Raw genomic sequence first — 115,343 nt, forward strand, 5'->3', positions numbered from 1 at the left:
GAGACATCCAATTCATAAACTCGGATTGATGAGCAGAAATCGCATCAACTTTGTCTTTAAATAGATTTGTGACCTTCATAAACACCCTTAAGAATTCTAAGCACAACTGGCTATACCAGTTAATTTTGAATTAGTTCACAAAGTCTTGCAAATACTTTCGGGCGAACACATGTACCCTAAAAGCATGTTATATCTTATATATCAGCAAGATAACAATAAAACACCATTTTATTGACGTGCGCCAATATAAAGTAAAAACTCTATAAATTGGTACTTTTTGTCCCTTTTTCACTCCGCTTTCAAACTGTCCAACATCACATCAGTGATCATAAAACAAGCAAACAGTACTTCTATTATAATTCAGCACTTTACAAGTCGGACTATGCTCCTTATTATACCGCCCACAACGGAGAGATGGCTGAGTGGTTGAAAGCACCGGTCTTGAAAACCGGCATACGTTAATAGCGTATCTAGGGTTCAAATCCCTATCTCTCCGCCACTTATTTAGAGAGCTCGCATTTATTGCGAGCTTTCGTCGTTTTAGCTCTTACAAAAACGAGATTTAGAAATCCTCGCTCGTAAACGAATCCAGCACTTCACTATATTCCAGTTAAAAGCCCGCTAATGTTTAGCGGGCTTTTAACTTCGATTTTCTAAAGTTTAAGCAAACTTTTTAATCATTTCAGACAGGTCATTGGTGCAATTTTGCACTTTGGTGTTCATATGATTCGTTTCAGTCATCAGTTCATACGATTCACTGTACTTTAAATTAAGCGACTGGATGTTTTCATTTATTTCATCCGTTACATAAACCTGCTCTTCTATCGCGACCGCAATTTGTTGGTTTCGTTCGACAACGTCTTGAACAAGGGATTCCAGTTGTTGAATGCTATCCAAAGCAGTACCTAACAATGTTACCGTTCCGGTCGACATTTCGTTACCTTTCTCTAACGCAGAAACCGCTGATTTGCTCCCATTTTGAATTCCTTCAATGGCCGATTTAATCTCTGTTGTCGATTCCTGAGTTCTTTTAGCTAAGGTTCTCACTTCATCTGCTACAACGGCAAACCCTCTGCCTTGTTCGCCTGCCCTCGCGGCTTCAATTGCAGCGTTCAACGCTAATAAATTAGTTTGTTCGGCAATACCGTTGATGACTTCAACAACGGTTCCAATTTGCTCGGTTTGTTGGTTCAAACGTATGACCACTTTAGATATTTCGCCGAGCTCATCAACCAACTCTAAAACCGATTGGTTAACATTATCGATAACGCTACGGCTGTCTATCATCGTATTTTGCGCTTCTAACGTAGCCTCGGCGGTCGCTTGAGCATTATTTGATATCTCAGATGAAGAGGCTTGCATCTCGTTGACCGCTGTTGCGACCGAGTCAATCTCCACTTTCTGTGCGCTTAAGTTCTCCGTCACTTGCTGGCTATTTGTCGCAGCACTGTTAGCACTTGCGCGCGTTTCTTCGCAAGAGTCTTTTACAGACACGCCAACGCGCCCCAGTAGCGCATTGGCAAATTGCTTACGCATCTTCATACCCAGCTCAATCTCAGCCAGATCGTTGATTCTTCCGCAATAAATATATTCCATGAGTGGATTGTTGAAGTCTTGCCTAGCCTGTTTAGCGAGCTTCTCAACTGGTCTGGTTAATACATAAATAGAGAAAACGGAAAGTAACGCAACAACGCCAAACGCTATCACTGGTGATTGATTCATTTGTAGAATGAGTAAGCCAATAAGGTTTGAAATTAAAAGGAAGAAGGCCGATCTCATCCACAAACGTGTACGAGGAAGATACATTTTCCACGGCTTACGATTATTTCGAAGCTTCGAATACGCTTTTTCCGCTCGCTGGATGTGTATACGCTCAGGTTTAAATCTCACTGATTGGTATTCCACAACTTCACCATTAGATTTTATAGGAGAAGCAAACGCGTCAACCCAATAATAGCCGCCGTTTTTACGTCGATTTTTGACCATTCCCATCCAGTGTTTGCCAGTTTTCAGGTGAGTCCATAAATCTTTAAAAGCCTGTTTTGGCATATCAGGATGACGCACAACATTGTGGGGTTTACCGATAAGCTCCCCTTCATCAAACCCCGCGACTTCATTAAAGTTTTCACTGGCATATTTGATGTAACTGGAGGTATCGGTAATGGAAACTAGGCTGTAACTCGAGGGGTAATCGTATTCCGTTTCACTCATAAACATGTGTCCTTACATTGATTAATTAACAAACGGCAAATATGAATTTATCAGCATAACATATACACGCATAATGATAGGTTGATTCAAAAATAAAACAAAATTATTGACAAGTTTACTTGTTACTTAATGACTCTAGTCGCATTTTTATCCTCTAATACAAGGCTTCGTTAATATGCACAAGACTGAGCACTGTTCAAAATTAATACACAAAAGCGCTTCCGTACTGAGTTCGTAAATTGTTATAAGTAATCCACTAAAACGAAAACAAGGAAGACAAACGCAATGACTATTCACTTTCGTCAGCTTGCAGCTAAGAGAAACACGACACACTTGTTTATTGACGATTGGAAAATTAACACTCAGCAGTCTTGGGGGATATTCAGCGCGGATGGAGATATTGGCTCTCTGCTTGGAGACCTTATTTGTGATGAAATGTCACCAGATAGTGGGGAAATTGAGCTAAATGGGCTGTCCGTTGCGCAAGTGTCGTTATCAGAGCAACAGCGATTACTGGAAAGAGAATTAGAAAAGGATGATACGGATTTTCTTGATCGTATCGACCAAGGGAGCACTGTTTATTCATTAATCCTAGAGCAGAGCCAAGACACCAACTTAACTGAACAGCTAATTAATGATCTCGACCTAAGTCATCTTAAAGATAGTGGCTTCCGTGTTCTCTCTACCGGAGAAACCAGAAGAGTAATGCTCGCCCGAGCTTTAGCCACACAACCTGACTTAGTATTACTAGATAATCCATTTACTGGCTTAGATATTGCGCACCGAGCTGCTCTCGCTCGCTATTTACACTCGCTTTCTCAAAATGTGCAACTACTCATAACCTTCTCTCGCGAATCTGACATGCCTGAGTGGATCAATAGCATCGCGCTTTTCAGTGCAGGAAAGCTTGATAGTACAATGGATAAGTCCAGTTGGGATAATCATCCAATCATTGGACAAATTAAATCTCAGTCAGAACAACAGAGTGAAGAAATGATGAGCTTGATACGTCAGCATCAGCACTCGACACCATTCAACAACCCAATATTTGAACTAAAGAATGGGGCTGTTGAATACACCGATAAGAAGATTTTTACTGGCTTGAACTGGCGCATAGACAAGGGCCAACATTGGCAGGTCAAAGGTCCAAATGGTTGTGGAAAGAGTACCTTACTTGGATTGATCTTTGGCGATCATCCGCAATGCTACAGCAATGACATTGATATTTTTGGTAAAAAGCGTGGTACTGGCGAGACAATCTGGGAAATTAAGCAGCATATCGGCATGGTGTCTTCAGCGCTACACCTCCAATATCGAGTCAATTGCAGCGCATTAGAAGTCATTTTGTCAGGATTTTACGATTCGATTGGGTTGTATAACCAGCCAACTCGCAAAGAGATGAATATTGCAAACGAGTGGCTCGGTATCTTACATATGAGCCAGTACAAAAAAACCTCATTCAAGCAATTAGAGTACGGTCAGCAGCGACTATTACTGATTGCAAGAGCCATCGTGAAACAACCCACATTATTGATTTTGGACGAGCCGTATCAAGGGTTAGATTTTTTGGGTAGACGGTTAGTTAAGAACACACTTGAACTCATCGCTAGAGAGAATTTAAGCCAACTATTGTATGTATCTCACTACCAAGAAGACCGCTTAGATAGCATCAAAAATGAGTTAGAGTTTGTGTTTGATGAAAATGCTCAGTGTTATAGAGCTAACGTCTACCAATCATAATGACTTCGCTGCACAAGCTGCTCATAAGGTAATGGTTTGGAGTACAGGTATCCCTGATGATATCTCACTCCCATCTGCTTTAAGTGTTCAGCTTGCGCTATGGTTTCCACGCCTTCAGCGATCAATTGTACTTGTAATTCTTCCGCGAAATGAACCATCGCTTTTAAGACAGAAGCACTAAGGCTAGGAATACCAATGGTTTCGACAAAGCACTTATCGATTTTTAAGTAATCTATGCGCATGTGCTGTAGAAATGCTAACGAGGTTTGGCCAGTTCCAAAATCATCGATCAGCACATCAATACCATGCACTCGCAGCGCTGCAATGCATTTTCTCGCCTCTGAATCAATGAGCTGACGCTCCGTTATCTCTACCCCTAATGAGACTTTGTTTCGGCTCAACTGTCTGTCGAGCAATTGAATTTTTCTGATCGCGTTTGGTCCGACTAAATAACCAGGCGGCACGTTAATACCAAGGTGGACAGGCTGATCAAAGCCTAATTTACTGAAGTCCTCTGCCGCTTTATCCAGAACGAAATCAGTAAGTAAAAAAACCAATCCACTTTGCTCTGCCGCAGGGACAAACTCATCCGGAGAAATGAACCCCTTACTTTGATGCTCCCATCGCACTAGCGCTTCAAACCCGAATAACTGACCGGTATCAACGTTAACTTGCGGTTGGTAATACAGGGTCAACTCTCCTCTTTTTATCGCTCTTTTAAGATCCAGTATCAAATTGCGATGAGGATCAATAAACTTATTCAACGCATACAAGCAAAGGTAGATCACGAAAATAATTGGAATTGAGTACAAAAAATAGGAAAGTGTTCTCTGTTTGACGAAAAGATCGCTGGCTTCACTCAAAGCTTCATACTCAAACATTTGCGACGATTTGATACCGATAGGATTACTTCCCGCTCTTAATGCTCCTTCTGGTGAAACTTGATCATGGATAAACAGCGCAGAGCGTTTTAGGCGTAAATCGTTGTTAAACCCTATTGTCGCATTAAAGTAGTCATGATCGATAATCGTTACGGCTTGATAACCCCGCTCTCCTTCCGTTACCACTAGCAAGAACTGATCGTACAAGCTATCAACACTACCAAGCGCTAGCGTTTGTCCCTTGGGAAAGGCGATGTGCTCAGCTAACGGTTTAGAGATACTTCCCAATTTCGAAGAACAAGTAATGACTCCCTCTTTCACAATGAGCATTTCTTCAATATCTCGTTCAAACATTAAGCTTTGCTGGAGCTCTTCACATCGTTCAGGGTGTAGCAACGCCGTGCGGTTTTCTGTCTCTATTTGGAATAAAATTTCATCTGCAATTTGCACATTTTTTTCTAATAAATGATTGAGGTTGTTTTGCACGCTTTCACGAGCTAAATACAAAACCTCTCCAATAACCAAGGGAATAGGCAGAAGAAAAATGATGGCTTTTTTAAAAATCGCCTTATTCAGCATATAAAAGTAACCTTTTATAAAACCGATTTACTGAGATGGTACCTCGATTCCGATACCCGCTAGCAACTCACGTTTTTTAACATTATTTGTTTGGATTAACTCAGTATGCGAAACGCTGAGTAATACCGCAAACTAAACAATGTCTTATTCACTCCTGTTCCAATTTAGTATCAAGCGCCTCAAACCTGAGACTTTAATTCGACACCATGTTATGTCTATCGGTACTTGCGAAAGTCTTTACCTGTCTGTTTCTCATCATGTAAGAATTACCCATTAAAATTATTTTTCTTTTCTCAGTGATTAAGAATTATATTTGTCGTAACTCCTACAACACGTTACAACACTCTCATGACGACAAACAAAGCTAATGCTAACCAGGTAAACGAAAAATCACTGCAGTTGTTAATGCAAGTTGCAGTTAGTCCGTTCCCAGTTTCTGCGAAAACGCTAAGCGAGCAATTGAACGTTCCTTTAAGCAGCCTTTACCGACACTTAAAACTGCTTAAAGAATGGAACTTGATCGAAGAAAGCGTTCACGACAAGACATTTGTCGTTGGTCCGGCGGCATTATTACTCATGCACAGCTATGAGACCGCGCAACATGGGCTCGACATGGTCGAAACCATACTGGCTAGGTTGGTACAACAAACCGGGGAAATGGCCGCTTATATGGTACCAGCGGGTTATCGTGCGCTTTGTGTCAGACAGAAAGAAAGTATGCAGGCGCTGCGTTGCAGCTTCGTCCAGGGTCAAAGTCAACCTCTGCTGCGCGGTGCCTCATCTAAAGTGATGCTCGCTTTTATGCCTCAAAGTCGATGCGAGAAAATCTTGAGATACTTTAATCAAGATCACCGACGCGACGAGTGGGAAAAAGAGCTCACAACCATCCGTAAACACGGATATGCCGTCAGTACTTCTGAGATTGACCCTGGTGTTTCAGGTATTAGCGCACCGGTAATGAAAGGAAGCAAACTGATTGGCGCAGTCTCGGTGATGGCTCCGGCCCACCGAGTCGAAAAGGATAAGCAGCGCATTATTTTACATGTACTGCAAGCAGCAAGGGCACTACCACCAGAAAGGTAATTCATCATGTTAAGCTTTTTCAAACGCTATAAACTCCATCACACAGTGAAACAGCCGCAACATTACCCTTTTTCTTTTATGACAGTGTGCGAGTATTTACCTCCTATGTCGAAGGGTGCGTTTGAATTAGCTGACCAAAATTTGGAAAATGCTAGTGATTGGCTTTACCAACAACATGATCATGAAACCGCTGAAAACTATGGGCACTTCAACCACGACAAACTGGAGAATGGCGAGTTTCAAGAAGCGTTAAGCCTTTCGCTTTCTCGCCACTCAATTCCTGTTTTAGTCACTAACTGTACCGAGGCAATCTTGTCCATGTTACCTGTGGTCGTGTCCTATCGAGACGAAGTGGGTGTGGTAAATATTGGACATGACATGAACTTGAAACCAACACTTGAACCACGTTTAGGCTCGGCATTCCATTTTGCTCTTTCTCGCTATCAAAACGTGCGATTATTTTTTGCTGGTGTTAGCGAACAAGATACAAAGCAAGAAACGTGGGAATACGCGGAGGATCAAGGTTGTGACTGGGTAACCGATAAAGAGTTTTCTTTTCGTCATCGCAATAATGTTAAGCAACAGATCGGCAATTACCTAGACCACTGCGACCAAATAATCATTAGTATCGACCTTGGATCTCTAAAAACCAAAAACAGCCTTGATGGCGCGTCAGAAATTGATATCCAAATGGTTCTACGCACGATTAGGCAATGTTTGGTTGCAGGTAAAGTGAGAGCAATTCAGCTCGTTGGCGATCGAGATTGTCTGGTGTATTCGAGACAAACGAAAGCCATACTAGAAGAGTTATATCAGATGGCTCCACTCATCGTTCACGCTGCCTAGCGTTATAAACGTTCAGAATCAGGATCGCGTCCTTCCTGATTCTGAACCAACATGCTTACTTATTATCCTTAACTAACAAATAGTTACACATATAAATCGACACACATCACACTTGCCTCTTGAACTAACCTGACACTTACGTTGTAATAAGGCCGCTAAACTTTGGTATGACATACGAAATAAAAAATAACCAAAGTTCAATAACTAAGCGGCTTCAGAACAAAAAAGTACCGCAGCTATTCCAATTTCAGTGAGCATTTGCTCACGCTCGCTTGATGCCATCTTGTTCCACTCATTAGGACATTTGATGATGCGTCTTTGCAGTATTTTCACTGCGGTTCTTTTTTTACCGCTAACCTCACACGCCACCACTTATGACGTAAAAGATCTATCTGAGTTAGGTCAACTTTGCTCACACAAGAGTTTTAGTATCGAAAGCGATGGCACGACTTATCTCTGTACAGGGAAACTAGTCCTACCCGCTGGTGATAAAATTGTCTCCTCATTACCGGAAAAAGAGATAACATTAAAAGCAGATTATGGAATTGTGTTAGAGGGGAATAATACAATTGGTGAACCCAATAAACGTATCTCTCTACACGCCCTCGCTACCGGATTAACGGTTAACAATGAGAAAGCATCAAACCTCGACGATTACCAAAACAAGCACACTGTTATCTATGGTGATCTTCTATCGGCTTATCCAACAAAGCTGCATAACGTTCTCATAGATGGGAATATTAAGCTAACAGGTTCGACACTTAACATTGATGGAACGTACAACACCATTATTGGTGATATTTCGACACACAGCACGACCAATATACTTAATACAAACATCTGTGGTAAGGTCGAATCACAAGGCGAAACACTACACCTAAAAACAAACCATCCTTTACAAGACCATTTTGTCGTCGGTGATGTTTCTGCGCACAACTCTCTGATTATAAAAGATATGTCGATCTATGGTACGGCTGAATCTGTAGGATCGTCAGCTACATTAAGTGGCTCATTCTATAGTTCCACCGCAGCAATTAAATACTTCCACACATTGAACTTCAACAACGCTCCAAATCAGCCTAGTCAAGTTTGTGGTGAAATCCAACAAGCGCCAGGAAGTGCACAAACGAAAGCACAAGACAACACATACACGCAATACTGTGGATTTGACCAGGCTGATTGTCACTACTCTTCCCAAATCTGTCCAATCACCCCTCAAGATGTTCCGAATTGCAGCATGCAGCCTCCATCGGAGAACGACTTAAACCTCAGCGTCACACCATCGGACGACATGGCACTGATGTGCGGCGACGATCTTCCGCAATTTACAGCAATGACAACCAATAATGGAGAAGTTGTAAGCGCAGAAGTCAGTGCAGCCCTATCACACCCTGACTTGTTCACTTTAGAGGTGATCAAAGGTCAGCAGACATTAAAAGCAAACCAATTTATGTCTGACGACAATGGTGAGCTCGTTGTTCGAGTGGTCCCGAACGATATTGATACCATCGCGTTAGGTACTAACTACACGCTGACTTTCACTATGGCAGAAGACACCAGCAAACATCAAACGGTTAGCTTTATGTTTACGCCATTTATGTTTGAGGCCTACTCAAAGACGAAAAGCGCCACTTTAAATGAAATACGCGTTATTGCAGGTAAACCAGAAAACGTGCATACGCGATTGCTTGCTTGTGCTTCCACCGGCGAACCTGTAGTCGCAAGCAACTACAATGGTACTCCTAAGGTTTTTCATCCATTGGTTCAACCATTAGGAGGAAGTGAAGGAAACTTTAGCTATTCAGCGGAATTTAAAGACGGCTTGTCTGAACATGGTCTTGTCACGAACGAGTCCGGCATATTTGAAGTGACATTGTCCGATCATTTTGAATGTGAGGGATTTGAAGAGTGCCCTGAAGAAGGCAAAGTGGAAGTGAAAGGGACATTTAATGTGCACTCGCGACCATGGACACTCGCTATTTGTGACAACCAACGTGCTTTGCCTTCTGGCACCTCTGAACAAGGAGAAGGGTTTCTTGCTGCTGGAGAACTTTTCTCTCTAACGGTGAAACCAATCATTTGGCAACCTGACGGTTCTGTAAGTGGGTCTGTTGAATCAGCACGCTATTGTGATGCTTCTATCACCCGTAATTTTACGCTTGATGACGCTCCAGCAGCATCGGTTGTCTTGTCGAGTGAGCAACATACGCCATCAGAGACAGCGAACCAAACCTCAAAATTGCTAAAAAGTAGTGACTCACTGGCTCGGGCGCATAATTCAGCCAAGAATGATCAATTCGTCTTTAATGGATTATATTGGGAAGAAGTCGGGAGCTTGAGAGTAAAAGCAAACCTAGAAAGTAAATATCTAGGTATGACTGTGAACGAAGGCTATCGTTACGTTGGTCGTTTTTATCCAAAATATTTTCAAGTGCAAGACCAAGAATGGCACTACCCACATGGCCAAACTTTTGCTTACATGAATCAACCTTTTGAGAAAGTCACTTACGATGTTGTCGCACTCAATGCGAATAAGGAAAACGTGAAGAATTACGTCCACTTTTCGTCTAACCTTCAACAACATTTCGATTTAGGCGAGCTAAGCTCATACTCCGATCGGTTTTTGCCGCCTAAGCCTAAGAAGGTAGACTGGAAACTACTGGGTAGCGCGAGTGTTGGAACGTTTGTTATAGAGAAGCCCTCGACCAATGCGACTTGTAACAATAGCCCATGCTGGAAAAAGAACACGACAGATAAGCAATATCCTGATGGTCCATTTAATAAAGGGACTAATAGTGATATCAGCCAAATAGGTTTAGTCTCAGTAAAAGCCGTTGATGAGGTAAACTTCTTCGACGATAGCGAAGTGCTCACAAAACAACCAGACATTCGATTCGGTCGTTTGAACTTTCAAGATGTAGGTGGCAACCAAGGCATGGTGATCAAAGTGCCACTTGCTGTAGAAACTTGGCAAAACGGTCGATTTACTACTAACTTCGATGACAGTTCAACGACGGCTAATGGTGAATATTACTTCAGCACGCCAATTTGGTCGAATGCGCCTGCAAACAACGCCCTGCTTTCTGGCGTTGGAACGATGAGTATTGGCAGGATGACCGATATCGTTGCAAGCCAAATTGACTCAGCGCGCGAGCAAATACAATTCCATCTAGATTTAGACAGCTCAGGCAATCGCATCCCTTGGCTGAAATACGATTGGGATAGCTCTACAAGTGAAGAGGAAAACCCACCCGTCATTGTTACGTTTGGTATTCACCGAGGAAACGATCGCATTATTTATCGTGGTGAACCCAATATGCTTGGCCTAAATTAACGCGAAACGGCAAACAAAAAGAGCCCCTCAATTGAGGGGCTCTTTTCATCACAAACGGATGTAATTTACTTTGCGCCACGACGCGCTTTCAGGCGCTTCACCATAGCAAGACGACGCTCTGCCGACCCTTGGTCTGTTGCCGACTGGTTCGGATTATTACGACGACCTTGACGATTCTTAAATGCTGGTTTTGAGTGCAGCTTTTCAATGTAAGCTTCACGCTGTTTTGGTTCATAGCCTGCAAGCTCAATACGGCGAATGCGTTGCTGGATTAGATTTTCAACCTGAACAACCGTGAGCTCTTCATCTCGGTTTACAAATGAAACGGCATGGCCTTGTTTACCTGCACGGCCCGTACGACCAATTCGGTGAACGTAATCTTCCGCTAGGAAAGGCATGTCATAGTTCACAACGTGAGGTAAATCTTCAATATCTAGACCTCGAGCAGCGACATCGGTAGCCACCATGACACGTGCTTTACCGGACTTGAACTCTTCTAACGCACGACGACGAGCACTTTGAGCTCTGTCACCATGACAAACCACCGCTTTGATACCATCAAGTTTCAGCTCTTTTACAACGTCGTTTGCGGTCTCTTTGTAGTTCACAAATACCAACACTTGTTTCCAGTTCTTACGACCAATCAGCTCCGAAAGCAGTTCCGTTTTTCGCTCTTGATCAACTGGATATAACACGTGAGCAACTGTCTGTGCTGTCGTATTCGCTCGCTCAACTTCAATACGCTTAGGCTTACGCAGGATATCTTTTGCTAACAGATTTAGTTGGCTCGAAGTCGTTGCCGAAAACATCATAATTTGCGGATCAGTATCCACATCTAGCATGATCTTACGTACTGCGTGAATAAAGCCCATGTCCAAGATACGGTCTGCTTCATCAAACACTAAAAACTCTAAGTGTGCGACCGAGACATTACCTTGTTCAATGTGCTCTTCCAATCGACCAGGTGTAGCCACTAGGATATCTACACCGTTTTCTAATGCCGTTACTTGAGAAGACATTTTACGGCCACCGAAAATCGCAGCCACCGACAGGTTCGTGTACTTCGTGTAAGCTTTGATGTTATCAGCAATTTGTTCAGCAAGCTCACGAGTTGGAGCCAAGATAAGTGCGCGAGCAGTCTTACGAGAAGCGCTACGGTTACTGTCTAGCAACTGCTGAATCATAGGCAGAGAAAACGCAGCCGTTTTACCAGTACCTGTTTGTGCTGTAGCGAAAATATCATGGCCTTTGCGAGCCATTGGAATCGCCTTCTGTTGAATTGGCGTTAACTTTTCATAACCGCATTCTGCCAGTGCTTTAACCACTTCTGGCGCAAAACCTTGAGATGAAAATGACATTGAGCGTATTCCTTAAACAAACCACTAAAAATAGCTTTAAAAATTTAGCCGTGCACTATACCCGAATTTGAGTGATTTATCTCACTTTTCTCATTGAAACGCTACAAAAGCAAAAACGGCGAACACAGACAGATTGCTGGCTCACCGTTTCCGTTTAACATTTGTTCGATTTAACGCTTGATGCCAGACAACTGAAGGAGAATTCGCTCAAGTTCATCCCATGGCAACGGCTGAGAATCTATCACTTCTAATCGTGATTCAAACCCTTCTAAGCTGATTTCATTCACCGACACGACTCGGTTGGCAACATTAAACGCGTAACACCCCTGATCCGTGTTGACCACCGCTTTAACACGTTCAGCCGTTAAGTCCGAAAGCATTGAGAAGAGTTTATCAAAATCAAACGTGTACTCTGCCCCAAACAACCACCCGCAACTAAAATACCCTTGCCCTTTGTTCTCTTTACGCACAAAGGCTTCACCTGGCGGCAACTGGAATTGAGGCTCTTGGTGAGCATGGTCATGATGATGTGACTCGATATGGGAAGAAGCGCTGCCGTAAACCCGTTCGATATCCAAGACTTCTATCGGTAACTCACCATCATGAATAAGCTTACTGAATACTTTTGAGGGAGATTGGTCCGTCACCCAGTCATTAAACACATCAATGTCGTGACTGGTACAAAGGTCAACCTTACTGCCTATAACCACATCTGCGCTGTCTAACTGGTCCACGAAATTTTGGTTAGAAAGGTATTTTTCATCACTTAAGTTACGCGGATCAACCAGAGCGATCGTCGCTTTTAGATCAACGTAAGGTTCATACTGTTCTGAGGTAAGCGTCGCGATAACCTGTTTTGGATGACCAAGGCCTGTCGGCTCAATCAATAAACGGTCCGGTTTTTGGCGCAGTAACGCCGTAATACCGACCGACATTGGCACGCCCGCCGTACAACACATACAGCCACCCGGCACTTCTTTAATCAGCGCACCTTGGTCGGTCATCAATGCACCGTCGATGCCAATCTCACCAAATTCATTGACCAAAACCGCCCAGTTTTCGTTTTCCGGTTTGTTCTTCAGTAGATTTAAAATCGTGGTCGTTTTACCGACACCCAAAAATCCGGTCAGTATGTTGGTTGGTACTCGATTTGACATGCTTATCTCCGACACGTTAGTGCATTAATGCTCCAGCAAAGTATACGGAGAATGTGACTCGCTTCAACGCTTTTTATCGCGCTCATCAAGCTCATTGCGTGATGCGTGGGTATACATTTTTTGAGAATGATCAGAGTGACTTATCAACTCTGAACGCTTCATATCGGACAAGTACCTACCGGTATAAATAACGCAAGTAAAAAACGCGATAATAGCGACTACGATGGGAAGAACTCCGAGCGTGTTTTCGAATTTAAGCGCAGCAATAGCCAACGCGAAAACAACGACAGAGATAAGTGCGATTGACTTACTTTTGTTGCTTTTCATAATAACTCGCCTTTCGTAAAGTTAGCCCCCTAACACCTCCTGTACTAGAGGAATGTCAGTTTGAACAACATCCAACCTGACTATTCAATGCTACTCCTTTCGCTACTTGTGAAATTTGACAAAGCTAACATTTACTACAACATCAAACGACGAGCTTATTATTATCTTTCAGATACTTACTGGACTTTAAAACACTTACTAGCAAATCGTTCCACCGCTTACCAGGATATCGTTATCATTGGCAATACAAACTTGCGCCACCAGCTTTAGCCCTTCGACTATCATGTCCAAAGACATAGAAGGCTGACTGCCATCTGCTGCTTGTTCTGGCAATAATGGAATATGAACAAACCCGTGACGAATCGGATTGTCTTTCAAGTAATGTTGGATCCCATAAAAGAGATGGTTACATACAAATGTTCCAGCACTGTTGGAAATCTGGCTAGGTATACCCTGCGTTTGCAATGTTTGCACAACACGCTTTATCGGTAGTGTCGAGAAGTAAGCATCAGGACCATCAGCCACCACGGGTTCATCAATCGGTTGATAACCAACGTTATCTGGAATACGAAAATCATCGACATTAATTGCGACACGTTCTGGGGTTATCGCGCTACGCCCGGCCGCTTGCCCTACAGTAATTACACAGTCTGGCTGGTGCGCTTCTATTGCTTCAATAACGACTTTCACCGAGTCATATCGAACTACGGGGACTGGGCAAGTAACTATCACACCGCCTTTTATGGCCGCAGCCTCTAATTGCTTGACCGCTTCTAAGGCGGGGTTAATGGCGTCACCACCAAAAGGTTCAAAACCGGTAATCAGGACTTTCTTCATAACAGCCTTTAGGAAAAGAGTTTTACAAATTATTGCACTCCCCTTCACCCCATCCAATAGCAAAAGTATTGATGAGATAAACCAGACAACATTATGTGACTCATGTCTAACCAGAGAGTGTTTTCTGCCTCATTGAATCTAGGCAAGTTCCGGACTATCGAGACTAACTTATTGATGATTAGTGGCAGGGCAAGGTTCTCTCATTACATGACGCACGTAGAAGCTTGGTTTCCACGCTTAACTTAGGTAGAGTACGCGACCGCAATGCAATTCGAAGAGATTGAATACAATGAATATTGATAACCATGTAATCGAAACGATTGAAGAGTTAGAGGCATTTCTGCATTTAGTAGAAAGCGGCGCTCTGGGTCTTGAAGGTGTCACTGGCGTTGCGCTAGCCACCTCTAATACCGATGGCCGTCCATTTGTTGCCGTATTAGGAGAAAAGCACCAATTGCTCCTTGGCCGCTGGGTTTCGCAGCACGTATATGACAATGGTAAAGACATCGTTCGTAACGGCCCAACCAGAAAACACTAAGCGCTCGACGCCACCTATAACATCACGCCGTCTTATACACCAAGCGTATGCTTTGAAAGCAATGCGCTTGGTGTACTCAAAAAAATAAAAAAGAAAAGGCTAGCCTTTATTAATTTTGTCGGTATACTGCACATCAGCTCTTACGGAAAGAGCTATTAATGTAATTAAAGATCAAAGTTTCTCTCAGTTCCACATCGAATTCCTCGTTTACGTTCCTGCGACAAAATAGTTATCTCTAAAATCATATAGTAGCACTTGATATTAGCTAAAAATTCAATATTTAAAACAATCAAATATAGAGGTATCTATGTCTAATAAATTAACTGGTTCAGTAAAATGGTTCAACGAAACTAAAGGTTTTGGTTTTATTTCTCAAGACAATGGCGGTGATGACGTATTCGTTCACTTCCGTTCTATTGTTTCTGAAGGCTTCAAAACTCTTACTGAAGGCCAAAAAGTATCGTTCGTTGTTGAACAAGGTAACAAAGGTCTACAAGCAGCTGAAGTAACTGCACTGTAATTCTTTGTGTGGCATCAATGTTGTTGGTGCCACAATCCCCTTCCACTTATTACTGCCCTTACTATTCTCTATCTAAGTTTATATACCCAAATCACTTACCTCTCCCACACCATCATTAATCACTTTCAATAAAGTCACTTTGGTATACATCTTTAGGTAATCACACGGCCTACCTTGCAATTCCAGTTTGGAACTAAATTAATCTCATTCATATCTGAATCACTTCGCCTCATGCTTTGCTCATAAAAATAAAGTTTATAAAATAAAAGCGATTGGCGAATATAAGAGAAAAAATGAAATTAAATATATCTGCTCAATCAATAAATTCTAATAACTACGAGGACATAATCCCTAGCTGAGACGTTGAGTTAGAGGAACCGAATCGAAGGTCTCATTCCTTTATCAAGTTTCCAAAATGGTGAGTTCGAATTTGATGCAGTCAAACAAAAAATTTCCAGCCAGAGCGCCACGTTTACTTTAGGGACCAAAGTGCACGTGTTGGTTAAAGACGCCGATTCGAGACAAAGAAAGATCATGTTCAACTTAAAAGACGCGGAACACGCGGTAGGTTAGCCTGTTTTAGGTTACTTTCTAATCCATTAATCAAAAATAAAAAATAAGCTTTTAATACCGCAGTTAACTTGTGACATTTCGCTGACATCGACTCATTCTAAAACCCTAATATCTGACAAAGGAAACGAATCTAATTTTTGTTTCCAGACACCATCGCAGAGTGTATTTCCAGCACTCTGTTTGCCTCGAGAGGTTCTTATGACAGCCTAGGATCTCTCGAGGCTTTTTTGCACCTATTCAAACCACCTGATTCTACATCCCAGCTATTATCCCCTACACAAGCTGTACTTTTTAACTAGTTCACTAGATCGACAATTGTTATTTAAGCAACTGATCACACAATCTCTTCCAAATTTTGGGTATAAAAGTATCAATACTTTCGTTAACTAGGATGTAAATAATGAAAAACTCGTTTGATCTCACTATGCCCAACGAAGAAGGATACTTTGGTGAATACGGTGGTAGCTTTGTTCCACCTGAGCTTGAACAAATCATGCATGACATCAACGCAGCTTATGAGGAATGCAGCAAAGATCCTGAATTTAAAGCGGAACTCGCTCGCCTGTATAAGCACTTTGTTGGACGACCTAGCCCAATCTTCCATGCGGAAAACTTGTCTAAAAAACACGGAGCAGACATCTACCTAAAGCGCGAAGACTTAAACCATACAGGCGCACATAAAATTAACCACTGCTTAGGGGAAGCCATTCTCGCTAAAAAGATGGGTAAGAAGAAACTGATTGCTGAAACTGGCGCAGGACAACACGGTGTTGCGCTTGCTACAGCCGCGGCATTGGTTGGCTTGAAATGCGATATTCACATGGGTGAAGTTGATATCGCCAAAGAGCATCCGAATGTCGTCCGCATGAGAATCCTTGGTGCTAATGTCATTCCTGCCACTCATGGGCGCAAAACCCTCAAAGAAGCGGTAGATTCTGCATTCGAAGCTTATCTGAAAGATCCTGATACACAACTTTATGCGATAGGCTCTGTCGTTGGCCCTCACCCATTCCCTAAAATGGTACGAGATTTCCAATCAATTATCGGTAACGAAGCACGAGTTCAATTCAAAGAAATGACCGGCAAGTTACCCAATAATCTCGTCGCATGCGTTGGAGGTGGTTCTAACGCGATGGGGCTATTTACTGCTTTCTTAGAGGATGAACAAGTCGCCATTCACGGCGTTGAACCTGCGGGCCGCTCTTTGCAAAAGGTTGGCGAGCATGCTGCAACACTCACACTCGGTGAGCCAGGTATCATGCACGGATTTAAGTCTTACATGCTTAAAGATGCGCAAGGCGAACCTCAGGAAGTGTACTCTGTAGCAAGTGGCTTGGATTACCCATCGGTTGGGCCTCAGCATAGTTACTTAAAAGACATTGGCCGTGTCAATTACGGCTCAATCAGTGATGACGAAGCGATTGATGCCTTCTTTGAGCTGTCTCGTGAAGAGGGAATAATCCCTGCTATTGAATCCTCACACGCTGTCGCTTACGCAATTAAACTCGCACAGCAAGGAGAAACCGGCTCGATTTTGATCAACTTATCAGGCCGTGGTGACAAAGACATTGATTTTGTCGTTGAACACTACGGCGCAAAATACGGCATTGAATCACTCATATAGCCTAACTCCGTAGCCTAACCCTACATGCAAAAAGCTACCTGGTACTAGGTAGCTTTTTGTTTTTGTCTACTATTTTAAGAAGCAAGTCCCTTTACTCACTGCTCTCACTATACCTTTAGAGCATAATTCGATTAACCGATAAGAGCTGGAATGCCTGGAAGCTGACCAACAATAGCAAGGGAGCCTGCACAAACGATAAACGCAGTGCCAGGAATCAGATATTTATCTTTGCGCGATAGTTCGTTAGCACGCTCATGGTCGCCGATAAGCCCGAGGTTATCCAACAGCATCGTGATTGCCCAACCGAAGACTGGATTAACGAATGCACAGGCAAAAATACAGATACCTGCACTGAGTGAATCTTTATGCTTATGGATCATCTGCATACCCGCTTCAAGGAGTGGTAAGAATACACCCACAATCAAAGCAACGCGCAGAACAGGTTCCCACATTGCTAGATCCATTGGGTAGCCAATTACCGCCGCCGCAATACACATGAAACCCGTCAACAGAGCGCCACCTGGAATAGGACGCTTGGCAATTGCGGCAGGAATCATGTACGTTCCCCAAGAAGAAGCTAGGTTTCCGCCCCCTAAGAGTGAACCAACCCCCTGACGAACAGATGCTCCGACCATCGTGTCGTCGACATCCATGAGTACACCTTTCGCTTCTTTTGGGTAGTTAAGTTCTTGAAACACACGATGGCCGAGATAATCAGGGGACCACATAGCGACTGCCAGTAGAGCAAATGGAGTCACGGCAATAAAGTGCTCTAGGGTTGGCCAGCCTAGCTGCCAGCCTGTATCTTCCCCCCACCAGTAGAATGGACTGAAATTAGGCAGGCCCGGTTCCGTGGTAAAGGCAAACTCAGCGCCCATCAAATAAGCAACAATACCCGCGAGTGCAGAGCACAATGGGATAGCGAGCCAACGTTTATTGATCTTGGCTAAGTAAGCGTAAACCATAACGGTTAGGCCTATGACCACAAACGAAATGTAACCTTGGTCCGTACTTGCAGCCCACGCTTCCGTCTTATTAATTTGCCCGAGCAACCCAACGGCACCAAGGTAGATCAACAACCCTCCTCGAACCCCGATACCAGTCAGAGTCATGAGTTTAGAGCCACCTTTGGTTAAGGCGAGAATTAACCCAAAAACACATACCATCAAACCTAGCGCGAGAGGGTGCCCTCCTGCAGCTGCAATCATAGGAATCAGCGGTATCATTGGGCCATGGGTTCCCGCTAAGTTTGCATTCGGGTTTAGGATGGCAGAAAACAGGATGACGAACAGGGCTCCAGCGATAAGTAATTCGTAACGCACGTTTTCTGCAATGAATTCCGGAGATAAACCAAACTGAGCAGCAAAAGCGGAAACCATGGCAGTGACCATAACCACTTTACCAATGGTTGCTGCTAATGCCGGTACCCAGTCTTCGATTTCAATACTGTAATCACGTGAGGGCAAATGAATTCCCCAGCGACGGAAACTCATGACGGTTAAATCATGATTTAGAAAGTCTTCTCGGTTTTCAAATTCATGCGGTTTTTTGCGCACATCCCTGTAAAAAGTCTTACTTTTGTCAGACATTGAGTCATCCTTTTATGTTTCAACGTTGAACTACGTCAACTAGAGTTTCGCTTGGTAGACAGGCCTTCGACCAATACGAGACAACACCCACATCAAACTTCTAGGCCATACTAAGAAAGCGGCATGAACCAATTTTGATTTTGAGCTTATTAAGCATGTGTTGCTATGGGTAGGAATATTAGACATTAGTAAAAGAACAACAAAACTCTCACTTATTACACAATGATTTAACATCGAGCTAGGACGCTTGAACTTTTATGAGTCATTTTTGAGCAGAGAGCCAAGTAGAACGGCTAATTCCGATTTATACTTTCAAGGTAGAGAGCACTGTGCTCGCATCCACCGCAAAGTAACTATAGATATCTCTGCATTGTATACTTTGTTAAACTCCGCCCTTTAATGAGTAAGGCCCTTAAAAATGATGACTGACGAAGAGAGAATCGAGCTGCAACAGAACAATCCACTGCACGGGTTAAAGCTAGAGACTATGTTGCAAGAGTTAGTAGATTTTTACGGCTGGGACATTCTAGATACAGCAATGCGTTTTAATTGCTTTAACACTAAGCCTTCGATTGCAAGTAGCGTGAAGTATTTAAAGAAAACCGAATGGGCGAGAGAAAAATTAGAAAACTTTTACCTTTATCGTTTTAAGCGCATGCCACGCGCGAGCGAAGAAGAATACAACTTACCGCCAAGAGCTCGTACGTTCCCTCATGGCCTTGAACCTAAAGAACCTATGCCACTAACCGTTGACTCTATTCTTAAGTCACAAGCTAAAGCAGCGTCTGCATTTAAAAAGCGTTCACCTCGCGGACGCCCTGCTCGTCGCCAATAACACTATCTTGAAAAGCAATAGAGCCCTACTGGTAGCTCCAGCAGGGCTCTATTGTTCTTTAAAGGAATGGCTAGAAGCGAAGACTCAAGCTAGTGAGCATTCCCTTTCTCTAACAACTCCCGTAAGTAAACTCACATGTAGTTTACGTTTTCTATTGATTACGCTTTTTCTTCTTTTTACCCGTACCTGCCGGCTTCGCTCGCGGCTTCATTGGTAAAAAGTAGGCTTCACTCTGATCGTCTTCCACTTCAAAACCGACTACCTGCTCGCGTTCAAGTTGGAACTTATTTTTCTTTTCTATCACTTTGAAATGGTGGTAGTCGTCGTAATCGATAAGAGATAATCCTAAACCTACTTCACCAGCACGACCACTACGACCGATTCGATGCATATAATCAGCAGGGCTACGCGGAAGATCGAAGTTAATCACCACTGGAAGTTTTTCAATATCAAGGCCGCGTGCTGCGATATCGGTGGCAATAAGAACTTGAATCTCGCCAGACTTAAAACCGTCAAGGACACGAGTACGAGCGCCCTGCCCTTTATCACCATGGAAAACTTCAGCGGTAATACCGCGTTTTGACAACTTTTGAGCTAAATGGTTACAGGCATTCTTAGCGTTCACAAAAATCAGAGTCTGTCGCCACTGATGCTGTTTGATTAAGTGCGCGAGTACCGCCGTCTTCTCACCTTTATTTACACTAAACACGCGCTGCACCAAAGTGCTAGCTTCTGCGCTCTGCAACTGAACTTCAACAGGGTCGCGGAGCAACTGCTGAGCCAGCGTCGTGACTTTATCAGGGAAAGTTGCAGAAAATAACAGCGTCTGTTTCTTCTCTGGCAGTAACGCAAGAATCTTATTGAGTTCTTCGGTAAATCCGAGGCTCAACATTCGGTCGGCTTCGTCAAGGACGAGCGTTTCTACTTGGTTCAACTTAATCGCGTTACTGGATACCAGATCAAGTAATCGACCCGGCGTAGCTACGATAATGTCACAGCCACCGCGAAGCGCTAGCATTTGTGGGTTCACCGATACACCACCAAATACGGCAACCGTTTTGATCTTATCTCTAAGATGGTACGAGTAAGATTTGACGTTGTATGCCACCTGTGATGCCAACTCACGAGTTGGAACTAAAATCAGGTGAGAAACGAAGTTACCACGGCGATTGTTTGATCCGTCTTGCTGAACAATTTTTTGCAGGATTGGCAGCGAAAAAGCAGCGGTTTTACCAGAACCCGTATTGGCACCACCAATAATATCTTTCCCTTCAAGGATATCAGGAATAGCACGGGATTGAATGGGCGTCGGTTGGCTGTATTCTAACGCTTCTAGCCGCTCGACTAAGGTTGGAATCAGGCCAAGATCGGCAAATGTCGCTTGCTGTGTTTTATCTGTCATTACGATGAGTGGCTCAGTGCTAGTAAAGGCCGTGTATCTTATGCTATTTCGCGTCTGGATGTTAGAAATAATGGCCCAAACAGAAGATTGGTGAAAGAAGCACTATAGGGTTCAGGAATTTCCTTTCACTAAAAATGAGTTAATGGTTTCGGTAACCAATACTCTACGACCAAGATGGTAGAGCTCACGACAAGCAAAGGGAAAAGGAGCCAGGCACTCTGACTCCTGTAAAGCAAAACACATTGTATTTTGGGGAAAGAGATTACAAAGGCAGGCCACATCCGAATCAAAGGCTTAACCACACTATTTAAGCTCTGTGGTTTTGAGAGCTTAATATAGCTTGAGAAAACTCCAGGTCACTAATGTCCATCGTTGTCTATTTAACTAATGTAGTGGACTCGGTTGTATAGATTACTTTCTCCCAATACCACGGTTCTTCTTAGGGCAAATTTGACTGCTATAGCCACAATCGTTACTGATGTCGTATATGGAAATACCTGTTGTCAGAAAGGTAACGCGCCAAGATGAGTAATGTTGCATATCATCCTCGTAAGCCCAATTCCTTCACGAGGTAGTAATGGAAAAAATTAATTTATCCCGATATCTGATATGTAGCTTCGCCTTTGTGTTGCTTTATCCTACGGCAATAGATCTCTACTTGGTTGCTTTACCACAAATCGCCCATGACCTGTCTACCAGCGAATCACAACTTCACATTGCTTTTTCTATTTACCTCGCTGGTCTAGCATCGACTATGGTTTTTGTTGGGCGAACTGCTGATTGTTTAGGACGCAAACCTGTTGCCATTTGCGGTGCAGTGATTTTTACCCTTGCATCAATGTTCGCGGGCTCTGCTGAGACCAGTAATAGCTTCCTAATAATGCGCTTTTTCCAAGGCGTAGGTGCCGCATGTTGCTATGTAGTGGCCTTTGCCATTTTGCGTGACACTCTAGGGGACCCAGAGCGAGCTAAGGTTCTATCGATGCTCAATGGAATTATCTGCTCTATCCCAGTACTTGCCCCCGTGATCGGCAATCTGATTATGATCAAGTTTCCGTGGCCCGTGTTATTCACTGCCATGGCGATAATGGGTGTTGTGATAGGTTTAATTGCTTGCTTTGTCTTAAAAGAAACCTTGCCTAAAACCAAGCGCACAACTTTAAATGTGAGTGAAGCTTCGGACGAATCACTATCTAACCGCTTTTTCATATCGCGCGTTATTTATACATCTTTAGGCGTCACAGCTATTCTCTCTTATGTAAATACGTCACCAATGATAATAATGGATTCAATTGGTTTTACTCGAGGCGAATATTCAACAACGATGGCACTACTCGCGATGGTAGGTATGACGACATCGTTTTCAGTTCCATTTGCTCTTTCTTGCTTCAAACAAACCACATTGATGTTCGCTGCACAAATGACCAATTTTCTGTCGGCTATCGTTATTCTCGCGGCTCACTTGAATAGCGATAGTCCGACACTTTATATGGTAGGATTCACTCTGCTCAGCATGAGTTTTCCAATGGGGTTTGGTGTGGCGATGAGCCAAGCGTTAAGCCAGTTCTCACGCAAAGCTGGACTTGCAAGCTCTATGCTTGGCATAGGTCAGGTTTCTTGGTCTGCACTTTACATTTGGTTGATGGCGACGTTAGGTGTGTCGGCCGTGATGATGTTAATGATAGCGTTGGTTGCTAGTGGCGTTATTGGACTCTCCGTAATATTATTATTTCCAAATCATAACGTTAGTGAGCCTCATGAAGAAATCTCTTGCCCGACTTGATCTTAATTTACTGCTCACTCTGCAATTGCTACTGCAAGAGCAGAGTGTTACTAAAACGGCGAAAAAACTTAATGTAACTCCCTCAACCGTGAGTAAGTCTTTAGGCAAATTGCGCGCTTGGTTTGATGACCCGCTTTTTGTGAATACGCCGCAAGGCCTAAAGCCAACAAATCTCGCGACAAACGTGCAAGTGCTTTTGTCAGACTGGATGCAGATCGGTAACCTGATTGTTTCACACCGAGGTGATGATGTTCCAAGCGGAGTTAAATTTCATCTTGGAGTAGAGTCGCCATTGTCACTCATCATGGCGGATGAACTGACCAAACGAATCCATGATTTTTATCCAGACTCAACGGTAAAGTTCCATAACTGGGATTACGACTCGTTAGACGCCATTACCAGCGGTGAAGTGGATATTGGTTTTACTGGCCGTGAAAGCCATCCTCGCTCCAAAGAGTCGTTAGAACTGCTCCCGTATTTTATTAATTTCGAAGTGCTGTTTTCGGATTTACCTATGGTGTATGTCCGCAAAGATCATCCTGCGCTCAAGCAAGAGTGGAATTTGGATACTTTCTTAAGCTATGCTCACATCAATGTAGCATGGGAGAAAAATGACAGTTGGGCATTGGATGAGATCTTGGCTGAACAGGGATATACTCGAAACGTTAGCCTAACGATGGCGAGTTTCGAGCAAGCTTTATTTGTTGCAGAAAAGCCCGACCATCAAATGTTAACCACAGCACCAAAGTATTGTCAGCGATACTGCGAACAGCTTCACCCCAACTTAATAGCGTTGCCTATCCCCATTGCCGAAGATTATCAGCACAAGCTACTGATTCCATTTACTATGATTTGGCACAAACGCAATAACAAGAACCCTAAAATCGTGTGGTTGAGGGAGACGATAAAGAGCCTGTATGGCACAAGTTGAACGATTAATTTTTTAAATACAATTTAGAACAGCCTCCCTCTTAATGCTATCAATAGCCGTAGGAGTGAAGTCTTGCCTTCCATTAGATTAAGTATTTTAAAATCTTGAACTCTATTATCCACTTCGAAATTGATTTCAGCTCATTCGGGCAGAAAAAAGCTAGAAGCACTTGCTTATGTTGCGTGAGTAAATGAATGTAAACCTCAGTACATAAAAACGAACCTAATTTAGGTAAGCTCTTGGCAACTATATGCCACGACTCGAAAAGTAACGCGTGGGTGAATCGCCATAGACCCGACGAAACATCGCGATAAAGTTACTGGGTGTCGAATAACCCAAAGCATGTGCAACCGCTCCTACAGATTCCCCTCGAGCTATCATTTCTAATGAATGTATTAGCAGTACTTGTTGCCGCCATTCACTAAAACTCATGTTTAACTCACTTCGAATCAATCGTCTTAACGTCCGAGATGAGACTGCCCCAATATTGGCCCAATGCTCTACAGAATGCTTGCTGTTTGGGTCTATTAAAATTGCTTGAGTAACTTTTTGCAGTCTCGGATCTCTGGGCAGTGGGATGTGGAGTGACTCATGAGGGCTATTGACGATTTCATCGGATATTACGGCGAGAATACGTAAAGACTGTATGGATAGATCGTCTGTTTTGCTCCATATCGATGCTCTAACCGATAGGGCTTTCAACACATCGCTCATTTGGATAACACAAGGTCTCATTGGAAACCGCTCACAACTCTCTGGAGTAAACAGTAATGAACGACCTTTCAGAGAACCACAAAAATAAACACTGTGCATCGCACCCGGGGGGATCCAACCAGCTCGGTGAGGTGGTAGTATCCACGTTCCTTCATCGGTTTTTACCTGTATTAGCCCTTCATCTATACACAGTAACTGGCCTCGATGATGACTGTGCCAATTATGTGGCCGTTGATCCAAATGGTTGAAGTCGCTCCTTTCATGCTGCCACTCCTTAGCGATCAGTGCGGCGCCATTTTTCCATTCGCTGTAATCAGAGTTTGTCACTTTATTTACTCAATTCCATTTTGGCCATTATTCATTATTTTCTGTCCTCTTAACGTTACCATAGCAAGTTCACGTTCGAGTAACATTTTAGCAACGACCATTTTATCGAAGGCAGAACCATCATGAACGAACCTATCTTTATTATCTATTACATTACAGCAGGCTTGGGCATTGGCTTTCTCGCAGGACTCGTTGGTGTGGGTGGTGGTGGAATGGCCGTCCCTATTTTTGCGTTTCTATTTTCACTACAGGGAATAGCTGATACGGTAGTAGTGCATCTTGCGTTGGGGACATCAATGGCTTCGATGATTGTTACAACATTGGGCAGCATGCGCGCTCACTACAAAAAAGAGAATGTAGACTCGACAATGGTAGTAAAAATGTTGAGCGGAGTTCTAGTCGGAACATTTTGCGCCACATTCGTAGCATCGTATCTACAAGGAGTCTATCTGGCAGGCTTTTTCAGCGTATTCATGTTGTATGTTGCTTATAAGATGTTTCTCAACACTGAAAATGAGTACAACCCTAACCCACATGGGGCTATCGGTAATATCACTGTAGGCTCGGTGATTGGCTCTGTATCAGCACTTGTCTCTATAAGCGGTGCGGGGTTGATCATCCCCTATCTTGTCCAGCAAAATTTTGAGGTAAAACGTGCTATTGGTACCTCTGCTGCGATAGGTTTCCCTATCGCGCTGTCAGGAAGCCTCGGTTACATGTTAAACGGATGGGGAAACACAGATTGGAACAACTTAGTATTAGGATACATATACCTTCCTGCAATGCTCAGCTTCTCCATTAGTAGCTACTTAACTACTAGCCTCGGCGTGCGTTGTGCAGAGTATTTCCCAAATAAAGTTCTTAAGAAAATCGTTGGTATTTTGTGTGTTCTTCTAAGTTTCAAAATGTTGGTACAAGTACTTAGTTAGAGCAAATAACACGGTCACTAGTAGGCCTTGCACTATGGTGAAAGGATAAGCCTGAAAAAACTTACTTCTCGCTTTGCTGGTCCAAGCACACAATGTGTAAGAAAGCTCCTCATTGTTGCACTCTTATGACTTTGTTAACCTGGCCAGAATTACATCCAAAATGTGCTGATGATTGTCCTTTCTGGAAACCTCGTCACGCTCCTGGCAAAGTGCTTCCTCCCCTTCTGATGCGAGAATTTTAATGCCACGGTCAGTACATTCTGCGAACGCACTAAACTGACTCGCACTAGGAATCTCTTGAAATGTCACATTGGGAAGAGCAACAAGTGATTCGGCTGGTGTCAGTGCGGGATGTAGCCGATCAGAGAGCGCCACCACGGTGATAGCATTGTTCATCAAGGCCAGAGTTTCAGGGACAAAAGTTTTCGTTAGCTCAGGGTTGATAACGACGACCGATTTCAGTTTGTTTTCAGACTGAAATCGGGGGAATTTTTGATCCGGGATGCTGGTAATATCAACGTTATTTTCACGTAACCAATGACAGTCTACATTGGTGGCGTTGTGACACGATGTTCGATATTTCTCCGGGCTTATTTGCGCTCCGGAGAGCATCAGCATAGATGTGCCGCCCAGAAAAAAGCCGACCCCCTGCACTGCATCAGTATCTACGCCTCCGGACAGTATCCCGACCGAACTTAATTCGTTCAGCCCAAGCACCAAATCACTGGTTCTGAATGTGATTTCATCAACAGCCATTTCTGCATTGATTTCGTTCGGTGCAGGAGGCTTTGGTACCACAACGACATAACCTTGTTGCGCCAGGCTCAATGCTATCCAACCACTGTGGGAAAACGCTGACCGTGTTCCGCCCTGCGACAAAAGCACAACGGGAAATTTTCCACTTGCTAAAGGGGCATCTAACTGCGTTTCGACTGATTTAAAAATGTTCCCTCGACCAAACGAGAAATTGCTTTTTTCGTTCGTGGTGGGATACCAGTAATAGACTTCCACAGGCTTGTCTCTGTCTTCACTGAATGCCGTTTTGATTGTTAGCGCAGAATGGTATTTCGGCTCATTCGTACTGGCGCTGGCACTGACACACAATGTAGCGAGTAGAAAAGACATTATTATTTTGGTTTTCATTTTTCCCTCAGCCGGTCAACACATTATTCTGCACGGCATCTAGAAAAATAACGCGCAGGAGATTCTCCATATATTTTGCGAAACATAGCAATAAAGTTACTTGGAGTCGAGTAACCCAAAGCAAGTGCCTACTTTGAACTGCGCCAGCACTCTCTTGGACAGAAATAATTTAGAGCATTTACTTAAATTAGCAAAATGCGAATAACTTCTGGTATGGAAAATCTGTGTCCAATCTGGCAGGAGCAGTTTAGTTATTGGAAATGCAGCTTTATCGAGACGCTCTATATGTATTGGCTTAACAGAGGTGTTGCGAGCTTCAATGCAATACCAAACATGATGCATGAAATCGCAGAATCTAAAATTCTCCATGTTCTTGGCTTACTAAAAAGTGGGATCAACTTGTTAGCCAAATACACTAATCCATAAAACCAGATCCCTGATGCAATCAGTGCCCCTATAACAAACAATCGTTTTTCATCAGGTTCCATTTGAGCAGTCACACCACCAAGGATCACCACCGTATCCAGATAGACATGTGGATTTAAAAAAGTGATAGCCATCGCCATTAAAACGACTTTTAACCAACTCTGGGCAATGTCCGAATTTTCCAACTCTAGGTGACTTGAACCATTCCATGCTGATTTTGCAGATTGGTAGCCATACCAGAAAAGAAATACTACGCCGCCAAGAGTCAAAAGGTCTTTCCATAATGGTGCTTTATAGAGCAGTGTCCCTATACCAAGTACACCAGTACTGATCAGTAGAATGTCTCCAAGAAAGCAGATAGTGGCAACGGACAGTGCGTATTGCTTTTTTAATCCGCACTTTAATAGAAACGCATTTTGGCTACCGATTGCGACAATCAAACTTCCAGAAACAACGGCACCCGTTAACAAAGTATTTATCACATCAAACCTCAATGGATTTTGAAGCAAACACCAACGATTGCTCTATCACTGAATCAGGCATGATCACTTGCAAGTGTTTAATCATTTCTTGCCCCGCCTCCTGCAAGCGTTCTAGTGGCATTTCAGGCAAGCTTTCTAGAATAAACCACATGTTACGTGTGTCAGATTCAATTCGGGTTCTGACACCCTGCCTCCAGTTCCAACGACGACAAGTAACGCCTACTTCATCGCGCCAAATTACTTCCCCAACATCAGGGTTTTCAATTGAAGCCTCACCATTTTTCATGGTGTCAAAGGATTCAGAGCCATCTGCGATAGTGAGTGTTGGCGTTCCTTGATAACTGTCCATATCTTCACCACCTACGGGTATGGCGTATCGAATACTGATGGCATTATAAATATCCACAATAGGGTCAATGCTCTGCATTCCTCCATCTTTCAATACTCGTTTTCGCAGTGCAGCAGCCGAGCAAGGGGTTCGATTTGGTTTAGCGCCAAATTGACGAAAAACGTCTCCCCACGCATTGATGTGTGATTCTGCCCATGGATAGTCGTTCTCAATGACGGAAGTACATGCTTCTTGCAGAACCCGTTTTGCATACTCTTGGCTCTGAACTTCCGTTCCTTTAACGGATATGCTCAATGCTTTGAACTCTGGTGCAATCTGGGAAATTCGAGCATCGATTGACGGCACTACAACAACCATTAGATAATTCCTTCAGTGATTCATTTTCATGCAAGATACATTACAATGACCAAAAAAGTCAATATATCGACCGATAGTGGCACTGATGCTGATTTCATTAATCAAGCGGTAGCCGCAAGGATCAAGGAACATCGAAAAAGGCTCAAGTTGTCACTGGATGCCCTGTCAAAAAGAGCAGGGATAAGTAAAGGCATGTTAGTAGAAGTAGAGAAAGGGGCAGCTAACCCTAGCATTTCGACGTTGTGTAAACTGTCTGCTGCCCTTGGGATTTCGGTTGCCGATATTGTGAATGTTGCGAGTAATCCAACAGTCAACATCATTGATAAAGAGGACATTCCAACGCTTTGGACTGGCGAGCACGGTGGTAGCGCAAAACTTCTGGCGGGAACAAGCGGCCCAGATATGATTGAGTTGTGGCGCTGGAATATGAAACCATCAGAAGTTTTTGAATCAGCAGGTCATCCACAAGGCACGTTTGAACTTTTTCATGTTGAGTCTGGAATACTCACTTTGAATATTGATGGGAAAGCCATAGAACTGCATGAAGGTCAGTCCGCTATAGCTAAAACGGATGTCCCTCACAGCTACTCAAACCAAGCAGATTCGGATTTAGTTTTCACTATGAGCGTTGCTGAGTTACATCGATAAGCCCACTCATTTAGAGGCGAGTTCAAATAAGATTTATTAAGGCAAAGCCATACTCACAATAGATGGATTAGTACTAGCCCCAAGTAACAATGGGGCACTTTTGCGTTGGAAAGTACTCAACATGAAGGCTCTCGACAAAGATGAATCAACTCGATGCTGCCCAAAAGACGTCTAAGCGAGTTTCAGATTTCAAGTAACTTTTGAGACTTTGAGCACAACTTCGAGCACTTTATGTATATCGGTGTGTTCAATCCTAATAGAGCATTGAATAGTTAGATATTGAGCAATCCATGTGAACTATGAAACTTAAGTTAACCGTTTGATTTGCTCTCTTACGATATCTAAAGCTGATTGCAATTGTAATCGGCTTAATGGACCTGCAAGTGATATCCTCACTGCTGCCGGCACTTCATACCGACCCACAGCAAACATTTCCGCTTCCCTCACTCTGACACCATGTTTCAACAACGACTGGTTAAAGTGATATCCTGTTAATGGCTCAGGCAAAGGTAGCCACACATTGTAACCAGGAACACCAATCTGGATTTCGGGAAATACTGCCTTCCAGATCCGATGACGTGCACTGAGTTCCATCGCTATCTCTTTGTCCACGGCTTGCATAGCTCCGCTAGTTAACCAACGACAAACAAGGTCGATTATCAAAGGGCTAACATACATACAACTGGCTCGTAGCGCACGTTGCAGTAAATCTTTGAACGACAAAGGCAGAATGATGAAACCCAGCCGCAATCCACCTGCAAAGTACTTAGAAAAACTGCCCACGTATAAGGTAATATCTGGAGCGATAGCAACTAAGGGACTCTTTCGATGAGACGGTGGGCAGTAGAGAACATCGTCCTCAATAATCAACACATTGTAACGACGACATATCTCTATGATTTTTAGTCTTCGGCTATCCGTTAACTGAGCTCCGGTCGGGTTCTGTATTCCCGGCGTAAGATAAAGCAGTTTTGGGCGATGCCTCTTACAGTGCAAAGCCAGATCTTCTGGATCTAATCCATGTTCATCGACTTTTACTGGCACTAGCTTTCGTTCGGATTGCTGACATGCATAGATGAACTCTGGATAACACAGTCCTTCAGCAAGAATTGTATCTTTAGGGCGGCTTAGAGATTGAATAATCAACGATATCCCGTGTTGCCCTCCATGAGTCCACACTAGACGCCGTGCATCAATATCGATATTGAATTTGGTCATCAGCCATTGTCGAAGAGTCTCGTTATGACCCCGAATGCCATCAGCGGAGTAGTAATCCAGCACGGCTGCCTGCGCAATTTCCTCGTGTGATAGCTCTTTCAACGCATTCGCAAGAAATTTCGGCTGCGATAATAGCAAAGGTCGGCAACGTGCCAGATCAATGCCTTTTTCTTCCAATACCGGATGATAAAAGTGGTTCAGTTCAGTTTCTCTGTTACGTACATAAGTACCGCTTCCTACTTTTGGTTCCGTTAAGCCCCTCCGCTCTAGCTCCCTATATGCCCTCGTCACCGTTCCAACCGTCACACCTAAGCGATAAGATAAAATACGCTGAGGAGGTAATTTAGTGTCTGGTTCGAGTTCACCACTCTCTATCACCTCTGCAATCGCTTCAGCCAGTGCCATAAACTTAGGTCCGGAACGACCCGATATATCAGGGACTAACATTGTCTCTCTCCGAAGGGGTACAATTAACTCTTGTATTCAGGATAAATAAGGCCTGACGAAAATGAAATCAAAGAATTGTCACCATGACGCATTAACTGTAGGTCTCTCTCACTTCATCCCTTTATTCTTGGCTTATCAGCACTAATTTGAGAAGAAAAGAAATGACAACATTATGGGACCTAACTCCAGCGATGAGTTTATTTGCGTTTGTCACCGCCATAACACCCGGCCCAAATAACTTATTGCTCGCCAACTCAGGGGCACAATTTGGTATAAGGAAATCATGGCGACACCTAATTGGTATCCGTATTGGCGTAATAGGGTTAATTCTGCTTTGTGCATGTGGTGTCGGTGTTGCCCTACAAACTCATCCAAGTTGGTATCTCGCTATAAAATACATCGGTCTGGTTTACATGTTCTGGCTGATGATTAAGCTGCTATGTACTAACCCTTTCGCAGGCAAACCCACTAAAAGCAAACCAATCAACGTAACTCAGGCTACGTTGTTTCAACTGGGTAATATGAAGGCTTGGATGGCATCACTTGCTTTGGTCACAAGTTATAGTCTCCCTTCTAACTATTGGTTCTCTGTTACATTGATTACTTTCGTGTTTACGACATTCGGACTGTTTGCAAATATTACTTGGGTCTGGGTTGGTAAAAAAATTCGTATTTATCTCAATACCGTATTAAGACAGCGCGTGTTCAACATCAGCCTAGCGACGATAACATTCATATCATTGTTACCAGTTTTGGGGCACTCTGCCTGAATGGCAAAGAGCAGAGTTTTGTATGTATAAAATTGCCAATTATCTAAATTCGCATTTCGAGGCGTAACACACTTTGGGGCCAAAAAGAGTCAGCCTAACGGTCTGGCTCTTTTGAATGAAAAAATAGTCTGGTGGGAGAACTTGTAAGGCTGTGGCAGGTTACACTCACTTACTCCTTAGGCAGGTGACCAGTTTCCTTCGCAAGCTTTTGCATCGCCTCAGCAAACGTTGTTGTCCCGCCTTTAGCTTTAACCTGTATTACCTTATATCCCAACTTTTCCAACGCTTGGCGCTCTGCCAAAACAGCTTTGTCATCTTGCTGGCTACCTTGAGCTGGCTGATGAATGTAACATCCCTCTAATTTACCATCTTCGACCAATTGGTGGTGTTTCAGTGCATCGATATCAAAATTCATAATAAGTCTTTTCATCAAGAGTGGGCGTTTCTGTAGCTAATTACATGCGCTTCAAAGGCTTCACGACACTATCTAAGCCTTCAATTTTGAGCGCTAAACATAGCTTGAGCAAATCCCCTAGCTCGCCGCTTGGCCAGCCCTTTTTATCAAACCACAGTAAGTATTCTTCAGGCAGGTCGATTAACACTCGCCCTGCATATTTCCCAAATGGCATTTGCATTCTAGCGAGTTTAATGAGGTTTTCTTTTTCTAACATAAGTGACAGAGAGTTAAGGTAACTCGTGCAAGGATAACACTGGTTCTCCCTCCTCACCAGCAAATCGCAGTCACGTTTATTTTGGCGGCCTTGACTCGCTTTGTGCTAGAGTACGCGGCATAAAAAATGAGAACGAGAAAGCAATGAAGTCACCTTGTCGAGCAGCATGTAAAAATAACGCCGGAATATGCTCTGGTTGTCACCGGACGATGGATGAAATCATCCAATGGAAAGACAAAACCGATCTCCAACGAGATGCGATTATCGAACAAATCGCAGGAGAAGATTCAACGCATAGTTGTCCTGAGTGCGGGACTCAAGCCCATTGTGATATCGCCGCAGGCAAAGAGACATGCTGGTGCTTTACTATTGAAACCCGTGATTTACCCAAGCCAAGCGCCAACCAGCTGTGTTTGTGCCGAAAATGTCTAGAAAAAAAGCCAGTCGCGTAATACGACTGGCTTACTGATCATCGTTTTCTGACTGGTGTTTATTTAGCGGTTAAAGCGGACGCTTCAAACTTAATGCCTTCCCACCCTGTCACCATAAAATTACGAATATTCTGGTGATCGCTGTTCTCTGGATGCTGCAATACATCTTCACGATAAAAACGGCCAAAGCAGGCTAGCGTCGCTTCTTTGTCTAGGTTGTTTAGCAAACCGAAAGCGAAGATCTTACACGAACCGTTGTTCTCGCCTGCATTGTTTTGTGTCTCACCATTTACAAAAGCGGTTGGCTCAAACGTATAGTTATCTTCGATCACCGCCATCGTTGCTTCAAATTCGACCTGCTCTGGTGACGCTGCCAATAAATCTAAAAACGATTTTAATTCCATTATTCCTCTATCCCTATTTCATCATATTGATGACACATTAGTTTCATAAAAAGCCAATATAAGAGTCATCAATCATACATATATTCAGAGCCTTACCAAATCAAACGTCATTCAGCGCTCTATCATTCCAGTTGCGGAAATGGACAGCAGCATAAAACCCATGCTGATTGACAACCTATCGGATTGATAAGGAGATATCATGATCACCCCTTTAAAGGCAATCGGTGCACTCGCATTGTCATCACTTGCCATCGCGTGTTCATCACAACCCGAAGATACCGTGGCTTCATTCGCTACACAATGCAAACCTACCACTGCACCCGTTACTGGGGAAACGTCAATTCAAGGTTTAACTTTTATCGGAACATCCGTTGCTGATGCACCATTCGACACATCGGCAGCTGAAATCGTCAGTTATGACGCCTGTACAGATAAGCTCTATGTGGTTAATGCTCAAGCAAAACGTGTCGATGTAATGTCTATGGATGACAACGGCGTACCAACGCAAAGCGCATTCATCGATCTCAACAGCGCTGGCGAAGCAGCAGGCATTGAAATTGGCGCAGCAAACAGTGTCGCTGTATTCAATGGTTTGGTAGCAGTTGCGATTGAAAACAGTAATAAACAAGCGAATGGTATTGTTGGCTTGTACCGCTCCGACGATTTGTCATTAGTCACGACTTTCCCAACAGGCGCATTGCCAGACATGGTTGGCTTCTCAAAAGATGGCCGATACATCGCAACCGCTAATGAAGGAGAACCAAACAGCGATTACAGCATTGACCCTGAAGGTAGTATCACTTTGATCGATCTGAGCCTTGGTGTTACTCAAGCAGAAGTGACACAAATTGGCTTTAACGAATTTGATGGTTCACGAAAAGCAGAGCTCCCAATGAATGTGCGTATTTCGGGGCCAAACGCCACCGTCGCACAAGATCTAGAGCCTGAATACCTCACTTTTGCAGATAACGGTAAAATCTATGTCGCGCTACAAGAAAATAACGCCATGGCAATCGTCAATCCAGAGAGCAAATCGGTAGAAAAAATTGTTGGCTTAGGTGAGAAGTCTTGGTCGGGCGCTAAACTCGATGCATCCAACAAAGACAAAATCATTGGGAACTTGAAAAGCTACCCACAACTGGTTGGCTTATTTATGCCTGACACTATCGACAGCTACTCAGTGAATGGGAGTACTTACATCGTATCTGCAAATGAAGGCGACGGGCGTGAGTACGGATTCAAAACCATTCAAGAACTGTGCGACAAAGCTGGCTTTATGTGGGATGAAGAAGATTACCTCGGTACAGATGAATATACATCTGAGCAAGGAACCTGTTTAAGCCATATTGATGAAGTGCGCGGTAAGAAGCTGAAAGTAGCAGCAGAACACCCATTGGCAGAGGCACTAAAAGACAACAAACAACTCGCGCGTTTAAAAGTGATTAAGCCGGAACAAACGCTTTCTGCACAAGAGAATGTTCAATCATTTGGCGCGCGTTCATTCTCGATTTGGGATGAAAACGGCAAGTTGGTCTTCGATAGTGGTGACGATTTCGCGACTATCGCGCTGCTGAATGAAGGCAAGAACTTCAACAGCACCAACGATAACAATAATAGTGGCAATGACCGAAGTGATGATAAAGGTATTGAGCCAGAGGCGATTGAAGTAGCACAAATTAACGGTCGTCATTACGCGTTTATCGGCTTGGAGCGTCAAGGCGGTATCATGATTTATGACATCACAGACCCGAAACAAGCGCAGTTTATGCATTACGTAAACCGCCGTGATTACAATCAGCCAGTATGTACAGAAGTCGAAGATGGCGAATGCATGAACGACACATACAATCCAAAAGCAGGCGATTTAGGTCCAGAGTCCATTAATTACTTTACCCGTAACGGTGGTCATTTTATCGTCGTTGGCAATGAGGTATCGGGCACGACATCCGTCTTCCGAATCAATCTATAAAGTAATGTAAAAGTCATTTAGAACCAAAACGCCCGACGTAAGCCGGGCGTTTTTTGTATGAGGTAATGTCCTACTCTGCCGATGCTAGCGCGTCACACTTTGATGCGCAGATAAAATCGTTTTTATGCAGACCTTTGATAGAGTGACTCCACCACGTTACGGTAACCTTACCCCATTCCAACAAAATAGAAGGATGGTGGAACTCATCTTCTGCCAGTTCCGCGATTTTGTTACTGAAAGCCCATGCTTGTTTGAAGTTCTTAAATTTATACACCTTTTCTAGTTGAGGTATGTCTTCTCTTTCAATGATCTGCCAATCAGACAATTGCAGCAGCAGAGATTGTTGTTCTTCTTTGCTTAGTGCAATGGCATCGATACTACAAGCTTCGCATTTTTGTTCATTCAACATGAGCAGGTTCCTTTGGTTCAAAAAGTGGAGGAAGCAGTCCAGCTTCAATCGCTAGATCGGCTTGTTTCAATAAATTCAACTGACTGATTTTAAAAAGCTGAGAAAAGTCATCAATCACGTAGTACTTCGGTTGCATGATGTCGATACGATAAGGCGTTCTCAGCACAGTTTGTAATTCAAATGGGTCGCGAATTGCTGCATCACTCTCTAATGCGTAGAGGGTTTCGCCAGGAGATGAAAGAATACCACCACCGTAAATTTTGGTTTTGTCCCCTTCTTTCACCAAACCAAACTCTACAGTAAACCAGTAGAGACGAGCGAGATAGGCTCTTTGTTTTGGTGTAGCGGCTTGCCCTAGTTGACCATAATGCTCGGTAAATGCAGCAAAGTCTGGGTTGGTTAACATCGCGCAATGACCAAATATTTCGTGGAAGAAATCTGGCTCCTGTAAGTAATCGAACTCATCTCTTGTACGCAAGAATGTGGCGACTGGAAAGCGCTTATTACCGAGTAGATTAAAAAATCGGTCGAAATCAATAAGCGCGGGAACGGGCTCCACTTGCCAACCTGTTGTCTCCATCAAGACACGATTAATTTCTGGTAACTGAGGAACGCGGTCTTGAGGTAAATCAAGCAGCGTCAAACCGTGTAAATAAGCCTCACAAGCTCTGTTTTGGATCACACCCATTTGTCGTGTTACCAAATCTCGCCAAATGGCGTCTTCTTCACGGCTCCATTCAACCCTGCCTTCCTGGTTTACGGGTTTAGAACGATACTGGGTCATGGCTCATCTCCATTAACAAATCCTTTACATTAAGCCTATCTGTAGTCTTAAGAGCTTCCAATCCCTACGCGATTTTCTCAGCATCATCCCGATGTAACATATTGTTTACAACGCATCGTAACTGCATGATTTTTATGACACGATATAATCTCTGGCTTGTTTGACTTTATCGTGTATTCCTCTCAAACTAAAACCTGTTATCACTTTGTTATAGAGGGACCTATGCGCGAGAGCAGCAAAGTATGGCAACCGAGCGAAAGTCGTATCGAAGAAGCCAACATTACACAGTTTATTGAACACATTAATCGACAAGGAAATACCCTTGAAAGCTTCGCTGATCTGCATCAATGGTCACTCGATCATGTAGAAAAATTTTGGCAGGAAGTTTGGCTATTCTGCGACGTCATTGGCACTCAGGGAGAGACCATAAAAGAGCGAGCAGAAAGTCGCTGGCAGCAACCTGTTGAAAATAGGGATATAAAATGGTTCCCAAACGCGCAAATTAACTACGCCGAAAATTTGCTAACCTACGCGTGTCACCAACCCGATGATCTCGCTATTTGGTTTGAAAATGAACGTGAAGAAAAACAGACCTACACCTGGAAACAATTGTGCGAAGAAGTTTCGAGTGTGCAGCAATGGTTGAAAGAATGTGGAATTAAGCAAGGTGATGTCGTCGCTGGTTATTTACCTCACCTACCTCAAACGGTGGTAGCCATGCTAGCAACCAGTAGTTTGGGGGCGACCTGGACTTCCACCTCACCTGATTTTGGCGTCGAAAGCGTTTTGGAACGCTTTGGTCAAGTGAAACCCAAAATCCTGTTTACTTGTGATGGCTATACATTCAATGGCAAAACTTTCGATATGTCTGAGAAAAACCAGCATATTGCGGATCATCTTGATGGTCTTAAACAAGTTTGCCAAATTAGCTACCTTAAACCACACATTTTTGAATGCGATGTCTGCACCCAAGATTGGCAAAACGTCCTGAATCAATACACACCCGAAGCGCTGACTTTTACTCGTGTGAATTTTAACGATCCGCTATTTGTGCTTTATTCTTCAGGCACAACAGGCAAACCGAAATGCATCGTTCATTCCGTCGGCGGAACGGTGCTTAATCACTTGAAAGAGCATCAACTGCATTGCGATATTCAACCGAACGAACGCGTGTTTTATTACACGACCTGCGGTTGGATGATGTGGAACTGGCACGTTTCTTCACTCGCGAGCGGTGCATGTTTGGTGATTTTTGATGGTAGCCCTGTTTACCCCACTCATGATGTGCTCTGGGACCTCGCAGAACGAGCCGAAGTGACGCTGTTTGGAACCTCAGCAAAATACCTAGAGGCGCTGGAAAAAGCATCTTTTTCTCCGCAGAAAAGTGATGCATTTCCAAGTCTGAAAACCATTTGCTCAACGGGCTCTGTTCTGTATCCAGAACAGTTTGATTATGTCTATCAGCACATTAAAGAAGATGTACACCTCGCCTCGATTTCTGGCGGAACAGACATTTGTGGCTGCTTTGTATTAGGCAACCCTATTTCTCCCGTTTATCGGGGAGAGTGCCAATCAGCAGGGTTAGGGGTCGATGTCCGAGTCTTTAACCCACAAGGTAATAGCGTAATGGGAGAGCGCGGTGAGTTGGTTTGCGCCAATTCATTACCCAACTTCCCTGCTGGCTTTTGGAACGACACCGGTGAGAGATATCATCGCGCTTATTGGGATAAATTCGACAATATTTGGCACCACGGCGATGATGTTGAACAGACCAGCGTTGGGGGATACGTGTTTTATGGTCGAAGTGATACTACGTTGAATCCCGGTGGCGTAAGAATCGGCACGGCCGAAATCTATCAGCAAGTGAACTGTATAGACGGTATTCTAGATTCGATCGCAGTAGGAAAAGAAGTCGATCGCAACGAACAAGTATGGCTGTTTGTCCAATTAGTCAAAGGGGTAGAGCTCAATGACGAGATGATCGCTTCCATCAAAGCACAGCTAAAGTCTGCATGTTCTCCAAGGCATGTACCTAGTGCGATTTACGCAATAAGCGATATACCTAAGACACGCTCAGGAAAGCTGGTCGAGTTAGCCGTTAAGCAAGTCGTTAACAACCGAAACGTCGAAAATTTAGGCGCAATAGCCAACCCTGAAGTGCTGGAGGAGATACGCAGGATAGTCGTCTCAAAATAACCTCCGAAGACTTAGTTGTTCGAGTATGTCCTTGCCTGCACCACGACGACTTGTTTAGAGCAAGTGAAGTTACATATACCCTCAGCAGATAAGAAAAAAGCGAGCTTGTTAGCTCGCTTTTGTCATTTTGTGTTCTTTATTCAGCAGTATTAGCGACGACCAAGCCCCATTAATACCGACATTGTTTTACCATCAGATGTAATGTCAAAAACGTGTTGCGATTCAACTTCAGTAAAACCCGCTTCTTTCAGTGCACGCTCAGACTTCGCAAGGGTAAAACCGTCTTGTTCACATTCTGCAATCCAATCAAAATGAACAAAATAGCCGCCGTGGTTAAGTAGAGAATGTGAGATCGTTAATGACGCGTCTAAGTCTTCCACGAACGCTAAAACTGATGATGCAACCACCAAGTCGAACTGTCCACGAAACGCAGGGTGCTGAGCAACCAAGCCGCGAGATAATGCATCTACCACAGGTTCTACGTTGACGAGCTCTTTTTTATCGAGTTCCTCAATCATGGCTTCCGATGCGTCTAATGCTACGATGTCTTTAACCATCGGTGACAATCGTTGACTTAACTGCCCTGTTCCGCATCCAAAATCTAGTACTTTAATGCCATCAAGCTGAGTTAGCTGTTGTAACTGCTCAAACACCGACTGCGCAAATTGCTCTGTTGCTGGATTTGATTCCCAGTTTTTTGCTAAGCCGTCCCAATCTTGTGCCATCGTGGCCTCCATGTTCACTTTTTGTAACCCACATAGATTACCGCAAAACCGTTAAAAGACCATAGACTTATCTGGCGGATTCGCGTTTTTTTCGATAATCTTTCATGGCTTTGGGAGCGCATCTGCATAATACCCAAATTATTTGAATTCATTTATTGGTTGTGTCAAATCATGAACTTAACTCAAGTAGAAGCCTTCTGCACCATCGCTGAGTGTGGTTCTGTTTCTGAAGCGGCAAGGCAACTCGACTGCAATCGTACCAAACTCAGTATGTCGATTAAGGCATTAGAGAAAGATCTCGACGTTGAATTGTTTAACCGAACTGGCAACCAGCTCACCCTCTCTGAAGCTGGGAAAGCCATTTACAAAGATTGCGAACACCTACTTATCATCGCACAACGGGTCAGAAAGACCTGCGCTCAAATCTCGGAAGGGTTTAACGCGGAAGTTTGGGTAGCACGTGACGACTCCTTACCTGATGATCTCTGGCAAGAATTATCTCATACATTGAATAACCGCTTTCCTTCAACAACCTTCAACTTAATCTTGGCATCCAGTGGCGACTTAGCCAACTTGGTCAGTACCCACCAAGTAGATTTTGCTTTCGGCGTTGATTATGAGCGAGTAGACGATCCTCGTATCGTATATAACCCATTAGGCAAGATACGTATGATGTCAGTATGCAGTGTAGAACACCGCCTAAGTAAGATGCGCCGTGTCTCAGACGAAGATCTACGTAGTCAGATGCAAGCACTAATGGTGTACCTAAATGAGAAAGACAACCCTGAACTGCAACCTTTCTCGACTCGATATATTGGTTTTTCGAGTTTTGACTACATGCTGAACACCATCTTAGAAGAAGACGCTTGGGGCGTGCTTCCAGAACCATTAATCCGCCATTACCTTCGTCAGCAGAAGCTCGCCGTTATCAAACACACATACGGATTGACGCAAGAAGACTACTGTATGTTTTCACCTAACGGCCATACTGAGCATCCAGCAATGACGTGGTTAGCAGATAAATTGAGCGAGTATTTATTTGACTTCTAAACATTTTATCAGTGAGCGTCAATTTTACTGACACCAAAAAATCACAGTAAGCCATTGTTTTATAGGAATATAAATAAAAACGCAATTTTTTAGATTAGTTACTGGTCACTTTGTGGTTGCCTAAATTACCTTATGAGCGAAGAATAGTAAGGTATTAAAATTCAAAGGCATCTTTTATGTGTGACAGGACAAGCAAAAATGAAAACCGTATTCTAACCATTTCAGCCCTTTTGGCATCTGGGTTCGCTGCTGGTGGTATGGTACTTGGCTTGCTTGTAGGATCAATTGTCATCGTGTTTGACGGTGTTTACTCTTTGGTCAGCTTACTGTTAACTTTATTGTCACTGGCCGCTTCTTACTATATTAACAAGCCTTCAAAATCTGTATTCCCATTTGGAAAAGCGGTCTTAGAACCAATCGTTATTGCGATAAAAGCAGCCGTCATTTTAGTGGTTGTAAGCTTCTCTCTCTACTCTGCGATATCAGCATTGATGTCTGGAGGTCGCGAGGTCGATGCTTCTATTGCGACCTTATTCGGCATCGTGAATGTTATCGGTTGTGGTTACGCTTGGTGGTTTATGGCGAAACGCAGCCGCCGCTTCTCATCAGGCTTGATTGAAGCGGAGAAAAAACAGTGGCAAATGGATACTTTGTTGAGTGTGGCGGTGACCGTAGGATTTATCTCGGCTTGGGCTGTTTCACTAACGCCATTCTCTGAGTATGCGGTATATGCCGACCCCATGATGATGGTTTTAATGGGCTTTTACTTCCTCAAAGTACCGTTCGATATGCTAGTAGGTGCCTTACGTGAACTACTAATGATGGCACCAAGCAAAGAGCTGTGTCAGAGCGTTGGCAAAGATGTTCTTGAGATTGAAAAAGTAACTGAGCATCAATTGAAACTGGCTGGCGTAACGAAGGTGGGCCAAGAGCTACGAGTAAATGTGGACGTACATATTGATGACGACACATTGGAGCTTGATACACTAGAGCACACTCGTAAGCAGCTTATCAAGCGACTGTCGAAGCACAGATTCAAGCTTCAACTACACTTGAACGTCGCTTATTAGAGTGCCACCAAAGAGCCGTTAAAACTCAATAAAAAGCTCCCAATCTCGGGAGCTTTTTTAATTTTTTCGATTTAGCTTCTTCGTATTCGAATACAGCTCGCAAGGGAGATCTGTTCGTTGCTCACTTAAATTCTCTGATCTCGTTGGTAACTTACCCAGCCGCTTCGCGCTTCTCTTTGGTGACTAACCAACACATCAGCGAGCCCACCGTTACCATCACAACGCCCTGCCAAAAGCTATGGCTCAGAGTTACGCCAAGAATAATGGAAGAAAATAAAGCGGAAAAAATGGGTGTGAAGTAAGACAAGGTGGCGAGAAAAACCATATTGCCGCCAACGATCGCGATATTCCATAAACCATAACCACCAGCCATTAAAGCCGCAGAGGCCACTAAGTACCCCATCGCTTCCCAACTGAATGTCATTGGTGGCTCATCCGTAAACGCGTATTTGACCCAAAGCGAAACAGCTGTTGCAATAAAAAACAGGGTAATCGCATTATGTTTAGATTGCTGCCTTTGGGTTAAGTTGCAATAAAAAGCCCATATAACCGCGCCAGCGAAAGCCATAAAATACACCAGAGGGTTACTACTAACATTGGACATGATCTGAGTTATGGATAAGCCATTCTCACCGCTCACAGTCCAAGCAACCCCAACAAACGCCAGCGTAACTGCGGGATAAAGCAACCAGTTTGTTTTTTTATTGCTGCCAAGGACCGCAAATAAAACCGTCAGTGCGGGCCAAAGGTAATTGACAATCGACACCTCAATTGCCTGCGCGCGCGAGTTGGAATATCCCAAAGATAGAGCGAGAAATATTTCATAACAGACGAACATCGCACCACCAAGCGCAAGATACTTGGGAGAAAAGTAAGACAACTTTGGAATACCGACCACGATAAGAAGGAAAACAGAGCTAAGAGAGTACAACATGGCTGCCCCGCCTACAGGACCTAAACTCTCCGTAACCAACCTCGCGATGCCAAGCAGACAACTCCAAGAGAGAATCGCGATACAACCATAAAGTGTGAAACGAAATTGCACTGATTTCATGTGACCTACCACTCACGAATGCCAAAGGAAACGTCAGCTTAACTCAAAAATGATCAGGTTCAACGTACTGTTTTATAAAAATCAGTATAAAAATCATTCTATTAAGCCGTTGGAGTCGATATGAAACATTTTCTGCCCTCTAGTGTTATGCTTACACCCTTTGTTGTGCGCTACTATGATGAAGATGACAACGAGAGTGAAAACGTTAAAACACATTCGGAAACGCATGGTCTAGATAGCGAAGAGCAATCTAAGGAACGTTCAGAGTAAAGGAATCCAAACATGAAAAAAGTCGCAGTCATTTTAAGTGGTTCAGGCGTTTACGACGGTTCTGAGATCCACGAAGCAGTGTTGGCGCTCTACGCCATCGAGAAGGCAGGTGCAACTTGGCACTGCTTTGCACCTAACATTGACCAACTCCACGTCATCAATCACCTAACTGGTGACGAAATGGATGAAACACGTAACGTATTGATCGAATCAGCTCGTATTGCACGCGGAAATATTGACGATGTCGCCAAACTTAACGTCGATGAATACGATGCCCTACTGCTTCCAGGTGGGTTTGGTGCCGCGAAAAACTTAACCGACTTCGCTGTTTCGGGTGCGGAGTGCTCCATTAACACACACGTAGCTCAAGCTTGTCGCGCGTTTGCTAATGCGAAAAAACCAGCTGGCTATCTGTGTATTTCTCCTGTCATTATTCCGATGATTTATGAGCAAGGCGTGAAAGGAACGGTAGGCAACGATGAGGCAGTCTCAATAGCATTTAATCAAATGGGCGGTGAACACACCACGTGCCCTGTCGAAGACATCGTTTTTGATGAAAAACACCTCGTACTTTCAACCCCTGCTTACATGTTGGCAGAGAATATCTCTCAAGCGGCTTCAGGTATCGAAAAGTTAGTATCAAAACTGATTAAAATAGCTTAATTATTAGTAGTTAGCTTATAAAACACTTCCCTATCCCCATTGATAATTAAGTTATTAATGGGGATTTTTTATACTTTAGTCGAATTTAGAGATATATCCGCGTCAGAAGTCAATTTCTGCCAATCGTTTGCGTCCATAGTTTCATATTTGTTCTACTTTATATCAGTGTTGCACTTATACGCAGTGCAACAAGATCACTGTCACAGTTTTTCTCTTGCAAGTACCTCTAAGTGGGTAAACTTGCTTTAGATCAACTTCAATCTGGAAACGAATGTGCGACAGTAAATGGCAAATTAAGAAAGATTATTAAAAATAACGACGGAGCTATCCAATATGACAAGTGCATTTTTTATCCCTACGGTAAACCTAATGGGCGCTGGTTGTTTGAAAGACGCAGCAGACAGCATCCAATCTCAAGGCTTTAAAAAAGGTTTGATCGTTACGGATAAGATCCTTAACCAAATCGGTGTAGTCAAACAAGTTCAAGACCTTCTCACTGAGCGCGATGTAGCAACCGTTGTGTTTGATGGCACTCAACCAAATCCAACTATCAGCAACGTTAACGACGGCTTAGCACTTCTTACTGATAACGAATGTGACTTCGTTATCTCTCTAGGCGGCGGTTCACCACACGACTGTGCGAAAGGTATCGCGCTTGTTGCTTCTAACGGCGGCAAAATCTCAGATTACGAAGGCGTAGACCAATCTGCAAAACCAATGATGCCACTTATCGCGATCAACACGACGGCGGGTACTGCATCTGAAATGACGCGTTTCTGCATCATCACTGACGAAGAGCGTCACATTAAGATGGCTATCGTTGATAAGCACACAACACCGCTTATCTCGGTAAACGATCCAGAGCTAATGCTCGCTAAACCTGCTTCGCTAACTGCGGCAACAGGTATGGATGCCCTAACTCACGCGATTGAAGCTTACGTATCTATCGCGGCAACACCAATCACTGATGCAGTAGCAATCAAAGCGATTGAGCTTATCCAAGCTTACCTACGCACAGCAGTGAAAAACGGTGAAGATCTAGAAGCTCGTGAACAAATGGCATACGCACAGTTCATGGCGGGTATGGCGTTCAACAACGCTTCTCTAGGTTACGTACACGCAATGGCACACCAGCTAGGTGGTTTCTACGACCTTCCACACGGTGTTTGTAACGCGATTCTTCTACCTCACGTACAGCGTTACAACGCGCAAGTATGTCCTGAGCGTCTACGTGACGTAGCAAAAGCAATGGGCGTAAACGTAGAAGGCATGTCTGCTGAAGAAGGTGCAGCGGCAGCAATCGACGCTATCGTTACTCTAGCGAAAGATGTGGGTATCCCAGCAGGTATTAAAGAGCTTGGTGCGAAACTAGAAGACATCCCAACACTAGCAGACAACGCACTGAAAGACGCTTGTGGTTTCACTAACCCTAAACAAGCAACTCACGAAGAAATCTCTAAGATCTTCGAAGAAGCGATGTAATCTCGCTACATAAACAATTCTCTAGCCTTAATTCAATCCCCGATCTCGTATCGGGGATTTTTTACATTCATATACAAGTGAATCTCTGCCAAACATAGTCTTTTAGTGTTAGCTTTTAAGTATTAACACGATTCATATTGGAAGGAACCATGAGAACGATTGCTGCTACCCTACTCGCTTGTTTATCCTTTTCTGCCAACACTGCCGAATACCGCGCCAACGAAGTGGCGAGTGGATTTCAGATCCCTTGGGGGATCGAGTTCTTAGATAATCAACGCGTTATCGTCAATCAAAAGAACGGTACGGTTTCGTTGCTGGATATCACCACAGGCAAACCTCAAAAGCTGTTTAACGTCCCCGATGTGAACACCAGTGGACAAGCCGGCTTATTGGATGTTGCGCTCGCACCGAATGCCGATACGCAAAACCCGCAACTCTTCTTTACCTACAGCAAGCGCACAAGTAAAGGCAATACGGTGGCGTTAGCGACGGCGCAATTGCAAAACAATCAACTTGTGGGTTGGAACGATCTCTTTGTTGCTGATGCCATCACCGACACAGGGCGTCACTACGGCAGTCGAATTTCATTTGTTGACGACAAAGTTTACTTCTCAATCGGTGACCGTGGCGAACGTGATAATGGGCAAGACACTCAAACCCATGCTGGCAGTATTCTACGCCTTAATCTTGATGGTTCGGTTCCGCAAGACAACCCATTCAAACCTTCCCAAGCTCTTCCTGAGATATGGAGTTACGGGCACCGCAACCCACAAGGTATGTTTTACGACGAAGCAACAAAACAGCTGTGGTCGATTGAACATGGACCACGCGGTGGCGATGAAATTAATCTAATCAAGAAAGGCGCGAACTACGGCTGGGCAAAAGTCTCTCATGGTAAAGAATATTGGGGACCGTTGGACGTTGGGGAAGCTAAGTCGTTACCGGGAATGGAAGATCCCAAGCTGGTATACGTCCCTTCTATCGCGCCCAGTAATATGATTTTGTACCGTGGTGATAAATACCCAGAATTGGACGGGAAAATCCTCGCAGGCGCATTGAAACTGGCGCACATCAACGTGGTTTCTATTGATAATGGCAACCTTACCGAATCAAAAAGATTAATGGAGAATCTTGGTGAGCGAATAAGAGATATAACCATCAGCCCCGATGGTTATATCTACTTTTCTACCGACAGCGGCAAAATATTTCGTCTTGAGGAAAGGTAATCAAACACTAAAATCGTTAAGACTATTTAATTTGTGACGTACTAGTGATTTATTTTCGTACAATCTAAGCAGAAGAATCTAAACTTAACAATAACCTTTTGTTTTTTAAAACGATAGTTCGGTTAAGTTGTACGAGGTCATTATGATTCCATTCCCTTTACAGCTCGATAAAATTAAAGCCGTGGTGTTTGATTTAGACAACACCTTGGTGAGTTCTGATATGAACTTCGGCGAATTGCGACAACAGCTAGGTTGTCCGCAGAGTGAAGATCTATTGGATTTTGTCGACGCACTTGAGCACCCTCATCATCGAGAGCACGCTCATAACGTGATATTTGATTACGAGATTTCTGATGCTGAGCAGTCTGCTCCAATGATTGGCTGCCATGAATTGATCGCCCACTTGCATCAAAATGAAATCAAAACCGCTATCGTGACGCGCAACTGTCAAATCGCCACGCAGCGCAAACTAGAACACAACCAAATCTCAGTGGAACGAGTCATCACTCGTGAATGCTTCCCGCCCAAGCCAGACCCTTTGTCTCTGCAAGTATTGGCGAAAGAGTGGCGTTTGATGCCTGATGAAGTGCTTTATGTCGGCGATTACCTCTACGACTTGCAGGCAGCGTATAACGCGCAGATGCCCTCTTGCCTTGTGCACCATGGGAATCAAGAAACCTTCAATGATTCAGCCTCATTGGCGCTTAATGAACTCAGTGATTTATTGAGCCGTTTCGAATCCTTACCACGCAAATAAAGCGCACATATAAAATACGCAAACAAAAAAAGGGGCACCAACGTGCCCCTTATGACTTATTCCCGATTGTTTCATGCGTTCCCAAGGATTACTTGGGTGATGCGCCACTTAGCCTTGTAGGTAAGCGTTAAGCATCCACATTAATTTTTCTTGCTCACGGATGTAGTCACCCATCAATGCCGCTGTACCTTCGTCATCTGCTTCACCCGCGTTTTGTAGAATCTCACGCTGTTTTAGAAGTAGAACGCTAAAGCCTTGAACCAGACCTTGTACACACTCCTCACCAGAAGTCGCGTTTTGATGTTCTTTAATTTCACTTGCTTCCAAGTAGTTGCTGAATGCGTGCGCTGGCGTATGACCCAAAGTTAGAATACGCTCTGCAAGCTCATCGATTTTTGTTTGTAGATCAGTATAGATTTCTTCAAATTTTACGTGCAGTTCGAAGAATTGCGCACCTTTAATGTTCCAGTGGTAACCGCGAGAGTTCATGTACAACACTTGGTAATGCGCTAGCAGTTGATTTAACTGTTGAGCTAGTTGTGCTGATTGTTCGCTGTCTAGACCAATTAGGCTTACTTGTTTGTTCATAATCTTGCTCCTAGAAGGATGATACCAATCGTAGTAACGAACTATTCTCTTACCGGGATTGGTATAAAGTTTAAAAATTCTTTTGCAGTATTTGCTGCCGATGGAGTCATATTACGACTCCGGCTCGGTGAAGAAAATTTGGTTTTAACTATGATTTAAATAGCTAAATCCAATGAGCAAGCAGACGAATATCGGCGTATCATCCAACAAAAAGCCCCAACCCTTTTTGTGTAATAAGGATTGGGGCTTTTTTACTATTTGGTTAACGTTCAAAAGTAGATGAACAGACGTAAACCTTATCTACGCCGTTTTAAAAGTTGCCATCTGTTGATTCAGCTCGGTAACTTGCTCTTTTACCTGCAATGATGTCTCTGATGCACGTTGGCTAGTATTCGAAACCTCATCCACTGATTGAGTAATACCGGACATCAATCCAGTGATCGAGTTGGTCGCATGAGATTGCTGCTCTGCCGCTGCCGCAAGTTCTGCCATTTGTTCATTCAAAGAACCAATTTGCTCGGTCGTGACAAGCAAACGAGTTACCGCTTTTTCAATGTGCTCAGCGCCCTGCTCCGCAAGTGATTGGCTGTGTTCAATCTCCTCTACCACCGAATTGGTCGAGCGTTGAATCGCATTGATGATACCGTTGATTTCTGTCGTCGATTGAGTAGTGCGAGTCGCTAACATACGTACTTCATCCGCCACAACCGCAAAGCCTCGTCCTTGGTCACCCGCACGCGCTGCTTCTATCGCGGCATTCAATGCCAGTAAGTTAGTTTGTTCTGCCAAACCTTCAATTACTTCCGTCACTCGACCAATGGCTTCGCTCTCTTTGCTTAACTGCGTCACTTGCGTACTCGCGGTTTCAATGCTGCCATGCAAGCTTTCCATGGTGACTTTGTTTTGCTCTAAAGCATCACGACCTTGTTCAATCTCGCCTTTTGAATCAGAAAGCTTCTGCACCGATTGATTGGCTTGATCTAGAGTGTTACGCGCGGCTAAAGCGATTTCATCCAATTGGCTTCCCATTTCAACAATGCTGGTTTGTTGCTGTTCTACATTCGATGAGGTGACTTGCGCCGATTCCAACAAAGCCCCCATGCTGGTATCCACCTGGTGCGCTTTTTCACTCACCCCTGCCACGATGCTCGCTAACGATTGGTTCATGCGGTTAATCGAATCGGTAAGGTCTGCCAATTCATCTTTCCCAACAACAGTTAACGGAGGCTGAGAAACATCTCCTGAAGCGATCGTCTTGGCTCGCTCCGATAAGTTTTTCACTCGGCGACCAATGGTATTGCCCATGTATTTTGAAATCGCTACTGCGGCAATCAAAACCAATGCCGCAGCAATCAACATAGTGGTGAGTACGTTCTTGATCGACTGATTAATACCCTGTCCACTTTGATCAGCACGACTTTGCTGAGCCAATACGATCGTTTCTAAGCTTTGGTCTAGTGCATCCGCTGCTGGCAACAGTTCGTTCGCCATCAGCAAGTTTGATTCGTTCCACTCTGGCGACTGACGCAATGCAATTACCTGCTCTGCTAAAGGAAAGTACAGTTGCTGCATTTCTTTAAACAGTGACCACAATGATTGGTCGTTATCAGTCAGTCTGTCGAGTTTACTGTCGATTTCCGCCACAGACTGATTGTGGTACTTAATCAAGTCGTAGTATTTGTCCAGATGATCTTGCTGCCCGTACAACAGGAAATCTCGCAGAGCAGACAGTGCATTGGCGAGCGAGGTATAGCTATCCGCGTAAACTTTAAACAAACGCTTTCTGTCTCCACCAAATGGGTTTCCTGACTCTTCATTGATTAAGCTTTGAAGCTGATCAAGTGCCACTTCTGCAATGGGTGCCGCTTCGTTAATAAAGAGGTTGTGCGCGGGTAAGTTCTCATCACTGTGGCTAAGTTCAATCAGCTTGTTCAAAGAGACTTTTACCGCGTCCCACTGGCTTTGAATCGCTTGAAAATCCTGTTCAGAGATCAGAGCCTGCAACGTTGGAAGCGACTCGTCTGTAGAAGCCATGATATTGCGTACGTCCTCACTCAGACGTGCGCTCGCCTCTTCATCGCCACCTAGCAACATGTAGGCTCGAATAGAAGACAGCGACGCTTGAACGGACTGTTGGATACCGCGACTGGTGTCGACGGTCGGTAAATCGGATTTAAGTAACGAAGAGGCGTATTGCTCTACGGTAGTGACGTTGCGATACGTGAATACCGCTGATGCCATAAAAAGTACGGCTAGCAGCACAAAACTGAGCTGCAACTTCCCTGATATCGTAAGGTTCATCCATAAACTCCTGACAACGATGAGCCTTAAATATAACGATGTTTACAAAAATGTTAAATACTGGTATCAAAAGTTACTAAGAAAACCATGTAAATCACTATTTTAAGCCGATAAATAGGGCTTATTTGAAGTATGGTATGCGCTCACTACGTAAAATCAGATAATTAACGTAAGTCGTTTCTAAGCAGTCTTGATCCCACAACGAAAGAATCCGCTTAGTGGCGAAGTAGTAATCTTTATTACGCAGTAGCACACCCACCGTGCGGCTGAGCTGCTTAAAGCGCTGTTGCTCATTAGCAGAGATGTAATTGTCTTCATTTTGAATGATCGGCGCCAATCCATCGGTAAACCAATTGTTCAGAATTTCACGCATCTCAAGTTCCGACTCTGGTACATCGATACTCGACAACTCGCGATGCAGTGGCGGCGGTACTATGTACTTCGACGCTTTTGGTGAACTAACATAACGGTACATGTCGCTCCTCCTTGTAAATGACTCTTATACCCAAGTGACTTCAAGATGCAGGATTCAGAGCGTTGTCATTGATTCGGGGTCAAGGAAAACAACGCAGCGTAATAGTCAGCTCTTTCCACGTTGTTTGACACAGAAACCGAGTCAATGACACGCTCCCGAAGGGCGAGCTGTCTTGGTTTGTATACTTTGTTGTCGATTCTTGATTTAGACCCACTAGACCTTTAAATCGCCGCCGCGTCTACAAACCAAGCCATTCTCGCTGAGCCTAACATCTCGAGGTTACTTGGGTATAAACTAGCTAAGAATACTTTTTTCAATTTCCAAGTTTTTTCTAGAGCTCATAGAAAGAAGACCAACAAAAAAGCCATGCAAAGTAGGCTCTGCATGGCTTTGGTTCGGGAAGCAATGACACTGCCCTCGTCTAGGACTGGTTACATTGAGCTTTGATCGAAATCGTTGCCTTGGTCAGTACCTGTTTGAGTATCCGAGTCGAAGCTGCCAGAGTCATCCGTGAAGTCAACACCTTGATCTTGACCTCCTGCACTTGTCCAGTCGCTGCCGCCAGATTCCATACCCGCCATATCTGGTTGCTGATCTTGAGCAGAACCTTGCATGGTGTATTGATCATCGACTTCAACTTCAACTGTGCCACTCGCACCTTCTACTGCGCTGCCCAATTCGTCGTAACCTTGGAATTGGATTTCGCTCGTACCTTCGTAACCTTCTGGTAGGTCAACCGATACTGGTTGGTTCAGGTTGCCACTTAATGTGAAGCTGCCATCGCCATTATCCAGTGCGTTGCTTACCGATGCGCCATCAGGTAGACCGGACATTTCTGCATAATCCACCGATTCGTTACCGCTGACCTCATCTGGAACCGAGATAGAAATGGTATCGCCTGGTGCTGCAGTCACATCAGCTGCGCTCTCCTCTTCACTGTCTGCACCGTTTGCTGCTTGCTCTTCAGGCTGTTGCGCTTCGCCAACTTGCTGCTCTGCTGATGCTTGAGCAGTTTGGATTTGTGGCTCGTCGCTTTGCGCTGAATCGTCCGCAACTTGGATGCTCAGATTCTGAGTCGATACTTCACCATTGTCGTTGACCTGAACATCCATAGCCAAATTGCCATCGAAGTCATCGTTCGGCCAGTATGTCCACTCTTCACCACCTGATTTCGCAAAGAAACCAGCATCGTTTGCATCGGCGACATCCAACACTTCTGCTGAAGGGCTAATGCCAAGTTCATCAATCAACTGTGCTTCCGTTAGTGTTAGTGAACCATCATCAGCCAGTGCGTAGCCTTCGCTGGTAGTGGTTTCACCTTCACCTTGGATGTCGACATTAAAGAAGCTCTCAATGCGGTTTTCACCGTCAGTTGCAATGAAGCCAACTTGAACATCTCCGGTGTAGCCTTCTGCTGGTGTGAATTGGTAGTTACCTTGGTTATCGGTCTCTATCACACCTTGACCTTCCATTAGGCTCACTGACTCAATGCTCAAGCTGTCGCCTTCTGCATCGCTCAAGGTCGACAGCATGTCATCATTGGTGAACGACAAGGTGCCATCCGCTGCCATTTCTGTGGTAGAAATGCTGTCGATTTCTGGAGAAGCATTCTCTTGTGGTGCGTCTTCTTTCACGACCACACCCGTTTGCTCATCATGAAGCACACCGTCTTTATCAATCACGTAAGCGATATCCGCTTCACCAGTAAAGCCTGGTGCTGGATTGAATGTCCATGTGCCATCACCGTTATCGACAATCTCACCTTGGCTGCGGTCAGCTAGGTGAACAAATTTCACTTCATCACCCGCGTCAGCGTCTACGTTTTCTGCCAATCCGATTAGGTCATCAGCGGTTAGGATAACGGGCTCACCCGCTAGGGTTTCGAAGTCACCTGAATCGATGCCATCTTCGAACTCTTCTGGCTCGTCACCATAATCCACCGTTGTTGCGGTCACGGTTACGAAGAACTCGCCATTAAAGTCAGCCGGAGGCGTCATTTGCAGGTCTGAAATATCCCACTCGTTCAAGTCGATGTATTGACCCGGTTCCGTAATGGTAATGGTGTTCACACCATCCGTAACTTCGAAGCCAACAGGGAAACCAGTCATCACTAGGTTACTCAGTGTTTCTGAATCGTCGATCAGACCAACATTCAAGCCTAGGTGACCCGTTTCGTCCTCACCGAAGACTAACGGACCATCATGGTCGGTTGTGATGACCGCGCCATCCGCAACAGGGCGAACAAACACTGGTACATCAAGTACTGTTTCAAACTCACCGTCACTTACCACAACTTGCAAGTCAGAAACCCCTGCAAAATCGCCAGTCGGTGTGAACGTCCAAGTACCGTCACCGTTGTCTGTTACCTCACCACCATCTTCACCTTCTGCGGTGATAATGCGTGATACGACTAGGTTTTCAGTGTCAATGTCGCCGAACAAGTTCATCAGGTCGCCAGCGTCGAAGGTGAATGCGCCATCCTCGTCGGTTGCCATAAAGGCATTACCCACATTGAATGGAGCATCGTTGACTGGAATGACATCCACATTCAACGAGCCTTCAACCACTTCTTCACCATCCGTCGCGGTGTAGCCCAGTTCCACCAAACCATTGAAGTCTTGAGTGGTTACCAAGTGGTACATACCATCTGGTTGCTGGGTTAATGTCGCGTTTGCAGGCGCACGAACCGTGATGCTTTCTACGCTGATTTCGTCACCATCAAGATCCGTAACTTGATCAGCGATGTAAGCAGGGTCAATCACCATGACCACATCTTCTTCGCCTTGCATCTGGATGGTTGGCGCTTCTGGTGCATCGTTAACCGCTTCGATGTTTAGATTGCCTTCAACCGGCGTCACTAAATCACCATCGCTGACACCGAACGACATTGGCACATCACCATTGAAGTTCTCAGCCGGAGTGAATGACCAAGTGCCATCACTGTTGTCTAGCAAGTCACCGTATTGCTCATCAATCACTAGGTCGACAGCAGACAGTTCGTCGTAGGTGTTGTCGATGTCTGTTGCATTAGCAAGCAACATGTCCTGCGTGATAAGAATGGTGGTATCTTCGGTGCCAGCAATATTCACTGGCGTTGATTGCGGCGCATCGTTAATTGGGTTCACCGTTAGGTCGACGCCCACTTCCACGCTCGCACCATCGTTATCAATCAAGTCGAAGCTTAGGTCGATATCGCCATTGAAGTTCGCATCAGGCGTAATCGTAAAGCTACCATCTTGGTTCTCAACAACGGTTGCATTGGCTACCGCGGTTAAGTTCACTGCTTCTAGATTATCGCTGTCTACGTCACCCGCTTGAGCCAGTAACTGCTCTTGACTCAATGTGATTGAACCGTCTTCATCGACACTGTAAGCCAAGTCGCCAGATACCGGAGCATCGTTGACTGGCAATACATCGATGTTCGCGTTGGTTGTCGCAGTTGCACCGTCTTCATCAGCCACTACTACGTCTAGGCTTACGCCACCATTGAAGTTTTCATTTGGCGCGAAGCTATAAGTGCCATCGTCATTCGCCGTTAGAATGCCATCGCTACCACTGTAAGAGACGCTTTTTAGGCTCACGTCACCTTCCACATCGCTTGATTGCGCTAGCAGTTGCTCTGCCGTGAAGATAATGACTTCGTCTTCATTGACAGAGTAACTTGTCGCACCTGCGATTGGTGGATCGTTCACCTCAAGAACGGTAATACCCGCAGTGGTTGAGTCTGTCGCACCCTCTTCATCGACTACGACAACATCTAGGCTGACTTCACCATTGAAGTTCTCGTTTGGCGAGAAGGTGTACGTACCGTCACCATTGTCTTGGAACACGCCATCTGCGCCACTGTAGCTCACACTATCAACCGAAACATCGCCTTCAATATCTGACGAATTCGCTAGTAATTGCTCATCGCTGATTGTGATCGAGTTGTCTTCGTGTACGGTGTAAGACGTGCTACCTGCCACGGGTGGATCGTTCTCTGGCGTCACACTCACATCGATATTCGCGGTCACGGTGTCCGTGCCATCGGAAACATCGAAGGTAAAGTTTACGTCGCCATTGAAGTTTTCGTTCGGTGCGAAGCTGTATGTGCCATCGCCATTGTCAGTTAGGACACCGTCCGCGCCAGTGTATGTGACACCTTCTACCGATAGGTCATCGCCATCGATATCGGTTGCACCATCCAACAGGTCTTGATCAGTAAAGGTCAACACGCCATCTTCACCAATGGTGAACGCTTGATCCTCAGGCTGCGGCAAGTCATTAACTGGGTTAACCGTTAGGTCAGCCGTTGCAACGATAGTATCGGTGCCATCGTTGATATCGAACGTGATATCAATGTCGCCATTGAAGTTCGCGTCAGGCGTAATGGTAAAGCTGCCATCGTCATTAGCCGTAACCGTCGCATCACCGTCAACCACTAGGTTAGATGCAGTTAGTGCATCACCTTCTACATCCGTTGCTTGTACCAACAATTGTTCTTGGCTTAGCGTGATTGAGTTGTCTTCATCGACGCTGTAAGCCAAGCCACCCGATACTGGAGCATCATTGATTGGCAGAACATCAATGTTTGCCGTCGTCGAAGCGGTCGCACCATCTTCGTCCACGACTACAACATCAAGATTCACTTCACCATTGAAGTTTTGATTTGGTGCAAAGCTGAACGTACCATCACCATTGTCGGTAAAGATACCTTCGCTGCCACTGTAGCTTACGCTATCTAGTGCTACCTCACCTTCAATATCGGAAGAGTTTGCCAACAACTGTTCTGCACTGATGGTGATAACTTCATCTTCATCAATGGTGTAACTGGTTGTGCCTGCGATTGGTGGGTCGTTCACTTCAAGAACGGTAATTCCCGCTGTTGTTGTATCAACCGCGCCGTCCTCGTCAACCACGACAACATCTAGGCTAACATCGCCTGTAAAGTTTTCGTTTGGTGAGAAGGTGTAAGTACCATCGCCATTAATTTCTAGCACACCGTCGTTACCGCTGTAGCTCACGCTGCTGATCGCAACATCCCCCTCGATATCAGACGAATTAGCCAGTAGTTGCTCGTCACTGATGGTGATTGAGTTGTCTTCATGTACGGTGTAAGACGTGCTGCCTGCCACCGGAGGATCGTTCTCTGGCGTCACACTTACATCGATATTTGCGGTCACGGTATCCGTGCCATCAGAAACATCGAAGGTAAAGTTCACATCGCCATTGAAGTTTTCGTTTGGTGCGAAGCTGTAAGTGCCATCACCATTGTCGGTTAGGACACCATCAGCACCTGTGTAGCTCACGCCTTCAACCGATAGGTCATCGCCATCGATATCTGTTGCGCCATCAAGCAGATCTTCATCAGTGAAGGTCAACACGCCATCTTCACCAATGGTGAACGCTTGATCTTCTGGCTGTGGTAGGTCGTTAACTGGATTAACAGTTAGATCTGCCGTTGCGACCAAGGTGTCAGAACCATCACTGATATCAAACGTGATATCAATGTCACCATTGAAGTTCGCATCAGGCGTAATGGTGAAGCTGCCATCGTCGTTAGCAGTTACTGTCGCATTACCATCTACAAGCAAGTTTTCAGCAACAAGGTCATCGCCGTCCACATCGCTCGCTTGAGACAACAATTGCTCTTGGCTCAATGTAATGGTGTTATCTTCATCTACGTTGTAAGCCAAGTTGCCCGATACTGGAGCATCATTGATTGGTAAGACGTCAATGTTTGCATTGGTTGCTACCGTTGCGCCATCTTCATCAGTCACAACCACATCAAGGCTGACATCACCATTGAAGTTTTCGTTTGGTGCGAAGCTGAATGTGCCATCGCCGTTGTCAGTAAAGATACCGTCGGAGCCGCTGTAGCTGACACTATCAACCGCCACCTCACCTTCAACATCAGAAGCATTCGCCAATAGCTGCTCAGAGCTAATGGTGATGACTTCGTCTTCATTAACAGAGTAACTTGTCGCACCTGCGATTGGTGGATCGTTCACCTCAAGTACTGTGATACCCGCAGTGGTTGAGTCTGTCGCACCCTCTTCATCGACAACTACAACGTCTAGGCTGACCTCGCCATTGAAGTTCTCGTTTGGAGAGAAGGTGTACGTACCATCACCATTGTCTTGGAACACGCCATCTGCGCCGCTGTAGCTGACACTATCAATCGCGACTTCGCCTTCGACGTCAGATGAGTTAGCCAATAACTGCTCGTTACTGATGGTGATCGAATTGTCTTCATGCACCGTGTAAGACGTGCTGCCTGCAACCGGTGGATCGTTCTCTGGCGTCACGCTTACATCGATATTCGCGGTCACGGTGTCCATGCCATCAGAAACATCGAATGTAAAGTTCACATCACCATTGAAGTTCTCGTTTGGAGCAAAGCTGTAGGTACCGTCACCGTTATCGGTTAGGACACCGTCCGCACCAGTGTAAGTCACGCCTTCAACTGTTAGGTTGTCACCTTCTACATCCGTCGCGCCTGTTAATAGGTCTGCATCTGTAAAGGTAAGAATACCGTCCTCACCCACTGTGAACGCTTGATCTTGTGGCTCTGGAGCGTCATTGACTGGTGTTACTGTTAAGTCGAGACCAGCCGCGACCACTTCTTCCCCGTCAGTCACATCGTAGGTGAACTCGATGTCACCGTAGAAGTTCTCGCTTGGAGTAATGGTGAAGCTGCCATCCTCGTTCATTTCAACCGTTGCATTTTCATCATTGGTGCTCAGGTTGATTGCGCTTAGGTCGTCACCATCAATATCAACGGCATGCTCAAGTAACTGCTCTTGAGTCAGCGTAATGCTGTTGTCTTCGGCAGTTACCGCCGTGATATCACCCGTCACTTCTGGTGCGTCATTGGTTGGCGAGATATGAATCGTCACATCTTGCGTCGCTGTCGCCGTTGTACCTGTATCCACATCCGTAGACGTAGCGTTCACAGTTAACGTCACATCGCCATTGAAGTCTGCAGAAGGAATAAACTCTAGCCCTTCTAGCTCGCCTGGTTGTAGTGACCAAGTGCCGTCGCCATTATCAACACCTGCTGATAGTGAGCTGCCTTCTGGCACATCTTCAATCAAGATAGAGAGGTTTTCTGAGCCATCGGTATCGGTCAATGCTGCATCGATATCAAGCGGCACTGGTGTATCTTCGGTACCAATGATTTGGTAATCCGCGTCCGCTACCGTGATTTCGATGTTGTCGATGCCGAATGACTCGTCAGGAATACTTTGGTTTAGCGTAGAACCAAAGCCTAACTGAAGCTGACCGTCTTCCACCGGAACGGTTAAGTTCACTTGGTGTGCTTGGTCGTTCCAACCACTGAAGCCTTCACGTTGAGAGGCTCCGTGGATCACTTCACCCACTTCGTTACCGTCAGAATCGTAAAGCGTTGTCGTACCATCTTGAGTACGGAACGCGGAGTTCTCCAAGGTGGTTAGCTGTTCGCCACCCACAAAGATTTGGAACGACTCGCCATCCCAAGAATCGATTTCGTAGAAACTAAACGAGATATTCACTTCGTTGACATCACTTGGAATATCGTAAGTTTTGCTTACCGCTTCATCACCGCCAGTGCCACCAATACGACCCAGCATATCGCCCGTTTCGAAGCCTTGTGAGCTCTCAGTGTTCGCGTTCCAACCGTTCGAGCCAGACTCGAAGTTATCAGACGCAATCACCAAGTCCGAAGCAATCGAAAGCTCTGGCATATCAACCACAGATTGAACGTCAATGTTCGCTTCAGCAGGAACCGTTGCAGTGCCATCGTTGACATCAAACGTTACGTTCACGTTGCCATCGAAGTTTTCATTCGGTGCAAAGGTGTACGTACCGTCACCGTTATCAACCAAGGTACCGCTGTCAGAAGCAACATTTTCAACCGTTAGGTTATCACCATCGATATCACCTGCATTTTGCAGCAGTTGCTCTTCGGTGAAGGTGAAACTGGTGTCTTCTTGCGTGACGAACTGTGGCTGACCAACCGTTGGTAGGTCGTTCACTGGGTTTACAGTCAGATCGGCAGTCGCTTGAATGGTTGCATCACCGTCGGTAATGTCGAAGCTCAGATCAATGTCGCCATTGAAGTCTGCATCTGGTGTGATAGTGAAGCTACCATCGTCATTCGCAACAACGGTCGCATTACCGTCAACAGTCAGGTTGGATGCGGTTAGATCATCACCATCCACATCGCCCGCTTGTGCAAGAAGCTGCTCTTGACTGAGAGTGATAGAACCATCTTCATCCACGCTGTAAGCCAAATCACCTGATACCGGTGCATCATTGATTGGCAATACATCGATGCTTGCATTGATTGCTACCGTTGCACCATCTTCATCAGTCACAACCACATCAAGGCTGACATCACCGTTGAAGTTTTCGTTTGGCGCGAAGCTGAATGTGCCATCGCCGTTGTCAGTAAAGATACCGTCAGAGCCGCTGTAGCTGACGCTATCAATCGCGACTTCGCCTTCAACATCAGAAGCATTCGCCAATAGCTGCTCAGAGCTAATGGTGATGACTTCGTCTTCGTTCACTGAGTAGCTGGTCGCACCGGCAATTGGTGGATCGTTCACCTCAAGTACCGTGATACCTGCGGTAGTTGAATCCGTCGCACCGTCTTCATCGACCACGACAACATCTAGGCTCACTTCGCCATTGAAGTTCTCGTTTGGCGAGAAGGTGTAAGTGCCGTCACCATTGTCTCGGAACACGCCATCTGCGCCGCTGTAGCTCACGCTATCAATCGCCACTTCGCCTTCTATATCAGACGAGTTAGCCAACAGCTGTTCGTTACTAATGGTGATCGAGTTGTCTTCATGCACTGTGTAAGATGTGCTACCTGCCACTGGTGGATCGTTCTCTGGTGTGACTGTCACATCGATATTCGCAGTCACGGTGTCCGTGCCATCGGAAACATCGAAGGTGAAGTTCACATCACCATTGAAGTTTTCGTTTGGCGCGAAGCTGTAAGTGCCATCACCATTGTCGGTTAGGACACCGTCTGCACCAGTGTAAGACACACCTTCAACCGATAGGTCATCGCCATCGATATCCGTTGCGCCATCAAGTAGGTCCTCATCAGTGAACAGCAAGACGCCATCTTCACCAATCGTGAACGCTTGATCTTCTGGCTGTGGTAGGTCGTTAACTGGATTAACCGTTAGGTCAGCCGTTGCAACAATAGTGTCGGTGCCATCGTTGATATCGAACGTGATATCAATGTCACCATTGAAGTTCGCATCAGGCGTGATGGTGAAGCTGCCATCATCGTTTGCCGTGACCGTTGCATCACCGTCAACCACTAGGTTAGTCGCGGTTAGCGCGTCGCCTTCTACATCCGATGCTTGAGCAAGAAGCTGTTCTTGGCTTAGCGTAATTGAATTGTCTTCATCGACACTGTAAGCCAAGTTGCCCGATACTGGCGCATCGTTGATTGGCAATACATCGATGTTTGCGTTAGTTGCCGCAGTTACGCCGTCTTCATCAACAACCACAACATCTAGGCTAACATCGCCATCAAAGTTGGCGTTTGGTGCGAAGCTGAATGTGCCGTCACCGTTATCGGTAAAGATACCGTCGGAGCCGCTGTAGCTCACACTATCAATCGCAACTTCACCTTCAACGTCAGAAGCGTTCGCCAATAACTGCTCAGAGCTAATGGTGATGACTTCGTCTTCGTTTACTGAGTAGCTAGTCGCGCCTGCAATTGGTGGATCGTTCACCTCAAGTACCGTGATACCTGCGGTAGTTGAATCCGCCGCACCGTCTTCATCGACCACGACAACATCTAGACTCACTTCACCATTGAAGTTCTCGTTTGGCGAGAAGGTGTACGTACCGTCACCATTGTCCTGGAACACACCATCTGTGCCGCTGTAGCTAACGCTATCAATCGATACATCACCTTCAATATCCGATGAGTTCGCTAGTAGCTGTTCATCACTGATGGTGATCGAGTTATCTTCATGCACAGTGTAAGAGGTGCTGCCCGCAACCGGTGGATCGTTCTCTGGCGTCACACTCACATCGATATTCGCGGTCACGGTGTCCGTGCCATCGGAAACATCGAAGGTAAAGTTTACGTCGCCATTGAAGTTTTCGTTCGGTGCGAAGCTGTATGTGCCATCGCCATTGTCAGTTAGGACACCGTCCGCGCCAGTGTATGTGACACCTTCTACCGATAGGTCATCGCCATCGATATCGGTTGCACCATCCAACAGGTCTTGATCAGTAAAGGTCAACACGCCATCTTCACCAATGGTGAACGCTTGATCCTCAGGCTGCGGCAAGTCATTAACTGGGTTAACCGTTAGGTCCGCCGTTGCAACGATAGTATCGCTGCCATCGTTGATATCGAACGTGATATCAATGTCGCCATTGAAGTTCGCGTCAGGCGTGATAGTGAAGCTACCATCGTCATTAGCCGTAACCGTCGCATCACCGTCAACCACTAGGTTAGACGCAGTCAGCACATCACCTTCCACATCCGATGCTTGAGCAAGAAGCTGCTCTTGACTCAACGTGATTGAGTTGTCTTCGTCGACGCTGTACGCCAAGTTACCCGAAACTGGTGCATCATTGATTGGTAAGACATCGACCGTGATGTAAGTATCGACCTCTGCGCCGTCTTCATCGCGAATGGTTACATCCAACTGCACTTGACCGTTGAAGTTTTCATTCGGTGCAAAGCTACATGTGCCATCGCCATTTACTGAGAAGATGCCATCTGGACCGTCGTAGCTGATGCCTACTAGCTCGACATCCCCTTCAACATCCGAAGCATTCAGTAGCACTTGCGACTCACTAAAGGTCAGAACTTGGTCTTCATCGATAGTGTATGCAGTAGGACCTGCGATTGGTGGGTCATTTACCTCAATCACAGTAATGCCAGCAGTGGTAGAGTCCGTTGCACCCTCTTCATCGACAACGACAACATCTAGGCTCACCTCGCCGCTGAAATTTTCGTTTGGTGAGAAGATGTAAGTACCATCACCGTTGATTTCTAACACACCATCGTTACCGCTGTAGCTCACGCTATCAATCGCCACTTCGCCTTCTATATCAGACGAGTTAGCCAACAGCTGTTCGTTACTGATGGTGATCGAGTTGTCTTCATGCACTGTGTAAGATGTGCTACCTGCCACTGGTGGATCGTTCTCTGGTGTGACTGTCACATCGATATTCGCAGTCACGGTGTCCGTGCCATCGGAAACATCGAAGGTGAAGTTCACATCACCATTGAAGTTCTCATTCGGTGCGAAGCTATATGTACCATCGCCATTGTCAGTTAGGACACCGTCCGCGCCTGTGTAAGTGACACCTTCTACCGATAGATCATCGCCATCGATGTCCGTTGCACCATCCAACAGGTCTTGAACAGTGAAGGTCAACACACCATCTTCACCAATGGTGAACGCTTGATCTTGTGGTTCAGGCGCATCGTTAACTGGTGACACCAATAACTCAAGATTGGTTGAGACAACATCATCGCCGTCAGACACATCGAACGTAAAGGTGATGTCACCATTAAAGTCCGCATCTGGCGTTAAGGTGTAAGTACCGTCACCATTGTCTGTGATGGTGATGTTTTCATCATCCGTTGCCAAGTTCAGTGCTGTCAGTTGGTCTCCATCCAAGTCACGCGCATTAGCGAGCAAATCTTCTTGCGTGATTAGGATTGAACCATCTTCTTCAACCACAGCAGAAACAGGCAATGCTTCAGGCGTATGTTCAATGTGAGCACCCGTTGCATTGACGTAGATGGTTTGAGAAACGGTTTCAGAATCATTATTTGATAGCTCTGTCGCCGTTGCCGTTACATTGATTTCTAGCTGTTGGTTAAAGTCTTCTGGCAATTGAATCTGTAGCTCTTGTTCAATTGCTGTGGTTGGAAGCGTTACAGAACCATCTGGACCGACTGTTACTTCACCACTGTAGATCTGGCTGTTCACTTCACCTACATCAATGGTGAAGTTGAAGTCACTATAATCGGCATCGCCGCCACCGTAGAGATCTTCAAAGCCGTAAACCAGTTCACCGTCTTCGTTCACAGTAGTTCGAGTATGTTCAATGCCATCTTGGTTGAGCTCTGAGCTTGTGCCGCCATGGAAGACTGCATCACCAAATTGGCTTTGAATCACGGTTTCAGAACCATCAGCACCCACAAACACGAGTTGTGGGTCGACCGTATCCATGTTCGCAGGAGAGCCATCTGCCGCACGGAACTCATACTGACCATCTTGCATGGACGCAAAGTCATTGAAGTTATGACCGTTAGGAATCAAGAATAGGTTGAAGCTTTCCCCTTCCGAGATTTGGAAGCTGAACTGATCTTGTCCCGGAATGAGGTCACCGCCGCCGCCAACTTGAGAGGCGTTTTCGTACACCACTTCAACGCCCGTGATGTTGCCATCTTCATCGACTTTGTAGTAACCCGCTGTGTTTTGGTAACCCGCGGTTTCACCTTCAAACGTAACCGTGATTTCAGTATCGTTGAAACTGGTGATACCGTTGTCTTGATCGTTAAGCACCCCTTCGTTGTCGTAGCTGATCACCGAACCTTCAGGAACACCATCCACGGTCACCGTCAGCGTTTCTGACAAGTCTTGGTCAACCAATGCTGCGGCAATGTTCACTTCAACAATACCGCCTGGCTCAACCAAGATCGCTTGGTCATCCACGTTTCGACCGTCGCCATCAGTGATGACTAGGTCTGGCGCATCTGCCACGGCTTCGATATGGACATTAATGTCTTGCTCAACTTCATCAGTACCGTCAGAAACCGTAAAGCTGAATTGCAAGTCACCACTGAAGTGCTCTTCTGGTACGAAGCTAAATGTACCGTCACCGTTGTCCGTTACAGTACCTTCATCACCCGAGTAGTTAATGCTGGTAACGGTGAGGTCATCACCATCAATATCAATCGCGCCACTTAGCAGATCTTCTTGCGTGAACAGGATGCTGCCATCCTCTTCAATGTGGTACATGCCAGGTGCAACAATTGGAATGTCATTAACTGGGTTCACCGTCAATGTCATTTCATTGGCAACACTCAATTCACCATCGCTCACTTCATAAGTAAACTCGATGTCTCCATTGAAGTGCTGTGAAGGCGTAACGGTAAACGTGCCGTCGCCGTTGTCCACGATAGAGGCATTCGGATCATTGGTTTCTAGTGCCGTTGCGTATAGGTCATCACCATCTTGATCGCTAGCGTTTTCAAGTAGCATTTCTTGTGTCACGAGGATAGATCCATCCTCGTCCACATCTGCCACGATTGGTGCTGCTTCTGGTGCGTCGTTGACGAACTCAACTTTCAAGTCGATGTTTGCCGCCACCACATCGGTGCCATCGCTCACATCAAACGTGAGGTCAACATTACCGAAGAAGCCCTGCTCTGGCGTTAACGTGTAAGTGCCATCGCCATTGTCTGTTACTTGAACCGTGTCGCTTAAGCTCGTCACGTTCACAACAGATAAGTCATCGCCTTCGATGTCCGTCGCTTGAGCCAGCAGCTCTGCTTCAGTAATCGTGATGGCTTCGCCGTCTTTTGTGGTGAAGGACAAATCAGGCACATCTGGCAGGTCGTTCACTGGGTTAACGGTGAGGTTTAGATCCGCAGCGACGGTTTCAATCGCGTCAGTTACGTCATAAGTAAATTCGATTTCACCAAAGAAGTTTTCGCTCGGTGTAATCGTGAAGCTACCATCAGCGTTCTCAACGATGGTTGCATTAGGATCGTTGGTCGACAGGTTCACCGCTTCAAGGTTGTCACCATCCACGTCCGTCGCGTTCGCTAACAAGTCTTCTTGAGTGATGGTAATTGAGCCATCTTCATCGACGACCGCATCAACAGGACCGCTAACCTCTGGACCTTCGTTGACGATCTCAACATCGATCTTCGCAGTGCTTGGTGCACTTGCTTGACCATCGCTGATGTCGAAGGTCAAGTTCACTTCACCATAGAAGTTCGAAGTTGGTTCGAAGGTAAAGGTGTTGTCGCCGTTGTCTGTCAACGTACCTTGTGACTGGTCAACAAGCAGCAGATTCTCGATATGCAGAATGTCGCCATCCACGTCAGTCGCACCTGATAACAGGTCTTTTGCTTCGATGATGATGGTGCCGTTTTCTAGCATTTGAGTATGCAGCGGCGCCCCAGGAACTGGCACATCGTTGACCGGAATAACGGTCAGATCTAGATGGGTATCGACTTCATCGGTGCCATCGAAGACTTTGTAATCGATGTCGACTTCACCATTGACGTTTTCATTCGGCATAAAGGTGTAAGTGCCGTCGCCATTGTCGACAAGCTCACCGTTATCACCGCTGTAAGAGATATCAGAGATAGACAGCGCATCGCCTTCCACATCACTTGCATTGGCAAGCAGATCGTCCGCGCTAAACGTAATGCCCACATCCTCATCAGTCGACAACACAATCGGACCAGAAATGATTGGCGCATCGTTTACTGCTTCGAAGTTGATGTTGATGATGTTGTCGTCAGTGAGTTCACCATCCGTAACTTGGTAACCCAGCTCAATCTCACCGTAGAAGTTCTCATCTGGTGTGACTGTCCATGTACCATCGCCATTGTCGGTTAACGTAGCGTGCTCCGCGTTATCCCCCACCAGCTCTAGGTTTTGAATATCAAGAACATCGCTATCGATATCACTCGCTTGTGCGAGAAGCTGCTCTTCTGTGATTACCACAGAGGCAAACTGCGTAGAACCTTCGGTATCAATGGTCACATTTGGCAGGTCAGCGGTCAGTTCGATTTCACTGTCACCTTCTCGGATATTCAGCTCTACCGTTTCAGTGATTTCTGTGCCGTCCACTCCAATAGATGTGAACACCGCTTCATCATGACAAGTTTGCGAAACCGTCATGTTTTGAACCACGTAAGTACCGTTACCTTGAATCGTTCCTAACTCAAAGTAAGACACAGGCTCGTTCACCGTTAGGGTGTAATCCGTCTCATAGCTACCACGATCTTCTTTGTGGTAAGTCATTGAGTCGATCAAGTCACCATCGGAATTGAATGCGCGAATTTCGACTTCTGTAAAGTGGCGAGACTCCTCCATAAACCAGCCACCTAGACCGTCTAGGTGGAAGCTGATTTCGTTGATGTCTTGACCTTCAACGCTCACAGTCAGTTTTTCATCACCACTCAAGCCTTGACGGTCAGTATCACCAATACCGTGACCGATGTGTGTTTTACCATTCCACGCACCGAGTGGGTCATCATTACTTTGAACGGTAACTTTCAAATCGCCATCAACAAACTCACGTGTGTAAGGGTCAACAGCAGTACCCCAATCATCGAGGCTAGCGTTGTCATCAAAGGTACCAATTTGACTCGTGTGCGTACCGTTTGCCAATGCGTCATCATTTGGAATGAAGCGCACTTCCGTATCTGCAGGCACCTCCTGCCCGACTTCTAGCTGTACCCATTCGTCATTTAGATTTGCTTCAATGATGCCGTTTTCAGGGGCTTGGTCGAGACGTAACGCAGGCTCTTCACGCAGAGAAACACCCACGGTTTGATCTTCTTCTGCTTGAATAAAGATCTCGTCGCCCGCTTCTGGCGCATCGTTGACAGGATTAACGGTCAGATCCAACGTGGTCAGAACATCATTTTCGCCATCGCTGATGTTGTAAGTGAAGTCCAACTCACCGTTAAAGTTTTCCGTATGCGTAATCGTGAATGAACCATCGTCGTTGGCTACGATCGTCGCATCTGGGTCATTGGTTTGTAGATTGCTGGCAACAAGGTCATCACCTTCAATGTCTGTCGCATTCGCAAGTAACTGTTCTTGTGTAATGGTGATGGCGTTATCTTCATCCACTTCAGCTTGAATGCCTGACGTTTCTGGTGCGTCGTTCACCGCGATAACATCGATGCCTGCGGTTGTTGTATCCGTTGCACCATCTTGGTCGATAACTGTAACGTCGAGCGAAATGTTACCGTCAAAGTTCTCATTTGGCGTGAAGGTATATGTGCCGTCGCCATTGTCCACGAAGCTACCGTCGTTACCAGAGTAGCTAACATTCGCCAAGGCTACCTCGCCTTCCACATCAGAAGAGTTAGCTAACAACTGCTCGTCACTAATGGTGATTTGACCGTCTTCTTGAACCGTGTAAGACGTAGAACCTGCCACCGGTGGATCGTTCACTGGTGTCACGCTGACATCAATGAATGCTGGTGTTGAACCTGTGCCGTCAGACACATCGAATGTGAACTGAACGTCACCGTTGAAGTTCTCATTCGGCGCGAAGCTGTAAGTGCCATCACCATTATCGGTAAGCACACCATCTGCACCTGTATAGAGAACGTTTTCGATAGACAGATCATCGCCATCAATATCCGATGCACCTTCCAATAGGTCTGCATCCGTGAACAGCAGGGTGCCATCTTCTTCTACCGTGAACTGTTGATCTTGCGCTTGTGGCAAGTCATTCACAGGATTAACCGTAATATCCAGACCAACTTGTACCGAGCCACCATCGTTATCAATGATATCGAAGGTCAGATCTAGGTCGCCGTTGTAGTTTTCATCCGGTGTGATGGTGTAACTGCCATCATCGTTGTATTGAATTGTCGCGTTGTCATCTGTCGATAGATTGATGGCTTCAAGGTTCTCGCTATCAATATCGCCCGCTTTGGCAAGCAGCTGCTCTTGGCTTAGCGTGATTGAGCTGTCTTCGTTGATGGTGTAAGCCAAATCGCCCGATACTGGTGGATCGTTGATTGGCAATACGTCGACATTGATGTGCGTATCAACGGTTGCCCCATTCTCATCTTGAATGGTCACATCCAACTGAACTTGACCATTGAAGTTCTCGTTTGGTGCAAAGCTGCAAGTACCATCACCATTGACGGTAAAGATACCATCCGAGCCTTCATAGCTGATGCCAACAAGCTCTACATCGCCCTCAATATCAGATGCGTTGGCAAGAATTTGTGACTCACTGAATGTCAGTACTGAATCTTCATCAATCGTGTAAGACGTTGGACCGGCAACTGGAGGGTCATTCGCTTCAATAACCGTAATGCCTGCAGTTGTTTCGTCAATCGCACCTTGCTCATCCGCCACAATCACATCAAGGCTAATATCACCGCTGAAGTTCTCATTCGGCATGAAGGTGTAAGTGCCGTCACCGTTGTCTTGGAATACGCCATCGGTGCCTGAATAGGTCACGCTATCGATGGACACTGCGCCTTCCACATCCGAAGAGTTAGCCAGAAGCTGCTCGTCAGAAATCGTAATCGCGTTGTCTTCATCAACCGTGTAAGACGTTGAACCCGCAACCGGAGGATCGTTCACTGGAGTGACGCTCACGTCCACATTGGCAGGTACGGTCTCAGTGCCGTCAGAAACACCAAAGCTAAAGCTGACATCACCGTTGAAGTTTTCATTTGGTGCAAAGGTGTAAGTACCATCACCGTGGTCAGTCAACACACCATCGCTGCCTGTGTAGCTAATGCCGTCAACCGTTAAGTTATCGCCATCGATATCGGTCGCGCCAGCAAGCAAGTCTGCATCGGTAAACTGAAGCGTGCCATCTTCTTCAACACTGAACTGCTGGTCTTGAGGAACAGGAAGATCGTTAACCGGATTAACCGTTAGATCCGCCGTTGCTTGGATAGTGTCTGTACCGTCCGTAATGTTGAATTGGATATCAATGTCACCATTAAAGTCCGCATCTGGTGTAATCGTGAAGCTGCCATCATCGTTCGCTGTAACGGTTGCGTTTCCATCGACAGTCAAATCGCTAGCAGTCAGGTCATCGCCCTCAATATCAGACGCTTGAGAAAGAAGCTGCTCTTGACTGAGTGTAATCGCACCGTCTTCATCAACGCTGTAAGCCAAATCACCCGATACTGGCGCATCATTGATTGGCAATACATTCACATTGATGACGGTATCAACTTCTGCTCCATCTTCATCTCGAATGGTCACATCAAGTTGAACTTGCCCGTTAAAGTTCTCGTTTGGCGCGAAGCTGCACGTGCCATCATCGTTAACGGTGAAAATGCCATCCGGACCATCGTAACTAATGCCAACAAGCTCTACATCACCTTCCACATCAGAGGCATTCAACAGCACTTGCGACTCACTAAACGTCAGAACTGAATCTTCATCAATGGTGTAAGAAGTTGGTCCAGCGACTGGTGGATCGTTCACTTCCAGCACCGTAATGCCAGCAGTGGTGGCATCCGTTGCGCCTTCTTCATCAGCGACGACAACATCAAGCGTCACTTCACCATTAAAGTTTTCATTTGGAGAGAAGGTGTAAGTACCGTCACCATTGATTTGCAACACACCATCGCTGCCAGAGTAGCTCACGCTATCAATCGAGACATCCCCTTCTAAATCCGAAGAATTTGCCAACAGTTGCGCGTCAGAAATGGTAATAGAGTTGTCTTCGTGAACCGTGTAAGACGTTGAACCAGCCACAGGAGGATCATTCACCGGCGTGACACTCACATCTACATTCGCTGAAACCGTATCTGTGCCATCAGACACGTCGAAGCTGAAGTTCACATCGCCATTGAAGTTCTCATTTGGCGCAAAGCTATACGTACCATCGCCATTGTCAGTTAGAACGCCGTCGGTGCCTTCATAGCTGATTCCCGTTACAGAAAGGTCATCGCCTTCAATGTCGGTCGCACCAACAAGCAGATCCGCATCAGTAAATTGCAGTGTGCCGTCCTCTTCCACACTGAATTGTTGGTCTTGAGGAACTGGTAGATCGTTGATTGGGTTAACGGTTAGGTCAGCGGTTGCTTGAACGGTGTTCGTGCCATCTGAGATATCGAAGCTGATGTCGATATCACCATTAAAATCTGCGTCCGGCTTGATGGAGAAGCTACCATCGTCATTTTGAGTCACCGTCGCATTGCCATCTACCGAAAGGTTAGAAGCCGTCAGTGCATCGCCTTCCACATCAGAAGCTTGCGACAACAACTGTTCTTGGCTCAAACGAATCGAGCCATCTTCATCCACTGAGTAAGCAAGGTTACCAGACACTGGCGCATCATCGACTGGCGTAACGTTAACATCAATGTTAGCAGAAACCGTATCCGTACCGTCGGACACATCAAAGCTAAAGTTCACATCGCCATTGAAGTTTTCATTTGGCGCAAAAGTGTAGGTCCCATTACCGTTGTCGGTCAGGATGCCATCGCTACCGTCGTAGCTCACACCTTCAACTGTTAGGTTATCGCCTTCAATATCCGTTGCACCACTAAGCAGGTCTGCGTCCGTAAAGATCAGCGTGCCATCTTCTTCCACGCTGAACTGCTGGTCTTGAGGAACAGGCAAATCGTTGATTGGATTAACCGTTAGATCAGCGGTTGCTTGAACGGTGTTCGTACCATCTGAGATATCAAAGCTAATGTCGATATCACCATTGAAATCTGCGTCCGGCGTGATGGTGAAGCTGCCATCGTCATTTTGAGTCACCGTCGCATTGCCATCTACCGAAAGGTTAGACGCCGTTAGTGCATCGCCTTCCACGTCAGAAGCTTGCGACAACAACTGCTCTTGGCTCAAACGAATCGAACCATCTTCATCCACCGAGTACGCAAGATTGCCCGACACTGGCGCATCATCGACAGGCGTAACGCTTACATCAATGTTGGCAGAAACCGTATCCGTGCCGTCGGACACATCAAAGCTGAAGTTTACATCGCCATTGAAGTTTTCATTTGGCGCAAAAGTGTAAGTCCCGTTACCGTTGTCGGTCAGGATGCCGTCGCCACCATCGTAACTTACACCTTCAACTGTGAGGTTATCGCCTTCAATATCCGTTGCGCCAGCAAGCAGGTCAGCATCGGTGAAGATCAGCGTACCATCCTCTTCAATCTCAAAGGTTTTATCTTCAGGCACTGGTGCGTCATTGATTGGACGAACAGTTAAATCAATCGAACTAGAAATGGTTTCTTGACCATCACTGATATCAAACGTTAAGTCGAGTTCACCATTAAAATCAGCTTCAGGTGTGACGGTATAAGTGCCATCACCATTATCCACAACCGATGCATTAGCCCCCACTTGCACGTTGAATGCGGCAAGATCATCGCCATCAACATCACTCGCGTACCCAAGAAGTTGTTCTTGAGTGAAGGTAATAGTGCCATCTTCATCCATGATGTATGCCAGATCTTGCCCTACTTCTGGCGCGTCATTTTCACCTTCGACTTTAATTTGGAACGTTTCGCTCGTAGTTTCGGAGTCGAAATCGTCTTCTACTTGCGTCGTGGTTTCTTCGCTGGTGTCTTGTACATCCACCGCGAAGCTCTCTTCAGTGGTTTCTGAATCTAGCTCGTCAGCACCTTGAGAACCTTCAGAGTCTGAAGAAGCACTTGGCGTAGATGAAGTTTGTACCGCTTGTCCTTGCGCTTCATTGCCTTCTGCGTCCGAACCACCTTCAGAGCCAGAGGCATCACCACCACCGACCGCTTGGGCACCCGCCCCAGAATCCGAACCACCGCTGCCCAGAGCCTGGTCACCTGATTCTCCGCTAGAAGCTACACTATCAACAACATTGGATTGTGCAGCGTCAGAGTCGCTGCTACTTTCAGTATCCTCTTCTTGAACTGCGCCACCCGAGCTCACTGCTTCTTCTTCCGTACCCGCGCCACTAGGATTTTCTTCCATCGCACGATTGGCTTCATCAACAGCATCTGCACTTTCAGCACCGGTCGCTACAGTCGAAGAGACGGTCGACTGCTGTTTTTCTTCTTTTGTCCCCGTATCCTTCGTTTCTGTTTGCTCTACCGCATCGTTAAGCTTTTCATTGTCTTTTTCTTGATTAGTGTCGCCTGCCATTACAGCCTCCGTTGCTTTTAGCTAACTGATCGTATTTAGAGGCAGTAAAGGACACCATTTTTAGAAACCAACTTTTTTATACAACTTTTTTCATACCTTTCGAGTTCCATAAAAACAAAAAAATTTGAAAACCCAGTATAAAGATCCTTACTTGTTGTCATTAAAGCAATTAGTGCGGTGGGATAATGATAAATATGACAAATCTGTTGCGCTCAGTCGACAACAGCCATAAAGGGCTGCAATTGCTATTAGGCGATTTTTACCAAGATTTCAGTGATGCAGGGATTGATATTGAGATGCTGCATAAACAAAACCGTTTTGAAGCACTCAGATGTTATTCAAAAAGGCTAAAGACCATTCTCGTCTTGTTATGTGATGACGACTTACCACCAAAATTGGCAAAGCTTGAACACTTAAACAAACACCATTTCCCTGCTCCTAATGAATTGATCGAGGACGTTAAAACCGAGCTTAACAACGTAAACAAACAAATTAGCCAGCTGTTAAAAATCGAAAATTCAATCGATAGCCGCACAGGTAGTGAATCGTAGGGGTGGCTCATGAGTAATAAGCAAATAGAACATCACCTCAAAAAGGCACTCGTTTCGAACAACGAAGCTTCGAAGGTAACAGCAGACGATACAATCGTGCTAGCCAGTGCAATGACCAGCGTACACAAAACCTTGCTGGTTATCTTTTTGCTTTCCATGGTGGCTATCGCCGTGGCATCTCAGGCTCGTATCGACATTGTGGTGTCGGTGCGCGGTGAGCTATTGCTCGAATCTGACATCGAAAAAGTGCAACACCTTGAAGGCGGTATTCTAGAAGAAATGCTAGTGCGCAAAGGCGAAGTGGTTTATGAAGGTCAGCCTATTGCACGCCTTCGCTCTCTGGATAGAAACACTCAACTCGATACGGTAAACACAGAGATCATTCAGCTAGAGCTAGACAAGATTCGTTACGAAAGCCTGCGCGATATGGTGGAACCCGATTTTTCTGCCTACATCGAAAAGTACCCAGAATTAGTGCAAGTCAACATGAATACCTGGCAGCAAGAATTTTCTAAAAACCGTTCCAATGAAGAGTTGATCACTCACGATATCCAACATAAGAATTCGCTTATTGATTCAATGCTCAAGCGCCGTAAAAGCTCCGAGAACCAGCTCTCCTTGATACGCAAGCAGCTCAATATTAAGAACACCTTGTACAAAGAGGAAATGGCGTCTTACGTCGATGTTCTGAATATGCAGGTTCAAGAGTCAAACATGGTGCGTGAGATAGAAAACCTTGATGAGTCGGTCATGAATGAGCGCTTCCAACTCGACAAACTAGAGAAGCAGTACCGAGACTTGGTGGAGAATCGTAATGCCGAGTATCAAGCACAAATCATTCAAGCAAACAAGGACTTAAAGTTGAAGCGTATATTACGTCCTCAACACTCAGATAAAGTGGATCGCCTCGTGGTTTACGCCCCTATTGACGGTGTAGTAGATAAAGTGCACTTCAACTTCCGCTCCGCTGTGATACCGCCAGGTGAAAGCATCGCGGACATTGCGCCGATTAATAACTCCCTTCATGGCGAAGCGAAGATTCCACGTAAAGACATGGGCTTTGTTGAAATCGGACAGGCAGTCAAAGTGAAGATGGACACCTACAACTTTGCCAAGTACGGATTTTTGGAAGGTCGAATCGCGTCGATCAGCCGTTCGTCTTATGAAGAAGAGGACGCAGAATTCTACCTCGCTGAAATCCAAATCAGCCAAAACTATCTAGAGCGTGGAGGCACACAATACAAACTGTCCCCTTACATGGAGTTTACCGCCGACGTGAAAACAGGGTCGCGTCGGGTTATCGAATACGCTGCGAAGCCGGTTATGTCGGCTATCGAAGACGCATTCGATGAGAGGTGATGGATGAGTAGCAAACCTTCTTACAATATTTCCGTTCCTGTTATGCGCCTAAGCATCGCTTTCAGCTTGATGCTGGCTGCCCTCGCCTTTTATTTGTATATCTCTTGGGAAAAAGTGGATTCAGTCGAGAAAGTGCAAAACGCGCCTCTGTTGGTTCAAGCTCAACAGCTCAACCAAACTATCGAGTTTGATATTCAAACGCTTCAACGCTGTTTAAGCGCACGTTATTGCAGTACAACAGAGCTTGATTTTGAGGTTCTGAAAGACGAAATTGACCAATTTAAGTCGCTCGCGTCACTCAACAAAACCGAGTTTAGCTTGGTGGGCGCGACCGAATACACGCAGCTTGAACTGGCAATCAATCGCTTCTCAGACAGCCAAAAAACACGCGACGATGTGTTGGCACTGTACCTCTCGCTCACCAATAACTACCTACAAATGGACGACAACTACCGGACCATATTTAACAACCATGCGAGCGACCTAATGATGGAGAAAAACGAGTTCTTCATTTGGTTGTTTGTGGTCGTTGTCGTACTGGTGGGTATCGCAGTGCTATCGAACTTGGTGGCAATCCTTAAACTGAAAAAATCCAGCTCGAATGAGCGTGACATTGACCAAGAATTCGATGAGCTTTATCAAGAACTCAAACTACTGGATTTACAAAGGTTGGAAGAGTTGCTGAATGAAGTGAGCATCAATCCTAAGCAGCGTCAGATCTACTCACACCTAAAACTGATTTTCAGCAAACTCGAAGAGCAAAAACGCAATAACGATCTCTACAAGCAGCTCTATGCTCTGATTGGTTACGAGATTCGTGGCATCACCAACACCATTAACGGCGGCGTGCAATATCTCGTTCAAGAGACCGATGAGAGCGGAGTGTTGATGGCGCAAGATATAACCTCAGCTGCCAATACCCTGTCTGAATTGGCAGAGAACTACAACCGACTCATTTCACAAGGGACCGAGAGCAAATCGAAAGAGTTTTCACTGCTGAATGTACTGTCTGAATTGATGATTCACATCAGTTCAAAAGTGCAGCGAAATGAAGGTGAGCTAGACTGCTTTATCTCAGATAACTTACCAAACCGTGTTGAAGGACAATCCACCAGCTTATTCTGGGTGTTGTTCCTTCAGCTATCAAATGCCATCCAACTCAAAGCCGACAAGAAACTGTTTGTCACCATTGAATCAGGTGCGGCGTCAGACATTGAAAATACCCGCCTGACCATCAATCTAAACTTCTTAACCACGCTGGATGTGCCGCTTGCCAAGCTCAATACCCTACACTGGAGCGACCATAAACAGCACACTGCAACCAAAGACGATTTGGCGAAAAGCGTGTTGAAAGATTATGGCTATTACGAGAGCCATTGGTATCAATCGGGCAATCAGGAACGTTTTCAAATTCAGCTCGATTTGAAAGCCAAAAGCTTCCACACCGAGAAAACTCGCTTCGACAATAAGCGCCTATTACTGTGTGCCAACTCTCAGCTGCGCATTGATGTGATGAGCAAAATGTTAGTCAACTTGGGCTTAGAGATTACGCCAATTCGAACGCCGAACGAACTCTTCTCTGCGGCAAAAACCTTTGGCGAATACGATGCCATCATGCTGACCGACACGTTCGAGCCAAACAAGCTGCCCTCACTGAGCAAAACGGTGAAATCGCAACTGCGCAATCACCCGAACACCAAGTTGCTGCTCTCGGTCACTAGCACTCAGCAAGCGCAAGAGAGCCATACCTTTGTCGACAAGATTCTGAACTCCCCTGCGATTCCGTATGAGTTTATCCCCAATCTTTTAGCAATCATGGAAGCGGAAGCCTCAGAAGAACAGATGGAGAACAGCTCATTCCTGATTGTGGAGGATGACCGTGTTCAACAGATTCTACTCAAACGTATTTTGAGCAAGCAAGAATACGAAGCCGACACCGTTGGCGATGGCGCAGACGCCGTTCAGCATTTCATGAATCAGCGCTCAGACATCATTTTTATGGACTGCATCATGCCGGGCATGGGCGGCATTGAAGCGACCAAACGCATTCGACAATACGAACAAGAGAGCGGACAGAACCCTTGCACCATTATAGGTGCGACAGCATTGACCAGCAGTAATGAACACCAAGCTTGTATCGAAGCTGGAATGGATTACGTGATCAGCAAACCTTATAAAAACGACGAAATCATCAAGGTGATCAACAAGTATGTGGCGGTACAGAAACTTAACTAGCTGTGTATTGGCAGCGCTTACATTGAGCAACGCTCCTTCGGCAATGGCGACCACCTTGCTTGAGGCGGTCAAACTCGGCTTGGAAAACAATTTATCTCTGCGCGCTAGTGACAAAGGCGTGGAAGAAAACGAATACAACATCGACATTAGCCGTTCTAAGTTCCTGCCTTCTTTAAACGGTGCCGCTGATACAACATGGAATGAAAACGAGACCATATTAACGGGAACACCAGATAAACGTTCAAGCTACAACTCAAATAGCTACAGCGTGTCTTTATCGCAATCGGTGTTTAACCTTGGCGACATCTTCAAATACGGCACCGCGAAGCTTGATTTCAACATTGAAGAAATCAAACACGAGAACAAAATCCAGAGCACCATTTCTGAAATCGCGACGCAATATTTCGAATACCTCAAAAACAACGCGCAAATCAAAGCCACCCAAGTAGAACTTAAATCGTCTGAAACACGTGAGCGCCAAATGCGTCGCAACGTGGAACTTGGCAACACTGCGGCGAGCGAGTTGTATGAGGTAATTGCCCAGAAAGAAGGCATTGCCAATCGCTTAAGAACCTTAGAGAAAGACCGGCGCGTAATTTTGAACGGTTTAGAGATTCAAGTTCAATACCCAGTCACCCCATCACAAGACATCTACGAAAGCGTGCCCTTGGCGGAAATCAGCGAATCCGAACAACGTGAGATTCTTGAACAAGCTTTGAAGCTCAATAACGACTTATTGGTTGCGAAGAAAACCGTCGAGCGCAGCCGAAGAGGCTTGAAAGAAAGCGGTTCAAACTTTGTGCCGACCGTATCGCTCTCTGCCAGTTACCGTTACGACGATGCGAACAACTATGACCGAACCGACCCAACCGCAACAGGGGACAGTAACTCGACCAGCGTCGGGTTGAACTTGAATGTGCCAATTTTCTCCGGCGGTTCGGATTACTACGGTTATCAAAAATCGTCGACTGCCATCGAGCGAACCGAGCTGCTGTACCAAGATTCATTGTTCGCGACGCGCAATAGCGTTAACACCTCAGTACTCAACATTAATGACTTCTCCCGCGCCATCAGCAGTTACGAGAACATCATCCGTGCCAACTACGCTTCCTACAAAGGCATTCAACGCGCCTATCAGCTTGGTACGCGAACCATTACCGACTTACTGGCAGCGGAAAGTAAACTGTTCAGCGCGCTACGTGATTACGAGAGCGCGCGCTATGACTACATCATTGAATCGATCAATCTTGAGCAAATCAAAGGCATGCTATCGGTTCAATCTATCGAAAGCATCATGCAGTTGATGAGCGATATCGAAGGCAGAAGCAATCAAGACTTAGTTCCAAAACACCTTCTCTCTAAACCATCGATTAAGAAAGGAGGTCGCAATGCAAACTGAGCACTTTTCCCAAAAGATTAACTTTGCTGACAAGTGTTATCTGACTTTCTCAACGGTCATCTCAACACTGTTTGGTTTAGTGCTGCCCTTTTCGATTCTTATTATCTTTGACCGTGTTTTACCTAACCAAGCCAAAGACACGCTGTTTCTTCTGTTTGCCATTATCTTGATCACCATCTTCCTCGACTATCACTTAAAGAATCAGGAAGAGAAGATTTCGTCGGTGATCATGAAGCAATTCGAAACCAACTTAACCAACAAGGTGTTTCAATCAATCTGTTTGGCTGAGATATCGAAGTTTCGTCGTCTAGAACCCGGTGAATACCTAGAGCGTATTGCGACCATTCCAGAGATTAAATCCTTCTTTGGCGGAGAATCTGTACGGGCATTGATCAACCTTGCTGTCAGCATACTGACCATTCTGATTATCGGTCTGATCAACATCTGGGCAGGGGTGACCATCTTGCTCGCCTCCATCGTTTTAGCAGTGTTCGCACTCAGCCTCTCTAAGCAAAAGATCAACAGCCTAGAAAACAAATCCGACATCGAAGGCTTAACCACCTCGAAAATCATCGAGATCATCTCTAGCCCACTCGATATCAAAGCGCGCAATATGGAATATCGCGTTGAGAGCTTGATGACACAAATGGTGGAAGAGCGTGAAGTCGAGAACATCAAGTACGAGCAAATTGAATCAAACTTCAGCCTTATCTTGTCGCTCATACAACAGCTCTCCATTGCTTGTGTGGTGGTAGTTTTGGCAACGGCAGTTATCAACATGCAATCTAGCCAAGGCATCATGGCTGCCATCATCATGCTTACCAACCGCTACTTCGCGCCATACCAGCAAGTAATGCGCACGGTGAGTCGATGGGAGTTGAACAAGCTTCATATTCAACGTATCGCCGAGCTGCTTGAGCTTGCTGCATCTATAGAACAACAAAACGACACGACGGAAGTCGAGCGCATCTCGGTGAAGTATTCGGAAAAACAACGCATTGAGTTTGAACGCGGTCAGGCTTACTTGCTGACGGGGAAAAGCGGCGCAGGTAAAACCCACCTCGCCAATTGCATTACGCGGCAAAACACCGACAGCAAGCTCGATATCCAAATCAACGAGACACCGCTCGATGACGTCAACTACAACGTCTGGCGTAATAGCGTGCTCATGGTCGACAAAACCAGTTCGTTCGTCGAAGGCACCATCATCGACAACTTGACTTGTTTCCGCCCGAGCTTAAACAACACGGCATTTGCGCTTTGCGAAACCATGAACATCAAGGCACAAATCGATGCCCTTCCCGCTGGTTTTTACACCGAGCTTAAAGGACATTTACGCAACCCATTCTCGCGCCAAGTCGCTTATGCCTTGTTGTTAGTGCGTGCCTTACTCGCGAACAAACGTGTGTTGATCTTCGACGACATCGACTGTGTTTATGATGACGACTTTGCTCGATTGGTTTTGACCAGCACCGCCTATCGCGCCAACGACAAAATCCTCATCATCGTCAGCAACAAGATGGACAAACTCAATCATCGCCTCAAACGCGTCAAACTTACCGGAGGTGACCAATGAGTATTTTGGTTGATTTTAATAATGTCCCTCAGCGCTTGTTGGACTTTGAGGCTCGCAGTTATGACGAGCGATACAATCAGTCACCTTTGATTCGTGGTTTAGCTTACACCCTCATAGCGCTTGAATGGGAAGGCACACCTTCTATCCTCAGCGACGCTTTTATCCCTAAACCAAAAGACAGCGATAGTTTTATCGCTACGATTGAACGCCTTGGTTACCGTTGTGACGTCACCAAACTAAAAACGTTGGAGCACATCGAGGGGCATCCTCATCCTTGTTTTATCGAGATAGAAAACCTCACTGCGATTTTCTTGGGCACTAAAGACGGCAAACTGATCCTGTTTGATTACACAAATAACAACACCATTGAATACCCGCTCTGCAAGAAGCCGTGCTTGTTGGTCTCGATCAGCGAATACTCCCGCTTATTCCGAGAACCGCCACCTGAATCTCAAGACCGCAGTAACTGGATTAAATACGCGTTTTATCGCTACAACAATGAACTCAAAAGCCTGATTATTCTCAGCTTCGTGGTCAGCATTCTCGGCGCACTCCAGCCCTTTTTTATTATGAGTGTGTACAACTTCGCCTTAACCTCTAGCTCGCAAGCCACGCTTTATTGGCTCACGTTATTTGCTGTGATTGTTGGGTTCTCGGAATACTTTTTCAAGAAAATGCGGGTCAACATCATCGCCACATCAGGAAAGGATTTGGCGGTGCATATTTCTCAAAACGTAATATCCAAACTGTTGTGGCTTCCTTATTCGATGACATCCACCGCAGGTGTCTCTTCTCAGTTAGCGCGTTTGAAAGACATCGACACGTTCCGCCGTTTGGTAACCGCAGAGTCAACATTAAGCTACTTCGACATGCCGTTTGTTATCGTATTCATTATTGCCATTGCTCTTATGTCTGGTACCGCGGCGCTAGTCGTTATGGCGGGGTTGATTCTAATGTTGGTGTTCTGTGTTTATTCTCGTTACATCTACTCGCAAGCCACGTCCAAGAGCTCTCGCGCCAACGCCATGGTTTCTTACCAATGGAATGAGATTCTTCGTGGTATAAAAACTATCCAAGGCTTGCCATTGTTGCGTGTTATCCAGTCCCGCTTTAGCGCATCGCATTTACAAAGCACCAACGATGCAGAACATGTTTCAGTGACTAATAGCAGGGTTCAGGCAGCAGGCGGGAGTTTGATTCAGGTTATTGGTACCGCAAGTATCGTCGCGGCCGTTATCGGCGTGATGGACGGCACCTCCGATGCAGGTGCAATGCTTGCTACCGTAATTTTAGTCTGGAAGGCGTTGGGGCCTATTATGGGCATCTACAACTCTATTTCTAAGTTCCAATCCATTAAGGCGTCTTCTGCGCAAATCAACAACCTTATGGCGATGAATGACGATAAGCTAACGTTAGAGAAAAGCCCCCCTATTCGCCTCTTTCAAGGTAGTATCGTCGGCTCTGGTGTGAGCCATCGTTATAGTGGTGCGGCAACAGGCTTAACTAATCTTGGTTTTAAAATTCCACCGGGCGCAAAAGTTGTGATTTGTGGACCAACAGGTTGCGGTAAAACGACGCTCATTTCTATTATCGCTGGGCTAGAGGAACGCTATCAAGGCTCAGTTTCGGTGGACGGTTATAACATCAAACAATTCAACAGTTACCGCTATCGAACCTCGATTAACTACATCCCGTTTAACCTGCATATTTTTGAAGGCTCCTTGGAGACTAACTTCATCTTGCATAATGGGTTAATCCCAACAGAAAAAATGCGTGAAATGGTGAGTTTCTTTGAGCTCGATACATGGTTGCCACAAGGCCTGGACACTCAATTGAGCGTTGATATCTGTAAAAGTTTACCAAATGGTATTCAACAAAGACTGCGGCTCGCATTAGGGCTAGGCAACTGCGAACAATCTTTGATTATCATTGACGAGCCATTTAATGGTGCAGAGCAAGAAAACTCGCACTACTTCAAGCGGTTATTCAGCGACAAACTACTCAATAAGACCGTTATTTTCTCAACGAATGATCCGGGCATGATCTCTACTTCCAATATGAGCTTAGTCTTGGAGCCAGATGGCAACTTGAAGTATTTCGGGTTAACCGATAAGTACTTAAAAAGTCTAAGTTAAGTTCGGAATGTGGTGTGGTTCATCATTCATAATTGAGCACGGTCATTGACAAAAATGTAAACGATGAGACTATTTACTCTGTAAGCGCGTACACTAAGGAATCCGATGTATACATTTGTTGCAGACAAATTGGATGTGGTTTATTTATCAACGATACCAGAAAACTACCAGTTACAAGACTTTGACGTGCCTGAAGAAGAACTCGAAATTCGTGAAATTGTAGAGGTATGGTATGAGTGTGCGTTTCTTCCTGACTTTAACCTTCAACACATCGACATCGAAAACAAAACCGCATTAGTCGAGACACAAGCGCAAGTCGTAAACAACTACACAAGTACGCTCGCTTTTTTACTCAAAAGTCGTACTTATCGCGCAGCACTTAACCGATTATTGAGTGTATGGAGATTGGAGGCAGCAGCTAAAGCACAGCTTGAGCTGCTGTTACTTACGGAAGAACAGAGTAGCAAGCCAGTAAATTAATCGGCTAGGATAAGGGGCTAAAAATCTTAAACCCAACCATCGAATCGGAGACGTTTCTGCACGCGTTCAACCGCCTCTATCTGCATCTGACGAACACGCTCGTTAGACACGTTTAACAACAGGCCTATTTCCGACAAGGTTTTCACTCTCTGGTCAAATAATCCGAATCGATGGATTAAGACTTTCTGCAACTTAGTTGGCAAGGTTTTAATAATATTTTCAATAGCTTGAGTAAAGCACTGGTTTTCACAGTCTTGTTGTGGATCTGGCGTATACTCACTTTCACACAGTTCAAGAACAAATGGAACACGATGAAGGTCCGCAGTGGTCGATACATCAATAAAACCACTAAGAGCAACAAGTTCATCTATACGCTCTGCTTTCACCCCTGAGCAGCGTGAGAGTTCAGAAATAGACAACTCCTTGCTCTCACTTTTTTGACGCATCGAGCTTTTTTAAAGCCAGGCTATTTATCTCTTTGCACACATGAGCAGGTAAACGTACCGTGCGGCCATTGTTCATTAATGCCGCTTCTATATTCTCGCGAATCCACCATACCGCATAAGTAGAAAAACGGTAGCCTGGCTCAGGATCGAACTTATCGACCGCTTTTATCAAACCAATGTTACCTTCTTCTATTAAATCGAGCAGAGTAAAGTTATTGCCTGGCCGTTTGAGGTAGCCTTTTGCGATTTTCACAACAAGTCGAAGATTAGACTCAATCAACATTTCGCGCGCTTCTTCATCACCAGCTCGATTAAGTTTGGCGTAATGCAACTCCTCTTCACGAGACAACAAATCAATCCCCACAATATCTTTGAGATAGTGAGCATAAGGGTCTTTCCCAACTGACAACGATTCTTTCATTGACAGTTCATCCGTGACAGCTCGGAACCTAGCAAAGCATTCGTTGTTCATTCCCCGTCCTTCTCAAGCCAACTTATTTCTTATCTTCTTTAATTGTTTTTGTACAACACCGTATGCATCATGCTTTATATGCATTACTTTACACTGAGTGTAGACAGGGGTTCTGATCTTTACCAAGAAATCGCTTATCACTTTAAAACAATTACTGCTTCTATGATAAAAACGTGAGCAGGTGGGGGGTTATATATATGAAAGTGCGAATATTTGTACGCAAATTGGCCTCAAAGAAAACAACGCAACGTAATCGTCAACGCTTACCACGTTACTCTGACTAAACCTTTGAGGCTTGAGGATGGTTTGAAGTATCAGTTGAATTAGCGAGACCTAATTCACTTGACGAAGCGCAGGTTGAAGCTGACAGTCTGTTATAACTTGGAAAACTGCACGATTCTTTCCTTCAGACTTACCTTGATACATCAACTCGTCAGCATCTTGCAAGCTCACGATGTGGGTAAACTCAGGATAGTAAGCACAGCCCAAACTGATACTCAAATGAATTGCTTGTCCGCCCAGTATAACAGGCTGATCGTAAACGGCTTTACAAAGCATATTGGCAAAATTGAGCGCTTCTCGCTCTGACAGAGAAGACGTAACGAGTGCGAACTCTTCTCCTCCAATTCTCGCCAATGTCATTCGGTCATCAGTCATCGACTTAGCGGCTTCTGCGATGGCAACTATTGCTCGGTCTCCAGCAAGGTGGCCATATCGATCATTGATTGATTTAAAATCATCAATATCAAACACCATCACCGTTAAGTTTCGCTTCAAATGATTCAGTAGCGCCAATTGCTCAATCAGGTGTCTACGGTTGTATAGCTTTGTGAGAGAATCCGTCAACGTCATCTCTAGCAATTGCTGATTGGCAATCGTTAACTGCCTTGTCCGAAGAGCAACCATACGTTTGAGGGCAAAAATATGATAAAGCGTTGCAACCGCCATAATGAAAATAGCAATAGGGAAAAGATAAAGTGGATAAACCGTTTTCACCACACTCCAACGGGTGAGGATCCGCTCACGATCCGTATCGATGACTTTTTCAAACGCTCTTGATACCTCTAAAATGGAAGTTGCACTGTGCATTCCTGCTGCAATCCGAAGATCTTTACTATATAAGCTAATTGTCGGGACAAACATACCCGCTCCCGGCGTGGTTGCCATATAAAAGTTAGCAACTTGCAGGTCTGCAACAAAGTACAGCACCTTTTTATCGACGGCGGCTTGTATCATCGAATCATTGTTAATGTATTCTGCGATAGGTGCATTCGGATAATTCGTCTGAACAAACTCAGACTCGTAACTTCCTTTAACAACGCCAATTGGCAGCGTCATTTCGCCAGTTAAAACACTCCTGATATCAACCGAAAGTACATCTTTATTTACGTACAGTTTGGTTTGGATAGGCATTATGACTGCGCCAAAGTCCATATACTTCGCTCTTTCGGGCGAGTAGACAAGTCCTCCGTGAAAGTCAGCCTTACCCTCTTTTACGGCTTGTAAAGAAGCATCCCAATCCAAAAGGAGAAACTGAACGTCGATTTGGTTGTTCGCCGCGTACTCTTTCCAAAAGTCGATTAAAATACCTTTAGGTTCACCATCTGGGCTAAGGTAAGAGAACGGCTTCCACGCTTTGGAGTTAGCAACAATTAAAGAATGAGACTCTGACTTGTGTGCATGCGCCATCGGACAAATGGACAGCCACAGTAGTAATAAAGAAGCACACGCTTTTTTACATTTGCAACCATAAGTACCATAACTCGTCGATGACATACCTACTTCTCACCAGTCTTTTTAAACCATAATCTCGGCTGTTTGATTAGACTAAAGATATAGTAGAGTTGCATAAGACAGGAAGTGACGCTTATTGATATGAATCTAACTTAGTAAGTTTTAGTACTTAATTGGTACTTTCAACGCCTAGCTCGCTGAAGCAGTTGAAGCAGTTGAAGCAGTTGAAGCAGTTGAAGCAGTTGAAGCAGTACATGATAAATTAGGAAAACTTATCTGGTACTAAAAATTGAATATCATCAGTTTTGCAAACACCTAGTACCAACAAAAAAGCCCTATTCAAAATCCACCTTGGGGAGAACTTTGAATAGGGCTCTTTGCCTCTATGCTTCATTTTACGGCTGAAGCTACCTTTACCTTTTTTCGCTTTAACGACTCGTGTTTGGAACAGCTGACTGGTAACAACCGCTTTTAACGCGTTGTCTTTGATTTCACCTCTGCCGAAGTCGGTCTCATGTTGTGAGCCACTCGGTTGAGGACTGATTTTACGCTTTGCCATAAATCCTCCTTAATGGTCGAACCAGATTGGACAATAATTATATAAATAAGTCAAATTTATAGATTTAGTTGAATTTTATGCTAAAAAACTTCACATCACCGTCATTTATTTGAAATTTAATCAAAAACATGCTGGTTAAATAGTGACTAAATACAAATATTTGTCCATAAAGCACTAATATATGTTGACTCTTCGTGGAATTAACCTAGACTCAAACACGGCTAGAAAGAAAGTTCTTTGTTTTCACATTTCGTTGGATTACTTGTAACCCGTCGTCCTGTGGTACGCAATAGCAATTTATTTTTCCACGCTATAAGCGCCGTTGAGGCGAAAGATTACATTATTTAGATATTTAGGAAATAGACATGTCTAACACAGCTACTGGCACAGTTAAGTGGTTCAACGAAACTAAAGGCTTCGGTTTCATTCAACAAGAAAACGGTCCTGACGTATTTGCTCACTTCTCTGCAATCACTGGTGACGGCTTCCGTACTCTAGTTGAAGGCCAGAAAGTAGAATTTGTTATCTCTCAAGGTCAAAAAGGCCCTCAAGCAGAGCAAATCAAAGTACTTTAATTCTTAAAGAATTTGATACGATAGCCAGCTTTTAAAGCTGGCTATTTTTTTGCCTAAAACTTATTTTGCCAACAAAACGATATAAATCTATGGCTCTTAAACCAACCATTTACAAATTTCGTATCGCCATTTCCGATATGAATAATGACTATTACGATTCTAAAAATCTAACTATCGCCCTTCACCCTTCTGAAAAGCCGCAACGAATGTTGGCTCGCATTCTAGCTTACTGTTTAAATGCTCAAAGCAATCTGGAGTTTACAAAAGGACTCTCTACGATTGAAGAGCCTGATTTATGGCATGTTGGCGATGATCAAAGCATTACTCACTGGATTGAAATTGGCGAACCAGAACCAGACAGAATTAAGAAAGCTTCTCGCCTAGCAAAGCATGTAAAAGTTTACACTTATAACACCAAAGCGGCTGTCTGGTGGGACAAAATGTCAGGAAAGTTCTCAATGCTTCCCGTCAACGTAGAGAGCTTTGACTATGACGCTATCGACTTGATTTGTCAGCACCTTGACCGAGGTACTAGCCTTTCTGTTATGATTACTGGCAGCTCAATTTTTGTTGATATCAATGATCAGCATATCGAAGTAACGGTGAAGGAACTAAAAAACCATGACGTCTCTTAGTGAACTGAGTCAAGAGATGGGATTTGAAGAAATCCCCTTTGTTAAAGAACATAAAGCAGCAAAGCGACGTTGGTTAAAAGAACAGTCACAACTATTTACAAAAGTTTGTGAGAACAAACCCACAACAGCACCTACTCTTCACCTGCTTGGCCTTTTGACCAAATCACATATTGAAGCAAGTGCTAACTACGAGCAACATGCTCACTCTACCCAGCGTATGCAGCAAGTTCTGACTGACTCCTTGGGTAATGAGCACGCGGATAAGTTTACTAACCAATCTGCTGAAGACCTAATCTTAGTCACCCACCTTTGGTTATACACGCAAGGCTATTTAAATATGGATTTCAGCTTGGCGCACGATCATGCTGAGCAGACTCAAAATACATTGCAGCACGAGCTTGTCATAAAACGCATGGACGTTGATGCATTCAGAACCGAACTCATGCAAAGTTTTTATCAAGGTAAGGAAGCCCGTCCGGCTTCAGCAAGTGGCTTTTGGGGTTGGTTTAAACGTCTATTTTCCGCATAAAATACATGGTTTTATCCATTTCAAACAACTGATAGACTTCACGCGCAGTGCAACAAGCATCATGATTGCATTCTTAAAGGACAGTTACCCAATGAACATCAAGGGATCATTATGAAGTTTATCCGTTGGATTTTAGGCAAGGTTATCTTATTGCTGAACGCGGTGTTCTCACCTCGTGGTATTAAGCGCACCGCAGAAGAACAGCAACGTATTGATGAAAAAGCGAAACAATACGCACTTTACCAATTTGAAGCCTGCCCTTTTTGCGTAAAGGTCCGCCGTGCAATGAAGCGTCAATCGGTGAACATTGAGCTACGTGATGCAAAAAATAATCCTACTCATCGAGCTGAACTAGAGCAAGGTGGTGGGCGAGTTAAAGTCCCTTGCCTTCGTATCGAAAAAGATGGCGAAACACAGTGGTTATACGAGTCATCTGACATCGTCGCTTACGTTGAAAAAGAATTTGCCTAAGTTCCCCCTATGAACATTGGCGGATGTAAAAGAGGCACCTAACGGTGCCTCTTTTCTATTTTTTCTAGCTAAATGTTGCCGTGCGAGCTTTCCTTATTCAGTCTTCTTGCTCAACTCCGAACTTAAACTCCACTAAGCAAATAACGGGTATGTGAGAACAACACAACGAAGATTACCGCCTAACGTCTGCGTTATTCATCCACGATCAATGTTAGCTCTACGCGCCGATTGCAAGCTTTACCACTCGCTGTCGCATTGCTGCACTTCGGTACATACTCTCCGAAGCCTCTAGAAAACACTCGTTGACGTGGAATACTCGTCGCCAATAGTTGTTTTTCTACTTCACGAGCTCGCTTTTCAGATAGCGTGTCATTGAAGCTTTCAGCTCCCGTGCTATCCGCATGACCATCAATCACGACATCAACATCAGTTCTTCCAGCCAGATAGTGACCAATGTTTCGAATCCAGTCTTGAGATTGAGCAGATAACCGTGCAGAACCCGTTTGAAAATGCACTTGCTCTTTCAAACGTATCATCAGGTGACCACCACTGAGCGTCTCGTGAGGAATGTTATGCCTGCTCAGGAACATTTCCAGAGAGGTCACGTTTTGCGACTTTTTTACTGACGCCCTCGCCGTTTGATATGAACGAGGGGAAGAAGCCACATTGGATGCGCTCGGGTATCCCCACTCTGGGTGTCTCAGCTCAGTGTTTGATTTAGGAGCTGTATCTAAAATGTTCCCACCAGGGACCATATCTTGATCGAGGCTGCTGCACCCGGCCAGAATGCCACAAACAATTAAAAAACAATGCTTCATACCATTACCAACGTAGAAAAACTCTTGTTCATTGTGTCGACAAAACACGCCGAATCTTTAGCGCTTTTGTCCACCGATTGGTTTGTCTATGCAGCGTTCATGCCACTGGAGTCAATGCCAAATCATCTCTCAAATAAAAAGCAACACTAAAATACCCTACCCTTACAGCCCATACGTCAGGCTAAGTCTGTTACCAATGGTCTCACTTTATTGTTATTTAATGGTTTTAGTCACTATCGTTAACCGATAAACTAACGCAAATTTCTCATTTAGAGCACTACTATGTTAAAAACCATATCGAAAGGCTTTGCTGTTGTTGTTGCCGTAATGGCTTTGTCGGCATGCGATAGCGGCAAGAGTCAGCCTCAGCAAGGCAAACAATACGAAGTTTTGCCAGTATCCCTTGAAGAATATGATTTAGCTCCCCTGACTGAAGCATTCTCTTTAACTTGTGGCCACTGCCGCTCAATGGAAGAGTTTGTCCCTCAAATTGAATCATTGACCGATCAAAGCGTTGAAAAAATGCATGTAACGTTCAATGAAAGTGCACAAGTGAGCGCCATCATCTTCTATACTGCCGTAATGCAGCTTGAATCAACACCAGATAAAGCGTTTATGGCGGATCTTTTTACTGCTGTGCAAATGGGTGCCGATGCAACGGCTGAGGAACGCCAAATCGCCGTAGAGAAAGCCTTTGAGTCTCGCAACCTTATCAGCCCTTACCATTTAGATGAAGCACAGCAAAAAACGCTGTTTGAGTACATCACTAAGGCAGAAGCGATCACGACTCGCGGCCAAATTAACTCCGTTCCAGCCTTTATCGTAAACGGAAAATATCAAGTGATTACTGGTGGTCATGACAGCGTTGAAGCCATGGCAGAAACCATCAACTTTTTGCTAAAACAACCTAAATAGACAAGGAGATTACGTGTCTAAATTTTTGTTTCCTCTTATTATTTTTATTTTGGCGGGCTTTTTCATTTACCGTACTTGGACAAACCATAAAGTAGCAGATGAAAACTTTGCCAAAGGCCAAGCATTCTTACTAGAAAATGCGAAAAAAGAAGGCGTCATCACAACAGAAAGTGGCCTTCAATACATGGTTCTTGAAAAAGGCGAAGGTGAGGTTCACCCAACGGCAACAAGTAAAGTAAAAGTACACTACCACGGCACCTTGATTGATGGCACGGTATTCGATAGCTCTGTTAATCGTGGTGAGCCTATTTCATTTGGTCTTAACCAAGTCATTAAAGGCTGGCAAGAAGGTCTACAATACATGGTAGAAGGTGAGAAAATCCGCCTTTTCGTACCAAGCACGCTTGGCTATGGTAAGAGTGGCTCTGGCCCAATTCCACCAGCAAGTGTTTTGATCTTTGATGTTGAGCTGCTAGAAATTCAATAAATCTAGAAAGCTTTGTCTTAAAGCCAAAGTATCAAAACAGAAAACGCCGCGAACCACGCGGCGTTTTCTGTTTTAAGAAAGGTTAAAAACCAATATAGTGATCCGAAAGCAATGCAATGAACAACGCCAAAAGATGATAGATAGAGAATTTAAACGTCTCCATCGCGGTATTTGACTCTGGTGCATATTTTAGCTTCCATGCATGGTACATAAAGCCAACATTGAGTAGTAGCGAGGCAAAAAGATACACCACGCCGACCATACCAACCAAAACCGGTAGGACACAAACCAAAGTCAATAGCACCGTATACAACAGAATAGAAGTTTTGGTGTACTCAATGCCGTGTGTCACTGGCAGCATGGGAATATCTACCTTGCGGTAATCCTCGACACGATGAATAGCCAGAGCCCAAAAATGTGGTGGCGTCCAGATAAAAATGATCATCACGAGCAGCCAAGCATTCGCATGTAATTGCCCTGTTACAGCAGTCCAACCGAGAAGAGGCGGCATCGCACCGGCAATCCCTGCAATGACGATATTTTGGGGCGTAGCACGTTTGAGGTACATTGTGTATACCATCGCATAGCCGAGCAAACTCATCAAAGTCAACCATGCCGTCAGCGGGTTGACTATCGCATAGAGAAGTACAAACCCTAAGACACCTAAAACTGTAGCGAAGGCTATCACCGATGATGGCTTAGTCTCACCCGATGGCAATGGTCGTTTGTGTGTGCGTGCCATTCTCGCATCAATTCGGCGGTCAATTAGATGATTAAACGCTGCCGCAGACCCTGCCATCAGACCAATCCCCGTTAGGCCAACTACCGCCTGCAACCAGGGGAAATCATCAACCGGGGCTAAGCTCATCCCTACTACTGCCGTCACCAACATTAACGCCACCACTTTAGGTTTCGTTAACTTCAAATAAACGGAACTTAGTCGCTTTCGCCCATTTAACGACAGCGCGATTTCTTTACTCATAGCGAACTCCTTTCGCGGTGTAATTCCAAGCCGTTTTACCCTGCCACAAGTAAAACTGGCTAACACAAACGAGACTCAACATAACAGCGGCACCAAGGTTGTGCGCCACCGCGACATAGATAGGAAGTTGAAATACTACGTTGCTTACACCCAGCATAATTTGGCACACCAGAGTGAATAACAACCACCCTCCGATTCTCTGTGAATGATGAGAATCTTGCCTCATAAGCCCAATACTATAAGCCAATACCACGGTGGCGGTAACAATAGCGCCTATACGATGAGTGACGTGTATAGTCATTCTTGCCGGATACTCCAAGACACCAAATTCATAATTCTCGAATCCAGTTTGCCAGAAAGAAAACGCTTCTTTCCATGAGAGATGGCTCATCCAGTCTCCCTCACAAATCGGCAGTGTGGTACACATCAGCGCAGCATAATTTGACGAAGTCCATCCTCCAAGGAGCACTTGCACCAAAACGACCAGAAAAACCAACAATGAAAAGCCTCTCAGAGAGCGAGAAGATGGAGAGAAATAGAGATTGTTTTGCGCTTTTAATTGGCAGTAAAAAATCGCCTGTAACGCCAATAAAACAAAACCACCGAGCAAGTGAAGCATCACGATGACGGGCATTAATTTAAGAGTAACTGTCCACATTCCCAAAAGTGCCTGCCCAATCACCAATACGCTTAGCAACATCGGAATGGTTGAATTTACACGCTCAGACCTTACTGATATCGCTGCCATCGCAAAAATGACTAAACCTAACGTTCCTGCAAAATAGCGATGAATCATCTCAAGCCATGCTTTCTCATGCTCTACTGCCCGCTCGGGGAAGTTCAGGTTAGCACGTATGACGTCTTCTTCTTGATGCGGCACAGAAAAGTGCCCATAACAACCAGGCCAGTCCGGGCAACCTAACCCTGCATCTGAAAGGCGAGTATATGCCCCTAACATGATCACCACGAAAGTTAGGAGCAAACTGAATCTAACCAACTGAATTAATTTCATATGCACTTCCTCTAACCGACTCGTGACAGTTTTAAGAGCTTGCGTAAGTCCGCCAACATACCTTTATTCAATAGGACTAAGTCCTCATTTGGTTTCGGCGAGTAAGACATCACCAGTTGCCCAAGAGGATCAACGATCAACATTTGCCCAGGTTTCACTTTAGCGGTAACCAATTCATTCATTTGCATCGCTAACATCGATACTTCCATGGGATCTGAATGCACAGTCTGCCAAACGACTGGCACTACTCGCTCTTGATACTTACCTAAAGCAACATGGCTTTGCTGAAGCAGGTAAAGCTGCTGTTTACACTGTTCAGTGCATTCGTTAGGCAATACATAAGCGAGTTGCCAACCATGGTCTTTGAGAGGTGACTCTTGACCAAGCTGCTCTAACGTCGTGTATGGTTCGACTAACTCGCCTCTATTGGTCACTCCGCTTTGATACCACCCTTGTGTAAGAATGACTTTTGCAATGACAGCGGGAAGCGCGAACGTACAAACCAGCGCAATCAACATTAGTCGTCCTTTGGTTACTTTAGATGTCATGCTTCACCTCCATGTGACGCAACTTTTTTTGCCAACGAACAAAAACAATTAAAGTCAGTAATAAGAAAACACCTGCCATCGAAAACCATTGAATCGAATAGCCAAAATGTTTGGCACTATTGAGTGGCAATGGATTCCAAGGAAAGTCATAGGGCCAACGAGTTAAATTGTCTGGCTGCAAGACTGCGGGCATAAGTTCAATATTCAGTAGCTGATTCAATTGCGCGATGTTTAGGTTTTGCACGCGAATAACATCGCCAACTTCCGGCATTAACTCTGAACTCAGTGGATTAGTAGATTTTCGGTACAGGCGTCCTGTGATGAAAGTCGAATTATCGAGTTTGGTGACCGTTGGTAACACTGAGCGTTCTGCTCTTCCCTCGACAAAACCAAGCTCCAATAACGCATAGGTACTAGGTTCATCGCTCGTCAATACAATCTGAAATGCTAAATATCCCACACTGCCTTGATGCGTTTGGTTGTCTAACAGAATTACGGGAAACGCCTGAGGAACAACATTAACTTCCACTTTTTTCCCGAGGATACTTTCCTCTCGCCAGTCGTTGTCTTCAAGAACGACGCTTAGTGCTTGGTACGCACTATCCGCACGCGCGAGAATGGCTTGTTCCAATGCTTGTTTTTCTTGCCCTCTCTCAAACTGCCAAAAACCCAGTTTGACCAAAAGAGAAAACACAACCACAGTTAAACCAACTGCAACCCAAAACCGTTTCGATAGCCATAATTGTCTTGATAACAACAATGATGAAACCGGAGGTACCATGTCCACCGTATTTCTATTCAAACTGACGCTTGTCCTTTTGCTGCTTTTCATTATCTTCAACCTCGCAAAAGCGCTTATCGAAATGGTTCGTGAAGACCCAGATAATCCTGAAAAAAGAGACAAACCCATGAGTCATTACTTAGGCCGTCGAGTCATGTTCTCCGCTTTGGTGGTCGTCCTTTTGCTTATTGCGCTCAGCTCAGGTTGGCTAGCACCAAACCCTCGCCCTTATTAGTCGAACCAAGAGTTCACACTGCGCCTAAAGTACGTAAACAAACACAAACAGACATAACCAAACCACATCCACGAAATGCCAATACCAGCTGCCCGCTTGAAAGGCAAAATGGCTCTTTGGCGAAAAGTGATCTTTAGCGATTCTGAACAGAAGCACGATCAAAAAGATAGTCCCAAGACAAACGTGTAAACCGTGGAACCCCGTCAACATGAAGAACGTGTTACCGTAAATACCGGACTGCAACGTGAGCCCTATGTCTTGATAAGCATGAACATACTCAACCGCTTGGTAATATAGGAAAAAGCCAGCAAGTACGATGGTTATCTCTAACCAAACAATCAGTGCCGTTCTTTTGTCTTGTTCAAGGCTTATATGAGCCATATGTAGCGTAATAGACGACAATAGCAGCAAGATAGTATTGGTAAGGGGTATGCCCTGCCACGGCATAGCTTGTGTTGTTTCTCCCCCCGGTGTCAGTGTGAGTGGCCACATCGCTTCGAAGGTTGGCCACAGGACTTCGTTGGTCATGAAGTTATTATCTGCCCCACCTAACCAAGGCACAGAAATCATTCTGGCGTAAAACAAGGCACCAAAAAAGGCACCAAAAAACATCACTTCAGAAAAGATAAACCAGCTCATTCCTTGGCGAAAAGAACGAGTAATTTGCGAGCTGTATTTTCCACTCAGTGATTCAGTAATCACATTACTAAACCAACCAGCCAACATGTAAAGCAAGAACAAGAAGCCCACCGCTAGCACAATGCCACCAATGGTTCCCACTGCACCGTCACTTTGTGTCCCCTGGACGGTCATGCCTGCGCCAACAGCAACCAAAAACAGAGCAAATGCACCGATGATCGGCCAGCTACTTTGAGCGGGAACATAATATGTTCCTGGCTTGTTACTCATAATTTCTCTCCTTACTGACCAACCTTGGTCTGTATCTCTCTCCCTGAGTGGCTAAGAGCCTGTAGGAGGGGGAAGTTTATAGAGTGTGTAAGACAGCGTTAACGTGTGTATAGACTCCGGCAAGTCCGGTTCGATATAAAAAATCAACGGCATTTGAGCTTGCTGTTTACCATCCAGAGGCTGCTGGTTAAAGCAAAAACACTCAATCTTATTGAAGTAAGCAGCTCCAGTCCCGGGAGAAACAGAAGGAACGGCTTGCCCCACCAACTTCTGCCCGCTTTCATTAAATGCAAGGTATTCGGTTTGTACGACTTCACCTGGGTGAACATCCATCGAAATCACTTTGGGTCTAAACTCCCAAGGCATATCTGGGCTGACATGCGCCATAAACTCCACGCGAATAGTTCGGCTCATGTCCGGTTGCATACCTGTCGGTTGAATGGCGGCCACTTCACTTGTCTTTCCATTGATTCCCAGTGCGTCGCACATCACGTCATAAAGTGGGACCAGTGCATAGCCGAAGCCAAACATTAACAGGGTCGCCAAAAGCAACTTCACTGTGAGCTTCTTGTTTGATGGATTCGGTTTCATGTCACTCACCCCACTCTTTGCTAGTCAATCTTAGGCGGTGTAGTAAACGTATGATGTGGCGCAGGGCTTGGCACTGTCCACTCTAAGCCCTCCGCACGTTCCCACGGTTTTGCAGAAGCCTTTTCCCCGCCACGAATACACTTGATCACCAACCATAAGAAGATCAGTTGTGACAACCCAAATGCAAACCCACCAATTGATACTATTTGATTAACATCAGCAAACTGAATGGCGTAATCCGGTATGCGTCTTGGCATGCCCGCTAAGCCTAGGAAGTGCATTGGGAAAAACAGGACATTGACGGAAATAATTGAGCACCAGAAATGCCATAAACTCAGCTTGTGATCGTACATATTGCCCGTCCACTTAGGTAGCCAGTAGTATGCCGCTGCCATGATCGAGAATACCGCACCAGATACCAACACATAATGGAAATGGGCAACTACGAAGTAAGTGTCATGATATTGGAAGTCCGCCGGCACAATCGCCAACATCAGTCCCGAGAAGCCACCAATGGTAAACAGCACAATAAAGGCAATGGCAAACAACATTGGCGTTTCAAAGGTCAGAGCTCCACGCCACATGGTGGCAACCCAGTTAAAGACTTTAACCCCCGTTGGTACCGCAATCAGCATAGTGCAATACATAAAGAAGAGCTCAGCAAAAACTGGCATCCCCGTGGTAAACATGTGGTGCGCCCACACAAGGAAAGATAACAATGCAATGCTGCACGTCGCGTAAACCATCGAATGATAACCAAACAGCTTCTTACCACTGAAAGCAGGCAGAATAGCGGAGATGATTCCAAACGACGGTAAAATCATGATGTACACTTCTGGGTGACCAAAGAACCAAAAGATGTGTTGGAACATTACCGGGTCACCACCACCAGCTGCGTCAAAGAAGCTAGTCCCGAAATATTTGTCAGTAAGAACCATGGTCACCGCACCCGCTAGTACCGGCATAACCGCGATCAACAAGAAAGCGGTGATTAACCAAGTCCAAACAAACATTGGTAACTTGAACCAAGTCATTCCCGGAGCTCGCATATTTACGATCGTCACGATAACGTTGATCGCGCCCATAATGGAGCTGATACCCATGATATGAACAGAGAATACAAACAGCGCAGTGCTATCCGGGCCATAAGTCGTGGACAGCGGAGCATAAAACGTCCAACCAAAATCAGGACCGCCGCCAGGTAAAAACAACGAGCTCAACAAGATGAGAAATGCAAAAGGTAAGATCCAAAAGCTCAAGTTGTTCATGCGTGGCAGCGCCATATCTGGAGCGCCGATCATCATCGGGATCATCCAGTTAGCAAGACCCGTAAATGCTGGCATCACCGCACCAAATACCATCACTAAACCGTGTACCGTGGTCATTTGATTAAAAAACTGCGGATCGACTAGCTGTAGCCCTGGCTGGAACAGTTCGGCACGAATGATCATAGCCATCGCACCACCTGTTAGAAACATCGCAAAGCTAAACCAAAGGTAGAGAGTGCCTATGTCTTTATGGCTTGTAGAATACAACCAACGAGTGATGCCCTGGGGTGTATGATGCTCGTGACCATCATCAATCGCAATGGTACTGTTCGCATTGGCTTCTGCTGGCGCAGACTTCACTGCCTTATCTATTGGCTTACTCATATTTCCTCCTTAGCACTGCCTTGTGCCTTAAAGGCATTCACATCGGATGCTTGCACTGTATCTCCAGTATCGTTGCCCCATGCATTTCGTTGATATGTGATAACCGCGCCAATTTCTTTGTCACTTAACTGATTAGAAAAAGCCTGCATTGCGGTGCCCGGGCGACCATTGACAATAATATCTATGTGCTCAGTAACATCTCCGGTTGCAATAGGACTGCCTTTAATCGCGGGAAATGCACCCGGAATCCCCTCACCATTTGCCTGATGACACACAGCGCAACGCGCCGTGTATATCGATTCGCCTTGCGACATCAATTCGTCCATAGATAAGTCTTGAGAGAGCGCTTCTTGTGCCGCCGCTTTTTGAAGTGCGAGTTCTTCCTTCTTACTCGCTAGCCATTCATCGAACTTTTCTTCTTCCATCGCATGCACCACCACTGGCATAAATCCGTGTGCACGACCACATAGCTCCGCACATTGGCCGCGATATACGCCTGGCTCATCAATTCTTGTCCATGCTTCATTAATAAAACCTGGAATGGTGTCTTTCTTGACGGCAAAGTCCGGTACCCACCAAGAGTGAATGACATCATCAGAAGTCATCAAAAAACGCACTTTGCGATTCACAGGCAACACCAAAGGGTTGTCTACTTCCAGTAAGTAATGTGCGCCTTTAGCTTCGATTCCATCAATTTGTTTTTGGCTGGTGGCAAGCAAACTAAAAAACTCAACATCTTCGCCAAAATAGCTGTAATGCCATTTCCATTGCGAGCCTGTGATCTTGACCGTGATATCCGATTGGCTTGTGTCTTCCATTGCGACTAAAGTTTTCGTTGCGGGAATCGCCATAGCGACAAGAATGATGATGGGTATGACCGTCCAAATAATTTCCACTTTTGTACTTTCATGGAAATGTGCGGCAACTGCTCCTTTTGACTTGCGATGACGGAAGATGGAATAGAACATCACACCAAAAACAATCAAAGCAATTACACAGCAGATATAGAAAATCAGCATATGTAATTCATACACTTGCCCACTTATCTCTGTGACCCCTTTTGTCATGTTGTAGTCATTTTCCTTTGACCAACCAAAAGAGGAAAATGTGATTAAAATCACATTCAGTGATAAGGCTAGAGTAGTCGTTAATCTTTTCAAAAGATCTCTCCTCTGCTCAGCCGCTACGCCTACGCGAGCTTCCTTGCGTCCCGATGCAAATATCGAACAACTTTACGAAAAATCACAAAAACTACGATTTCGACACGGTTTGTTATATTTATGTTAAAAGGCTAGTTATAGTTCCAAGGTTCTTCAAGAAATTAAATATGATTAAATTTTGTTCGGATAAGAAAAATTAATTCGGTTTATCGATTGCCCTCTTTGAAATGTAATTGAGAACCATTTACATTGATTTAAAAGAAAACATTGAGATACTTACCAAACGAAGTGTCCAAGAAAGTAGGCTCCCCCTACTAAGGAATGACTGATATGACAGCACTAATTACGCAATGGCTAGAACGAGACCCTGATCCTAAGACTCGTGAAGAGCTACAACACCTCGTCGATACGAACAATGAACAAGAACTTACTGATCGCTTTGGCTCACGCCTTGCCTTTGGTACTGCAGGCTTACGTGGCAAAGTGGGCGCAGGTCCAAACCGAATGAACCGCTTGGTGATTCAAGAGACCGCCACTGGTTTAGGGCACTATTTGCTTGAGCAAGTCAAAGATGCCGCGAGTCGTGGTGTCGTTATTGGCTACGACGGTCGTCCCGATTCAAAACAATTCGCGCATGATACCGCATCCGTACTGACGGCCCTTGGTATCAAGGTTTACCTAACGTATGACGTTGCAGCAACCCCAATTGTCGCGTTTGGTGTCCGTACATTGAATGCAGCGGCCGCTGTTGTTGTTACTGCCAGTCACAATCCACCAGAATACAATGGCTTTAAAGTATATTGGGAGAATGGCGCACAGATTATTCCTCCGCACGACTCTGGAATCGCAGCGAAAATTGATGACGCAACAACGAAGCCATTACCTTTAATGTCTCTCGATGATGCAAAACAGCACGGTTTGTTAGTTTGGTTGGAAGACGACTACTACCAAACTTACCGTAAGACAATGAATGAAAACGCGCTGCTTACTCCTGACAACAACACCGATATTTCTATCGCTTACACTGCGATGCATGGCGTTGGCGCGAATATGGCGGAAACGCTACTTGCCGACGCAGGCTTCCAAAAAGTGGCAAGTGTTAAGGAACAGCGCGAACCTGATGGAAGCTTCCCAACCGTCAACTTCCCAAACCCTGAAGAAGCCGGTGCAATGGATATGGTGATGGCGTTAGGTAAGTCCGTAGATGCCGATATCGCTTGCGCTAACGATCCAGATGCGGACCGTTTTGCCGTGGCAGTTAAACGCCCAGATGGCGAGTATCAAATGCTAACAGGTGATCAGGTGGGCTCACTGTTTGGCGATTACTTGTTGGAACAGCAACCTAACGCTTTGGTTGGCAACACCATCGTATCCTCAAGAATGCTGAGCAGCATCGCTAAGGCGCATGGCGCACAATACTATCAAACATTAACTGGCTTTAAATGGCTTACTAACGTTGCCATGGAACAAGAGACAGAAACCAACCCATTCTTGTTTGCTTATGAGGAAGCGCTCGGTTATACCGTGGGTAACAAGGTGTGGGATAAAGATGGTTTATCTGCAATCGTCGCGTTTTCACAGCTAACAGGCAAGCTTAAAGCGCAAGGCAAAACACTGTGGGATAAACTGGAAGAGCTGTACCGCGAGCACGGTTTCTACTTCAACGCACAACGCAGCATCGCTCTCGACCCGAACTCTCCACCAATCGGCGACAAACTCCGAGCCAATCCACCAACAGAGATTGCTGGTAAAAAAGTTGCAGTAACCGAAGATCTAAAAACATCGGTTCGCATGTTTGACGACGGCTCTGAAGAATCCATTGACTTACCAGCAAGTGACGTATTGATTTATCACCTAGAAGATCAATCTCGCGTGATTGTTCGTCCTTCTGGTACTGAGCCAAAACTAAAATGTTACTACGAAGTCATCAACCTCTTCCCTGCGGATATGAGCTATGAACAAGCACAGCAAGCAGCAGAAGCGAAGATGAACGAACTTATCGACGCGCACCAGCAAAGTTTGTAAGTCAAAGAGAAACATAGATATTTGATACAACAAGAGGCGCAAATTCGCGCCTCTTTTTTGATTTTCACTAGAACAAGTCAAGCTAACCCGTGCTTTCCCTAGCCTACAATTTCCTTTTGTAGAAAGTACTTGTGGATGCCCTCTGCAGGATAGCCTGAGTACTGCCCCACTTTCTCAAAACCCAATTTGAGATAGAACTCAAGAGCTTGAAAGCTGTAGGTATCCAAATAAACATGGGTAACCCCATGAGGCTTTACTTTTTGTTCTAGCATCGACATTAATTGACTACCGAGACCAGAGGTTCGACTTTCAGCGTCTACCCACAAAAACTCAACAAACACCGTATTTTTAAACATTTCGCCAGTCAAGCCACCCATGATCTTGCCATTCTCATCTTTTGCGAAACAGCCTACAGCATGCACTTCCCCTTCAGGTAAATGCACTCGGTTATAAGATCGAATACCTTCACGAACAAAATCAAGGTCTGTTTGATCTGGATTTAAACAAAATTCAAGCTTCATATATCCTCTCCTTAGGAAACACCAATATCCTAAAACAAAAAGCCAGCAATTGCTGGCTTTCTAATGGAATATGATAACTTTACAAGGCGAAACTACTCAGCATCCACAACGCCAGAATAACAAACACTAACCCCATTAGTTTATGTTGATACGTGCGGAATTTTTCGTTCTCGAGCAGCCCTTTGCCCAATGTGCCTGCTAACCCAACAAGTAATAAATTGAATGACAAGCCAAGAACGTTCAACAATAACCCTAGCGCTAGCATCTGCTCACCAGAAGATGCCGTGATATTGCTTGAGACAAACTGCGGCAAAAACATCACAAAAAAGACCAATGCTTTAGGGTTGAGCAAATTACTCATCAAAGCACGTTGATAATAAGTTGATGCCATTTTGTTTTGACCATCAAGCTCTGGAGCCGAAGATGCCTCAGCTCGTAAGCAGTCCCAACCCATTTTTAACAAGTAAGCGCCACCTAGTAGATGAAGGACTTTAAGGGCTATTGGGCTCATGGCAATCAGGGTAGATACACCCATTGCTGCAAGCAAAGTAAGAATAACACCAGACGTCGCATTGCCTAAGCTAGCAAACAGACCGACCTTCTTACCGTAACTCATACTAGAGCTCGCTATCAGCAACATATCGGGCCCTGGTAACAGCAACAAAGCCACTACTGCGGTGAGATAAACAGGAAGTACAGATAAATCAATCATGATGAAACCGCTTTTCTACAACAAGGCGGCGAATGTTATACCAACAAAATAACATCATCCAGCCCAAAATAGCCAAGATAAATCAAAAAATAAAAATCATAGTTTGCCCAGTTGAAAAATAGCAATCAATTCGCCTGTTTATCAAAATCGAATAGCAATTTTGTACAAAAATAAGCACGATGGATCCGTTACACTTCTAAAATGATTTTCTTGAGCAGACCGGATAAAGATGAAAGAAAAGAATAAGGAAATCGCTACCTTCAAGATAGCTCAAGAGCTCGGCGGTTTAGAACTTCTCGATGCAAAGTATGAGAAGCAGAATTTTTCACGCCATAGCCACGAAGGTTACACTATTGGTGTCATCGAAAAAGGGGCACAACAATTTTTTAGGACGGGCGGGAATCATATCGCGCCACAGGACAGCATCATCCTTGTTAATGCAGATGAAGTACACAACGGACATTCAGCCTCGGAAGGCGGCTGGGAATACAAAGCAATGTACCCCGTACCTCAGCAGTTTCAAACTTTAGGACAAGAGCTTGGTTCACCAAATGTAGCTCTGCCCTATTTCCCTCAACCTGTGGTTTACGATCCTGAGCTGGCTAGTCAGTTACGATTGGTATTTGAAACACTAGAAAAATCAGACAACCGTTTGTTGAGAGAAACTTTGGTTTACGGCACGTTGATTAAGCTAGCCAGTAAACACAGCACTCATCGGGCACCACTGAAAGAATCAACCAGAGCTCAGCGACAAGTGCAGCTAGTCAGAGAATTTTTGGAAGACTTTCCACAAACGGACGTCTCACTAGAAGAACTCGCCAAACTGTCTGGATTAAGCCCTTTTCATCTGCTGAGAGAGTTTCAAAAGCAATTTGGCTTTCCGCCTCATGCCTATCAAATTCAGCAACGTTTACGTATGGCGAAGAAGCTACTAAAAATGGGACAAAAAATTTCAGACGTGGCACAAGAATGCGGCTTCCATGATCAAAGCCATCTGCATCGACACTTTAAAAAAGCCATGGGCGTCACTCCCGGCCAATACGTCCGTCACAGCTAAAGCAGCAATATTGTACAAGGCGTTATGCGACTACCGAGCTATCTTGGTAATCTGATTTAGGAATAAATAAGAAGAAACTATGGACCACACTTTGCCGTTACAAAAAGAATCAAAAGCCACGCTATTTTGGCAAGGTACACTTGCGATGATGCCTCTGAGTATCGCAGTGCTCCCTTGGGGCTTACTCGCAGGCTCATTCGCAATTGATACTGGGCTTCACCCTTTGGAAGGACAAGCACTATCCGCCATTCTGTTCGCAGGTTCTGCACAGCTCGTCGCGATGGGAATGATTAAAACGGGAGCAGGTCTAGTGACCATGTTACTGACAACGCTTTTTATCACCTCTCGACACTTCCTCTACAGTGTATCGATGCGCAGTAAAATTGCACCGCTCCCTCTAAAATGGCGATTATCACTCGGCTTCTTACTTACTGACGAGCTGTTTGCGATTGTAGGCCACCATTCCGATAAACAGTTTAATCGCTGGTATGCACTTGGGGCTGGTCTGAGTTTTTACCTGTTTTGGAATGTCGCGACATTGACGGGCATTATTGCGGGAAGTCTAATCCCTGAACTGAACGAAATGGGTTTGGAATTTGCTGTAGCCGCAACTTTTATCGCGATAGTAGTACCCACCATTAAAAATGCAGCAGTGCTCGCGAGTGTTATTGTGGCTTTGGTGAGCTCAGTTGCCCTAACCTATTATCAAATTGAGGGAAGTTTGATGATTTCAAGCATTTTAGCCATGCTTACTGGTTACTTTGTGGAACAAGTAAAGGAGAAACGCTAATGATCATGTTGGCTATTTTGCTGATGACGGTACTTGTTTTCACCAGCCGCTACTTGTTTTTAGAACCCAAGCTACCATTGCGATTAGGGACGCGCACTCAAAAAGTACTCAATTACGCTAGCCCCGCAGTACTGACTGCGATCTGGGCACCTATCGTTTTCATTCCCGATGGGGAGCTCAGCGTCAATGTGCAAAACCCATTTTTACTGGCTGCCGTACTGGCTGCTTTAATCGCGTATTTTACTAAAAATGTTCTTTTAACGACGGTTATCAGTATGGTGGTATTTCTCGTTCTACGAATTTGGCTTTAATCCGCCAACCACTCAATCTCCAACAAGGTGACATCGCCACACTTTAATCGACCAAGGAAGATGTCACCTTCATGTACCTCACCAACGCCCTTTGGTGTACCAGTCATCACTACATCGCCATCTTGAAGTGTTGTGTAACTGGTTAATTCATCCAGGATAGTTAGCGGCGGATAGAGCATTTGGTTAACGTGACCTTTTTGTACACGAACACAGTTAATTAAGAGCTCAAGGTTAAGATCGTTGATATCAATGTTATCCAAAGAGACAAACCGACTAAACACAGCAGAGCCATCAAATGCCTTAGCACGCTCCCACGGCAACCCCTGATTTTTAAGCGAGGATTGCAAACCACGCTTGGTCAGATCCAATCCCAAACCAACCGCTGAATAACGTCCATCCTTGATCAAAAAGCAGATTTCAGCCTCATAATGAAGGGGCTCTTGATGGAATGAACGCAGAGTTGTTGATACGGAAGTTGCGGGTTTATTAAATACCACCATTTGCTCAGGCATTGCATTATTAAGCTCATGAATATGTTCAACGTAATTTCGTCCAACACAAAGCACTTTACCCACTTCTACTTTCTTTTCTTCAACTTGAATAACACTCATCATTCTTCCCTGCAAAACAAAAATCCCATCATAATCTAACCTATTGACTTAACGACACTAAATAGCAACCTCTAGTGTAAAAAATAAGACATTCACCCCGTTTTGAGTTTTGTATCATCTAATTGAAACAGCAAAGTATTTGTAAAACAAATAGACAAAAAAGCCAGCACGAGGCTGGCTTTAGATCAATGAGCTGAATAATAGTTCTCGCTAAATCCTATTATAGGTAGTAACGAGCACCTAACGCCCATTTGTCATCAGTTTCACGACCATTGTCGTCATTTAGGTCAAACTGGTAACCCGCGTAACCAACAAATTTAGGCGTGAAGTTGTATTCTGCTTGTAGTGCCATTTCTTCACGAGCAGTTTCTGTTTTAGAGCTCTTAAACTCTTTACCTTCCACCATCTCATAGTTAACACTCAAGTTTAGGCTGTTTGCTAGAGCGTATGCGATGATCGCTTCGTATGCATCACTTTCTTCTAAACGGTCGCCTTTTGCACTGAAGTTCATGTTTTCGTTTGAACCATAAACCGCAGCAAGGAATAGGCCTTGGCCGTACGCACCGTAAGATGCTGATACAACGTGTGATTCCGCCGTGTGCTTACCTGAATATGCAGGGTGCTGGAAATCGCCGCCATTGTAAGAGTAACCGATTTTAGCGCCCATGATTGAGTAAGAAAGCGCAGCTTGCACACGGTCATCGTATTTAGCACCGCCAGTTATAACTCCAGCATCGTTGCGCGTGTAATCATCGTTTGCACCCTGCCAACCAAGACCAAAGTTGATCACACCCGCTTCACCCAGCTCGATGGCATTACGGTAAGAAAGCATTTTATCCGCACGGCCAGTGCCAAGGTTTCCATGATCGTCATAGATGAAGTCGTTGGCAAACGCGATTGGCATATCTGCAATACCTGCGACATCGTAGTAAGGTGACCATTGCGTACCACCTACTGCACGACCATAAACCTCATGCGTTATACCTAAGTAACCTAGACGAGTTTTAAACGACTCTTCACCACCGTCTAAGTAGTTTAGCGCCCATTCACCACGTGCGTCTGCGGTGAAGCCATTACCCAAATCCTGTGTCGCAGAGATATTGATACGAGGAGAGTTAGTACCCACATCCGTGTCACCTTGCTCTGATCCATTTAAATTAACAGAAACGTGGCCGCCCATCGAAAATGTTGTGCCATCGTTATTATATAGTTCCACTGCAACTGCTTGAGTACCGAAGGTTGCTGCCGCGATTGCCGCTGCTAATAATTTTTTATTCATTTCTAAATCCATTACTTATTAGTTGGTTAGTCAGTTTTAGACCCGGCTTTGGTTCACTTTCGTAAAAACGAAATGATGAACAAAGAGAGGAATACAAAGGCTATCCGAGGCATCGTTTCCACCAGATTAGTTTTACCTTTGTGTAACAACTGCCGACACTTTATTTGATTAGTTCCTGACAACCGAGTGAAAAGATCTCAGACAAAACCTAAAAAGCAATCGTTTACTTAGCCTTCAAGAAATCGAGAAATAAAAACCTTACAATAAGAAATGCTTTAGAGAGAGTTAGCTCACAAATAGCTGATGATTCGCTATTTTTAGGCCAAACTTCCCTGCCAAATTGAAATGTTTACTTACATTTAGGGTCAAGAAACAATTCAGGAACTTTTTGAAAAAAACACAGTCTTCAACGGAGAGGAAAAAACCTCAAAAAAGATAAACCTTTCTTTTTATAAGTGGTATGAGAAGGGGCACTTATTCTCGCCAGCAATAAAAGTGCAATCAAATCATAACTTAACAGAAATCTATCTTTCATTTTCAGCCTTTACCTTAGCGTCATCAACACATCGGGCAAGAAAGCCCATCGATTACAACTAGGGTAATAAGAAAATGAAAAAGGCAGCACTAACTACTGCAATTCTTACAGCATTGGTATCAGCACCATCATTCGCAGCAACTGTATACAAAAACGACGGTACTGAATTAAAAGTTGGCGGCCGCGTTGAGTTTCGTGGTGACTTCATCGGTTCAGACGGTGCTGAAGTTGAAGGTTCCATGGAAGATAAAAGCCGTGCTCGTCTTAACCTAAAAGGTAAAACAGACATCGGCAACGGCCTTTCTGCTTTCGGTGTTTACGAAGCCGAACAAAAAACGGGCAAGAGTGAATTCAAAAACCGCTACATGTATGCAGGCGTCGACTCTGATATCGGTGCTTTCTCTGTAGGTCGTCAAGACATGGCTGCAGTCATCATCTCTGACATGACGGATATCACAGAATTCTCTGGTGTTCAGCAAGTTATTGATTCGTCGTCTGATAAGCAAGACAGCGTTTTCGCATACCGTGGTGCGTTTGATGCACTACAACTTCAAGCAACCTACCAAGCAAACTCTAGCGATAACGAAGATAAATACGGCATCTCTGGAATGTACTCACTACCAATGGGCCTCGACTTTGGTCTTGCATACTCTGGTGGCGATGTAGATAAAGATAACTCTGAAGATCAAATTCTAGGTGGTATCGCTTACTCGATGGACAACCTTTACCTAGCAGGTACTTATTCTCAAGGTTCCCTGACTGACTCTGAAGACTTTACGGCTTACGAGCTAGTCGCAAGCTACAAAGTAGCAAGCAAAGTGACACTTGCAGCTCTATACACAGCTCAAGAGAATGATCCAGACAACGGTTCAAAGTACGACACCGTTGAAGGTATCGAGCTTGTTGGTTACTACAAACTAAACAGCAACTTCCGTACTTACCTGTCTTACTACATCAACCAACTTGATGAAGCAAAAGATGCAACAACAGGTCTAGTAACAGAAGGCGAAGATACACTGCGCCTAGGCGTACGTTACGATTTCTAATTCACTCTTGTCCTAAGAGCGAGTCCACTTGGCCAGCACCTTTGCTGGCCATTTTTTATTTAACCCAACACAACTCGATAAGTTTTCACACTATCGAAGCATCGCTCAGCAATGAAAAACGAGCGTAACGACGCCTACTTCTGCCCTCTTTTAATGCGATTGATCACTAAGTTAGTGCATTTCATCTAATCGACAACATAGAAAAACCAAAAAACCATTTAAAATCAAATATATAAAAGTTGGCACGTGTTCTGCAATATTATTTATGCAAATGCATGGCAGCGTTTGTGCTTCTCGTTCTTTGTACCTGTTATAACAGGCACGTCCTTTGAATTGGTAATGTCGCCTCCCTCTGGGAGGCATTTTTTTATTGGCGCGAAAAACAATAGGACGTATGATCCCGCCACCTCTATCAAACTGGAATTTTTCAATTGAATCATCATCCTGTTCAAGGTGCGTCCTGGATGCTAACAGCTGGCTTGGCATTCGCCATAGTGAACAGCTTCGCCCAAATTGCTAGCATCAACTTTGGTGTCTCCTCCACCACATTTGCGTTATTCCAATATGCAATCGCCTTATTTGTTATTCTGCCCTACCTACGTACACTTGGGATTAGACGTTCTTTAAGAACCCAACACTTTGGCTGGCATGCATTCCGCATTTTTCTCTCTGTTATCGGGATTCAACTTTGGTTATGGGCTCTCGCTTACCCAGTTCCAATTTGGCAAGGTATTGCACTTCTCATGACCTCCCCGTTATTTGCCACAGTTGGTTCTGGCTTGTTACTCAAAGAGAAAGTAGGTACTGCACGCTGGTTAGCGACATTGACGGGGTTTGTTGGTGCCATGATCATTCTTGAGCCTTGGGCAGACTCATTTACATGGGCGACCCTGCTCCCTGTTGGCGCCGCATTTTTCTGGGCAGCGTATTCATTAATGGTAAAAAAAATGTCGGTAAACGATCCGCCATCAACCATGGTTGTCTATTTATTGCTGCTGATAACACCATTTAATATCTTGTTAGCGATACCGACGTTTACTATGCCAGATACGTGGACGATATGGGGTGTGCTTTTAGCCGCAGGTGCACTTACAGCACTCGCTCAATGGGCTATCGTTAAAGCATATGCAGTAGCAGACGCCTCATTTGTGCAACCATTTGATCACGCCAAACTGCCTTTGAATGTTGTTGCTGGTTGGTTGGTGTTTGGTTGGGTGCCACCTGGTCGTTTATGGTTAGGTGCTGCGATTATTATTGCATCTATTGCGTTTATTACGCATTGGGAAGCGAAAAAGACAAAGTTAGTTGAAAGTAAAATCTAATTTAAAAGTTCTATATTTTCAGGAAAGGAAATGAGGAACCCATATGAGTCAACCAATCAAAATTACACTGTATCGCTGGGCTGGTAGTTGGGGCCCATTCAAAGTCAATATTCCTTGTGGTGAATGTACATTAACCAAAGATATTTTAAAGGATACTTTTGAAAACGAACTAGCCGATGTGCCCGTTGAACTTGAAGTAAAAGATTGGTTATCGCACTGGTGGGAACCATTAAAAGCTGGTGCTTGGCATGCACCCATTCTTCTTGTCGAAGGGAAAGTTATCAGCCAAGGAGAAGCATTGAATCGGGGTGTGCTTGTACAGTCTGTTATTGCTGAGTGGGTAAAACGCGATGAGCTAAAAGGCAACATTGTTTATGGTAAAGCAACTTGCCCTTACTGTGTCAAAGCCAAACAATTACTTGACGAGGCTGGCGTTCAGTATGAGTACCATGATGTAGTTAAAGACAGCGCCGCCTTATACCGCATGATTCCTGAAGTAAAAGCCATCATTGGCGAAAAAACACCGGTAACAGTGCCGCAAATCTGGTTAGATGGAAAATATATTGGAGGCGCTGACGATTTAGAAAAGTGGTTATCAGCAAAGGGGCTAGATAAAGTGCCTAACAATGTTGTGGAGATACCAAGCCAATCCGCGTAATTCTAGATTTAAATGTCATCAGTCTTTGAGTAGCGTTTTGCCAATGTTGTGCAATATGTTGGCTACTTACTAACAACAAAACAGAGAAAAGCAAAAAGCCCTGATTTTTCAATCAGGGCTTTTTAAATTATTTCGCCAGTTTTTTAATAACACGAGCAAAAACAGAAGCTTTTTTCTTCTTCGCTTTACCGTAAAGCGCTTTGTGCATCGCGTCTTTTGCAATCATCTGGCCAATATAAGCACCACCAAGTTCGTTACCCATGACCTTCTCCTGAATGTATTGACTTAACTATGTTGTAATTTTACACCACAATTAGATAAAAACAAGACTCCAGTCACATTTATTTTGTAATTAACTTTCAAGTTAGTTCTGATTACTTTTTCGAAACGGGCGCCTATCGCTTAGGTTGCTGGTATGTTTTACCCGCTGCGACGTACGTGTCTTTCTGTTTGATTTCAAAGAATGTTTCAAAGAACCACGCAGCAAATTTGATCAAGTGATCGCCTTCATTCATGACGTGCTCCACGTATTCTTGCTCTTCTCCGGACTCGTCTTCTTGAGTGGTAATATGGTAAATACGTTTCTCGCCATCAACTTCTGCAAGACCAAACTGACCCGTTAGGGATTGTGCCGCTTGTGCAACTTCTTCTTCCTCACACGCCTTCAAGACTTCGAGTGCCTTTGGCATGCTTTCTTGCTGAGTAATTTCTTTTACCAGTGTTTCAAATTCGTTTTGTTGCATTCTTTCACCTAACGATTAGAGATCGGATAGTCATTTGGGCAGAAAGGTATCCCCAAGCTGAGAGGAGCATCAGGCATTGCCCTCTTCCTCTCAAACTGAGTCATTCAATATACACAATGATCCTGACTTAATTTAGCAGCGCATTTTAGAAAGCTGCCTCTTTCGTTGCAAGTATATTCAGGTGGAAGTTTCTGCTTGAATCGTCCCTTTGGGTACTTTACGAAATTGACTCAATGCAAGCACACAGCAAGAAAGTAACGCAATAAACAAATAAAACACCCCAAGCTGGTTTTGATTCGTGACCCAAGAATCTACCAAGTATCCGCCAAACAACCCGGCTAAACACATTTGAATTGCTCCAGATAGCGCAGAAACCGCTCCGGCCTGTTGCTTATGTGGCGACAGCAACAAACTAATTGATACCGGAAACGACATGCCTTGGGCAAAACTTAAACACGTAAATGCCACTAGTAATGAAAATACACTGAAGGGTGTAACCAACAACATGAAGCCAGCAATAGCAACAATCGCGAAACTCATCAGCAAGATTTGCTGAGCTTTGTAACGAGCGTTGATCAAATTAAGCACCAAGCTACCCGTCAGCAAACCAACTGACGGTATGATCATCAAAGAACCGTAATCTGCCGCCGTTAAGCCTAACTCTTGTTGCATTAAAAATGGATACAAGGAGAGCGTGACCAGAGCCGATAAATAACTAAGCCAGTTGTAGCTCGCACTACCAATCACTTGAGTATTCGTTAACAGGCGCAAATAATTTGCACTCACCTGGCCTACTTTAAATTTTCGCTTCGGGTAAGGCAGCGTTTCTGGCAGCACCAATAAACCAAGCGTAAAAATTGCCATTAAGTAAATCAGCACAAACACAAAGACAGCATGCCAGCTCAGGTGAAAAGCAATCCAACCACCAAACAGCGGAGCAATAATTGGCATCACAGATGCCGTGACTGAAATATAAGATAGCGCTTTGGTTAATTGCATACCGTCATAACTGTCACGCAATACGGAGCGACCAAGCACCGAGGCACTGCCCGCTCCCAAACCTTGAAGTAACCGCCCCGCTTCAAGAGCAATAATGTTGTCCGAAAAGGCGATACAAATAACCGTACCAACTAGGTACACACTTTGGCCCAGAATAAATACTGGTCGACGACCAATCGCATCAGACAATGGGCCATAAAAAAGCTGAGAGATACCGAAACCAACGAGAAATAGTGTGACGAGATTCTGAATCGAATGTTGCGGCAAATTCAAGTCATGACCAATCAATGGTAAAGAAGGAAGATAAATACTAACGCCAACTTGGCCTGTGGCAATGATCATCATCGCTAATAACAATGGTGTTTTACGCAAACGTTCCTCCTACTTTGTGACAGATTGATGGCAAACAGTGTATATTTGATACTCAAAGATGATAATCAGCTAAGTTGGAAAGGAATTAATTCCCAAGGAGACACAATGGACTGGATTCAAAGCGTGAAGAGTTATATTCGTGTGGTCGAAGAAGGTAGCTTTAATGCTGCAGCGCGGAAACTCAATACCACCAGCTCAGCTATCAGTAAACGAGTTCAATGGCTAGAAGATAAAATTGGCGTTCAGCTACTTAAACGCACGACCCGCTCTATTAGCCAAACCGAAGCTGGTGCGCTGTTTTATCAACGAGCAAAAAATCAGTTGGATTCATGGCAATCAGTATTAGATGAAACTCGCTCAGTCAATCAATCACCAGCGGGGTTATTGAAAATTGGCGCGACACTGGCGGTTGGTTCTAAGTTTTTGGTGCATTACCTAGATGATTTTCTTGAGAAATATCCAGACATTACGCTTCAATTAACGACAACGCTACCGGGCCAATTGCCAGAGCTAAGCTTAGACCTGTTTATTAGCCGGGAATTAGAGCAACTTAATTCGCTAAGTTTCAAAGCCACCGCACTTTTCGAACATAAAGCCCAGTTTTACGCCGCGCCTAGTTACCTAAAAAAATATGGCACCCCACAATGCGTTGAGGATCTGACAGAGCATAATGTCCTGATTTGGGGTGAAAAGCCCTCACGAGAAATCAAAACCAATCGAGGTAAACGTATCAGCTTGTCCGGTAACTTTGCCACGACCAACCCAGAAGCGCTGTTTCATGGTGCCAAAAGAGGCATGGGTATTCTGATGACGAATAACGTCATGATCAAAGATGATCTCAAATCCGGCGCGTTAGTGCCTATCTTGCCCGATATCACAGCGGATAAAGCCATTGTATATGCCTACTATCCAAAGCTGGATTATCAACATACCCGAACTAAGCTGTTCCTCGATTATCTCAAATCGCGATTAGAAGAGGAGAAGCGCGCCTAGCTTAGCGTTTTTATCGCTATACCTTTAAAAGGTTCAAGCATAAAAACATGAAAATAATGATTTGTTCGTTCACAAAATTTGAAAAATTCGCCTTAGTAACCGATAGTTTATTTGATGCATATCAAATAATAATTCTTCGTGTCTCACACGATATGGTAATCACAACGCTAGGTGAAATGCTCAATGGGTCAGGTACAAATCAGTTTCCACAAAATTGATGAAATATTGAAGCTAAACGGCACGGCTCAGCTAAACCGAGTCACGTTAGATATTCATCAACAATTGCAGAGCCATTGCACTTGCGTTGTAGAAGTTGCGCATCTTCAGCATTCGGCTCATACCATCTCCTTCGCTAGCAATGGAAAAATTACAGACAATCTAAGCTACCACCTTTCAGGCACCCCCTGTGAAAAAGTGGCAAAAGACATTGGCGAACATATTTTCTATCAAGACCAAGTTTACAAACGCTTTCCTGAAGATCAGATGTTTCAAGAGGATGGCATTCAGGCTTACATTGGCCTGCCATTGAAGACACAAAATGGCGAGGTTCTGGGAATTTTATTGTCTACCTTTACCCGAAGCATCCACGCTAAGGAAGCGCAAGATATCCTCGACTTCCACCGCTTTTATGCCAATGTCATTATTCACAGCTTACGTGAAAAGTGGGTCAGTGAACGTTCAGATAAGCTTCTTAATCAGCTTAGCTATGAAGTATCGCATGATAACCTAACTGGACTGCTCAACCGTAGCTGTTTAGCTGATACCTTGGAGACATTGACGCAACAGGCCACTCGTCCATTCAGTTTGGCTTATCTAGACATCGATAACTTCAAATCGATCAATGATATCAACGGAAACTATATCGGCGACCAAATTATTAAGTTTACGGCAAACGCCATTCAACAGAGCTTGTCATCGCCAAACAACGCTTTTCGTGTCGCTGGAGATGAATTCGCCTTCATTACTTACGATGAAGATCCTGTCGCCGTGTGTCAGGAAGTACTCGACAAAATTGAAAGCGGCTACAGCGACAAATCTAACCGAATTTCTTTCACTGTTAGTATTGGTATCGCGCGCGCACCAGTACATATGTTGAACAGCGATGAGCTGATTTTGAATGCTAGCCTCGCTCTCAAAGACTGTAAAAAACATCGCGATACACGAATTCAGCATTACGACACACATCTTAGTGCCCTTTATCACCGTAGAACTCAGCTTATTGAAGCTATGCGCATTCAACTAAGCGCTGACATACATGATAGCGAAGAGTTGTATGTCGTTGTTCAGCCAATCGTAGATATCACAAGCGATCGCTGGAATTACTTTGAAATCCTAGCCCGCTGGAACAGCAATGTTTACGGAAACATCTCCCCTGCGGAATTCATTGAAGCTGCCGAACAATCAGGCCTGATTATCGAGTTGGGTGAACGTATTATTGAACTCGCATGTATCGCAAAACAAGAGCTAGAAGCTAACTTAGGATACAAAGTCAAACTCTCTATCAATTGCCCTGCGTATGAGCTGGTCGACTCTAACCGCTATATTAACCACCTAACTAACATGGTTGAAAAGTATCAGCATGAAGCAAAAGACTTTGTTATAGAGCTCACCGAGACCGTTTTACTCTCGCAAAGTGGTCGTGAACAGATGGTACTTAACTCATTGCGGTACTTAGGTTTTAAAGTCGCGTTGGATGATTTTGGTACGGGATACTCAAGCTTGAACTATATACACAATTATCCGATTGATAGCATTAAAATCGATGCAACCTTCGTTCAAAACATGCTCTCAAATACAACCTCTGAACAAGTGGTGTTTTTGATAGCGCAATTGGCAGAACTGCTTGATGTGGATTTGATTGCCGAAGGCGTAGAAGACGATAGAGCACTACAAAAGTTAATTGAAATGGGCTGCCACTACATTCAAGGCTATTTCTACTCTCGCCCACACAGTGTTGATGAAATCGTACACCTGATAAATGAACGTGAAGTGCGGAGCGCCTAAGAGCTCTAAACAAGCGACGGTCATGGAATGTAAATCTAGTTAATGCACAAAGTAAAAGAGACCAAGCTATGCTTAGTCTCTTTTTGTTTTTTAAGCGAAGTACTTTATTACAGCACTGCTTTCTCTTTATCGCGTAATAGTCTATCCATTTCATCTCTGTTCGCGACAAAAGTAGCCATCTCTTTCTTAGGAACAGAACTCGCCATTGGGATATTTGCTCGCATAGCGTTAACTGGACGGCCGTATTCAATCAACTCATAGTGAAGGTGTGGCCCAGTCACTCGACCTGTTTTACCAGAAAGACCGATACGCTGGCCTCGAGAAACCTTTTGCCCTTTCTTCACCAAAATCTTACTTAGGTGTAAGTAACGGGTTTTGTATTTGCTGCCGTGCTCAACAACCACGTAGTTACCCGCATATGGGTGTTTACGAGTCATGATCACTGTACCATCACCAGTAGAAACGACTGGTGTACCGGTTGGTACAGCAAAGTCAGTGCCGTTGTGCGGCGCAACACGCCCCGTTACTGGATGTAAACGATTAGGGTTGAAGCCAGAACTGATACGCCAACGACTACTTACAGGGTAACGCTGGAATGCGCGCTGTAAGCTTTCACCTTTGGCATTGTAGAATTGACCATCAGTATGAAGGTAAGCGGTGATCTCGCGGCCGCGATTATAAATCTTAATCGCCTCAATTTCGTTCTTACCTGTTGGTACACCATTGATGCTTTGTGAGCGGCGAACAACTTCAAATCGATCACCTGCACGAAGATCACGTCCAAAGTTAAGTTGTTCTTTGAGTAAGCTTACGACTTGACTCACTTCCGCCGACGTTAAACCTAAACGACTCGCAGAAGAAGAAAAACTGCCTTGAATGACGCCAACTAAAGGTTCTTGGCTCCACACGCCAGGAATGGAAATATCAGTAAAGTCATAGCTACCATCACTATTCAGCTTGTAGACCACTTTATCTGCAATAGAAAATTGCAGTTCCATTTTCGCTAACTCGCCTGTTGCATCATCACGCCAGAAACGGAGCGTATTGCCCGGCTTAAGTGTATCAAGTGCCAAGTAGTTCAAATCCGTTTCCATTACTTTCATTAACGAGCTGTAACCGAAACCGAGCTGACTAAAAATAGTGCTTAGGTTGTCACCTGTTTGGATTTGATATTCGAAGTTCGGGGGAGTGACAACTTCGGCAGTTGTCGCATCAAGAATTTTTTCAACGACCTGAGATTCAGGTAGGTTCAATGCGATGGTTTTGGTTAAAGATGACTCTTTGAGAGAGTGAGAAACACCAATCGCAACTAAAACTGGCAAGGAGTATAACAGCAGCGCTCTACGACTTGTCAGATTCGGCAACCGTCTTGTAATTTCATTTGTAGACACGGGAATTACTATCTCCTTTCAAACAAGGCTCATAGCTTATGCATTCCCGAATAAGAAATCACTAGGAAATTTCGAGATCTAGCGCAGAAAATACTGAATTTTTACAGAACTCAAAAAAAATTCATCACTGTTGCATATGTAAGTTATTCCCTACACGCTGTAATGTGGATGAATTGAATTGATTTGGCGTGTCTGCCATTGCTTGATCGTCACCGTGCGCTAAATATGAAAGCGTGATAGTTGTATCACTTTTCCATTCGAGCTGAGTAAATTTCACGCGGTCACCAACAAAAATACTGTCTAAAAGGACAACTCGGCTCGGCAAGGGGTCAAACTTGAGCAAGCCAACATAGTTAAACGAACCGCTACCTTGTGTCGTTACAATCATCGGTGCAACAACCCATGAAACACCTTCAATCTCACGCTGACTAATCGACGCAGTTGGAACAAGTACCTGACCTTTCGTCACACCTGCATCATAGTCACCTATCAAATAGCCGTTTTCTTTATCCCACTCATCAAGAAAAGTGACCGCACCCTGCTCGGGGACTTGGATCGTCCAAGGATTACGTGCAGTGATACCAAGCGTCTCTTGCACAATAACGTTCGTTTCTACTTTTGTTTGAGGAAACTTAGCCATGATCTCGTCATCAGACAAACTAAAACGATAAACACCTGCGATCACAACCACAACTAATAAAACGATTGGAATAAGTAGAATAAGTGGTATCGGCAGGATTTTTTTGTGAGTCATGAAGACTTCCTTGTTTCAAGGTATAAACGAAAAGCGAGTATACCATTGTATACCCAAATGATTTCACCTCTTCAAGTGTTTCAAAATTAAACTAAACTGATTGTATCCAAATAGTTTCAAGTCCAGAGCTCATAACGAGCTAGTGACACAAGCTCTGTGCTCTAGGTCTATTGGTGTATTGGGACAAATAGGTAATCACGATGACAAAAACCATTCATACATGCGAGTGCGCCTGCGGTTTAGTTGAGATCCGTTGTAAGGGAGAGCCCACCCACACGTCTGTCTGCCATTGCTTCGAATGCCAAAAACGAACTGGCAGTGTTTTTGGGGTACAAGCTCGCTTTGAAAAAGAGCACGTCACTTTAAACGGTGAAGTCACTAGCTATACCCGAATTGGCGATGATGGCAGTGAGGTTCAGTATGACTTTTGTCCATCCTGCAGCACGACAATGAGGTTGTTCGTTTCTGCATACCCGGAAATCATGATCATTCCCGTCGGTCTATTTACCGATAAAGAGTTCCACCAACCTACCGTTTCAGTCTATGAACAAATGAAACACGGGTGGGTGAGTTTCGAATGCACAACGGAACACATCTGCTAGCGAGCAATCCGCGTTCACGTATTTACTTTGGCTCGGACAAACGACCTATAAGTGAGAT

Annotated in this window: 92 protein-coding genes, 1 tRNA gene and 2 pseudogenes (1 of these 95 running past the window's edge); 49 read left to right on the plus strand and 46 right to left on the minus strand. The window is 44.8% G+C overall.

Features of this window, described 5'->3' with window-relative positions; all coding sequences use genetic code 11:
- On the minus strand, positions 1-79 hold the beginning of the coding sequence (locus R7O13_RS05045) for a MaoC family dehydratase (RefSeq protein WP_005386198.1). 602 nt of this gene lie to the left of the window's left edge; 79 of the gene's 681 nt are visible here — the first part of the coding sequence; its start codon is at positions 77-79; its stop codon lies off the left edge, out of view.
- A 329-nt stretch (positions 80-408) separates the two neighbouring features.
- Between R7O13_RS05045 and R7O13_RS05050 the strand changes: the two genes are divergently transcribed.
- Positions 409-499 (plus strand) — tRNA-Ser (locus R7O13_RS05050).
- Between the two features lie 161 nt (positions 500-660).
- Here the strand turns inward: R7O13_RS05050 and R7O13_RS05055 are convergent.
- Positions 661-2,211: a PAS domain-containing methyl-accepting chemotaxis protein gene (locus R7O13_RS05055; protein ID WP_213916936.1), complete on the minus strand. Its 1,551-nt coding sequence runs from the start codon at positions 2,209-2,211 to the stop codon at positions 661-663.
- Between the two features lie 285 nt (positions 2,212-2,496).
- On the opposite strand from R7O13_RS05055, the gene modF reads away from it, so the two are divergent.
- Positions 2,497-3,951 (plus strand): molybdate ABC transporter ATP-binding protein ModF, encoded by a 1,455-nt coding sequence (gene modF / locus R7O13_RS05060; RefSeq protein WP_318303189.1) that lies wholly within the window; start codon positions 2,497-2,499, stop codon positions 3,949-3,951.
- Here modF and R7O13_RS05065 read toward each other — a convergent pair.
- Complete coding sequence (locus R7O13_RS05065) at positions 3,939-5,411, minus strand: EAL domain-containing protein (protein ID WP_318303190.1); 1,473 nt, start codon at positions 5,409-5,411, stop codon at positions 3,939-3,941. The two genes, modF and R7O13_RS05065, sit on opposite strands and share 13 nt — an antisense overlap.
- 348 nt (positions 5,412-5,759) lie before the next feature.
- Here R7O13_RS05065 and R7O13_RS05070 point away from each other — a divergent pair, with 348 nt between their 5' ends.
- The 3 genes from R7O13_RS05070 to R7O13_RS05080 all read left to right on the plus strand — a co-directional run bounded on the left by R7O13_RS05070 (position 5,760) and on the right by R7O13_RS05080 (position 10,674).
- Entirely contained in the window at positions 5,760-6,494 is a 735-nt protein-coding gene (locus R7O13_RS05070) for an IclR family transcriptional regulator (RefSeq protein ID WP_005386192.1), read from the plus strand.
- Between the two features lie 6 nt (positions 6,495-6,500).
- Positions 6,501-7,340, plus strand: a complete 840-nt coding sequence (locus R7O13_RS05075) for an arginase family protein (RefSeq protein ID WP_213960757.1) — start codon at positions 6,501-6,503, stop codon at positions 7,338-7,340.
- A 307-nt stretch (positions 7,341-7,647) separates the two neighbouring features.
- Positions 7,648-10,674 (plus strand): DUF6701 domain-containing protein, encoded by a 3,027-nt coding sequence (locus R7O13_RS05080; protein WP_318303191.1) that lies wholly within the window; start codon positions 7,648-7,650, stop codon positions 10,672-10,674.
- Between the two features lie 65 nt (positions 10,675-10,739).
- Here R7O13_RS05080 and R7O13_RS05085 read toward each other — a convergent pair whose 3' ends face one another.
- The 4 genes from R7O13_RS05085 to pcp all read right to left on the minus strand — a co-directional run bounded on the left by R7O13_RS05085 (position 10,740) and on the right by pcp (position 14,353).
- A complete protein-coding gene (locus R7O13_RS05085) occupies positions 10,740-12,032 on the minus strand; it encodes a DEAD/DEAH box helicase (RefSeq protein ID WP_167415950.1) in 1,293 nt (430 codons plus the stop codon).
- A 170-nt stretch (positions 12,033-12,202) separates the two neighbouring features.
- Complete coding sequence (locus R7O13_RS05090) at positions 12,203-13,189, minus strand: GTP-binding protein (protein ID WP_318303193.1); 987 nt, start codon at positions 13,187-13,189, stop codon at positions 12,203-12,205.
- Between the two features lie 63 nt (positions 13,190-13,252).
- Positions 13,253-13,516: a hypothetical protein gene (locus R7O13_RS05095; protein WP_318303194.1), complete on the minus strand. Its 264-nt coding sequence runs from the start codon at positions 13,514-13,516 to the stop codon at positions 13,253-13,255.
- Positions 13,517-13,714: 198 nt separating this feature from the next.
- A complete protein-coding gene (gene pcp, locus R7O13_RS05100; RefSeq protein ID WP_213910307.1) occupies positions 13,715-14,353 on the minus strand; it encodes a pyroglutamyl-peptidase I in 639 nt (212 codons plus the stop codon).
- A 289-nt stretch (positions 14,354-14,642) separates the two neighbouring features.
- On the opposite strand from pcp, the gene R7O13_RS05105 reads away from it, so the two are divergent.
- The 4 genes and pseudogenes from R7O13_RS05105 (at position 14,643) to trpB (ending at position 17,608) form a co-directional block, all read left to right on the plus strand.
- Positions 14,643-14,891, plus strand: coding sequence for a hypothetical protein (locus tag R7O13_RS05105; RefSeq protein WP_005375646.1), 249 nt, complete (start codon positions 14,643-14,645; stop codon positions 14,889-14,891).
- A gap of 307 nt (positions 14,892-15,198) precedes the next feature.
- Positions 15,199-15,411 (plus strand): cold-shock protein, encoded by a 213-nt coding sequence (locus tag R7O13_RS05110; protein WP_005375644.1) that lies wholly within the window; start codon positions 15,199-15,201, stop codon positions 15,409-15,411.
- Between the two features lie 375 nt (positions 15,412-15,786).
- A pseudogene (locus R7O13_RS05115) lies at positions 15,787-15,984 on the plus strand (hypothetical protein); the annotation flags it as partial.
- 400 nt (positions 15,985-16,384) lie between these two features.
- A complete protein-coding gene (gene trpB, locus R7O13_RS05120) occupies positions 16,385-17,608 on the plus strand; it encodes a tryptophan synthase subunit beta (RefSeq protein WP_318303196.1) in 1,224 nt (407 codons plus the stop codon).
- Between the two features lie 131 nt (positions 17,609-17,739).
- Here the strand turns inward: trpB and R7O13_RS05125 are convergent, their stop codons facing one another.
- Positions 17,740-19,197: a DUF3360 domain-containing protein gene (locus R7O13_RS05125; protein WP_005375642.1), complete on the minus strand. Its 1,458-nt coding sequence runs from the start codon at positions 19,195-19,197 to the stop codon at positions 17,740-17,742.
- Positions 19,198-19,615: 418 nt separating this feature from the next.
- On the opposite strand from R7O13_RS05125, the gene R7O13_RS05130 reads away from it, so the two are divergent.
- Complete coding sequence (locus tag R7O13_RS05130) at positions 19,616-20,032, plus strand: VF530 family DNA-binding protein (RefSeq protein WP_005375544.1); 417 nt, start codon at positions 19,616-19,618, stop codon at positions 20,030-20,032.
- Positions 20,033-20,183: 151 nt separating this feature from the next.
- Here R7O13_RS05130 and R7O13_RS05135 read toward each other — a convergent pair whose 3' ends face one another.
- Positions 20,184-21,434 (minus strand): DEAD/DEAH box helicase, encoded by a 1,251-nt coding sequence (locus R7O13_RS05135; protein WP_053350636.1) that lies wholly within the window; start codon positions 21,432-21,434, stop codon positions 20,184-20,186.
- Positions 21,435-22,011: 577 nt separating this feature from the next.
- Between R7O13_RS05135 and R7O13_RS05140 the strand changes: the two genes are divergently transcribed.
- Together R7O13_RS05140 and yidZ are read left to right on the plus strand one after the other, a co-directional pair.
- Positions 22,012-23,217, plus strand: a complete 1,206-nt coding sequence (locus R7O13_RS05140; protein ID WP_213970819.1) for an MFS transporter — start codon at positions 22,012-22,014, stop codon at positions 23,215-23,217.
- Positions 23,192-24,148 carry an HTH-type transcriptional regulator YidZ gene (gene yidZ, locus R7O13_RS05145; protein ID WP_213970820.1) on the plus strand — a complete coding sequence of 319 codons (957 nt, stop codon included), beginning with the start codon at positions 23,192-23,194 and terminating at the stop codon, positions 24,146-24,148. The genes R7O13_RS05140 and yidZ overlap by 26 nt, the downstream gene beginning before the upstream one ends.
- A gap of 246 nt (positions 24,149-24,394) precedes the next feature.
- On the opposite strand, the gene R7O13_RS05150 is transcribed toward yidZ, so the two are convergent.
- Positions 24,395-25,189 carry an AraC family transcriptional regulator gene (locus tag R7O13_RS05150; protein WP_258655995.1) on the minus strand — a complete coding sequence of 265 codons (795 nt, stop codon included), beginning with the start codon at positions 25,187-25,189 and terminating at the stop codon, positions 24,395-24,397.
- Between the two features lie 122 nt (positions 25,190-25,311).
- On the opposite strand from R7O13_RS05150, the gene R7O13_RS05155 reads away from it, so the two are divergent.
- Positions 25,312-26,118 (plus strand): sulfite exporter TauE/SafE family protein, encoded by an 807-nt coding sequence (locus R7O13_RS05155; RefSeq protein ID WP_318303202.1) that lies wholly within the window; start codon positions 25,312-25,314, stop codon positions 26,116-26,118.
- Between the two features lie 123 nt (positions 26,119-26,241).
- Here R7O13_RS05155 and R7O13_RS05160 read toward each other — a convergent pair whose 3' ends face one another.
- The 3 genes from R7O13_RS05160 to R7O13_RS05170 form a co-directional block, all read right to left on the minus strand.
- Positions 26,242-27,261, minus strand: coding sequence for a hypothetical protein (locus tag R7O13_RS05160; RefSeq protein WP_318303204.1), 1,020 nt, complete (start codon positions 27,259-27,261; stop codon positions 26,242-26,244).
- A gap of 281 nt (positions 27,262-27,542) precedes the next feature.
- Positions 27,543-28,169 carry a LysE/ArgO family amino acid transporter gene (locus R7O13_RS05165; RefSeq protein WP_242013366.1) on the minus strand — a complete coding sequence of 209 codons (627 nt, stop codon included), beginning with the start codon at positions 28,167-28,169 and terminating at the stop codon, positions 27,543-27,545.
- Between the two features lies 1 nt (position 28,170).
- On the minus strand, positions 28,171-28,875 hold the full coding sequence (locus tag R7O13_RS05170) for a B3/4 domain-containing protein (RefSeq protein ID WP_005389417.1): 705 nt from the start codon (positions 28,873-28,875) through the stop codon (positions 28,171-28,173).
- A 45-nt stretch (positions 28,876-28,920) separates the two neighbouring features.
- Here R7O13_RS05170 and R7O13_RS05175 point away from each other — a divergent pair, with 45 nt between their 5' ends.
- Positions 28,921-29,523: a helix-turn-helix domain-containing protein gene (locus R7O13_RS05175; RefSeq protein WP_025768446.1), complete on the plus strand. Its 603-nt coding sequence runs from the start codon at positions 28,921-28,923 to the stop codon at positions 29,521-29,523.
- Positions 29,524-29,829: 306 nt separating this feature from the next.
- On the opposite strand, the gene R7O13_RS05180 is transcribed toward R7O13_RS05175, so the two are convergent.
- Positions 29,830-31,188: a PLP-dependent aminotransferase family protein gene (locus R7O13_RS05180; RefSeq protein ID WP_137283130.1), complete on the minus strand. Its 1,359-nt coding sequence runs from the start codon at positions 31,186-31,188 to the stop codon at positions 29,830-29,832.
- 161 nt (positions 31,189-31,349) lie between these two features.
- Between R7O13_RS05180 and R7O13_RS05185 the strand changes: the two genes are divergently transcribed.
- Complete coding sequence (locus R7O13_RS05185) at positions 31,350-31,958, plus strand: LysE family translocator (protein ID WP_005389411.1); 609 nt, start codon at positions 31,350-31,352, stop codon at positions 31,956-31,958.
- 169 nt (positions 31,959-32,127) lie between these two features.
- Here the strand turns inward: R7O13_RS05185 and R7O13_RS05190 are convergent, their stop codons facing one another.
- Together R7O13_RS05190 and R7O13_RS05195 are read right to left on the minus strand one after the other, a co-directional pair.
- Positions 32,128-32,373 (minus strand): hypothetical protein, encoded by a 246-nt coding sequence (locus R7O13_RS05190; protein ID WP_017821096.1) that lies wholly within the window; start codon positions 32,371-32,373, stop codon positions 32,128-32,130.
- Between the two features lie 40 nt (positions 32,374-32,413).
- On the minus strand, positions 32,414-32,629 hold the full coding sequence (locus R7O13_RS05195) for a DUF3820 family protein (protein WP_005375557.1): 216 nt from the start codon (positions 32,627-32,629) through the stop codon (positions 32,414-32,416).
- 143 nt (positions 32,630-32,772) lie between these two features.
- On the opposite strand from R7O13_RS05195, the gene R7O13_RS05200 reads away from it, so the two are divergent.
- Entirely contained in the window at positions 32,773-33,081 is a 309-nt protein-coding gene (locus tag R7O13_RS05200) for a cysteine-rich CWC family protein (protein WP_080276966.1), read from the plus strand.
- Positions 33,082-33,119: 38 nt separating this feature from the next.
- On the opposite strand, the gene R7O13_RS05205 is transcribed toward R7O13_RS05200, so the two are convergent.
- On the minus strand, positions 33,120-33,464 hold the full coding sequence (locus tag R7O13_RS05205; protein WP_005375560.1) for a HopJ type III effector protein: 345 nt from the start codon (positions 33,462-33,464) through the stop codon (positions 33,120-33,122).
- Positions 33,465-33,663: 199 nt separating this feature from the next.
- On the opposite strand from R7O13_RS05205, the gene R7O13_RS05210 reads away from it, so the two are divergent.
- Positions 33,664-35,433 (plus strand): choice-of-anchor I family protein, encoded by a 1,770-nt coding sequence (locus tag R7O13_RS05210; RefSeq protein WP_318303210.1) that lies wholly within the window; start codon positions 33,664-33,666, stop codon positions 35,431-35,433.
- Between the two features lie 70 nt (positions 35,434-35,503).
- On the opposite strand, the gene R7O13_RS05215 is transcribed toward R7O13_RS05210, so the two are convergent.
- Both R7O13_RS05215 and phhA read right to left on the minus strand, forming a co-directional pair.
- Positions 35,504-35,842 (minus strand): 4a-hydroxytetrahydrobiopterin dehydratase, encoded by a 339-nt coding sequence (locus R7O13_RS05215; RefSeq protein ID WP_005375563.1) that lies wholly within the window; start codon positions 35,840-35,842, stop codon positions 35,504-35,506.
- Complete coding sequence (gene phhA, locus R7O13_RS05220) at positions 35,832-36,626, minus strand: phenylalanine 4-monooxygenase (protein ID WP_005375564.1); 795 nt, start codon at positions 36,624-36,626, stop codon at positions 35,832-35,834. The genes R7O13_RS05215 and phhA overlap by 11 nt, the downstream gene beginning before the upstream one ends.
- Positions 36,627-36,848: 222 nt before the next feature.
- Here phhA and R7O13_RS05225 point away from each other — a divergent pair, with 222 nt between their 5' ends.
- Complete coding sequence (locus R7O13_RS05225; protein ID WP_318303211.1) at positions 36,849-38,822, plus strand: acetoacetate--CoA ligase; 1,974 nt, start codon at positions 36,849-36,851, stop codon at positions 38,820-38,822.
- Positions 38,823-38,971: 149 nt separating this feature from the next.
- Here the strand turns inward: R7O13_RS05225 and R7O13_RS05230 are convergent, their stop codons facing one another.
- On the minus strand, positions 38,972-39,547 hold the full coding sequence (locus R7O13_RS05230) for a class I SAM-dependent DNA methyltransferase (protein WP_017821100.1): 576 nt from the start codon (positions 39,545-39,547) through the stop codon (positions 38,972-38,974).
- A 171-nt stretch (positions 39,548-39,718) separates the two neighbouring features.
- On the opposite strand from R7O13_RS05230, the gene R7O13_RS05235 reads away from it, so the two are divergent.
- Together R7O13_RS05235 and R7O13_RS05240 are read left to right on the plus strand one after the other, a co-directional pair.
- Positions 39,719-40,597, plus strand: coding sequence for a LysR family transcriptional regulator (locus tag R7O13_RS05235; protein ID WP_005375568.1), 879 nt, complete (start codon positions 39,719-39,721; stop codon positions 40,595-40,597).
- 176 nt (positions 40,598-40,773) lie between these two features.
- Entirely contained in the window at positions 40,774-41,667 is an 894-nt protein-coding gene (locus tag R7O13_RS05240; RefSeq protein ID WP_053303754.1) for a cation diffusion facilitator family transporter, read from the plus strand.
- Positions 41,668-41,818: 151 nt separating this feature from the next.
- On the opposite strand, the gene yddG is transcribed toward R7O13_RS05240, so the two are convergent.
- Positions 41,819-42,721: an aromatic amino acid DMT transporter YddG gene (gene yddG, locus R7O13_RS05245; RefSeq protein ID WP_005389394.1), complete on the minus strand. Its 903-nt coding sequence runs from the start codon at positions 42,719-42,721 to the stop codon at positions 41,819-41,821.
- Between the two features lie 120 nt (positions 42,722-42,841).
- Between yddG and R7O13_RS05250 the strand changes: the two genes are divergently transcribed.
- The 5 genes from R7O13_RS05250 to R7O13_RS05270 all read left to right on the plus strand — a co-directional run bounded on the left by R7O13_RS05250 (position 42,842) and on the right by R7O13_RS05270 (position 47,119).
- Positions 42,842-42,991, plus strand: coding sequence for a hypothetical protein (locus tag R7O13_RS05250; RefSeq protein WP_017634379.1), 150 nt, complete (start codon positions 42,842-42,844; stop codon positions 42,989-42,991).
- Positions 42,992-43,003: 12 nt separating this feature from the next.
- Positions 43,004-43,654, plus strand: a complete 651-nt coding sequence (gene elbB / locus R7O13_RS05255) for an isoprenoid biosynthesis glyoxalase ElbB (RefSeq protein WP_017634378.1) — start codon at positions 43,004-43,006, stop codon at positions 43,652-43,654.
- 333 nt (positions 43,655-43,987) lie between these two features.
- Complete coding sequence (yiaY, locus tag R7O13_RS05260; protein ID WP_064369171.1) at positions 43,988-45,136, plus strand: L-threonine dehydrogenase; 1,149 nt, start codon at positions 43,988-43,990, stop codon at positions 45,134-45,136.
- Positions 45,137-45,285: 149 nt separating this feature from the next.
- Positions 45,286-46,362: a PQQ-dependent sugar dehydrogenase gene (locus tag R7O13_RS05265; RefSeq protein ID WP_064369170.1), complete on the plus strand. Its 1,077-nt coding sequence runs from the start codon at positions 45,286-45,288 to the stop codon at positions 46,360-46,362.
- Between the two features lie 142 nt (positions 46,363-46,504).
- Positions 46,505-47,119: an HAD family hydrolase gene (locus tag R7O13_RS05270; RefSeq protein ID WP_225478160.1), complete on the plus strand. Its 615-nt coding sequence runs from the start codon at positions 46,505-46,507 to the stop codon at positions 47,117-47,119.
- Positions 47,120-47,227: 108 nt separating this feature from the next.
- On the opposite strand, the gene R7O13_RS05275 is transcribed toward R7O13_RS05270, so the two are convergent.
- The 4 genes from R7O13_RS05275 to R7O13_RS05290 all read right to left on the minus strand — a co-directional run bounded on the left by R7O13_RS05275 (position 47,228) and on the right by R7O13_RS05290 (position 71,314).
- Complete coding sequence (locus R7O13_RS05275) at positions 47,228-47,707, minus strand: Dps family protein (RefSeq protein ID WP_005388254.1); 480 nt, start codon at positions 47,705-47,707, stop codon at positions 47,228-47,230.
- A gap of 300 nt (positions 47,708-48,007) precedes the next feature.
- Positions 48,008-50,008 (minus strand): methyl-accepting chemotaxis protein, encoded by a 2,001-nt coding sequence (locus R7O13_RS05280; RefSeq protein WP_064369169.1) that lies wholly within the window; start codon positions 50,006-50,008, stop codon positions 48,008-48,010.
- A 121-nt stretch (positions 50,009-50,129) separates the two neighbouring features.
- Positions 50,130-50,483, minus strand: a complete 354-nt coding sequence (locus R7O13_RS05285; RefSeq protein WP_064369168.1) for a hypothetical protein — start codon at positions 50,481-50,483, stop codon at positions 50,130-50,132.
- Positions 50,484-50,914: 431 nt separating this feature from the next.
- Positions 50,915-71,314, minus strand: coding sequence for a tandem-95 repeat protein (locus R7O13_RS05290; protein ID WP_318303214.1), 20,400 nt, complete (start codon positions 71,312-71,314; stop codon positions 50,915-50,917).
- Between the two features lie 182 nt (positions 71,315-71,496).
- Here R7O13_RS05290 and R7O13_RS05295 point away from each other — a divergent pair, with 182 nt between their 5' ends.
- From R7O13_RS05295 to R7O13_RS05325, 7 genes are all read left to right on the plus strand, one after another.
- On the plus strand, positions 71,497-71,865 hold the full coding sequence (locus R7O13_RS05295; RefSeq protein ID WP_031777210.1) for a hypothetical protein: 369 nt from the start codon (positions 71,497-71,499) through the stop codon (positions 71,863-71,865).
- 9 nt (positions 71,866-71,874) lie between these two features.
- Positions 71,875-73,224 (plus strand): HlyD family type I secretion periplasmic adaptor subunit, encoded by a 1,350-nt coding sequence (locus R7O13_RS05300; protein WP_318303215.1) that lies wholly within the window; start codon positions 71,875-71,877, stop codon positions 73,222-73,224.
- Between the two features lie 3 nt (positions 73,225-73,227).
- Positions 73,228-75,459 carry a response regulator gene (locus R7O13_RS05305; protein ID WP_258684453.1) on the plus strand — a complete coding sequence of 744 codons (2,232 nt, stop codon included), beginning with the start codon at positions 73,228-73,230 and terminating at the stop codon, positions 75,457-75,459.
- Complete coding sequence (locus R7O13_RS05310) at positions 75,434-76,858, plus strand: TolC family protein (RefSeq protein WP_238952546.1); 1,425 nt, start codon at positions 75,434-75,436, stop codon at positions 76,856-76,858. The genes R7O13_RS05305 and R7O13_RS05310 overlap by 26 nt, the downstream gene beginning before the upstream one ends.
- A complete protein-coding gene (locus R7O13_RS05315; protein ID WP_318303217.1) occupies positions 76,848-78,434 on the plus strand; it encodes an ATP-binding cassette domain-containing protein in 1,587 nt (528 codons plus the stop codon). The genes R7O13_RS05310 and R7O13_RS05315 overlap by 11 nt, the downstream gene beginning before the upstream one ends.
- Positions 78,431-80,569 (plus strand): ATP-binding cassette domain-containing protein, encoded by a 2,139-nt coding sequence (locus R7O13_RS05320; protein WP_053809549.1) that lies wholly within the window; start codon positions 78,431-78,433, stop codon positions 80,567-80,569. Before R7O13_RS05315 ends, R7O13_RS05320 begins: the two co-directional genes overlap by 4 nt.
- 105 nt (positions 80,570-80,674) lie before the next feature.
- Positions 80,675-81,049 (plus strand): hypothetical protein, encoded by a 375-nt coding sequence (locus R7O13_RS05325; protein WP_005375619.1) that lies wholly within the window; start codon positions 80,675-80,677, stop codon positions 81,047-81,049.
- A gap of 26 nt (positions 81,050-81,075) precedes the next feature.
- Here R7O13_RS05325 and R7O13_RS05330 read toward each other — a convergent pair.
- The 3 genes and pseudogenes from R7O13_RS05330 to R7O13_RS05340 form a co-directional block, all read right to left on the minus strand.
- Positions 81,076-81,967, minus strand: a pseudogene (locus R7O13_RS05330) (RNA polymerase sigma factor RpoD/SigA).
- A gap of 333 nt (positions 81,968-82,300) precedes the next feature.
- Positions 82,301-83,743: a diguanylate cyclase domain-containing protein gene (locus tag R7O13_RS05335; protein WP_017635871.1), complete on the minus strand. Its 1,443-nt coding sequence runs from the start codon at positions 83,741-83,743 to the stop codon at positions 82,301-82,303.
- Between the two features lie 220 nt (positions 83,744-83,963).
- On the minus strand, positions 83,964-84,260 hold the full coding sequence (locus R7O13_RS05340; protein ID WP_017635870.1) for an alternative ribosome-rescue factor A: 297 nt from the start codon (positions 84,258-84,260) through the stop codon (positions 83,964-83,966).
- Between the two features lie 365 nt (positions 84,261-84,625).
- On the opposite strand from R7O13_RS05340, the gene R7O13_RS05345 reads away from it, so the two are divergent.
- The 4 genes from R7O13_RS05345 (at position 84,626) to R7O13_RS05360 (ending at position 86,470) form a co-directional block, all read left to right on the plus strand.
- A complete protein-coding gene (locus tag R7O13_RS05345) occupies positions 84,626-84,835 on the plus strand; it encodes a cold-shock protein (RefSeq protein WP_005375625.1) in 210 nt (69 codons plus the stop codon).
- 89 nt (positions 84,836-84,924) lie between these two features.
- Positions 84,925-85,470: a YaeQ family protein gene (locus R7O13_RS05350; protein WP_005375627.1), complete on the plus strand. Its 546-nt coding sequence runs from the start codon at positions 84,925-84,927 to the stop codon at positions 85,468-85,470.
- Entirely contained in the window at positions 85,457-85,999 is a 543-nt protein-coding gene (locus R7O13_RS05355; protein ID WP_005375629.1) for a hypothetical protein, read from the plus strand. Before R7O13_RS05350 ends, R7O13_RS05355 begins: the two co-directional genes overlap by 14 nt.
- Positions 86,000-86,110: 111 nt before the next feature.
- Positions 86,111-86,470, plus strand: coding sequence for a glutaredoxin family protein (locus R7O13_RS05360; RefSeq protein ID WP_005375631.1), 360 nt, complete (start codon positions 86,111-86,113; stop codon positions 86,468-86,470).
- A 191-nt stretch (positions 86,471-86,661) separates the two neighbouring features.
- Here R7O13_RS05360 and R7O13_RS05365 read toward each other — a convergent pair whose 3' ends face one another.
- Positions 86,662-87,288 carry an OmpA family protein gene (locus tag R7O13_RS05365; RefSeq protein WP_318303221.1) on the minus strand — a complete coding sequence of 209 codons (627 nt, stop codon included), beginning with the start codon at positions 87,286-87,288 and terminating at the stop codon, positions 86,662-86,664.
- 282 nt (positions 87,289-87,570) lie between these two features.
- Between R7O13_RS05365 and R7O13_RS05370 the strand changes: the two genes are divergently transcribed.
- Together R7O13_RS05370 and R7O13_RS05375 are read left to right on the plus strand one after the other, a co-directional pair.
- The gene (locus R7O13_RS05370) at positions 87,571-88,203 is read left to right on the plus strand and encodes a thiol:disulfide interchange protein DsbA/DsbL (protein ID WP_005375635.1); all 633 of its coding nucleotides are present in this window, start codon (positions 87,571-87,573) and stop codon (positions 88,201-88,203) included.
- A gap of 13 nt (positions 88,204-88,216) precedes the next feature.
- Complete coding sequence (locus R7O13_RS05375) at positions 88,217-88,690, plus strand: FKBP-type peptidyl-prolyl cis-trans isomerase (RefSeq protein ID WP_005375638.1); 474 nt, start codon at positions 88,217-88,219, stop codon at positions 88,688-88,690.
- Between the two features lie 82 nt (positions 88,691-88,772).
- Here R7O13_RS05375 and cyoE read toward each other — a convergent pair whose 3' ends face one another.
- From cyoE to R7O13_RS05395, 4 genes are read right to left on the minus strand one after another with little or no spacing between them, the layout of a single operon-like run.
- A complete protein-coding gene (cyoE, locus tag R7O13_RS05380; protein WP_104976502.1) occupies positions 88,773-89,672 on the minus strand; it encodes a heme o synthase in 900 nt (299 codons plus the stop codon).
- Positions 89,665-90,684, minus strand: a complete 1,020-nt coding sequence (locus R7O13_RS05385) for a COX15/CtaA family protein (protein WP_239932413.1) — start codon at positions 90,682-90,684, stop codon at positions 89,665-89,667. Before R7O13_RS05385 ends, cyoE begins: the two co-directional genes overlap by 8 nt.
- An 11-nt stretch (positions 90,685-90,695) precedes the next feature.
- Complete coding sequence (locus R7O13_RS05390; protein ID WP_239932414.1) at positions 90,696-91,232, minus strand: cytochrome oxidase biogenesis cluster protein; 537 nt, start codon at positions 91,230-91,232, stop codon at positions 90,696-90,698.
- Positions 91,222-92,013, minus strand: coding sequence for an SURF1 family protein (locus tag R7O13_RS05395; protein ID WP_239932423.1), 792 nt, complete (start codon positions 92,011-92,013; stop codon positions 91,222-91,224). The genes R7O13_RS05390 and R7O13_RS05395 overlap by 11 nt, the downstream gene beginning before the upstream one ends.
- Here R7O13_RS05395 and R7O13_RS05400 point away from each other — a divergent pair.
- Positions 92,012-92,248 carry a DUF2909 domain-containing protein gene (locus R7O13_RS05400; protein ID WP_005375504.1) on the plus strand — a complete coding sequence of 79 codons (237 nt, stop codon included), beginning with the start codon at positions 92,012-92,014 and terminating at the stop codon, positions 92,246-92,248. The genes R7O13_RS05395 and R7O13_RS05400 overlap by 2 nt on opposite strands.
- Positions 92,249-92,272: 24 nt before the next feature.
- On the opposite strand, the gene R7O13_RS05405 is transcribed toward R7O13_RS05400, so the two are convergent.
- From R7O13_RS05405 to coxB, 4 genes are read right to left on the minus strand one after another with little or no spacing between them, the layout of a single operon-like run.
- Complete coding sequence (locus R7O13_RS05405; protein WP_239932415.1) at positions 92,273-93,157, minus strand: cytochrome c oxidase subunit 3; 885 nt, start codon at positions 93,155-93,157, stop codon at positions 92,273-92,275.
- Positions 93,158-93,208: 51 nt separating this feature from the next.
- The gene (locus tag R7O13_RS05410) at positions 93,209-93,748 is read right to left on the minus strand and encodes a cytochrome c oxidase assembly protein (protein WP_017821600.1); all 540 of its coding nucleotides are present in this window, start codon (positions 93,746-93,748) and stop codon (positions 93,209-93,211) included.
- A 20-nt stretch (positions 93,749-93,768) separates the two neighbouring features.
- Positions 93,769-95,400, minus strand: coding sequence for a cytochrome c oxidase subunit I (gene ctaD, locus R7O13_RS05415; RefSeq protein ID WP_318303226.1), 1,632 nt, complete (start codon positions 95,398-95,400; stop codon positions 93,769-93,771).
- Positions 95,397-96,560: a cytochrome c oxidase subunit II gene (coxB, locus tag R7O13_RS05420; RefSeq protein ID WP_005385208.1), complete on the minus strand. Its 1,164-nt coding sequence runs from the start codon at positions 96,558-96,560 to the stop codon at positions 95,397-95,399. Before coxB ends, ctaD begins: the two co-directional genes overlap by 4 nt.
- A 330-nt stretch (positions 96,561-96,890) precedes the next feature.
- Here coxB and R7O13_RS05425 point away from each other — a divergent pair, with 330 nt between their 5' ends.
- Entirely contained in the window at positions 96,891-98,585 is a 1,695-nt protein-coding gene (locus R7O13_RS05425) for a phospho-sugar mutase (protein WP_017821603.1), read from the plus strand.
- A 98-nt stretch (positions 98,586-98,683) separates the two neighbouring features.
- Here R7O13_RS05425 and R7O13_RS05430 read toward each other — a convergent pair whose 3' ends face one another.
- The gene (locus R7O13_RS05430; protein WP_213879503.1) at positions 98,684-99,106 is read right to left on the minus strand and encodes a GNAT family N-acetyltransferase; all 423 of its coding nucleotides are present in this window, start codon (positions 99,104-99,106) and stop codon (positions 98,684-98,686) included.
- Between the two features lie 79 nt (positions 99,107-99,185).
- Positions 99,186-99,818, minus strand: coding sequence for a LysE family translocator (locus tag R7O13_RS05435; protein WP_005375522.1), 633 nt, complete (start codon positions 99,816-99,818; stop codon positions 99,186-99,188).
- Between the two features lie 229 nt (positions 99,819-100,047).
- Between R7O13_RS05435 and R7O13_RS05440 the strand changes: the two genes are divergently transcribed.
- From R7O13_RS05440 to R7O13_RS05450, 3 genes are all read left to right on the plus strand, one after another.
- A complete protein-coding gene (locus tag R7O13_RS05440) occupies positions 100,048-100,875 on the plus strand; it encodes an AraC family transcriptional regulator (RefSeq protein WP_005385198.1) in 828 nt (275 codons plus the stop codon).
- Positions 100,876-100,954: 79 nt separating this feature from the next.
- Positions 100,955-101,665: an AzlC family ABC transporter permease gene (locus tag R7O13_RS05445; RefSeq protein ID WP_213885957.1), complete on the plus strand. Its 711-nt coding sequence runs from the start codon at positions 100,955-100,957 to the stop codon at positions 101,663-101,665.
- Positions 101,665-101,976, plus strand: a complete 312-nt coding sequence (locus R7O13_RS05450; protein WP_005385193.1) for an AzlD domain-containing protein — start codon at positions 101,665-101,667, stop codon at positions 101,974-101,976. The genes R7O13_RS05445 and R7O13_RS05450 overlap by 1 nt, the downstream gene beginning before the upstream one ends.
- Here R7O13_RS05450 and R7O13_RS05455 read toward each other — a convergent pair.
- Together R7O13_RS05455 and R7O13_RS05460 are read right to left on the minus strand one after the other, a co-directional pair.
- On the minus strand, positions 101,973-102,587 hold the full coding sequence (locus R7O13_RS05455; protein WP_017635857.1) for a fumarylacetoacetate hydrolase family protein: 615 nt from the start codon (positions 102,585-102,587) through the stop codon (positions 101,973-101,975). The genes R7O13_RS05450 and R7O13_RS05455 overlap by 4 nt on opposite strands.
- Positions 102,588-102,807: 220 nt before the next feature.
- On the minus strand, positions 102,808-103,866 hold the full coding sequence (locus tag R7O13_RS05460) for a porin (RefSeq protein ID WP_318303229.1): 1,059 nt from the start codon (positions 103,864-103,866) through the stop codon (positions 102,808-102,810).
- Positions 103,867-104,475: 609 nt separating this feature from the next.
- On the opposite strand from R7O13_RS05460, the gene R7O13_RS05465 reads away from it, so the two are divergent.
- The 3 genes from R7O13_RS05465 (at position 104,476) to R7O13_RS05475 (ending at position 107,427) form a co-directional block, all read left to right on the plus strand.
- Positions 104,476-105,447 (plus strand): porin, encoded by a 972-nt coding sequence (locus R7O13_RS05465; protein ID WP_005375535.1) that lies wholly within the window; start codon positions 104,476-104,478, stop codon positions 105,445-105,447.
- Between the two features lie 464 nt (positions 105,448-105,911).
- Positions 105,912-106,769 (plus strand): DMT family transporter, encoded by an 858-nt coding sequence (locus R7O13_RS05470; protein WP_318303232.1) that lies wholly within the window; start codon positions 105,912-105,914, stop codon positions 106,767-106,769.
- Between the two features lie 43 nt (positions 106,770-106,812).
- Positions 106,813-107,427, plus strand: a complete 615-nt coding sequence (locus tag R7O13_RS05475) for a glutaredoxin domain-containing protein (protein WP_005385185.1) — start codon at positions 106,813-106,815, stop codon at positions 107,425-107,427.
- 127 nt (positions 107,428-107,554) lie between these two features.
- Here R7O13_RS05475 and R7O13_RS05480 read toward each other — a convergent pair whose 3' ends face one another.
- The 3 genes from R7O13_RS05480 to R7O13_RS05490 all read right to left on the minus strand — a co-directional run bounded on the left by R7O13_RS05480 (position 107,555) and on the right by R7O13_RS05490 (position 109,541).
- Positions 107,555-107,689, minus strand: coding sequence for a hypothetical protein (locus R7O13_RS05480; protein WP_017635854.1), 135 nt, complete (start codon positions 107,687-107,689; stop codon positions 107,555-107,557).
- Between the two features lie 133 nt (positions 107,690-107,822).
- On the minus strand, positions 107,823-108,170 hold the full coding sequence (locus R7O13_RS05485; RefSeq protein WP_005391198.1) for a hypothetical protein: 348 nt from the start codon (positions 108,168-108,170) through the stop codon (positions 107,823-107,825).
- Positions 108,171-108,347: 177 nt separating this feature from the next.
- A complete protein-coding gene (locus R7O13_RS05490) occupies positions 108,348-109,541 on the minus strand; it encodes a multidrug effflux MFS transporter (RefSeq protein ID WP_182032968.1) in 1,194 nt (397 codons plus the stop codon).
- 105 nt (positions 109,542-109,646) lie between these two features.
- Here R7O13_RS05490 and R7O13_RS05495 point away from each other — a divergent pair, with 105 nt between their 5' ends.
- Positions 109,647-110,534, plus strand: coding sequence for a LysR family transcriptional regulator (locus R7O13_RS05495; protein ID WP_137283110.1), 888 nt, complete (start codon positions 109,647-109,649; stop codon positions 110,532-110,534).
- A 183-nt stretch (positions 110,535-110,717) separates the two neighbouring features.
- Positions 110,718-112,538, plus strand: a complete 1,821-nt coding sequence (locus tag R7O13_RS05500; RefSeq protein ID WP_318303235.1) for a putative bifunctional diguanylate cyclase/phosphodiesterase — start codon at positions 110,718-110,720, stop codon at positions 112,536-112,538.
- A gap of 107 nt (positions 112,539-112,645) precedes the next feature.
- On the opposite strand, the gene R7O13_RS05505 is transcribed toward R7O13_RS05500, so the two are convergent.
- Both R7O13_RS05505 and R7O13_RS05510 read right to left on the minus strand, forming a co-directional pair.
- Positions 112,646-113,929: a peptidoglycan DD-metalloendopeptidase family protein gene (locus R7O13_RS05505; RefSeq protein ID WP_064369150.1), complete on the minus strand. Its 1,284-nt coding sequence runs from the start codon at positions 113,927-113,929 to the stop codon at positions 112,646-112,648.
- Positions 113,930-114,053: 124 nt separating this feature from the next.
- Positions 114,054-114,683 (minus strand): hypothetical protein, encoded by a 630-nt coding sequence (locus R7O13_RS05510; protein WP_017821609.1) that lies wholly within the window; start codon positions 114,681-114,683, stop codon positions 114,054-114,056.
- Positions 114,684-114,883: 200 nt separating this feature from the next.
- On the opposite strand from R7O13_RS05510, the gene R7O13_RS05515 reads away from it, so the two are divergent.
- Positions 114,884-115,285, plus strand: a complete 402-nt coding sequence (locus tag R7O13_RS05515) for a GFA family protein (protein ID WP_225477760.1) — start codon at positions 114,884-114,886, stop codon at positions 115,283-115,285.
- The last annotated feature ends 58 nt before the right edge of the window (positions 115,286-115,343 follow it).

The sequence above is a fragment of the Vibrio sp. Y176 genome, from assembly GCF_033438945.1.

Coding starts and splice junctions, on each gene's coding strand:
- R7O13_RS05055 (WP_213916936.1), bottom strand. CDS start 2,211: ATGAGTGAAACGGAATACGATTACCCCTCGAGTTACAGCCTAGTTTCC.
- modF (WP_318303189.1), top strand. CDS start 2,497: ATGACTATTCACTTTCGTCAGCTTGCAGCTAAGAGAAACACGACACAC.
- R7O13_RS05065 (WP_318303190.1), bottom strand. CDS start 5,411: ATGCTGAATAAGGCGATTTTTAAAAAAGCCATCATTTTTCTTCTGCCT.
- R7O13_RS05070 (WP_005386192.1), top strand. CDS start 5,760: ATGACGACAAACAAAGCTAATGCTAACCAGGTAAACGAAAAATCACTG.
- R7O13_RS05075 (WP_213960757.1), top strand. CDS start 6,501: ATGTTAAGCTTTTTCAAACGCTATAAACTCCATCACACAGTGAAACAG.
- R7O13_RS05080 (WP_318303191.1), top strand. CDS start 7,648: ATGATGCGTCTTTGCAGTATTTTCACTGCGGTTCTTTTTTTACCGCTA.
- R7O13_RS05085 (WP_167415950.1), bottom strand. CDS start 12,032: ATGTCATTTTCATCTCAAGGTTTTGCGCCAGAAGTGGTTAAAGCACTG.
- R7O13_RS05090 (WP_318303193.1), bottom strand. CDS start 13,189: ATGTCAAATCGAGTACCAACCAACATACTGACCGGATTTTTGGGTGTC.
- R7O13_RS05095 (WP_318303194.1), bottom strand. CDS start 13,516: ATGAAAAGCAACAAAAGTAAGTCAATCGCACTTATCTCTGTCGTTGTT.
- pcp (WP_213910307.1), bottom strand. CDS start 14,353: ATGAAGAAAGTCCTGATTACCGGTTTTGAACCTTTTGGTGGTGACGCC.
- R7O13_RS05105 (WP_005375646.1), top strand. CDS start 14,643: ATGAATATTGATAACCATGTAATCGAAACGATTGAAGAGTTAGAGGCA.
- R7O13_RS05110 (WP_005375644.1), top strand. CDS start 15,199: ATGTCTAATAAATTAACTGGTTCAGTAAAATGGTTCAACGAAACTAAA.
- trpB (WP_318303196.1), top strand. CDS start 16,385: ATGAAAAACTCGTTTGATCTCACTATGCCCAACGAAGAAGGATACTTT.
- R7O13_RS05125 (WP_005375642.1), bottom strand. CDS start 19,197: ATGTCTGACAAAAGTAAGACTTTTTACAGGGATGTGCGCAAAAAACCG.
- R7O13_RS05130 (WP_005375544.1), top strand. CDS start 19,616: ATGATGACTGACGAAGAGAGAATCGAGCTGCAACAGAACAATCCACTG.
- R7O13_RS05135 (WP_053350636.1), bottom strand. CDS start 21,434: ATGACAGATAAAACACAGCAAGCGACATTTGCCGATCTTGGCCTGATT.
- R7O13_RS05140 (WP_213970819.1), top strand. CDS start 22,012: ATGGAAAAAATTAATTTATCCCGATATCTGATATGTAGCTTCGCCTTT.
- yidZ (WP_213970820.1), top strand. CDS start 23,192: ATGAAGAAATCTCTTGCCCGACTTGATCTTAATTTACTGCTCACTCTG.
- R7O13_RS05155 (WP_318303202.1), top strand. CDS start 25,312: ATGAACGAACCTATCTTTATTATCTATTACATTACAGCAGGCTTGGGC.
- R7O13_RS05160 (WP_318303204.1), bottom strand. CDS start 27,261: ATGAAAACCAAAATAATAATGTCTTTTCTACTCGCTACATTGTGTGTC.
- R7O13_RS05170 (WP_005389417.1), bottom strand. CDS start 28,875: ATGGTTGTTGTAGTGCCGTCAATCGATGCTCGAATTTCCCAGATTGCA.
- R7O13_RS05175 (WP_025768446.1), top strand. CDS start 28,921: ATGACCAAAAAAGTCAATATATCGACCGATAGTGGCACTGATGCTGAT.
- R7O13_RS05180 (WP_137283130.1), bottom strand. CDS start 31,188: ATGTTAGTCCCTGATATATCGGGTCGTTCCGGACCTAAGTTTATGGCA.
- R7O13_RS05185 (WP_005389411.1), top strand. CDS start 31,350: ATGACAACATTATGGGACCTAACTCCAGCGATGAGTTTATTTGCGTTT.
- R7O13_RS05190 (WP_017821096.1), bottom strand. CDS start 32,373: ATGAATTTTGATATCGATGCACTGAAACACCACCAATTGGTCGAAGAT.
- R7O13_RS05195 (WP_005375557.1), bottom strand. CDS start 32,629: ATGTTAGAAAAAGAAAACCTCATTAAACTCGCTAGAATGCAAATGCCA.
- R7O13_RS05200 (WP_080276966.1), top strand. CDS start 32,773: ATGAAGTCACCTTGTCGAGCAGCATGTAAAAATAACGCCGGAATATGC.
- R7O13_RS05205 (WP_005375560.1), bottom strand. CDS start 33,464: ATGGAATTAAAATCGTTTTTAGATTTATTGGCAGCGTCACCAGAGCAG.
- R7O13_RS05210 (WP_318303210.1), top strand. CDS start 33,664: ATGATCACCCCTTTAAAGGCAATCGGTGCACTCGCATTGTCATCACTT.
- R7O13_RS05215 (WP_005375563.1), bottom strand. CDS start 35,842: ATGTTGAATGAACAAAAATGCGAAGCTTGTAGTATCGATGCCATTGCA.
- phhA (WP_005375564.1), bottom strand. CDS start 36,626: ATGACCCAGTATCGTTCTAAACCCGTAAACCAGGAAGGCAGGGTTGAA.
- R7O13_RS05225 (WP_318303211.1), top strand. CDS start 36,849: ATGCGCGAGAGCAGCAAAGTATGGCAACCGAGCGAAAGTCGTATCGAA.
- R7O13_RS05230 (WP_017821100.1), bottom strand. CDS start 39,547: ATGGCACAAGATTGGGACGGCTTAGCAAAAAACTGGGAATCAAATCCA.
- R7O13_RS05235 (WP_005375568.1), top strand. CDS start 39,719: ATGAACTTAACTCAAGTAGAAGCCTTCTGCACCATCGCTGAGTGTGGT.
- R7O13_RS05240 (WP_053303754.1), top strand. CDS start 40,774: ATGTGTGACAGGACAAGCAAAAATGAAAACCGTATTCTAACCATTTCA.
- yddG (WP_005389394.1), bottom strand. CDS start 42,721: ATGAAATCAGTGCAATTTCGTTTCACACTTTATGGTTGTATCGCGATT.
- R7O13_RS05250 (WP_017634379.1), top strand. CDS start 42,842: ATGAAACATTTTCTGCCCTCTAGTGTTATGCTTACACCCTTTGTTGTG.
- elbB (WP_017634378.1), top strand. CDS start 43,004: ATGAAAAAAGTCGCAGTCATTTTAAGTGGTTCAGGCGTTTACGACGGT.
- yiaY (WP_064369171.1), top strand. CDS start 43,988: ATGACAAGTGCATTTTTTATCCCTACGGTAAACCTAATGGGCGCTGGT.
- R7O13_RS05265 (WP_064369170.1), top strand. CDS start 45,286: ATGAGAACGATTGCTGCTACCCTACTCGCTTGTTTATCCTTTTCTGCC.
- R7O13_RS05270 (WP_225478160.1), top strand. CDS start 46,505: ATGATTCCATTCCCTTTACAGCTCGATAAAATTAAAGCCGTGGTGTTT.
- R7O13_RS05275 (WP_005388254.1), bottom strand. CDS start 47,707: ATGAACAAACAAGTAAGCCTAATTGGTCTAGACAGCGAACAATCAGCA.
- R7O13_RS05280 (WP_064369169.1), bottom strand. CDS start 50,008: ATGAACCTTACGATATCAGGGAAGTTGCAGCTCAGTTTTGTGCTGCTA.
- R7O13_RS05285 (WP_064369168.1), bottom strand. CDS start 50,483: ATGTACCGTTATGTTAGTTCACCAAAAGCGTCGAAGTACATAGTACCG.
- R7O13_RS05290 (WP_318303214.1), bottom strand. CDS start 71,314: ATGGCAGGCGACACTAATCAAGAAAAAGACAATGAAAAGCTTAACGAT.
- R7O13_RS05300 (WP_318303215.1), top strand. CDS start 71,875: ATGAGTAATAAGCAAATAGAACATCACCTCAAAAAGGCACTCGTTTCG.
- R7O13_RS05305 (WP_258684453.1), top strand. CDS start 73,228: ATGAGTAGCAAACCTTCTTACAATATTTCCGTTCCTGTTATGCGCCTA.
- R7O13_RS05310 (WP_238952546.1), top strand. CDS start 75,434: ATGTGGCGGTACAGAAACTTAACTAGCTGTGTATTGGCAGCGCTTACA.
- R7O13_RS05315 (WP_318303217.1), top strand. CDS start 76,848: ATGCAAACTGAGCACTTTTCCCAAAAGATTAACTTTGCTGACAAGTGT.
- R7O13_RS05320 (WP_053809549.1), top strand. CDS start 78,431: ATGAGTATTTTGGTTGATTTTAATAATGTCCCTCAGCGCTTGTTGGAC.
- R7O13_RS05325 (WP_005375619.1), top strand. CDS start 80,675: ATGTATACATTTGTTGCAGACAAATTGGATGTGGTTTATTTATCAACG.
- R7O13_RS05335 (WP_017635871.1), bottom strand. CDS start 83,743: ATGTCATCGACGAGTTATGGTACTTATGGTTGCAAATGTAAAAAAGCG.
- R7O13_RS05340 (WP_017635870.1), bottom strand. CDS start 84,260: ATGGCAAAGCGTAAAATCAGTCCTCAACCGAGTGGCTCACAACATGAG.
- R7O13_RS05345 (WP_005375625.1), top strand. CDS start 84,626: ATGTCTAACACAGCTACTGGCACAGTTAAGTGGTTCAACGAAACTAAA.
- R7O13_RS05350 (WP_005375627.1), top strand. CDS start 84,925: ATGGCTCTTAAACCAACCATTTACAAATTTCGTATCGCCATTTCCGAT.
- R7O13_RS05355 (WP_005375629.1), top strand. CDS start 85,457: ATGACGTCTCTTAGTGAACTGAGTCAAGAGATGGGATTTGAAGAAATC.
- R7O13_RS05360 (WP_005375631.1), top strand. CDS start 86,111: ATGAAGTTTATCCGTTGGATTTTAGGCAAGGTTATCTTATTGCTGAAC.
- R7O13_RS05365 (WP_318303221.1), bottom strand. CDS start 87,288: ATGAAGCATTGTTTTTTAATTGTTTGTGGCATTCTGGCCGGGTGCAGC.
- R7O13_RS05370 (WP_005375635.1), top strand. CDS start 87,571: ATGTTAAAAACCATATCGAAAGGCTTTGCTGTTGTTGTTGCCGTAATG.
- cyoE (WP_104976502.1), bottom strand. CDS start 89,672: ATGAGTAAAGAAATCGCGCTGTCGTTAAATGGGCGAAAGCGACTAAGT.
- R7O13_RS05385 (WP_239932413.1), bottom strand. CDS start 90,684: ATGAAATTAATTCAGTTGGTTAGATTCAGTTTGCTCCTAACTTTCGTG.
- R7O13_RS05390 (WP_239932414.1), bottom strand. CDS start 91,232: ATGACATCTAAAGTAACCAAAGGACGACTAATGTTGATTGCGCTGGTT.
- R7O13_RS05400 (WP_005375504.1), top strand. CDS start 92,012: ATGTCCACCGTATTTCTATTCAAACTGACGCTTGTCCTTTTGCTGCTT.
- R7O13_RS05395 (WP_239932423.1), bottom strand. CDS start 92,013: ATGGTACCTCCGGTTTCATCATTGTTGTTATCAAGACAATTATGGCTA.
- R7O13_RS05405 (WP_239932415.1), bottom strand. CDS start 93,157: ATGAGTAACAAGCCAGGAACATATTATGTTCCCGCTCAAAGTAGCTGG.
- R7O13_RS05410 (WP_017821600.1), bottom strand. CDS start 93,748: ATGAAACCGAATCCATCAAACAAGAAGCTCACAGTGAAGTTGCTTTTG.
- ctaD (WP_318303226.1), bottom strand. CDS start 95,400: ATGAGTAAGCCAATAGATAAGGCAGTGAAGTCTGCGCCAGCAGAAGCC.
- R7O13_RS05425 (WP_017821603.1), top strand. CDS start 96,891: ATGACAGCACTAATTACGCAATGGCTAGAACGAGACCCTGATCCTAAG.
- R7O13_RS05430 (WP_213879503.1), bottom strand. CDS start 99,106: ATGAAGCTTGAATTTTGTTTAAATCCAGATCAAACAGACCTTGATTTT.
- R7O13_RS05435 (WP_005375522.1), bottom strand. CDS start 99,818: ATGATTGATTTATCTGTACTTCCTGTTTATCTCACCGCAGTAGTGGCT.
- R7O13_RS05440 (WP_005385198.1), top strand. CDS start 100,048: ATGAAAGAAAAGAATAAGGAAATCGCTACCTTCAAGATAGCTCAAGAG.
- R7O13_RS05445 (WP_213885957.1), top strand. CDS start 100,955: ATGGACCACACTTTGCCGTTACAAAAAGAATCAAAAGCCACGCTATTT.
- R7O13_RS05450 (WP_005385193.1), top strand. CDS start 101,665: ATGATCATGTTGGCTATTTTGCTGATGACGGTACTTGTTTTCACCAGC.
- R7O13_RS05455 (WP_017635857.1), bottom strand. CDS start 102,587: ATGAGTGTTATTCAAGTTGAAGAAAAGAAAGTAGAAGTGGGTAAAGTG.
- R7O13_RS05460 (WP_318303229.1), bottom strand. CDS start 103,866: ATGAATAAAAAATTATTAGCAGCGGCAATCGCGGCAGCAACCTTCGGT.
- R7O13_RS05465 (WP_005375535.1), top strand. CDS start 104,476: ATGAAAAAGGCAGCACTAACTACTGCAATTCTTACAGCATTGGTATCA.
- R7O13_RS05470 (WP_318303232.1), top strand. CDS start 105,912: ATGCTAACAGCTGGCTTGGCATTCGCCATAGTGAACAGCTTCGCCCAA.
- R7O13_RS05475 (WP_005385185.1), top strand. CDS start 106,813: ATGAGTCAACCAATCAAAATTACACTGTATCGCTGGGCTGGTAGTTGG.
- R7O13_RS05480 (WP_017635854.1), bottom strand. CDS start 107,689: ATGGGTAACGAACTTGGTGGTGCTTATATTGGCCAGATGATTGCAAAA.
- R7O13_RS05485 (WP_005391198.1), bottom strand. CDS start 108,170: ATGCAACAAAACGAATTTGAAACACTGGTAAAAGAAATTACTCAGCAA.
- R7O13_RS05495 (WP_137283110.1), top strand. CDS start 109,647: ATGGACTGGATTCAAAGCGTGAAGAGTTATATTCGTGTGGTCGAAGAA.
- R7O13_RS05500 (WP_318303235.1), top strand. CDS start 110,718: ATGGGTCAGGTACAAATCAGTTTCCACAAAATTGATGAAATATTGAAG.
- R7O13_RS05510 (WP_017821609.1), bottom strand. CDS start 114,683: ATGACTCACAAAAAAATCCTGCCGATACCACTTATTCTACTTATTCCA.
- R7O13_RS05515 (WP_225477760.1), top strand. CDS start 114,884: ATGACAAAAACCATTCATACATGCGAGTGCGCCTGCGGTTTAGTTGAG.